94 protein-coding genes, 1 tRNA gene and 3 pseudogenes (2 of these 98 only partly in view) are annotated in these 113667 nt (G+C 62.2%); 48 read left to right on the plus strand and 50 right to left on the minus strand.

Annotated features, from left to right (window positions below; all coding sequences use genetic code 11):
* On the minus strand, positions 1-320 hold the 5' portion of the coding sequence (locus AC3A4H_RS08985) for a winged helix-turn-helix transcriptional regulator (RefSeq protein WP_487766393.1). The gene continues 82 nt to the left of window position 1, outside the view; only the first 320 of its 402 coding nucleotides appear in the window; it begins with the start codon at positions 318-320; its stop codon lies off the left edge, out of view.
* 89 nt (positions 321-409) lie between these two features.
* Here AC3A4H_RS08985 and AC3A4H_RS08990 point away from each other — a divergent pair, with 89 nt between their 5' ends.
* Positions 410-1009 carry an NADPH-dependent FMN reductase gene (locus AC3A4H_RS08990; protein ID WP_487766394.1) on the plus strand — a complete coding sequence of 200 codons (600 nt, stop codon included), beginning with the start codon at positions 410-412 and terminating at the stop codon, positions 1007-1009.
* A 489-nt stretch (positions 1010-1498) separates the two neighbouring features.
* Here the strand turns inward: AC3A4H_RS08990 and AC3A4H_RS08995 are convergent, their stop codons facing one another.
* The 3 genes from AC3A4H_RS08995 to AC3A4H_RS09005 form a co-directional block, all read right to left on the minus strand.
* Positions 1499-2788, minus strand: coding sequence for a hemolysin family protein (locus AC3A4H_RS08995; protein ID WP_487766395.1), 1290 nt, complete (start codon positions 2786-2788; stop codon positions 1499-1501).
* A gap of 101 nt (positions 2789-2889) precedes the next feature.
* The gene (locus AC3A4H_RS09000) at positions 2890-3885 is read right to left on the minus strand and encodes an extensin-like domain-containing protein (RefSeq protein WP_487766396.1); all 996 of its coding nucleotides are present in this window, start codon (positions 3883-3885) and stop codon (positions 2890-2892) included.
* 134 nt (positions 3886-4019) lie between these two features.
* Entirely contained in the window at positions 4020-4445 is a 426-nt protein-coding gene (locus tag AC3A4H_RS09005) for a DUF3775 domain-containing protein (protein ID WP_487766397.1), read from the minus strand.
* Positions 4446-4590: 145 nt separating this feature from the next.
* Here AC3A4H_RS09005 and AC3A4H_RS09010 point away from each other — a divergent pair, with 145 nt between their 5' ends.
* Positions 4591-4941 (plus strand): DMT family protein, encoded by a 351-nt coding sequence (locus AC3A4H_RS09010; RefSeq protein WP_348777573.1) that lies wholly within the window; start codon positions 4591-4593, stop codon positions 4939-4941.
* On the opposite strand, the gene AC3A4H_RS09015 is transcribed toward AC3A4H_RS09010, so the two are convergent.
* Positions 4931-5824: a DMT family transporter gene (locus AC3A4H_RS09015; RefSeq protein ID WP_487766398.1), complete on the minus strand. Its 894-nt coding sequence runs from the start codon at positions 5822-5824 to the stop codon at positions 4931-4933. The two genes, AC3A4H_RS09010 and AC3A4H_RS09015, sit on opposite strands and share 11 nt — an antisense overlap.
* Before the next feature lie 124 nt (positions 5825-5948).
* Between AC3A4H_RS09015 and AC3A4H_RS09020 the strand changes: the two genes are divergently transcribed.
* Positions 5949-6986: a DUF1176 domain-containing protein gene (locus tag AC3A4H_RS09020; protein WP_487766399.1), complete on the plus strand. Its 1038-nt coding sequence runs from the start codon at positions 5949-5951 to the stop codon at positions 6984-6986.
* Between the two features lie 39 nt (positions 6987-7025).
* Here the strand turns inward: AC3A4H_RS09020 and AC3A4H_RS09025 are convergent, their stop codons facing one another.
* Positions 7026-8180 carry a PQQ-dependent sugar dehydrogenase gene (locus AC3A4H_RS09025; RefSeq protein ID WP_487766400.1) on the minus strand — a complete coding sequence of 385 codons (1155 nt, stop codon included), beginning with the start codon at positions 8178-8180 and terminating at the stop codon, positions 7026-7028.
* A gap of 292 nt (positions 8181-8472) precedes the next feature.
* On the opposite strand from AC3A4H_RS09025, the gene greA reads away from it, so the two are divergent.
* Both greA and AC3A4H_RS09035 read left to right on the plus strand, forming a co-directional pair.
* Entirely contained in the window at positions 8473-8946 is a 474-nt protein-coding gene (greA, locus tag AC3A4H_RS09030) for a transcription elongation factor GreA (RefSeq protein WP_348777569.1), read from the plus strand.
* Positions 8947-9019: 73 nt separating this feature from the next.
* Entirely contained in the window at positions 9020-10060 is a 1041-nt protein-coding gene (locus AC3A4H_RS09035; RefSeq protein WP_487766680.1) for a glycosyltransferase family 4 protein, read from the plus strand.
* Between the two features lie 38 nt (positions 10061-10098).
* Here AC3A4H_RS09035 and AC3A4H_RS09040 read toward each other — a convergent pair whose 3' ends face one another.
* The gene (locus AC3A4H_RS09040) at positions 10099-10893 is read right to left on the minus strand and encodes a glycosyltransferase family 2 protein (RefSeq protein ID WP_487766401.1); all 795 of its coding nucleotides are present in this window, start codon (positions 10891-10893) and stop codon (positions 10099-10101) included.
* A 128-nt stretch (positions 10894-11021) separates the two neighbouring features.
* Here AC3A4H_RS09040 and AC3A4H_RS09045 point away from each other — a divergent pair, with 128 nt between their 5' ends.
* Complete coding sequence (locus tag AC3A4H_RS09045) at positions 11022-11852, plus strand: glycosyltransferase family 25 protein (RefSeq protein ID WP_487766402.1); 831 nt, start codon at positions 11022-11024, stop codon at positions 11850-11852.
* A gap of 69 nt (positions 11853-11921) precedes the next feature.
* Here the strand turns inward: AC3A4H_RS09045 and AC3A4H_RS09050 are convergent, their stop codons facing one another.
* The 3 genes from AC3A4H_RS09050 to AC3A4H_RS09060 all read right to left on the minus strand — a co-directional run bounded on the left by AC3A4H_RS09050 (position 11922) and on the right by AC3A4H_RS09060 (position 13828).
* Entirely contained in the window at positions 11922-12623 is a 702-nt protein-coding gene (locus AC3A4H_RS09050; RefSeq protein WP_487766403.1) for a glycosyltransferase, read from the minus strand.
* A gap of 69 nt (positions 12624-12692) precedes the next feature.
* Entirely contained in the window at positions 12693-13295 is a 603-nt protein-coding gene (locus AC3A4H_RS09055; protein ID WP_487766681.1) for a hypothetical protein, read from the minus strand.
* Positions 13296-13345: 50 nt separating this feature from the next.
* The gene (locus AC3A4H_RS09060) at positions 13346-13828 is read right to left on the minus strand and encodes an Lrp/AsnC family transcriptional regulator (RefSeq protein WP_487766404.1); all 483 of its coding nucleotides are present in this window, start codon (positions 13826-13828) and stop codon (positions 13346-13348) included.
* A 256-nt stretch (positions 13829-14084) separates the two neighbouring features.
* On the opposite strand from AC3A4H_RS09060, the gene trxB reads away from it, so the two are divergent.
* Positions 14085-15059, plus strand: coding sequence for a thioredoxin-disulfide reductase (gene trxB / locus AC3A4H_RS09065; protein WP_348777564.1), 975 nt, complete (start codon positions 14085-14087; stop codon positions 15057-15059).
* Positions 15043-15993 (plus strand): LysR family transcriptional regulator, encoded by a 951-nt coding sequence (locus tag AC3A4H_RS09070; protein WP_348777563.1) that lies wholly within the window; start codon positions 15043-15045, stop codon positions 15991-15993. The genes trxB and AC3A4H_RS09070 overlap by 17 nt, the downstream gene beginning before the upstream one ends.
* Positions 15994-16031: 38 nt before the next feature.
* Here the strand turns inward: AC3A4H_RS09070 and AC3A4H_RS09075 are convergent, their stop codons facing one another.
* Together AC3A4H_RS09075 and AC3A4H_RS09080 are read right to left on the minus strand one after the other, a co-directional pair.
* Positions 16032-16532 (minus strand): methyltransferase family protein, encoded by a 501-nt coding sequence (locus AC3A4H_RS09075; RefSeq protein WP_487766405.1) that lies wholly within the window; start codon positions 16530-16532, stop codon positions 16032-16034.
* 768 nt (positions 16533-17300) lie between these two features.
* Positions 17301-19352, minus strand: a complete 2052-nt coding sequence (locus AC3A4H_RS09080) for an elongation factor G (protein ID WP_487766406.1) — start codon at positions 19350-19352, stop codon at positions 17301-17303.
* 269 nt (positions 19353-19621) lie between these two features.
* Between AC3A4H_RS09080 and AC3A4H_RS09085 the strand changes: the two genes are divergently transcribed.
* Positions 19622-21211 carry an ABC transporter substrate-binding protein gene (locus tag AC3A4H_RS09085; RefSeq protein ID WP_487766407.1) on the plus strand — a complete coding sequence of 530 codons (1590 nt, stop codon included), beginning with the start codon at positions 19622-19624 and terminating at the stop codon, positions 21209-21211.
* A 95-nt stretch (positions 21212-21306) separates the two neighbouring features.
* Here AC3A4H_RS09085 and AC3A4H_RS09090 read toward each other — a convergent pair whose 3' ends face one another.
* Positions 21307-22509 carry a pyridoxal phosphate-dependent aminotransferase gene (locus AC3A4H_RS09090; protein ID WP_487766682.1) on the minus strand — a complete coding sequence of 401 codons (1203 nt, stop codon included), beginning with the start codon at positions 22507-22509 and terminating at the stop codon, positions 21307-21309.
* A gap of 182 nt (positions 22510-22691) precedes the next feature.
* Between AC3A4H_RS09090 and AC3A4H_RS09095 the strand changes: the two genes are divergently transcribed.
* The 3 genes from AC3A4H_RS09095 (at position 22692) to AC3A4H_RS09105 (ending at position 25083) form a co-directional block, all read left to right on the plus strand.
* A complete protein-coding gene (locus AC3A4H_RS09095; RefSeq protein WP_487766408.1) occupies positions 22692-23558 on the plus strand; it encodes an EAL domain-containing protein in 867 nt (288 codons plus the stop codon).
* Complete coding sequence (locus AC3A4H_RS09100; protein WP_487766409.1) at positions 23555-24376, plus strand: EAL domain-containing protein; 822 nt, start codon at positions 23555-23557, stop codon at positions 24374-24376. Before AC3A4H_RS09095 ends, AC3A4H_RS09100 begins: the two co-directional genes overlap by 4 nt.
* A gap of 95 nt (positions 24377-24471) precedes the next feature.
* A complete protein-coding gene (locus AC3A4H_RS09105; protein WP_487766410.1) occupies positions 24472-25083 on the plus strand; it encodes a glutathione S-transferase family protein in 612 nt (203 codons plus the stop codon).
* Positions 25084-25317: 234 nt separating this feature from the next.
* On the opposite strand, the gene AC3A4H_RS09110 is transcribed toward AC3A4H_RS09105, so the two are convergent.
* Complete coding sequence (locus AC3A4H_RS09110; RefSeq protein ID WP_348777556.1) at positions 25318-25530, minus strand: cold-shock protein; 213 nt, start codon at positions 25528-25530, stop codon at positions 25318-25320.
* A 316-nt stretch (positions 25531-25846) separates the two neighbouring features.
* Between AC3A4H_RS09110 and AC3A4H_RS09115 the strand changes: the two genes are divergently transcribed.
* Positions 25847-26176, plus strand: coding sequence for a hypothetical protein (locus AC3A4H_RS09115; RefSeq protein ID WP_487766411.1), 330 nt, complete (start codon positions 25847-25849; stop codon positions 26174-26176).
* Positions 26177-26189: 13 nt separating this feature from the next.
* Here the strand turns inward: AC3A4H_RS09115 and AC3A4H_RS09120 are convergent, their stop codons facing one another.
* Together AC3A4H_RS09120 and AC3A4H_RS09125 are read right to left on the minus strand one after the other, a co-directional pair.
* Entirely contained in the window at positions 26190-26771 is a 582-nt protein-coding gene (locus AC3A4H_RS09120; protein ID WP_487766412.1) for a methylated-DNA--[protein]-cysteine S-methyltransferase, read from the minus strand.
* Complete coding sequence (locus tag AC3A4H_RS09125) at positions 26771-27088, minus strand: hypothetical protein (RefSeq protein WP_487766413.1); 318 nt, start codon at positions 27086-27088, stop codon at positions 26771-26773. Before AC3A4H_RS09125 ends, AC3A4H_RS09120 begins: the two co-directional genes overlap by 1 nt.
* Between AC3A4H_RS09125 and AC3A4H_RS09130 the strand changes: the two genes are divergently transcribed.
* Both AC3A4H_RS09130 and AC3A4H_RS09135 read left to right on the plus strand, forming a co-directional pair.
* Positions 27087-28004, plus strand: coding sequence for a transglycosylase SLT domain-containing protein (locus AC3A4H_RS09130; protein WP_487766414.1), 918 nt, complete (start codon positions 27087-27089; stop codon positions 28002-28004). The two genes, AC3A4H_RS09125 and AC3A4H_RS09130, sit on opposite strands and share 2 nt — an antisense overlap.
* 651 nt (positions 28005-28655) lie before the next feature.
* Positions 28656-30014, plus strand: coding sequence for a hypothetical protein (locus tag AC3A4H_RS09135; RefSeq protein WP_487766415.1), 1359 nt, complete (start codon positions 28656-28658; stop codon positions 30012-30014).
* A 35-nt stretch (positions 30015-30049) separates the two neighbouring features.
* On the opposite strand, the gene carB is transcribed toward AC3A4H_RS09135, so the two are convergent.
* From carB to AC3A4H_RS09160, 5 genes are all read right to left on the minus strand, one after another.
* Complete coding sequence (carB, locus tag AC3A4H_RS09140; RefSeq protein ID WP_487766416.1) at positions 30050-33523, minus strand: carbamoyl-phosphate synthase large subunit; 3474 nt, start codon at positions 33521-33523, stop codon at positions 30050-30052.
* A 422-nt stretch (positions 33524-33945) separates the two neighbouring features.
* Positions 33946-35934, minus strand: a complete 1989-nt coding sequence (locus tag AC3A4H_RS09145) for a CocE/NonD family hydrolase (protein WP_487766417.1) — start codon at positions 35932-35934, stop codon at positions 33946-33948.
* 294 nt (positions 35935-36228) lie between these two features.
* Positions 36229-37545 carry an oxygenase MpaB family protein gene (locus AC3A4H_RS09150; protein WP_487766418.1) on the minus strand — a complete coding sequence of 439 codons (1317 nt, stop codon included), beginning with the start codon at positions 37543-37545 and terminating at the stop codon, positions 36229-36231.
* Between the two features lie 135 nt (positions 37546-37680).
* On the minus strand, positions 37681-38361 hold the full coding sequence (locus tag AC3A4H_RS09155; RefSeq protein WP_487766419.1) for a dihydrofolate reductase family protein: 681 nt from the start codon (positions 38359-38361) through the stop codon (positions 37681-37683).
* 150 nt (positions 38362-38511) lie between these two features.
* Positions 38512-39861 (minus strand): Nramp family divalent metal transporter, encoded by a 1350-nt coding sequence (locus AC3A4H_RS09160; protein WP_487766420.1) that lies wholly within the window; start codon positions 39859-39861, stop codon positions 38512-38514.
* 233 nt (positions 39862-40094) lie between these two features.
* Between AC3A4H_RS09160 and AC3A4H_RS09165 the strand changes: the two genes are divergently transcribed.
* Together AC3A4H_RS09165 and ypfJ are read left to right on the plus strand one after the other, a co-directional pair.
* Positions 40095-40283 carry a hypothetical protein gene (locus tag AC3A4H_RS09165; RefSeq protein WP_487766421.1) on the plus strand — a complete coding sequence of 63 codons (189 nt, stop codon included), beginning with the start codon at positions 40095-40097 and terminating at the stop codon, positions 40281-40283.
* 158 nt (positions 40284-40441) lie between these two features.
* Positions 40442-41341, plus strand: coding sequence for a KPN_02809 family neutral zinc metallopeptidase (gene ypfJ, locus AC3A4H_RS09170; protein ID WP_487766422.1), 900 nt, complete (start codon positions 40442-40444; stop codon positions 41339-41341).
* Between the two features lie 57 nt (positions 41342-41398).
* Here ypfJ and AC3A4H_RS09175 read toward each other — a convergent pair whose 3' ends face one another.
* The 3 genes from AC3A4H_RS09175 to carA form a co-directional block, all read right to left on the minus strand.
* Complete coding sequence (locus AC3A4H_RS09175; protein ID WP_487766423.1) at positions 41399-41782, minus strand: helix-turn-helix domain-containing protein; 384 nt, start codon at positions 41780-41782, stop codon at positions 41399-41401.
* A complete protein-coding gene (locus tag AC3A4H_RS09180; RefSeq protein ID WP_487766424.1) occupies positions 41779-42045 on the minus strand; it encodes a type II toxin-antitoxin system RelE family toxin in 267 nt (88 codons plus the stop codon). The genes AC3A4H_RS09175 and AC3A4H_RS09180 overlap by 4 nt, the downstream gene beginning before the upstream one ends.
* A 92-nt stretch (positions 42046-42137) precedes the next feature.
* Entirely contained in the window at positions 42138-43340 is a 1203-nt protein-coding gene (gene carA, locus AC3A4H_RS09185; RefSeq protein WP_487766425.1) for a glutamine-hydrolyzing carbamoyl-phosphate synthase small subunit, read from the minus strand.
* A gap of 427 nt (positions 43341-43767) precedes the next feature.
* Between carA and AC3A4H_RS09190 the strand changes: the two genes are divergently transcribed.
* Positions 43768-44217, plus strand: a complete 450-nt coding sequence (locus AC3A4H_RS09190; RefSeq protein ID WP_487766426.1) for a GatB/YqeY domain-containing protein — start codon at positions 43768-43770, stop codon at positions 44215-44217.
* Positions 44218-44286: 69 nt separating this feature from the next.
* Here the strand turns inward: AC3A4H_RS09190 and AC3A4H_RS09195 are convergent, their stop codons facing one another.
* Positions 44287-45951 carry a Na/Pi cotransporter family protein gene (locus tag AC3A4H_RS09195; RefSeq protein ID WP_487766427.1) on the minus strand — a complete coding sequence of 555 codons (1665 nt, stop codon included), beginning with the start codon at positions 45949-45951 and terminating at the stop codon, positions 44287-44289.
* A gap of 258 nt (positions 45952-46209) precedes the next feature.
* On the opposite strand from AC3A4H_RS09195, the gene dnaG reads away from it, so the two are divergent.
* The 7 genes from dnaG (at position 46210) to AC3A4H_RS09230 (ending at position 53649) form a co-directional block, all read left to right on the plus strand.
* Positions 46210-48132 (plus strand): DNA primase, encoded by a 1923-nt coding sequence (gene dnaG / locus AC3A4H_RS09200; protein WP_487766428.1) that lies wholly within the window; start codon positions 46210-46212, stop codon positions 48130-48132.
* A gap of 318 nt (positions 48133-48450) precedes the next feature.
* The gene (gene rpoD / locus AC3A4H_RS09205) at positions 48451-50472 is read left to right on the plus strand and encodes an RNA polymerase sigma factor RpoD (protein WP_348777539.1); all 2022 of its coding nucleotides are present in this window, start codon (positions 48451-48453) and stop codon (positions 50470-50472) included.
* Positions 50473-50540: 68 nt separating this feature from the next.
* A complete protein-coding gene (locus AC3A4H_RS09210; RefSeq protein ID WP_487766429.1) occupies positions 50541-50825 on the plus strand; it encodes a DUF333 domain-containing protein in 285 nt (94 codons plus the stop codon).
* Between the two features lie 170 nt (positions 50826-50995).
* Positions 50996-51289, plus strand: coding sequence for a GYD domain-containing protein (locus AC3A4H_RS09215; RefSeq protein ID WP_348777537.1), 294 nt, complete (start codon positions 50996-50998; stop codon positions 51287-51289).
* Between the two features lie 136 nt (positions 51290-51425).
* On the plus strand, positions 51426-51716 hold the full coding sequence (locus AC3A4H_RS09220; RefSeq protein ID WP_487766430.1) for an HlyU family transcriptional regulator: 291 nt from the start codon (positions 51426-51428) through the stop codon (positions 51714-51716).
* A gap of 271 nt (positions 51717-51987) precedes the next feature.
* A complete protein-coding gene (locus AC3A4H_RS09225; RefSeq protein WP_487766431.1) occupies positions 51988-52557 on the plus strand; it encodes a hypothetical protein in 570 nt (189 codons plus the stop codon).
* A 225-nt stretch (positions 52558-52782) separates the two neighbouring features.
* Positions 52783-53649: an SDR family oxidoreductase gene (locus AC3A4H_RS09230; RefSeq protein WP_487766432.1), complete on the plus strand. Its 867-nt coding sequence runs from the start codon at positions 52783-52785 to the stop codon at positions 53647-53649.
* Positions 53650-53938: 289 nt separating this feature from the next.
* On the opposite strand, the gene AC3A4H_RS09235 is transcribed toward AC3A4H_RS09230, so the two are convergent.
* Complete coding sequence (locus AC3A4H_RS09235) at positions 53939-56149, minus strand: OmpA family protein (RefSeq protein ID WP_487766433.1); 2211 nt, start codon at positions 56147-56149, stop codon at positions 53939-53941.
* A gap of 173 nt (positions 56150-56322) precedes the next feature.
* Here AC3A4H_RS09235 and AC3A4H_RS09240 point away from each other — a divergent pair, with 173 nt between their 5' ends.
* Together AC3A4H_RS09240 and AC3A4H_RS09245 are read left to right on the plus strand one after the other, a co-directional pair.
* On the plus strand, positions 56323-56769 hold the full coding sequence (locus AC3A4H_RS09240) for a YcgN family cysteine cluster protein (RefSeq protein ID WP_487766683.1): 447 nt from the start codon (positions 56323-56325) through the stop codon (positions 56767-56769).
* 176 nt (positions 56770-56945) lie between these two features.
* Positions 56946-57320 (plus strand): hypothetical protein, encoded by a 375-nt coding sequence (locus tag AC3A4H_RS09245; RefSeq protein ID WP_487766434.1) that lies wholly within the window; start codon positions 56946-56948, stop codon positions 57318-57320.
* A 123-nt stretch (positions 57321-57443) separates the two neighbouring features.
* On the opposite strand, the gene AC3A4H_RS09250 is transcribed toward AC3A4H_RS09245, so the two are convergent.
* On the minus strand, positions 57444-58154 hold the full coding sequence (locus tag AC3A4H_RS09250) for an SIMPL domain-containing protein (RefSeq protein WP_487766435.1): 711 nt from the start codon (positions 58152-58154) through the stop codon (positions 57444-57446).
* 132 nt (positions 58155-58286) lie between these two features.
* Here AC3A4H_RS09250 and AC3A4H_RS09255 point away from each other — a divergent pair.
* Positions 58287-58362, plus strand: a tRNA-Ile gene (locus AC3A4H_RS09255).
* Between the two features lie 292 nt (positions 58363-58654).
* Here the strand turns inward: AC3A4H_RS09255 and AC3A4H_RS09260 are convergent.
* Positions 58655-58951 carry a transcriptional regulator gene (locus AC3A4H_RS09260; RefSeq protein WP_487766436.1) on the minus strand — a complete coding sequence of 99 codons (297 nt, stop codon included), beginning with the start codon at positions 58949-58951 and terminating at the stop codon, positions 58655-58657.
* A 203-nt stretch (positions 58952-59154) separates the two neighbouring features.
* Here AC3A4H_RS09260 and AC3A4H_RS09265 point away from each other — a divergent pair, with 203 nt between their 5' ends.
* From AC3A4H_RS09265 to AC3A4H_RS09280, 4 genes are all read left to right on the plus strand, one after another.
* Positions 59155-59499 (plus strand): DUF6634 family protein, encoded by a 345-nt coding sequence (locus tag AC3A4H_RS09265; RefSeq protein WP_487766437.1) that lies wholly within the window; start codon positions 59155-59157, stop codon positions 59497-59499.
* Between the two features lie 7 nt (positions 59500-59506).
* On the plus strand, positions 59507-60070 hold the full coding sequence (locus AC3A4H_RS09270) for a hypothetical protein (RefSeq protein ID WP_487766438.1): 564 nt from the start codon (positions 59507-59509) through the stop codon (positions 60068-60070).
* 64 nt (positions 60071-60134) lie between these two features.
* Entirely contained in the window at positions 60135-61604 is a 1470-nt protein-coding gene (locus AC3A4H_RS09275; RefSeq protein ID WP_487766439.1) for an AAA family ATPase, read from the plus strand.
* A gap of 435 nt (positions 61605-62039) precedes the next feature.
* On the plus strand, positions 62040-62807 hold the full coding sequence (locus AC3A4H_RS09280; RefSeq protein WP_487766440.1) for a metallophosphoesterase: 768 nt from the start codon (positions 62040-62042) through the stop codon (positions 62805-62807).
* Positions 62808-63013: 206 nt separating this feature from the next.
* Here AC3A4H_RS09280 and AC3A4H_RS09285 read toward each other — a convergent pair whose 3' ends face one another.
* Complete coding sequence (locus AC3A4H_RS09285) at positions 63014-63379, minus strand: hypothetical protein (RefSeq protein ID WP_487766696.1); 366 nt, start codon at positions 63377-63379, stop codon at positions 63014-63016.
* A 107-nt stretch (positions 63380-63486) separates the two neighbouring features.
* Positions 63487-63891 (minus strand): annotated as a pseudogene (locus AC3A4H_RS09290) (ATP-dependent DNA ligase); the annotation flags it as partial.
* 585 nt (positions 63892-64476) lie between these two features.
* On the opposite strand from AC3A4H_RS09290, the gene AC3A4H_RS09295 reads away from it, so the two are divergent.
* Entirely contained in the window at positions 64477-65325 is an 849-nt protein-coding gene (locus AC3A4H_RS09295; protein WP_487766441.1) for a c-type cytochrome, read from the plus strand.
* A gap of 607 nt (positions 65326-65932) precedes the next feature.
* Here the strand turns inward: AC3A4H_RS09295 and AC3A4H_RS09300 are convergent.
* Positions 65933-66853 (minus strand): LysR family transcriptional regulator, encoded by a 921-nt coding sequence (locus tag AC3A4H_RS09300; protein WP_487766442.1) that lies wholly within the window; start codon positions 66851-66853, stop codon positions 65933-65935.
* 87 nt (positions 66854-66940) lie between these two features.
* Between AC3A4H_RS09300 and AC3A4H_RS09305 the strand changes: the two genes are divergently transcribed.
* Positions 66941-67600 carry a class I SAM-dependent methyltransferase gene (locus AC3A4H_RS09305; RefSeq protein WP_487766443.1) on the plus strand — a complete coding sequence of 220 codons (660 nt, stop codon included), beginning with the start codon at positions 66941-66943 and terminating at the stop codon, positions 67598-67600.
* A gap of 259 nt (positions 67601-67859) precedes the next feature.
* On the opposite strand, the gene AC3A4H_RS09310 is transcribed toward AC3A4H_RS09305, so the two are convergent.
* Positions 67860-68288, minus strand: a complete 429-nt coding sequence (locus tag AC3A4H_RS09310) for a helix-turn-helix domain-containing protein (protein WP_487766444.1) — start codon at positions 68286-68288, stop codon at positions 67860-67862.
* Positions 68289-68353: 65 nt separating this feature from the next.
* Between AC3A4H_RS09310 and AC3A4H_RS09315 the strand changes: the two genes are divergently transcribed.
* The 4 genes and pseudogenes from AC3A4H_RS09315 to AC3A4H_RS09330 all read left to right on the plus strand — a co-directional run.
* On the plus strand, positions 68354-69556 hold the full coding sequence (locus AC3A4H_RS09315; protein WP_487766445.1) for an MFS transporter: 1203 nt from the start codon (positions 68354-68356) through the stop codon (positions 69554-69556).
* Positions 69557-69880: 324 nt separating this feature from the next.
* Positions 69881-70300, plus strand: coding sequence for a MarR family winged helix-turn-helix transcriptional regulator (locus AC3A4H_RS09320; protein WP_487766446.1), 420 nt, complete (start codon positions 69881-69883; stop codon positions 70298-70300).
* Positions 70301-70359: 59 nt separating this feature from the next.
* Positions 70360-71646, plus strand: coding sequence for a beta-ketoacyl-ACP synthase II (fabF, locus tag AC3A4H_RS09325; protein WP_487766684.1), 1287 nt, complete (start codon positions 70360-70362; stop codon positions 71644-71646).
* Between the two features lie 240 nt (positions 71647-71886).
* Positions 71887-72114: pseudogene (locus AC3A4H_RS09330) on the plus strand (IS110 family transposase); the annotation flags it as partial.
* On the opposite strand, the gene AC3A4H_RS09335 reads toward AC3A4H_RS09330, so the two are convergent.
* From AC3A4H_RS09335 to AC3A4H_RS09355, 5 genes are all read right to left on the minus strand, one after another.
* On the minus strand, positions 72056-72382 hold the full coding sequence (locus AC3A4H_RS09335) for a hypothetical protein (RefSeq protein ID WP_487766697.1): 327 nt from the start codon (positions 72380-72382) through the stop codon (positions 72056-72058). The pseudogene AC3A4H_RS09330 and the gene AC3A4H_RS09335 overlap by 59 nt on opposite strands.
* 409 nt (positions 72383-72791) lie before the next feature.
* Positions 72792-74048 (minus strand): MFS transporter, encoded by a 1257-nt coding sequence (locus AC3A4H_RS09340; RefSeq protein ID WP_487766447.1) that lies wholly within the window; start codon positions 74046-74048, stop codon positions 72792-72794.
* Positions 74049-74211: 163 nt separating this feature from the next.
* Positions 74212-75648: an amidohydrolase family protein gene (locus AC3A4H_RS09345; protein WP_487766448.1), complete on the minus strand. Its 1437-nt coding sequence runs from the start codon at positions 75646-75648 to the stop codon at positions 74212-74214.
* A 43-nt stretch (positions 75649-75691) separates the two neighbouring features.
* Positions 75692-77035: an amidohydrolase family protein gene (locus AC3A4H_RS09350; RefSeq protein ID WP_487766449.1), complete on the minus strand. Its 1344-nt coding sequence runs from the start codon at positions 77033-77035 to the stop codon at positions 75692-75694.
* 65 nt (positions 77036-77100) lie between these two features.
* Positions 77101-77829 carry a FadR/GntR family transcriptional regulator gene (locus tag AC3A4H_RS09355; RefSeq protein ID WP_487766450.1) on the minus strand — a complete coding sequence of 243 codons (729 nt, stop codon included), beginning with the start codon at positions 77827-77829 and terminating at the stop codon, positions 77101-77103.
* Positions 77830-78033: 204 nt separating this feature from the next.
* Here AC3A4H_RS09355 and AC3A4H_RS09360 point away from each other — a divergent pair, with 204 nt between their 5' ends.
* From AC3A4H_RS09360 to AC3A4H_RS09380, 5 genes are all read left to right on the plus strand, one after another.
* The gene (locus AC3A4H_RS09360; protein WP_487766451.1) at positions 78034-79095 is read left to right on the plus strand and encodes an ABC transporter substrate-binding protein; all 1062 of its coding nucleotides are present in this window, start codon (positions 78034-78036) and stop codon (positions 79093-79095) included.
* A complete protein-coding gene (locus tag AC3A4H_RS09365; protein ID WP_487766452.1) occupies positions 79095-80369 on the plus strand; it encodes an ABC transporter permease in 1275 nt (424 codons plus the stop codon). Before AC3A4H_RS09360 ends, AC3A4H_RS09365 begins: the two co-directional genes overlap by 1 nt.
* Positions 80370-80410: 41 nt before the next feature.
* Positions 80411-81205: an ABC transporter permease gene (locus AC3A4H_RS09370; protein WP_487766685.1), complete on the plus strand. Its 795-nt coding sequence runs from the start codon at positions 80411-80413 to the stop codon at positions 81203-81205.
* Between the two features lie 101 nt (positions 81206-81306).
* Positions 81307-82692 carry an amidohydrolase family protein gene (locus AC3A4H_RS09375; protein ID WP_487766453.1) on the plus strand — a complete coding sequence of 462 codons (1386 nt, stop codon included), beginning with the start codon at positions 81307-81309 and terminating at the stop codon, positions 82690-82692.
* Positions 82692-83798 carry an ABC transporter ATP-binding protein gene (locus AC3A4H_RS09380; protein WP_487766454.1) on the plus strand — a complete coding sequence of 369 codons (1107 nt, stop codon included), beginning with the start codon at positions 82692-82694 and terminating at the stop codon, positions 83796-83798. Before AC3A4H_RS09375 ends, AC3A4H_RS09380 begins: the two co-directional genes overlap by 1 nt.
* A gap of 1004 nt (positions 83799-84802) precedes the next feature.
* On the opposite strand, the gene AC3A4H_RS09385 is transcribed toward AC3A4H_RS09380, so the two are convergent.
* The 4 genes and pseudogenes from AC3A4H_RS09385 to AC3A4H_RS09400 all read right to left on the minus strand — a co-directional run bounded on the left by AC3A4H_RS09385 (position 84803) and on the right by AC3A4H_RS09400 (position 90645).
* Positions 84803-85987: a DUF3644 domain-containing protein gene (locus tag AC3A4H_RS09385; protein WP_487766455.1), complete on the minus strand. Its 1185-nt coding sequence runs from the start codon at positions 85985-85987 to the stop codon at positions 84803-84805.
* Between the two features lie 47 nt (positions 85988-86034).
* Entirely contained in the window at positions 86035-86973 is a 939-nt protein-coding gene (locus AC3A4H_RS09390; protein ID WP_487766456.1) for a hypothetical protein, read from the minus strand.
* Positions 86966-87658 carry a TauD/TfdA family dioxygenase gene (locus tag AC3A4H_RS09395; RefSeq protein WP_487766457.1) on the minus strand — a complete coding sequence of 231 codons (693 nt, stop codon included), beginning with the start codon at positions 87656-87658 and terminating at the stop codon, positions 86966-86968. Before AC3A4H_RS09395 ends, AC3A4H_RS09390 begins: the two co-directional genes overlap by 8 nt.
* Before the next feature lie 9 nt (positions 87659-87667).
* Positions 87668-90645 (minus strand): annotated as a pseudogene (locus tag AC3A4H_RS09400) (TrlF family AAA-like ATPase).
* Between the two features lie 453 nt (positions 90646-91098).
* Here AC3A4H_RS09400 and AC3A4H_RS09405 point away from each other — a divergent pair.
* The 3 genes from AC3A4H_RS09405 to AC3A4H_RS09415 all read left to right on the plus strand — a co-directional run bounded on the left by AC3A4H_RS09405 (position 91099) and on the right by AC3A4H_RS09415 (position 94534).
* Positions 91099-91608 carry a hypothetical protein gene (locus tag AC3A4H_RS09405; RefSeq protein WP_487766458.1) on the plus strand — a complete coding sequence of 170 codons (510 nt, stop codon included), beginning with the start codon at positions 91099-91101 and terminating at the stop codon, positions 91606-91608.
* A gap of 374 nt (positions 91609-91982) precedes the next feature.
* Positions 91983-93737 carry a protein-disulfide reductase DsbD gene (dsbD, locus tag AC3A4H_RS09410; RefSeq protein WP_487766459.1) on the plus strand — a complete coding sequence of 585 codons (1755 nt, stop codon included), beginning with the start codon at positions 91983-91985 and terminating at the stop codon, positions 93735-93737.
* A complete protein-coding gene (locus AC3A4H_RS09415) occupies positions 93734-94534 on the plus strand; it encodes a TlpA family protein disulfide reductase (RefSeq protein WP_487766460.1) in 801 nt (266 codons plus the stop codon). The genes dsbD and AC3A4H_RS09415 overlap by 4 nt, the downstream gene beginning before the upstream one ends.
* Before the next feature lie 50 nt (positions 94535-94584).
* On the opposite strand, the gene AC3A4H_RS09420 is transcribed toward AC3A4H_RS09415, so the two are convergent.
* From AC3A4H_RS09420 to AC3A4H_RS09430, 3 genes are all read right to left on the minus strand, one after another.
* Positions 94585-95292, minus strand: coding sequence for a L,D-transpeptidase (locus tag AC3A4H_RS09420; RefSeq protein WP_487766461.1), 708 nt, complete (start codon positions 95290-95292; stop codon positions 94585-94587).
* Between the two features lie 95 nt (positions 95293-95387).
* Positions 95388-96089 carry a L,D-transpeptidase gene (locus tag AC3A4H_RS09425; RefSeq protein ID WP_487766462.1) on the minus strand — a complete coding sequence of 234 codons (702 nt, stop codon included), beginning with the start codon at positions 96087-96089 and terminating at the stop codon, positions 95388-95390.
* Between the two features lie 70 nt (positions 96090-96159).
* Positions 96160-96798 carry a DsbA family protein gene (locus tag AC3A4H_RS09430; RefSeq protein WP_487766463.1) on the minus strand — a complete coding sequence of 213 codons (639 nt, stop codon included), beginning with the start codon at positions 96796-96798 and terminating at the stop codon, positions 96160-96162.
* A 113-nt stretch (positions 96799-96911) separates the two neighbouring features.
* Between AC3A4H_RS09430 and AC3A4H_RS09435 the strand changes: the two genes are divergently transcribed.
* Complete coding sequence (locus tag AC3A4H_RS09435; RefSeq protein ID WP_487766464.1) at positions 96912-97574, plus strand: response regulator; 663 nt, start codon at positions 96912-96914, stop codon at positions 97572-97574.
* Entirely contained in the window at positions 97574-99010 is a 1437-nt protein-coding gene (locus AC3A4H_RS09440; protein ID WP_487766465.1) for an ATP-binding protein, read from the plus strand. The genes AC3A4H_RS09435 and AC3A4H_RS09440 overlap by 1 nt, the downstream gene beginning before the upstream one ends.
* A gap of 485 nt (positions 99011-99495) precedes the next feature.
* Here AC3A4H_RS09440 and AC3A4H_RS09445 read toward each other — a convergent pair whose 3' ends face one another.
* From AC3A4H_RS09445 to AC3A4H_RS09470, 6 genes are all read right to left on the minus strand, one after another.
* Complete coding sequence (locus tag AC3A4H_RS09445) at positions 99496-101331, minus strand: DUF262 domain-containing protein (RefSeq protein WP_487766466.1); 1836 nt, start codon at positions 101329-101331, stop codon at positions 99496-99498.
* Positions 101332-101705: 374 nt separating this feature from the next.
* Positions 101706-103772: a BREX system Lon protease-like protein BrxL gene (brxL, locus tag AC3A4H_RS09450; RefSeq protein WP_487766467.1), complete on the minus strand. Its 2067-nt coding sequence runs from the start codon at positions 103770-103772 to the stop codon at positions 101706-101708.
* A 10-nt stretch (positions 103773-103782) separates the two neighbouring features.
* Positions 103783-106287, minus strand: coding sequence for a BREX-1 system phosphatase PglZ type A (gene pglZ, locus AC3A4H_RS09455; protein WP_487766468.1), 2505 nt, complete (start codon positions 106285-106287; stop codon positions 103783-103785).
* Between the two features lie 2 nt (positions 106288-106289).
* Positions 106290-109808, minus strand: a complete 3519-nt coding sequence (gene pglX / locus AC3A4H_RS09460; RefSeq protein ID WP_487766469.1) for a BREX-1 system adenine-specific DNA-methyltransferase PglX — start codon at positions 109806-109808, stop codon at positions 106290-106292.
* Positions 109808-113362, minus strand: coding sequence for a BREX system P-loop protein BrxC (gene brxC, locus AC3A4H_RS09465; protein WP_487766470.1), 3555 nt, complete (start codon positions 113360-113362; stop codon positions 109808-109810). Before brxC ends, pglX begins: the two co-directional genes overlap by 1 nt.
* 6 nt (positions 113363-113368) lie before the next feature.
* Positions 113369-113667, minus strand: the end of a protein-coding gene (locus AC3A4H_RS09470; RefSeq protein WP_487766471.1) for a DUF1788 domain-containing protein. It continues 310 nt past the right edge of the window; only the last 299 of its 609 coding nucleotides appear in the window; the start codon falls outside the window, past its right edge; it ends in the stop codon at positions 113369-113371.

The following is a 113667-nucleotide window of genomic DNA, read 5'->3' on the forward strand; positions in this document are numbered from 1 at the left end:
GTGTTCTTGCGCGCCCATTCGGCCAGCGCGTTGACGGGCACCAGAAGCTCGCGGCCCAGGTCGGTCAGCTCATAGTCGACTCGCGGCGGGGTGGTGGGCAAGACGGTGCGGGTGACGAAGCCGTCGCGTTGCAGCCCGCGCAGGGTCGTGGTCAGCATCTTCTGCGAAATCCCGCCGATGATGTGGCGCAGCTCGTTGAAGCGCATGGGGCCGTCGCCCAGCCGGCTGACGACCAGCACCGTCCATTTGTCGCCCACGCGCTGCAGGATATCGCTGACGGCCCTGCAATCCTCGCTGCGATGCTGGTGCCTCGGTTTCAAAAAAGTGCCTCCTTGTGCACCTGAAAGATGGTTTCCTATATAGTTCTAGTATCCATTGGATACCAGATTTCAAAAGGAGAGAATTACAAATGCCAAAGCCTAAGATCGGTATTGTCGTGGGCTCGACGCGCGCCGCGCGCTTTGCCGACAAGCCAACCGAATGGATCGTCAGTCTGGCCAAGGCGCGCGGCGATGTCGAGGTCGAAGTTGTCGACCTGCGTGACTATCCGATGCCATTTTTCGATGAGGCGGTTTCGCCGGCCTGGGGCCCCTCGCAGAGCGAAGTCGCTCGCAAGTTCCAGGAGAAGGTCGCTTCGCTCGACGGCTTCATCTTCACCGCGGCCGAATACAACCACGGCCCGACTGCCGTGCTGAAGAACGCGCTGGATTACGCCTACAGCGAATGGAACAAGAAGCCGGCCGGTTTCATCGGCTATGGCGGGGTGGGTGGTGCGCGTGCCGTGGAGCAGTTGCGCATGCATGCGGTGGAACTGCAGATGGCGCCGACCAAGGCCGCCGTTCACATTGTCTGGGGCGACTTCCTCGCCATTCGCGAAGGCAAGAAGATCGAGGAGTTCGATCACCTGAACCAGGCCGGCAAGGCCCTGCTGGACGAGACGATCTGGTGGGCCAAGGCGCTCAAGGCTGCGCGCGATGCCGATGCGGCTGCCGCCAGCAAGGCTGCCTGAGCAGCAAGAACACTTCCTCCCAGGGACGGGCAGGGCGGCAGCGATGCCGCCCTTTTTGTCGGTTCGCTCTCGGCCATCGTGAATGGCGTCCTGAAACCAGCGTTCCTGTTGGAGTGCATTTTGCGGTGCCTGCACCGTTGTCGATTTCACCGGTGGTGAGGCATGGATTCCCGACACTCTCCGCTCGTTTCACTCGCTCACGAGGTCGGGAATGACGGCTGCACCGGGGCTGTCAACGGTACTTCGACGTTGGTGATTTGCAGAGGCAATCCGTACACGCCGTCATTCCCGACCTCGTGAGCGAACGCAGTGAGCGGAGAGTGTCGGGAATCCATGCCTCGACCGGGCGGCAGCCAGATGCGGTTCAGAACGACATCCCCGTCGGGCGATCAGGTTGGGAAACAACCCGTCGGGCTGCATTCCCACCGTGATTCAAGCCGATCCCGCAACTGGCTAATTCACCACGCGAAATTCACCTTCAAGCGGCGCTCATGCGCCCGCCAGCTTGGCCGCCAGAACCTTGTCGATGCGGCGGCCGTCGAGGTCGACGACCTCGAAGCGCCAGCCCTGCGCGTCGACGCATTCGCCCGTGGTCGGCAGGTGGTGCATATGCGCCAGCACATAGCCGGCTACGGTTTCATAGTCGCGATGCTCGGGCAGCTCGATGCCGAGATGATCGGCCATTTCATCCGCCGGCATGAAGCCGGCCAGAAGCCACGAGCCGTCCTCGCGCTGAACGGGGGCAAAATCGTCCTCGTCGGCATCTGCGCGGAACACGCCGGTGATGGCTTCCAGGATGTCGGCCGGGGTGACCACGCCCTCGAAGTGCCCGTATTCGTCGTGCACCAGCGCCATCGGCACGTCGGATTGCTTGAGGATGGCCATGACGTCGAGCGCGTCGGCCTGGTCGTGGACGATCGGGGCGGTGCGCACATGCTTGGCAGGGTCGAATGGCTGGCCGGCCAGGATCGTAGCCAGGATTTCGCGCGTCTGCACCACACCCACCATGGCGTCAACGCTGCCCTCGCCGGCAGGGAGACGGGAATGGTAGGTCTCTATCAGCATCTTGCGGATCGCGGCTTCGTCGGAGTGAAGGTTTAGCCAGTCGACTTCAGTGCGCGGGGTCATCAATACGCGCACGGCGCGGTCGCCGAGCCGCATCACGCCGGCGATCATGCGGCGCTCGTCGGACTCGATGGTGCCATGATGCTCGGCCTCGGCAACCAGCATCTTGATTTCTTCGTCGGTGACCTTTTCCTCGCTGGTGCCACGCTGGCCCAGAAGCCACAGCACGGCGCGCCCGGAAACGTCGAGCAGCCAGACCAGCGGCGCGCCGATCATCGCCAGAACGCTCATCATGGGCGCGACGCGCGCAGCCACTGTCTCCGGGTTGCGCAGCGCGATCTGCTTGGGCACGAGCTCGCCGATGATGAGCGAGGCAAAGGTGATGACCGCCACGACGACGCCCACGCCGACCGTATTGGCAACGCCTGCCGATACGCCGCTTTCCAGGAGGAACTGGCTGAGGCGCTGGCCGAGCGTGGCGCCGGAAAAGGCGCCGGACAGGATGCCGACCAGCGTGATGCCGAACTGCACCGTCGAGAGAAAGCGGCCGGGATTGGAGCCGAGTTCCAGCGCGTGCCCGGCACCCTTCACGCTGCGGTCGATCATCGCCTTGAGGCGGGCCGGCCGCGACGAGACGATAGCCAGTTCCGACATGGCCAGAAGGCCGTTCACGCAGATGAGGACAAGAACTATCGCAAGTTCGACGTATAGCATCGCCGCTCCATAGCACCACGTCGGGCTAATCGGAAATAGGGCGGCTGCGTTATTTTGCGCCGGGGGCGCGGCTGGCCTTGTTGAACCTGCTGCCCAGATTGCTAGCGGCAGGCGACATAGCCATTCCGGCGCGGCTTGATGTCGAAATGAAAATGGTTGCGGTGGTCGTAATTGTATCCCGGTCCCAGCACGGTCGTGAAATAATCGCAGCCATCAGCGCGCACGGTGTTGAGAAAGCCCTTTTCGCGGAATGCGAACCAGCCCGGCTTGCGCACGTCGATGTCGCGCCCGTTGCCGAGTTCTATGCGCATGACATCGAGGGCATTGCCCCTGGAATGCTCCGATGGCGTGGTGGTACGCGCGATGCGCCGGCAGGAATAGCTCGAGCCCTGATGGATGGTCTTCACGCCCGACCAGTATCGCCAGCGTGCGGCTGGCACCAGTTCGTTGCGGGTCCAGCGCGAGAAGCTTGCAGCCATGCGGCAGCTCAGCGTCGCGGCGGGCTTCATCTGCACGCTGCCTATGGCCGAGACCTGCACCGGATAGTCCACCCGGCAGGCGCCGCCGTCGTTGATCGGGGCGAGGTCGCGAAAGGTCACGCCGAGCCGCTTCAGGTCGTTGCGGCAGGCGACTTCATCAGCCGGCAAGGCAGTGCCGGGCTTCAATGGCGTATCGAGCCGCGGATAAGCGACCATCATCGGGTTGGAGGGCACCAGCGTTTGCAGGCCGGTCGTGGACGGTCGCGCGACGGGCACGCGCGGAACGGCGGCGGCAAGCGTCACGGACGATTGATCCGGGGGCGGGGCGGGCTCGAACGGCTGTTGCGCCGAGACCTCGCCGAGCTCCTCGTCTTCGATGTCCGGCATGGCAAAGGTTGGCTCGGGGGAGTTCGGGATTGGATCCGGCCGAGCGACATTGGCCATGGGCAGCGCGGCGGTTTGCATCCCGACATCGACTTCCGGGCGCAGCGTCATCACGCCGTCGGTGCTGCATGAGGCGACTGCGGCGACAACCATCGCGGCCGAGGCGGTCGCCAGGGCGCGTGCGACGCCGAGCCGCCGCGCGCCTTTGCGCCAAGCTCGAAATTTGCGGGCCATCGACTGGCTCCCTGTCCTGAAAGCGGCAGGATAGGGCGCGAGAGTAAATGAAAGGTCAGCGAGCGTGTTTACCGCTGCGGCGAGATTGCGGCGCAGCGCCAAAGGCTTTCGTTGGCAGGGGGACGACGGCTTGCTCAGGCGCCGATGGCTTCCAGACCTTCCTCGAGCCAGTCGCCCAGCATCGGCATGCCGAGCAGATATTTCGCTGTGCGGTTGTTGCTGCGCCGCCGCGCCTCGGCCACCGCCTCCCGGAACTCGGAAGCGTCGTAGTCGCCGCGGCCTACCCAGGTCAGCGCCACGAGCTCGGCCGCCTCGTCCACATTGAGGTCGTCGATCAGTTCCCGAAGCTCTTCTTCGGTGAAGTTGACGGCTTCTTCCTCCGCCAAGCCGTCATGGGCGTGGGTGTCGCGCGTATGGCCGTTGAGCTCGATCTCGTGCTCGCTGCCGTCGGTGTAATCCTCGTTGACTGCCGCGCTGATCGCTTTCGCCTTTTCGATGAAAAGACGCACGGTGTCAGGACCGATTGTCAGGTCCCACTCCCTTTCGGGCTTGTGCTCCACGGGCGTTGTCCTCGTCGACCTCCCGCGGATGATATCCTATTTGCGGGCCACGTCACGCGGGATGTTTGCGCGGGATCCAGACGGCTGCATTGACTTGCCGATGCGATGCCCCGAAATGTCCGATCTTCCAAGCAAGGGCCGCCGAATGAACCTTCTGTTGTCTCCCAAAGTCCTCCCGATCCTGATGCTGGTGGCATCGAACGTCTTCATGACGTTTGCCTGGTACGGACATCTGAAATTCAAGACGGCGCCGCTTTATGCGGCGGTCGTGGTGAGCTGGATGATCGCCTTCTTTGAATATTGGCTCGCCGTGCCCGCAAACCGCATAGGCAGCGAAGCCTATTCGGCAGCCGAGCTGAAGACCATCCAGGAAGTGGTCACGCTTACCGTGTTCGCGGTGTTTTCGGTCTTCTACCTGAGAGAGTCGCTGACCCTGAACCACGCGCTCGGTTTTGCCATGATCGCCGGCGGGGCGGCGCTGATCTTCAGGGCGTGACCGCTGCCTTCCTTGCCAGCATGGCGGGCAACAGCTCGACGGCAAGGATGGCAACGAAGATGAGTCCACAGCCCGTCAGCCCCGAGGCGGGCAGACGTTCGCCCAGGAAAAGCGCGCCAAACAGCGCGGCGAAAAGCGCTTCCGAAGACAGGAAGATCGCGGCCTGCGGCGCCGTGGTGTAGCGCTGGCCGATCACCTGCAGCGTGAAGGCGATGGCGCCGGAGAAGATGCCGGCATAGACGATTTCCGGCGCGGCAATGCGGATGGCACCCCAGTCGATCGGCTCATGGACAAGCGCAACGGCCACCCCGGCGACGGCGCACACGGCAAACTGCGTGACCGCCAGCGTGATCGGCCGCCCGGTGCCCGAGGCGGCGCGGGCGATGAAGATGACCTGCAGCGCGCAGAAGGCGGCGGCAATGACCGTGAGCCAGTCGCCAGGGGTGAGTTGTTCGATCGAGCCGCCCGACAGGAACCATATGCCAGCAAGCGCCGTCAGGGCCGCCGGCCAGACGATCGGATGCGGCCAGTTGCGAAAGAGAACCACGGCAAGCAGCGGCGTCATCACCACATAGAGCCCGGTCAGGAAGCCGGAATTGGTAACGGTGGTAGATAGAAGGCCGATCTGCTGGAAGGCGATGGCGCCCAGCATCATCAAGCCGACCCAGAGGAAAGCAAGCCAGTTGCGCCTAGTGAGCGCATGTTCGGCGCGGCGCGCCTCGCGGATCGCGAAGGGCAGCACCGCAAGCGTCGCCAGAACGAAGCGCAGGCCGATGAATACGAACGGGCCGACCGACTCCATGGCGGACGACTGGGCAACAAAGCCCATGCCCCACATGGCACCGGCAAGCAGAAGAAGCAGATTGGCCTGAAGTCGTGTCATTTTAAGTGGGAACCGGCGCTCGAATGGTGGAGAAGAAAGGCGGCTTGTCATAGCATCGCGGCCCGTGGCGGCAAGGGCCAGAGTCGGCATTGCTGAGGCCACGCGACGAATGGGGGCTTTCACAATGCGGCCGTTTCTGATCACCGCGTTTCTCTCGCTTTGCGGTGTGTCCGCGGCATCGGCCGACGCCTACAAGGCGATCAAGGATTTTGAAGTGCTGTGTTCGGCGGCCGTGACATGCCGCATACAGACCCTGGCGAAGTCGCCGGCGCAGCCGGTGGTTGCCTCCTTTTCCATGGTGCGCAAGGCCGGGCCCGATGCGCCGCTCGATCTCGTGGTGACGGCGCAGGATGAGTTGAAGCCGGGCAGCGCCGTTGTGTTCGCGGCCGACGGCAAGACCGTGCTGACGCTGCCGGTGGCGAAGGCCCGCCGAAGCGAGGATGGCGAGTACAGCTTTGCCGGTGACGCCGAGACGCTGAAGCTGCTCGATGCACTGCGCAAGGCCAGCAAGCTTGAGTTGACCTATGTTTCCGCAGCCGGCGAGGGACGCTCGACCTTCTCGCTTTCCGGCCTGGTCGGCTCATTGATTTTTGTGGACGAGGCGCAGGACCGCCTCAAGGCCCGGGATGCCCTGCAGGTCAAGGGCGAAGGCGCAAGCCCGACCATCGATGTGCGGGAAGTCTTGTCCATAGCGGATATTCCGGAGACCCTGCGCGGCCGCTTCCAGGAGGGCGGCGAGTGCGGCTTCGACGATGAGAGCCGCTTCGGCCCGGGCGGATTCGACGCTGGTTTCGATGAGGGCTTCCGCCTGCTCGCACTGCCCTGCGGCGAGGGCGGTGCCTACAACCAGCCCTTTGCGTTTTTCCTGGAGCGCGACGGTGCCTTCGAGCGGCTCGCCCTGCCCGACATGTCGGAAGAGGGGCCCACCACCGTTTCCCAAGCCTGGAACATCGAGTGGAACCACGCGGCTCGCACATTGACCGCCTTCTTCAGGGGGCGTGGCATCGGCGATTGCGGAAGCTGGAACAAATGGCGGCTGCGCACCCAGATGGAAGGCCCGGCCTTCGTGCTGAAGGAAGCCCGTGCCAAGGGCGACTGCGACGGCGACTACGCCGGCGGGCCGCAGGAGTGGCCAGCAACATGGCCGGTGGCCAAGAGATAGCGTGGCAGAAAAGACGCCGGTGCCTTGCCGCGCGGCCGGCTATTTCGCCCGCGACAGGCGAATGACCTGGCCGTTTTCCTCGTCGGTCAATAGCCAGACCGAGCCGTCCGGTGCCACCCTCACATCGCGGATGCGCCCGAAGGCATTCTTGAACATGCGTTCCTCGCCGGTGATCTTGCCCTGGGCGTTGCGGGTGAGCCTCGCGACCAGTTCAAATTTCAACGCGCCGACCAGGAGGTCGTCCTTCCATTCGGGGAACATGCTTCCTTCGTAGATGGCAAGCCCGGAGGGCGCGATCGAAGGGTCCCAGTAATAGAGCGGCTGCTCGTAACCCGGGGCGGCGGTGCCGATGCCGATCTTGGCGCCGGAATAGTCGCGTCCGTAGGTGATGACCGGCCAGCCGTAGTTCTTTCCGGCTTCCGGCCGGTTGACCTCGTCGCCGCCCTTCGCGCCGTGCTCGGTGGTGATGAGGCCACCGGTCAGCGGATCGTAGGCTGCGCCCTGAATGTTGCGATGGCCCTTGGACCAGAGCGCCGGCAGGCCCTTCTTGCCGTCGGAATAGGGGTTGTCGGGCGGGATGGAGCCGTCGGGTTCGATCCGCAGCACTGCGCCCGCGCTGTCATGCATGTCCTGCGCGCGCTTTGCCTCGCCGCGGTCGCCCGTGGCCACGAAGAGGGTGCCGTCCGGGGCGAAAACGAGACGCGAGCCGAATTGCAGCGGCGAGGCGGTCTTGCGCGCCATGGAGAAGATGACTTTCACGTCTTCGAGACGGGCGCTCTCGCCCTTGCGGACCAGTCTTGCCCGGGCCACGGCGGTGCCGGCGCCGCCCTTGCCCCCCTGCGCAAAGGAAAAGAAGATCAACTGGTCGGTGGCGAAATGGGGCGACAACACCACGTCCAGCAGGCCGCCCTGGCCAAACGCCGCAACCTCGGGAACGCCCTTGACCGGCGCGGACAGCTTGCCTTGCGAAAGGATGCGCATGCGCCCGGGGCGTTCGGTGATCAGCATGTCGCCTTCGGGCAGGAAGGCGAGGGCCCATGGATGCTCCAGCCCGCTGGCCACGACTTCGGCGCTGACCCGAGCCTTCTGCGTGTTGAAAATCTTTGGTGATGCCAGGCTGTTGCCGGCCATGAGCAGCCCGAAACCGAGCAGGAGCCAAAGGACGCCAAGGGCGAGGGTTCTTCTCAAGGCCATAACTCCGACATAGGCGACATTGCGTCCCGGGCAAGAAGGCGTCGATTGCTGGCGGCCGCCTTGACCGGCCCGGCGCGAAGCGCTCTCCCCAAGCGCGCAACCCTAACGGTGCATGATTGACGCTAAACTGTTTTTTAAGGTGAAAAATCTGCGAACGTCGCTATATTGGGTCGAAATGCATCAACGGTTCGTGCGGCCCTTGCCGCTGGACCGTTTTCTTTTTGTGCCGGCCCACGTTTTTTCAAGCAGGAATTGCAGCGGGGGAAGGTGTTTTGAGGAAAGGCTGACTATCATGAACAAGGTCCCCATGACCGCCGCCGGATTCGAAACGCTGAAGGAAGAACTGCGCTGGCGCCAGCAGGACGAACGTCCGCGCATCATCGAGGCGATCTCCGAGGCGCGCGCGCATGGCGATCTGTCCGAAAATGCGGAATATCACGCCGCCAAGGAAGCGCAGAGCCTGAACGAGGGGCGTGTCAATGAGCTCGAGGATCTCATCGCCCGCGCCGAGGTGATCGACATCTCCAAGCTGTCCGGCGACAAGATCAAATTCGGCGCCACGGTCAAGCTGGTCGACGAGGAAACGGAAGAGGAAAAGACCTACCAGATCGTCGGCGACCAGGAAGCTGACGTGAAGGCGGGACGCATCTCGATTTCCTCGCCCATTGCGCGGGCGCTTATCGGCAAGGAAGTCGGCGAGAGCGTCGAGGTCAATGCACCGGGCGGGCCGCGCGGCTATGAGGTCGTCGAGGTCCAGTTCATCTGAGGTAACCAAAGTGGCCGGACATGAAAACGCAGCCCGTGGTCCGGCCACGGCCATCGGCGAGCCTGCTCCCGACATGGCCCGCGTCGAGGTGGTCGCTCCCAACCTCAAGCGCCGCCTTTCGGGCGTGACCAGCACGATCATCCAGCTGGTTCCCATCCAGTCGCAAAGCCTGGGCATTGCCACCTTCGGGCCAGGCCTGCCGGATACGCTGCCGCGCATGCGCTGGTGGCAGCTTTTTTCCCTCTGGAAGCGGCCAGGCTCGGCGCGCAAGCGCATTTGGCATGCAAGGCGCAACACCGAGATGCTGACGGGCGTGGTGCTGAAGCTCCTTGGGGCGCCGCTGTCGCTTGTCTTCACCTCCGCCGCGCAGCGCGAACATACGCGCTGGACCAGGTTCCTGATCCGGCAGATGGATGCCGTGATTGCCACCAGCAGCAAGGCAGCCGCCTATCTCAAGGTGCCCAGCACCGTGGTGATGCACGGCGTCGACACCGACAGGTTCACGCCGCCCAGGGACAAGGCCGCCGCGCTGAAGGCGCTCGGCCTCGATCCGACGCGGAACTATGTCGGCTGCTTCGGCCGTGTGCGTCATCAGAAGGGGGTTGATCTCTTCGTAGACGCCATGATCGAGCTTCTGCCGGGCCGGCTAGGCTGGTCGGCGGTGATATCCGGACGCACGACTGGCCAGCACGCCGAGTTCGAGCAGGAACTGAAACAGAAAGCCGCCGCAGCTGGACTTGCCGACCGCATCCTGTTCGTCGGCGAGGTTGCGGATATCACGCCCTGGTTCGGGGCCATGTCGCTCTACATCGCACCTCAACGCTGGGAAGGGTTCGGGCTCACGCCTCTCGAGGCCATGTCGAGCGGCGTGCCTGTGGTGGCGACCGATGTCGGTGCCTTTTCCGAGCTGGTCGTTGAAGGCGTGACCGGAAACGTCGTTGACCGCGAGGACCTGCCGGCAATCATCGCGGCTGCCGGCCGCCTGATGGATGACGAAGCCGTCCGCAAGGCCGCGGCTGAAGCGGCCCTTGCGCATGCACGCTCAGCCTTTCCGCTGCGGCGCGAAGCCGATGGCATTCGCACGGTCTATGACCGGGTCTGGTCGAATGGGTAGGGCAATGGTCCCGAAAGGTTGCCTTTCGGCCAGGCCGGCTATTCCGAAGGCATGCCATCCTTCGAGAGACGATAGAGCTTCGCCTCGGTCATGAAGACGTAGCTCGACAGCATCACGGAATAGATCAGTCCCGGTGTGCCGCACAGGAAAAAGCGCTGGGCGAGATAGAATTTGAGAAACTGCGCCAGCGGCTTCAGCATGATCTTTGAGAAGCTGGAGGTCTTGCCGCGTTGGTGCCCGGCAAGGGCCTTCAGCCTCGAATAGCCGTTCATCTTGCTGAAATCCTGATTGATCGAAAGGTTTCGGAAGTGAAGGATGCGGCCTTGCGCCAGCTTCCTGGTCTGCCCTTCGACCCTCAGGGATTCATGCACGGCCAGGCCCTGGTCGTAGCTCGCCTTGTCCTTCCGGACCATACGCACGAGGTGCTCTGCATGCACGGCGGCCGGAGGGTAGCCATAGCCGGGGAGATATTCCGGCCGCTTGATCGAATATCCCGCAACGTCCGGGCGATCGAAATTCCCGGCCATCAGCTCGGCCCTCAGTTGCTCGTCCAGGCGCTCGTCGCAGTCCAGGTTCAGGCACCAGGGTGAGGTGCACTGCTCCAGCGCAAACTGTTTCTGTTGCGCAAAGCCCGGCCATTCCCGCTGGATGAGACGGATTGGAAAGCCGCGGGCCGTGTAGTCTTCGATCAGTTCCAGCGTGCCATCGGTTGACCCTGAATCGACGATGACGATTTCCCGGCAGATATCGAGGCTATCGAGGCAAGCACCCAGCACCGATGCTTCGTTCTTGGAAATGATGTAAGCTGAAATCGGAGCGATGTTACGCGTCATTTTTTTGCCTAGGGCTGCCGATAATGCGGTGGCTTGAGCTCGAATGTGTGCAGTTTCTTTAGGGAATGCCGCGGCGATGGTCCAGACCGCGCCTCGGAACGAATATTCAACAGTATTCGGATCCTGGCATGAAACTCTACCTGATCAATCTCGACCGATCTGCCGACCGTCTCGCCTGGTTCAGGAAACAGATCGAAGGCATGTACATCGACCTGGTGCGGGTGCCGGCGGTGGACGCCAGGGAACTGCCCGACGCGGAGCTGGAACGGCTTCGCGGGCTGTCTTCGGGGCGCAATTCCTTATCCGCTGGTGAAATCGGCTGCTTTCTGAGCCACCGCAAAGTGTGGGAAATGGTCGTCGCGGAAAATGCGCCCTGGGCCTTCATAGCCGAGGACGACATCCATTTTTCCAGTGATGCGGGGAACTTCCTGCATTCGCACGAGTGGATTCCGGCTGGTACGGATATCGTCAAGGGGGAGGCTACGCTGAAGCGGGTCGAGATGGGCCACGTGGTGGAGGCTACGCCGTTCGGGCACGAGTTGCGCCGACTGATTTCGTATCACTTCTGCGCGGGAGGGTATTTTGTGACACCCCGGACAGCTCGGCGATTGCTGGCCGCAACCGAGCGGAACTGCGAGCCGGTCGACGAGATAATCTTCTCCCCGAAATACGGAATTCTCGGTGAACTCCATGCGCTGCAGCTGGTGCCCGCGATCTGCATGCAGCACAACCTCGTTTTCGGTTCGTCGGCAGACGAACAGATGGCGAGCACACTGGAGATGGATAGGGTCAGCTTCCATCGCCACGATCCAAGAAGCCCGAGGCTTCGGGGGTGGAGCAAAATTCCTCGGGAGATGGGCCGCGTCGGGCGTCAGATTGCCGTTTCCGCGCGCAGGGCCGCTCTTCTCGCGGCCGGTCGCATTATTTTCCAGGCCGTGCCCTTCAGCCCCAAGGGATAAACGTTTCTCTCGTTATCCAGCCGGCCGGGCGTGCGCGGAGGCCTCTCCACGCACACGCCCATGCGGGGGCTACATCGGCTTGAAATCGGGGGCGATCCTCAACGCCTCCTGACGCCAGACATCCCCGTATTCGACATCCTGCCAGTCCTTGAACCAGGGACCGCCGCTCGTGTAGTGCACAGCCTTGGGCAGGCCTTCGGCCGGTTTCTCGTTCCATCCCTCCAGCCAGTTCCACTCCATTGGCAGGTCGCCGATTTCGTCATCATCCGCCCACTGCATGCGATGCAGGTAGGCACCGGTTTCGCGGTTGGCGAGTTCCGCCGTCAGCCTGCGGGTGGATGGATGGGCGCAGTTGAAGAACATGAAGGAAGACCAGTTCTTGCGCGGATAGCTGGTCTGCGCCTTGCCGTCCATCTTCAACCCTTCCTTCGGCCGATAGTCATGCTTGACGCACATGACGGCCTTTGCCGGATCCTGATAATCTCGCAGTTCGGCAAGATCCCCGAAGAACAGAAAGTCGCAGTCGCAGAACAATGCCCACCCCTCGAAGTTGGCAAGGTGCGGCGTGAAAAAGCGTGAGTAGGTAAATTCTGTCGAGGCAAGTGGATCAATGTCGCGAGAGTAGAGGCCTCTGGCGACAAGGTCGTTCAGCTTGATCGGCTGGATGTCCAGTGGAATAGAGGCATTCTTCAGGGCTGTGCTTTTCGCGACCTCATATGCAATTGACTCACGAGAATCCCAGCCGATGAATATCTTCAGCGTGTCGTTCATGCCGAGTATCCAATCTGATTGTTCCCCAGAAAGGATCATGCACGAATTTTTTTCGCGAAGAACTGATATTTATTCCAGTATTGTTACGCGGCCGTGATCCACCTGATCCAAGACCCATCGGCGTTCGTCGGCCCAGGTGTGTTGCTGCCACCCCTCCCAGGTGAAGCCGCAGATCTCTATGCGCCACTCATCCGCGGGGTGGTGTTCGAGAGCGTGCCAAATCCCGAAAAAACCGGTGCTTGGAAAGAATTCGCGCATTTTGGCTTCCGGCAATCCGAGTGCGCGGCAGCCCTGTTCGTAGAACTGCGGAGGCATGATCCGTATTTCCTTGCCCGCGCCTCCGAACACCTCGATGCCTTTGAGCGTATATTCGGCCCGTTTGCCCTTCAGGCGCGACAGAAATGAGACCTTTATGAAATATCGCCGAACTATCAGCGGGTGGTAGGGAAACACCAATTCCCTGGCGGCCTGAAAGATGGGGGAGGTGATCAGCTCAGGAGTTCTCAGCCGCCGCCGCATGGGTGGTCCGGTGTTGGCCATCAGCAACCGGTCGGTCTTGACCCCGCTCAGGCCAATTCCGGCCTTCGGGTCATTGAAGCGGATTACGAAGTCGGCGTTGTCGACGTGCTCGGAAAGGTCGCGCGAAAGCGGACCATTACCGACGATTACCATGCGTTTTCTGGTATCGGTCGTTCCCAACGGTTCTCCTTGCGGAATTCTCCCTAGGTATAAGCTTCGATGGCCACCAAACCTTCGTTCTTCACCTGGCGGATGGTCAGTGCAGTGCGCACGGTATCGACATTGGGCGCGGAGGCAAGATCCTCGATTACGAAGTTCTGGAAGGTGGTGAGGTCGCTTGCCACGCAATGCAGCATGAAGTCGGAGTCGCCCGAGACCATCCATGCCTGGCGCACGATCGGCCATAGGCGCGTCCGGTCGGCGAATGCTTTCAGCTCCGCCTCGGCGTGGTGATGAAGGCCCACCAGGCAGAAGGCCACCACGTCCATGCCAAGCGCCGGGGCGTTGAGCAGGGCGCGATAGCCGCGGATAATGCCGGAATCTTCAAGCCGCTTGACCCGCCTGAGGCAAGGCGGGGCCGAGATGCCCACCCGCCGCGACAGCTCGACATTGGTCATGCGCCCTTCATTCTGCAGTTCCTGCAGGATCTTCCAGTCGATCGCGTCGAGGTCGGCCTTCAGCGGCATGTCGGTTTTCCAGTGTGGTGGCGCAAGAATCTGTCGCCATCGTGTAATTAAACTATAAGCGGGGCGGCGTCAGGCCCACGCAGCGAAATTTTCTACTGCCTTTCGGGGGTGCTCGGCTGCGTCAGGGGCCGCGCGGGCAAAGCTTTCCGGGGACGGTCGATTCGTCGCCTTGCTGCCTGCGCCGCCAACACTTAGATTAGCGCGAAATATCAATCCGCATCGCTACGTGCCGCCCCAAGTTCATGAAGGCCTTTACATGACGACCAAACATGCGCCCGTCCTTATCATCGGCTCCGGTCCTGCAGGTTATACGGCTGCCATCTATGCGGCGCGCGCCATGCTGAAACCCGTGCTGGTGGCCGGGCTGGAGCAGGGCGGCCAGCTCATGATCACCACCGATGTCGAGAATTATCCCGGCTTCGCAGACCCCATCCAGGGCCCCTGGCTGATGGGCGAGATGCTCAAGCAGGCTGAGAATGTCGGCGCCGAAATCGTCAATGATCTGATCACCGAAGTGAATCTTGACGTGCGGCCCTTCCGCCTGAAGGCAGATTCCGGCGCCGAGTACACCTGCGATGCGCTGATCATCGCCACCGGCGCCAAGGCCAAATGGCTTGGCATTCCCAGCGAGCAGACCTTCATGGGCTTCGGCGTCTCGGCCTGCGCCACCTGCGACGGCTTCTTCTATCGCGGCAAGGACGTGGCGGTGGTGGGCGGCGGCAATTCGGCTGTCGAAGAAGCGCTGTACCTCTCCAATCTGGCCAGAACCGTCACCGTCATCCATCGGCGCGACGATTTCCGCGCCGAGCGCATTCTGCGCGAGCGCCTGCTGCAGAAGGACAATATCAAGGTCATCTGGAATACGGTGGTCGACGAGATCACGGGCAATCCGGGCAAGCCGCCGCTGCCGCCTTCCGCGAGCGGGCTCAAGCTGCGCAACGTCGTGACCGGCGAGCACAGCGACCTGCCTGTCGATGGCGTGTTCGTGGCGATCGGCCATGCGCCGGCGGTCGAGCTCTTCGTCGGTAAGCTCAAGCAGAAGCCGAGCGGCTATCTCTGGACCGAACCGGATTCAACCCGCACCAGCGTGCCTGGCGTATTCGCGGCCGGCGACGTCACTGACGACGTCTACCGCCAGGCGGTTACGGCGGCCGGTCTCGGCTGCATGGCGGCACTGGAAGCCGAAAAATTTCTTGCCGGAATAGAAGTTCATCGTGAAGCCGCGGAATAAGCCAGAACAAAACAACGTCAGGGTTGGTCGCCGCAGCGAGGCGCTCGACTGGGACAAGCTGCGCGTGTTTCACGCTGCCGCGGAAGCCGGCTCGTTCACCCATGCGGCCGAGACGCTGCGCCTTTCCCAATCGGCGATCTCGCGCCAGGTAAGCGCGTTGGAGAGCGAAGTGGGGGTGGCGCTGTTCCACCGCCACGCGCGCGGCCTGGTCTTGACCGAGCAGGGCGAAATGCTGTTCCGCACGGCGCACGACGTGCTGATGAAGCTCGAATCGATCAAGTCGCGGCTGAGCGAGGCCAAGGATCGGCCTTCCGGCGTTCTCCGCGTCACCACCACGGTGGGGCTTGGCGCCGGCTGGCTGACGGAGCGCGTGCAGGAATTCCTCGAGCTCTACCCGGACATCAACCTGCAGCTCATCCTGGCGAACGAGGAACTGGACCTGACCATGCGCCAGGCCGACTGTGCGCTGCGGCTACGGCAGCCCCAGCAGCCGGACCTGATCCAGCGCCGGCTGTTCACGGTCCATTTCCACCTCTACGCCTCGCCGTCCTATGTGAACAAATACGGCAAGCCGGAAAGCATGGCCGAACTGCGCAACCACCGCATCGTCACCTTCGGCTTGCCGGTGCCATCGCATCTCAGCGAGTTGAACTGGCTCGAGACCGTGGGCGACTTCGAAGGCGGGCAACGCATCGCCAACCTGCAGATCAACGACATCTTGTCGATCAAGCGTGCGGTGCAGACCGGAGCTGGCATCGCCATGCTGCCGGACTATGTGGTGAGCAAGGATTCCGGCCTGGTCCAGGTGCTGCCGGAAACCGAAGTACCGTCCTTCGACACCTATTTCTGCTATCCGGACGCGATGAAGAACCAGGCGAAGCTGCACGTGTTCCGCGACTTCGTCATCGCCAAGGCGCGCAACTGGCCCTATTGAGCCGGCCGCGCCGATCCTTTCCCGTATGATCGCTTCATTCAGGTGCCGCGCCACGGCGTGAGGCGTGGCACCCAGCCGCGTACCGCGCGCCGGTAGGCCTCGTACTGGTCGCCGTAGCGTCGCGCCAGCGTCGGCTCTTCGTAAAAGTGCACGAAGGCGAAGGTGGCCGCCCAGGCCACTGCCGCATAGAGCACGACGGCCCAGGAGGCGAAAAGCAGCGCCTGTCCGAGAATGATCGCCAGCACTGCCACATACATCGGGTTGCGCACATACCGATAAGGCCCGCCGACGACCAGCCGCTCGGTGGGCGCCACCGGGGCAGGGGTGCCGGCCCCTTCCAGTGCGAAACGGGCGAAGGCGTGAAGCAGCACCGCGACGCCCGCAACGACGAGCAGCAGACCAAGCGGCACCGCGCCAGCCACGGATGAGAACGGCCGACCATAACGCTGGGTAAGCAACCAGGGCACAACACCGGCCACGACGCCGGGCGCAAGGATGAAGAAAACGGCACTGCCGGCGATGGCGAGAGGCCTGCGCATGTTTCACCCCCTGCATTCAGCTCCTGTTAGGGAACTGAGATTAGCCTGATCAACTCTGCGGCACGCGAGGTCATCGGCACTCGAACCAACTCCGTTCGCCGCCCTGGGATTGATGAGAAATCGTCTGGCCCTATCGACTGGTCCAAGTTTGGGCCACAGCCTGCGTCATTTTGCATGGGTGCCTTGCAAGGAAGCGGCTTGTTTCCCCAGCAGGTATAGCCCATATACCAACCATCTCCTGGGCGCGTTCCTCCTCCCATTAGCGCCCTAGAGTGTTCCCCTCTGGAGGTTTAGCCTTAATCGGCACTTCCAATCAAACTTAGCCGGGTCTTTTGATCCGGCTTTTTTTGTGCCCGAAATCCGGTGCCCCTATGGAACCACCCTCCAGTCGGCCGGAACTCGGTCGCTGTATGTCATTGGATACGACGCGCCGCCGCGCCGGAAGGCCGTAGTGTAACCGTGACATGTAACCTCTCGTAACCTGTCTCGCCGTGCCACCCTTTGCTATGCATGTTCAGGACGCGGCGTGCGAGCCTTCGTGAGATGGGGGCATCACACGAAAGCTCGAAGCTCAGGCAGCCGCCGCGTCCGACTGCTTCGCCGCAACAGGCGGCGCAGTTCGTGTCTGAATTGTTTGCGGCGGACCTGACGTGCTGCCTCCTCCCCACCCCAAACCAGGGCGGCATGGTCCGCGAGTCGGCGTCCGGGATTGTCCGGGCGCCGATTTTTCTGTTTCGTCGTTGCGGGCAGCCATCCGGCATTCGCGCGTCAGGCCGCTTTGCCGTTGGCGTTCATGGCCTCGTCGGCCAGGCGGCCGGTCAGTTCCGCCATGTGGTCGAAACTCGCGCGATAGCTGGCGACGCCGGCCGTTGCCGAACGCAACTCGATGATGAGGTCGCCGATCTCCGCCTGTGGCATCGTCGCTTCCACCACGTCCCATCCCGGCCATCCCGGCCGCGCGTCGTAGCCCAGGATCTGGCCGCGCCGCTGCGGCACGATGCCGGTGATGCGGGCGGTGGCTTCCGAGGGCGTAAATATCTCGACCTTCATAATCGGTTCGAGCAGCACCGGCGAGCAGGCGGTCATGCCTTCCCGCATCGCAAGCTTGGCAGCCATCTGGAAGGCCATGTCCGAGGAATCGACAGTGTGGTAGGAGCCGTCGGCAAGATTGACCGCGATGTCCACGATCGGAAAGCCGAGCGGGCCGGAGCGTAGAAAATCGCGAACGCCAGCCTCCACCGACGGGATATAGGTCTTGGGCACCACGCCGCCGGTGATCGTGTCGGTGAACTCGAAACCCGTGCCGCGGGGCAGGGGTTTTATGTCCAGGACCACGTCGCCGAACTGGCCATGCCCGCCCGACTGCTTCTTGTGCCGACCGCGCTGCTGTGTCGCCTTGCGTATCGTCTCGCGGTAGGGAACCGCCGGCGGCTTTGCCTCTACGGGGATTTGGTACTTTCCCTCCAGGCGCTCGACGGTAACGCGCAGGTGCATTTCGCCGTGGCCCATCAGTACCGTTTCGCTGGAATCCTGCTGATGGCGAAGCGATAGCGACGGATCTTCCTCGGCCAGTCGCTGAATGGCGGCCGACATCCTGACGTCGTCCTTGCGTTCCTTGGGTCGCACGGAGAAGGCGAACACCGGATCGGGCATCTTGAAGGTGGCAAGGGGCTGCGTTCCACCCTTGCTCGCGGTCAGCGTCTGGCCGGTTCGCACATTGTCGAGCTTGCCGAGTGCCACCGTTTCACCAGCTGCGGCCGAAGCCTGCTTGGCCTGGTCCTTGCCGAACATGCGGTAGATGCCGGAAACCTTGGCGCTGGCGCCGCCGGGCAGGAACAGTTCCGCGCCGTCTGCCACCGAGCCGGACAGGATGCGCGAGACCGAGAGCTTGCCGCCGTGTGGTGTGTGGATGGTCTTCATCACCTGCACCACGGTCTGGCCGCTGTTCGGCGCGCCGAGCCGCTGCCTGGTCGTCTCCACGTCAGGCGCATCATGGCGGATCGTCTTGAGCAGCCGCAGCACGCCGTTGCCCTTTTCGGCCGACCCGATCAGCACCGGCGTCACCGTGCCGCTGCGCAGGTCTGCGGCAAGGTCGTCAAAGATCGCGTCCTTGGGCGGCTCGATCTCTTCCAGCAACTGCTCCATCAACGCGTCGTCGTGATCGGCCAGCCTTTCGAGCATTGAAAAGCGCGCCTCGATCTCGCGTGCCTTCTCGTCGCTCGGGATTTCGGCGATCTCGCTTTCAGCGTATTCGCGATAGACGTAGGCCCGCTCCAGCGCCAGGTCGATCGAGCCCACCACGATGCCCTCCTTGCGCAGCGGTATCTGGCGCAGCAGCAGCGGTGTCCGGCTCGTCGGCTGCAGCATCTTCAGCGTCTCGCGCACGCCCACTTCGGCCTTGTCGATCTTGTTCAGGAACAGGATGCGCGGCACGCCGAGCTCGTCCAGCCTGCGCATGATGAGCTGCAGGGCCGGCACCTTCTTCTGGTCCGCTTCGGCCACCACCAGCGCCAGGTCGCAGGCCGCCAGCACCGGCTCGGCCTCGAAGGCGAATTCGATCGAGCCGGGGCAATCCACGAAGGTCAGGCTTTCGCCCATGAAGTCGGTGGTGGCGAATGTCGCCTCCACGCTCATGGCGTGCGCCCTCGCCTCGGGCGAATGGTCGGATACGGTGTTTCCGGAAGAGATCGGATTCTGACGCGGAATTGCGCCGGTGCGGGCCAGAATGGCTTCGAGAAGGGTGGTTTTGCCGCTAGAAAAGGGACCGACGATGGCGATGCATTTCGGTCCCGTGCGTCTTCCTCCAGCGCGATTGCCCATGATGATGCGACCTCCTCCTGATGCGTGAACACCCAGGCGGCGGCCGACCTGTTGCGGCCGTCGCGTGGCGGGTTCGTAAGCTCCGCCAAGCGGCATCGTCACACGGGCCGAGGTAGAGGGCAAGGAAATTGAGCGCCCGAGGCTGCGCCGTCTGCGTCATCCGATGTCGCTGTCGGCTCATTGGGCCCTCGGCATCGGCGTCCAATATTCCGACCGACGGGGAACCAGAACGACAACAGTCGACCCGATCGAGGAGGAGAAGCCGAAATATGACGAATGAACTGGAGTTTCTGAGCCGCGAGGTCGTGCGCGGCCGCCTGTCGCGCCGCGATTTTCTCGGCCGCGCTGCGGCCCTGGGCGTGACGGCCACGCTTGCCAATACGCTGATCGGCAGCGCCGCGCGTGCGGCCGGCCCGGTCAAGGGCGGCATCCTGAAGGCCGGCATGGTGGGCGGTGAATCCACCAACAGCCTCGATCCCGGCACCTGGGCGAGTCAGGTTCCCTATACGCTCGGCCGCTGCTGGGGCGAGCAGCTTCTGGAAGTCTCGCCCGCCGGCGAGATCGAGCCGCGCATCGCCGAGGAATACGACGCCTCGCCCGACGCCAAGACCTGGACCTTCAAGATCCGCAAGGGCGTGACCTTCCACAACGGCAAGGAACTGACGCCGGCGGACGTGGTGGCGACCCTGGAGCGCCATGCGGACGAGAACTCCAAATCCGCGGCGCTGCCCTTCGTCAGCGACTTCGAAAGCGTGAAGGTGGACGGCGGCAACGTCGTCATCGTGTTGAAAGAGCCGAATGCCGACCTGCCTTACGTCGTCGGCGACTACCACCTGATGATCCAGCCGAACGGCGGCAAGGACGATCCGACTGCCGGCATCGGCACCGGCCCCTACAAGGTGGTGGCCAATGAGCCCGGCGTGCGCCATGTCGGCGAGCGCTTCAAGGACTATTGGGCGCCCGAGGCGCGCGGCCATGCCGACCAGATCGAGATCACGGTGATCAACGATGCCACGGCGCGCATGTCAGCGCTGCAGGGCGGGCAGGTGCACATGATCAACCGCATCGAGCCCAAGATCATCGAGATGCTCAAGCGCGTGCCAGGCGTCACGATCCGCAACGTGCCGGGCAAGGGGCACTATGTCTTCATCGCGCATTGCGACACCGCGCCCTTCAGCAACAACGATCTCAGGCTGGCGCTGAAATATGCCGTCGACCGCGAGGAAATGGTGCAGAAGATTCTCGGCGGCTATGGTTCGGTCGGCAACGACATGCCGGTGACGGCAGCCTATGCGCTATTCTCCGACGATATCGAGCAGCGCACCTACGATCCCGACAAGGCGAAGTTCCACTTCAAGAAGTCGGGCCATGACGGGTCGGTGCTGCTGCGCACGTCCGACGTGGCCTTCCCCGGCGCGGTCGATGCCGCCCAGCTCTATCAGCAGAGTGCCGCCAAGGCCGGCATCAACATCGAGGTCAAGCGCGAACCCGGCGACGGCTACTGGTCCGAGGTGTGGAACAAGCAGCCCTTCTCCATGTCCTACTGGACTGGCCGGCCGACGCAGGACCAGGTCTATTCGATCGCCTATCTGTCCCAGGCCGAGTGGAACGACACCCGCTTCCTCCGGCCGGACTTCGACAAGCTGATCTTTGCCGCCCGCGCCGAGCTCGACCAGGCCAAGCGCAAGGAGATCTATCGCCAGGCGGGCGTGATGCTGCGCGACGAGGGCGGTGTGATCATCCCGATGTTCAACAACTATGTCGACGCCACCAGCGACAAGGTCGGCGGCTGGGTGGATGACCCGAACGGCGAGCTGATGGGCAGCCACGCGCTGACCAAGTGCTGGCTGGAGGCCTGACGGGTTCTATTCTCGGAAGCGGGAAACTCACCGCACGACAATAAAAAAACCCGGCGGAAACGCCGGGTTTTTCTGTTTCAGGACAACCGTTTGGGTCAGGCCAGCGAGGCCGTGAAGCGCTGGATGCGCGTGCAGGCTTCTTCCAGAAGCGCCTCGGAGGTGGCGTAGGAAATGCGGAAGTTCGGGCCCAGGCCGAAGGCCGAGCCGAACACCACCGCCACGCCTTCGGCTTCCAGAAGCTCGGAGCAGAAGGTCTCGTCGCTGTCGATCACCTTGCCGGACGGAGCGGTCTTGCCGATCAGCGCCGCGCAGGACGGGTAGACGTAGAACGCGCCCTCGGGCGAGGGGCAGGTAATGCCGCGCGCCTGGTTCAGCATCGACACCACCAGATCGCGGCGCGCCTGGAAGATCGCCTTGTTCCTGGCGATGAAGTCCTGCGGGCCATTCAGCGCTTCGACCGAGGCCCACTGCGCGATGGTGCAGGCGCCCGACGTCTGCTGACCCTGGATCATGTCCATGGCCTTGATGAGCTCGATGGGGCCTGCTGCGTAGCCGATGCGCCAGCCGGTCATGGCATAGGCCTTCGACACGCCGTTCATGGTCAGCGTGCGGTTGTAGAGCTGCGGCTCCACCTCGGCGATGGTCTTGAAGACGAAATCGCCGTAGGTCAGGTGCTCATACATGTCGTCGGTCAGCACCCAGACCTGCGGGTGCCGCAGCAGAACCTCGGCGAGCTCCTTCAGTTCGGCCTCGGTATAGGCCGCGCCCGAGGGGTTGGACGGCGAGTTGAGCACCAGCCACTTGGTGCGCGGGGTGATCGCCTTTTCCAAAGCCGCGCCGGTCAGCTTGAAGCCGTTGGCGTCGGTGGTCTGGGCAAAGGTCGGTGTGCCGCCGCACAGCAGCACCATCTCAGGATAGCTGACCCAGTAAGGGGTGGGAATGACCACCTCGTCGCCGGGGTTCAACGTCGCCATGAAGGCGTTGAACAGGATCTGCTTGCCGCCGGTCCCGACGATGGTCTGCTCGGGCTTGTAGTCGAGGTTGTTCTCGCGCTTGAACTTGCTGGCAATCGCCTCGCGCAGCGGCGCGATGCCGGACACCGGCGGGTACTTGGTCTCGCCGCGGCGGATCGCCTCGATCGCCGCGTTCTTGATGTTGTCCGGGGTGTCAAAATCGGGCTCGCCCGCACCAAGGCCGATGACGTCACGGCCTTTCGCTTTCAGCTCGCGCGCTTTCTGGGTCACCGCGATGGTCGCAGAAGGCTTCACGCGGGAAAGGGCGTCGGCAAGGAAGGCCATGACTTTTATCTCCATTCATGGGCGCCTGAAATTTGGCGGCGTTTTTCATGTCGGATTGCGCGCAAAATCGCAAGTGCTGCGTCAAAAAGGACGGGACAAATCGTCCAAAGGTTCATCTCGTTAATGCGCGGTAAAACCTTGTATGCAAATGTTGCCCGTCAAATTTGGAGCAAACAAGAATCGTGTCTCGCACTGTCGGGTCGGCCCATATCATCCGACAGGATGGCGGAGTTTCCAAGGGCGCTTGGGGAGCGTTCGTGCTGGAAACCGCATTCCAGCCAATTTTCGCCTTCCAGCCGGGCAGCAAGCCGAAGGTGGTGGCCTATGAAGGGCTGGTTCGGCCGTCTCTGGGTGGAGAGCGCATTTCTCCGGCAATCTTCTTCAGCGCGGTCGCGGCTTCGGAGCGACTTGAGGTCGAGACGCTGACGCGTACGCTGCATCTGTTCAACGCCGCCGCCTTTCTGGCGACGGAAGCGATGATTTTCGTCAATTTCGATCCATCCCTGTTCACCGAGCAGTCGGTTGCAGACAGTTCGCTGCAGGACATGCGCATGGTGATGGGAAAGGCGGGCATCCATCCGCGCCGCGTGGTCTGCGAGCTGACCGAGCAGAAGGCAGCCTCGCCAGAGGCGCTGAAGTCTTTTGTCAACGCGCTGAGAGCGAACGGGCTGAAAGTCGCGATCGACGACTATGGAGCCGAGGATTCGGACATCAGGCGTGTCGAGGCGCTGCGCCCGGATATCGTGAAGTTCGACGCGCAGTGGATCAGCCACATGATGGGCTCGGGCGCGGGGTTTGCGCTTCTGACCGCCATGGTGGAAAAGTTTGCCGAGCAGGGCATCACGACCGTCTTCGAGGGCATCGAGGAGGGGTGGCAACTGGAGCTCGCGGAAAAGTCGGGCGCCTCGATGGTGCAGGGTTTTGTGCTGGCGCGGCCCGAAATCGTTTCTTCCGAACTGGCCAGCAAGAACGCCTTCAAGGCGAATGAGCCGGGTTCGGCACCGGCATCGGCCATACGCAAGTCGCCTGGTCGAAAGAAGCCGACATGACCAGTGCGGCCGCAATCCGCGAGGCGATCGTCACCGACGAGATCGGCATCGCGACGGCGGTTTTGGGGCCGTACCGGCTTAAGAGCGTCTTCCAACCGATCTTCTCACGCTCTGGGGGTACGCTGCGGCTGACGGGCGTGCAGGCCACAGCGGCAACGCTGGGCAATGGACGGCCAATCGGCAGCGGTGCGGATCTCGCTGTGGCAACAACGCGTGAGGCCGCCATGGCCGAGCCCCTGAGCTTGGCGCTCCACCTGCGCAACTATGCCAATATCGGCGTTGCCGGCCTGGACCTGCATGTAAATTGTGTTTCCTGCCCGGGCGTCGACCTCCTGTCTGTCCTGACCACCGTGCCGATGGCCGGGTGGGACGACATCGTGCTCGGTGCCGAAAAGCTGGTCTGCGAGATCGCCCCGGCCGAAAGCCGGGAACACGCATTCTGGCAAGCCATAGACGACTTGCGCTGGAAAGGCGTTCGCCTCGCCGGCACATTCGGCGCCGAGCGGAAGTTTCCTGCGGAAGTCGTGCCGGATATCGTGCGGATCGACGGCGGCTGGCTCGGCAAGATCCGCAACGAGGCAACCGCGCAACTGCTGGTGCCGGTGATCTCGATACTGCGTCGCCGCGGCGCAAAGATCCTGATCGATGGCATCGACACCGCAGGGGAATTGCAGGCCGCGGTCGAGATGGACGCCGATCTGTACCAGGGCAGTTTTCTGGCCCGTTCGGTCCCGGCCGGCGGAGTGCTGGACGACGCGCCGCTGTCGTTGGCCGGCCTCATGGCCGGCGGCAGCAACGTCGTGGCACTGCGGGGCTGACGCATCACCGGCGTTGATCTATCCGCCAAAACAAATCACTGGATGCTTCGACCGCCGGGGGCAATAGTCTCCTCCTCAACGAGGGGAGGCGCGACGTGATCAAGCTTTACGGAATGGTCGATAGCGGCAATTGCTACAAGCCGAGGCTGCTGCTGGCCAAGCTCGAGCAGCCATTCGAGCATGTCGAGGTCAGTTCCCACACGGGTGCCACGCGTTCGGCGGAATATATGGCCAAGAACCCCAACGGCATGGTGCCGCTGGTGGAACTGGAGGACGGCCGGCTGCTGGCCGAGTCCAATGCGATCCTGCTCTATTTCGCCGAAGGGACGCCGCTGCTGCCGACAGACCGCTATGCGCGCGGACTGGCCTATCAATGGCTGTTCTTCGAGCAGTACAGCCACGAACCCTATATCGCAGTGCGCAAGGCGCTTCTGACTGTTCCGGGGCGCGCCAAGGACGCAACGCCCGAGCGCCTGGCGCTGACGCTGGAGCGCGGCAACAAGGCGCTGGGCGTGATGGAGAAGCACCTTTCCGGGAGCGACTTCTTCGTCGGCAACGCCATGAGCGTGGCCGACATTGCGCTCTACGCCTACACGCATGAGGCCGGCAAAGGCGGCTTCGATCTTTCCGCCTATCCGGCGGTAACGGACTGGCTGGCGCGCGTGGCGGCCGAGCCCGGCCATGTGCCGATCGAGTGGCTGCCCTGAAGCGCTCATCCAGGCGCTCACATCCGGCGCTTTTTCGGCAAACAAAAAAGGCGAGGAATTACCCCGCCTTCCGTGTCCCAATCGGGCTGATCAGGAGTTCGCTGGCCAGGTCCGGCGGCAATCTGCCGCGTCGGCTTTCCGGCCTTTAACCTCCGGCGCGCTTGTCGCGCAGCCGCCAGTACATCCGTGACTTGCTGCGCGCTCCGAGCCCTGCGGCCGGCGCGCGCTACGAAATCAGCCGGCCTTGGAAAGAGATCCAGCAGCGGACTTGCCGGTGCGGCGGTCCTGCTCGATCTCGAAATTGATCTTCTGGCCTTCGGTGAGGCTGGTCATGCCAGCGCGCTCGACAGCGGAGATGTGGACGAAAACGTCCGCGCCGCCGTTATCGGGCTGGATGAAACCGAAGCCCTTGGTTGCGTTGAACCACTTTACGGTGCCGGTTGCCATGCTGTGTATTTTCCTTGCGTTTGCAACGTAGTTTGACAGGTGGCCGATGGCCAAAATCCAGTCGTTGGTATCGAGATTTTGGAGATAGACGTCAGCAAACGCGATAATATCGCGAGTATACCAGATCGATCGGCCGAAATATCAACGTGGCTGATATATATCGTCTTGGCTGCGAACACAAGAGGCGTCTCGCCCGAAATAGCTTTTTGGGGAAATCCACCGCTTTCGAAGAGGTGGGCCGCCCGCGCCATTCTTCCGGCCATTTCCCACCATAGCGCGGTTCGAGCCGGAGCGGTATGCGCCGGCTCTAATGGAGATGTCGGTGAAACGTGTCTTGCTTGGTCTTTGCCTGTCGCTGGTGGCCTATGAGGCGCAGGCGATTTCCCGTTACGATTCAATGGACATGACCTGCGCGCAGGTCCAGTCCGCCATCGAGCAGGAGGGAGCTGTGGTGCTGCGCTTCCGCTCCCCGCGCGACGCTTCCATCGAGCGCTACGACCGATTTGTGCGCGACCGCCGCTTCTGCAAGCACAATGAGCGCGCCGAAACCACCATGGTGCCGACCGCCGACCGCAAGGCATGCGCGGTGCGCGAATGCCGCCTGTTCGAGCCGGAGCGCCGGCCGAAGCTCTTGCGCCGCCCCTAGGGTGGTGTGCACGCTAGAATCCGAACGAGGCTTGGGCGGGCGGCGGCGGGCCAAGCTGCACGCCTTCCAGCTTCAAGAGTCGCTCCTTGGTGGCCGAGCCGCCGGGGGCCGAAAAGCCGCCGATCTTGCCGCCGGCGGCGAGGATGCGATGGCAGGGCACGACGATAGGAACCGGGTTGCTGCCCAGCGCCTGGCCGGTCTCGCGCGCCAGCCCGGCATGGCCCGCCCGGCTCGCCAGTTCGCCATAGGTGGTCGTCTCGCCGAAACCCAGCCGGCGCGCCGCGTCGTAGATGGAAAGGCGGAAGGCATCGGCAGCGCCGAGATCGACCGCGATGCCCGAAAAATCGACCGCCTCGCCGGCGGCATAGCGCCGGATCGCCGCGACAGCCGCGATGACCGGCGGCGGCAGATCCTCGGTCGCGCACTCCACTAGCCGGGCACCCGCGGCGCCGGGCAGGGTGGCCAGCAGGCGCTTCAGCGTGGCGGCGCGGTCGCGCTCGGGCAGTTGCACCCGCGTCAAGCCGCGCGGGCTCCAGGAGATGCCGATCCAGCCCAGCCCGGTTTCGAAGAGATGATAGGGAAGGGGAAGGGACATTAGGCGGCCACCTGTTTCACGCCTCTTATATCACGGTTAATGCCTGGTACAAACGGCGAACAAATGCTTTTCCTTACTGTTTGAAACAGCAGTTGATCGGCCGCTCTATTGCGATTTTGCACCCGCGTGTTGCCCAGGCTGGATGCCTCATGTAAGAGATTTTCGGGCGGGACTGATATTTTTGAAACGATTGCAGTGAGAGCGGGCTTGCCCAAATTGCGGATTTCCCTGGCTGTCGGCGTTGCGCTTTCTGCGGCGAGCCTGTCGGCTTGTACTTCCACCGGAAACGGCACCTCGCCGGACCTTTCGCTGAGCATGGCGCCTGCCTACGAGCAGGAAATCGACATTCCGCTGCCCGAAACGGTGGCCGTGCTGCCCAGTTCCTATGCGCCGGTCGAAGGCGCGCCAGTGCCGCTGGTGGCCGAGGCAGCCGAAGTGCCGGCCGAGGGCGCCGTGCAGGTGGCCGAGGGCGCCGCGCAGGTGGCCGAGGCGGCATTGCCCGAAGCCACGCTTCCGCCGCCGTCGCGGCCGGGCGACATTCTGGCGGCGGCAGTGCAGCAGCAGAAGCAGCAGCCGGCCGGCACGCAGGTGGCCTCGCTGGAGCCGGTGGCTCTGCCCAGCGCCTATGCCGCGCCGCAGGCCGGTGCGCCCTCCGGCAATCTCGACCAGCTCATCGCCAAATATGCCGCCGTCTACGAAGTGCCGGTGGACCTGGTGCGCCGCGTGGTGCGGCGCGAGAGCAATTTCGACCCGGGCGCCTACAGCAAGGGCCATTGGGGCCTGATGCAGATCAAGCATTCCACCGCGCGCGGCATGGGCTATGACGGCCCGGCCGACGGCCTGCTCGACGCCGAGACCAACCTGAAATATGCGGTGAAATATCTCCGCGGCGCCCTGCTGGTGGCCGATGGCGACCATGAGCGCGCCGACAAGTTCTACCAGCGCGGCTATTATTATGACGCCAAGCGCAAGGGCCTGCTGACCGAGACCGGCCTGGGCATCGACCGCCACCGCATGCGCCGCAAGGAAGAGGTTGCCGAGGCTGCCCAGCCGCAGCCCGATTTCCCGCCCGCACCTTCGGTCCTCCCGGCCTCTGTGCAGGGCGAATTCCCGCCAGCCCCGGCCGCGCCGGAAGCTATGCCGGTGGCTGCCCCCGTTGCCGATCAGCCGGTGCTCACGCCGGCAATCGCGCCTGTGCCGACCGCCGCCCCCGCACCCGCCGGCGCCGCCTGATTTTTTTTGGGGGCTGGCGCGCTTCATCATCGCCACGCCCGGTTTTCACCGTCTGGCCATTTCAAAGAACCTGGGAAGACGGGCGGTCGTCGGACGCGCTCATCTAGGTAAATCTTGCGGCCCTTCGACCGCCCGTTCGATGCTCTTGCCCCCGCTCCGGCCCTCCGCTATGGCTCCGGGCGTTCGTCATTCGAAAAGCCAAATCGTTGGCTTTTCGTCCGCTTCGCGGACCATTCCTCACCCTCCACATTCGCGTGGCCAGCCGCCGCCAAGGCCCGGGCTTGGGGGTTCATCACCCAGCAACGCCACCGTAGCGCCACCAGCCCGGACATCGCCGGCCTCCACGTGCATCCGGTTCATGACCCGTGTTCCCGTGAGGCCGATGCGGGCCATTATGAAGGCATCGGAAAGGGCGGGGATGAAGAAACTCGTCCCCGATCTTTACGGCCAGGAAAATCAATCTCTTGCGCGGAGAGCGCAGCGGATTTCATCCGCACTTGGCCGCGCGGCCAAGTGATGTCAGGCGCGTATCGATGATCTGTGCAATTCGATTGCTCAGGTGCGGTCTCATCGCATAGCAGCGGGACAGAGTTGCTTTATGCGCGCCACTAGAGAAACCTAGTACAACGATTTCCGGTAGGTCTGTGCGCCATGCTTTACCATCTGATTTCAGAGATTATTGTAGAATTGAAGGCAATCCAGGGTGTGCCGGTCCACCTCTTAACTAAAGGCGATGAGTTTGGGTTTCCAAGAATTATAGGCGTTGGAGAGGGGCGTGCACTCCACGTAAACAAGAAGATCGATGATCTGATTGCCCAAGTGGCGGGACATATTCATGAGAAGATAGACGATTTTCGCCAGACAACTGGTATCCAGGATCTTCGACCGTTAGTCAGATCAGCAGTTGCTGCGGAGTTGGCCAAGGTTGATCTAGATGGTCCCGTAGCCGAGATTTCGGATACGGTGGTTCGAGAAACTTTGTCGACGATCACATCGAAGTGGACACAGCGGAGCGGTCTCCACCAACATTGTTTTGCTTGCACCCTGTTTGGCTTTGATGTTGCTCCATTTGAAATTGGCGCCGTGAGATTTGAGGCCCGAAACGACTGGCTTTCTCGTCGACTAGCCAGAAGAGAGATTGGGAAGGTTACTGCCAATAGGATTGCCGCAGTTTGGCACGGCCAACGGCTTAGGAAACGGAAGCGTAGTTGGGAAAGTGTGTATGAGCGCGAAATCCTCGATCTGATCGGCAGTTGCCGCTATGTTATTAGCGTTACCACGGATGGTCTAACGCAGCACTTTGGGCAGGAAAAAGCTCTCATCGCCGCCCGCATTGCTCTAACCGCAATTGCTCTTTTATGGCGTACCCCGTCAAAGCGCTTGGCCGGTTTTAACTTGGCCTATGATCGTGAGGTGCGCTCTCTGGTCAGCATGACCATAATTCAAGGGCGCCTTCTATGTTCATATAGCAAGATAAACTTGGCAGTTGATGGCACCTTCAGGGGAAGTGACTGGTTGGAATTGTATAGTAATGAAAGATCTTATTTTGCTCTTTTCGCAGAGATAATCAGTTTCATATTAAAAGAAGGTGCCGACAACGATCGCCAACGGACACTTCGCAAGGTATTCCATGCAACTCTATGGTTTCATGAGGGTTGCAGAGAGACATCTCCACTTATTGCGACAGTTAAGTACGCCGCATGCATGGATGCGCTTGCTAGTGGAAAGGGGGACGGGGCAATTTTAGCGGTTTTTGAGCGGGTTCTTGGATGGAAGCGCACTGACGTAGTTTTCTCGGATGGGACGACCCTAGAGACTGCAGTTTTGAGAATCTATAAGCAGGGAAGAAGCAGAACAATCCACGGAAACAATGATCAAGCGCATTTGGATTGGAGCACTATAGCCGCACGCGCCGAACAGTTGGCGAGGCACCTGCTCTTAGGTTGTCTCGAGTGGGCTGCGGAAAAAGATCTGAAAAGCGATATAGCTATCCTAGCCAAGCGAAAATAATCTTCGCTTAGCTAGCAGCCTGTGTAGCAATTTTCTCAAAAATACTCCTGCAGCGGCCTGACCTCCAGGCTGCCTGCCTTCAGCGCGGCGATGGCTTCGGCGACCGCGCCCATGCCGGCCAGCGTGGTGTAGTAGGGCACCTTCTGCATCAGGGTCGCGCGGCGGATCGATTTTGAATCCGACACCGCCTTCTGGCCGTCGGTCGTGTTGAACACGATCTGGATCTGGCGGTTGCGGATGGCGTCCTCGATATGCGGGCGGCCTTCCAGCACCTTGTTTATCTTTTCCGCCGCGACGCCGTTTTCGGCCAGGAAGCGCTGGGTGCCGCCGGTGGCCAGCACCTTGAAGCCCTGTTCGGCCAGGCGCTTGACGGGCGCCAGCACGCCCTGCTTGTCGTCGTCGCGCACCGAGACGAACAGCGTGCCGGAGCGCGGCAGGTCGACGCCCGCGCCGAGCTGCGCCTTGGCGAAGGCCAGCGCATAGTCGCGGTCCAGCCCCATGACCTCGCCGGTGGAGCGCATTTCGGGCCCGAGCAGGATGTCGACGCCCGGGAAGCGCGCAAACGGGAACACCGCTTCCTTGACCGCGATGTGGCCGGGCGTGCGCGCGTCGGGCCTTGCGCCGTAATGGGCGAAGGCTGAGTCCAGCGTCTCGCCGGCCATGATGCGGGCCGCGACCTTGGCGATCGGCTTGCCCACGGTCTTGGCCACGAAGGGCACGGTGCGGCTGGCGCGCGGGTTCACCTCCAGCACATGGATGGTGCCGTCCTTGATCGCGTATTGCACGTTCATCAGGCCGCCGACCTTGAGCGCGCGGGCAAGGGCCGCCGTCTGGCGCTCCAGTTCCTCGACGATTTCGGCGGACAGCGAGTGGACCGGCAGCGAGCAGGCGCTATCGCCCGAATGGATGCCGGCCTCCTCGATGTGCTCCATGATGCCGGAGACGAAGACTTCCTCGCCGTCGCACAGGCAGTCCACGTCGACTTCGATGGCGTCGGTGAGATAGGTGTCGAACAGCAGCGGGTTCTTGCCCAGCAGCGTGTTGATCTGGCCGGTCTTGTCGTTGGGGTACTTTTGCTTGATGTCTTCGGGCACCAGGCCGGGCACGATGTCGAGCAGGTAGGTCTGCAGCATGCTCTCGTCGTGGATGATCTGCATGGCGCGGCCGCCCAGCACATAGGACGGGCGCACCACCAGCGGGAAGCCGAGCTCGCCGGCCACGGTGCGCGCCTGCTCGACCGAGTAGGCGATGCCGTTCCTGGGCTGGGTGAGGTCGAGCTTCTGCAAGAGCTTCTGGAAGCGGTCGCGGTCTTCGGCGAGGTCGATGGCGTCGGGCGAGGTGCCGAGGATCGGGATGCCGTTCTTCTCCAGCGCTTCGGCCAGCTTCAGCGGGGTCTGGCCGCCGAACTGCACGATGACGCCGACGAGCTCGCCGCGGCTCTGCTCCATCTTCAGGATCTCGATCACGTCTTCCGCCGTCAGCGGCTCGAAATAGAGCCGGTCGGAGGTGTCGTAGTCGGTCGAGACCGTTTCCGGGTTGCAGTTGATCATGATGGATTCGTAGCCGGCCTCGGCCAGCGCGAAGCAGGCGTGGCAGCAGCAATAGTCGAACTCGATGCCCTGGCCGATGCGGTTCGGGCCGCCGCCGAGGATCACCACCTTCTTGCGGTCGCTGACGCCGGCCTCGTTTGCGGGCTGGCCGGCAAACGGCACCTCATAGGTGGAGTACATATAGGCGGTGGGGGAGGCGAACTCGGCGGCGCAGGTGTCGATGCGCTTGTAGACCGGGTGGACGCCGAGCGAATTGCGCAGCTGCGCGACCGCCTTGGCGGTCTTGCCCGTCAGTGAGGCCAGGCGGGCGTCCGAAAAACCCATGGCCTTGAGCATGCGCAGGTTCACCGCGTCTTCCGGCAGGCCGTGCTCGCGGATGCGCTCTTCCATGGCGATGATGCCGGCGATCTGCTCCAGGAACCACGGGTCGATCTTGCACATGGCGTGCACGTCTTCCAGCGAGGTGCCCATGCGGATGGCCTGGGCGACCATGCGCAGGCGGTCGGGCGTGGGGGTGCCGAGGGCTGCGCGGACGGCGTTCTTGTCGTCGCCATGACCGTAGCCGGGGATCTCGATCTCGTCGAGGCCGGTGAGGCCGGTTTCCAGGCCGCGCAGGGCCTTCTGCAGCGATTCCTGGAAGGTGCGGCCGATGGCCATGACCTCGCCCACCGACTTCATGGCGGTGGTCAGCGTCGGCTCTGCGCCGGGGAATTTCTCAAACGCAAAGCGCGGGATCTTGGTGACGACATAGTCGATGGTCGGCTCGAAGGAGGCCGGCGTCGCGCCGCCGGTGATGTCGTTCTCAAGTTCGTCCAGCGTGTAGCCGACGGCGAGCTTTGCGGCGATCTTGGCGATGGGGAAGCCGGTGGCCTTGGAGGCGAGCGCCGACGAGCGCGACACGCGCGGGTTCATCTCGATGACGACGAGGCGGCCGTCCTCGGGGTTGACGGCGAACTGGACGTTGGAGCCGCCGGTCTCGACGCCGATCTCGCGCAGCACCGCGATCGAGGCGTTGCGCATGATCTGGTATTCCTTGTCGGTCAGCGTCAGCGCCGGTGCAACGGTGATGGAATCGCCGGTGTGCACGCCCATCGGATCGATGTTCTCGATGGAGCAGACGATGATGCAGTTGTCCGCCTTGTCGCGGACGACCTCCATCTCGTATTCCTTCCAGCCGAGCACGCTTTCCTCGATGAGGACTTCGGTGGTGGGCGAGGCGTCGAGGCCCGACTGCACGATCTCGAAGAATTCCTGACGGTTGAAGGCGATGCCGCCGCCGGTTCCGCCGAGCGTGAACGAGGGGCGGATGATGGCCGGCAGGCCGACCACGTCGAGCGCCTGGGCGGCCACGCCCATGGCGTGCGAGACGTAGCGCTGCTTGCGGTCGCCTTCGCCGAGGTTCCACTGCGTTTCGAGCGCGTCGAGGGCGGTGTCGGAGGCGCCGGAGGCCTTCAACTCGGCGCGCTCGGCCTCATGCTTCTTGCGGTCGGCGTCCTTGACGTCGGTGGCGTTGGCCAGCATCGAGCGCGGCGTCTCCAGCCCGATCTTGGCCATGGCCTCGCGGAACAGGGCGCGGTCCTCGGCCTTGTCGATGGCGTGCGCGTCGGCACCGATCATCTCGACATTATAGCGCTCGAGCACGCCCATGCGGCGCAGCGACAGCGCGGTGTTGAGTGCGGTCTGGCCGCCCATGGTGGGCAGCAGCGCGTCGGGGCGCTCCTTGGCGATGATCTTGGCGACGACCTCGGGCGTGATCGGCTCGATATAGGTGGCGTCGGCCAGGTCCGGGTCGGTCATGATCGTGGCCGGGTTGGAATTGACCAGGATGACGCGGAACCCTTCCTCCCGCAGCGCCTTGCAGGCCTGGGTGCCGGAATAGTCGAACTCGCAGGCCTGCCCGATGACAATGGGCCCTGCGCCGATGATCAGGATGGACTTGATGTCGGTGCGTTTTGGCATGGGCGGGGTCCGTTCGTCTTTGGCTCTACACGAAACCCCGGCGCGGGAACGCCCGGCCGGTGGGGATGCAGAGTCTGTTGTCAGGCTAAGGGCGCCTTATAGGCAAATGCCGGCACGCTTGTAACCCCAAATATGCGTGAATCTTCGCGACTTTTCGACATGGCAGTCATGCGGATGGGGAGGAGGCGTCCCTCGTGGCTCTGCTTGGGCCGCACGGCCTTCGCAGGACACGTGGGGATGCAGGCGGAAACTTGCTTGCCGTTGGGTACGGGAAAGCTGATTTCGACCTTATCGCGGTCGTTCGTCTCCAGCTGCTTAAATCCAGCAAGCTGACGTTCCCCTTGGCTCTGAGGCTCGCCGCTGGCGTCGACGGGCGTCCTCGTGCAGGTTCTATTGGGTCGGCACGGTTTATAGGGGCTTCCTCACTGAAACATCCGCGGAATATGGTCTGCCCATGTCTTTTCTCTAATCAGTTCGCCGTTCTTCCGCAAAGTCTTGGTGAAAGTGACGTGGAAATATGAGGCATCCGACTCGATCCGTGCCTTGGTCGAGAGGTCTATTTCATTGCCCTTGATGGTAAAAATATTTCTACGTTCGCCTTGGTAGCGGGCGTTGGCGGGCATGGCGTCATTGACGTCCCATCGGTATGACTCGCTGGATCGATATTTGTCGTCACGAATGATCCAGGAAATGTCGCTGGCGGTCGTGAATGTCGAATCGCCGGTTTGTTCATTGCGGAAACTGTTGAAAACAGGGCCGTTATTTTCCAGCTCTTTGCCAAAAGGTGCCGCATCACTGGGCTCCGGCGGGGGTAGCATACAAGCTTGGGTCGTATCGTTTTGCGTCGGCACCACCGGCAATTCGAGCCATGTGTCGTTGCTCAGCAAAAGACTGGTGGTGCCCGGCGTAGGACTGGGCCAGACCATGGGAAATTGCGCGTTGGCGACGGCCAGGCGGATACGATGGCCGGGTTTGAAGCGCCATGTGGTGAAGTGAACCGAGGTGGTCAGCGTAGTCGGTTCACCGGGTATCAGCGCCGCAGGCTCAAGCCGCGAAAAACGCTGGGAAGGATTGATGATCGCGCCGCTGACCAAGGACACCTTGCCATCCGGAGCAACATCCTCCAAACGCACTGTCCACTGGTAAAAAGGAGCATCTGCGGTCACGCGCAAGCGCACTTGCGGCATGCCCATGATTTCCAGGGCCTCGGCCAAGGGAGCAGAGTCGTAGACCAGACTGTGGGCGTCGTCCGCTGCCATGTCGCCCGTTTGTTCGCCCCACCAACCACCAGCTGCCATCCCGCTGCCGGCGCGGTAGAGCAGGGCTTGGGCGGTTTCCAGCGCTGCAGGGGCATTGCCCAGATGTTGCGCGGTTTGAGGGTAGAGGCGGTGGGTGGTGCCGACGTCCGATGGCCACTGCTTATCGCAGCGCCAATAACCGGGGACAGTGGCCAGGTCGGTGGCAGGCGCGTGCCCGGTACGCATGAATGCCATCCAGCGGGGCTCATCCAGAATCCCATTGTCTATTCCCTTGAGCCAGTAATCCCACCAGCGCAAGGCCTTTTGCCGCCACTCGTAGTTGGGGCCGGGCACGCCGTATTCAGGCCATGCGTGGTTCCATGGCCCGATTTCCGCAATGACCGGCGCCTTGGCGGTCCGACCCACATCCATGACGAAATCCCGGTAGCCGTCGAGCAATCCACCGATCAGATAGCTTGGAACCTCCAGGGGGGCTTTGAACTTGAGGGACTCCTTGCGCCAGAAATCGCCATCCTGTTGCTGGCGCAGCCAGGTGAATATCCAGGGTTCCCTGTCGAAACGATTCCGGAAATACTCGTCATCAATGCGGTAGTCCGGGCTTCGAGGCATCGAACTATCGGTATCAATTTGATGCGCATAGGAATCTATGTGCAAAGCGCCGTCGATGTAGTGCACGTCATTGTAGAAGAGGTCGGTCGACCCATGCGCCGCAATGATGGCCTTGAGCGCAGGCGGTTTTCTGTGGGCCGTCATCAGTGAGTTGAAGGCACTCCATGAAAGGCCATACATTCCCACATTGCCATTGGACCATCTCATTTTGGACAGTTGGGCGATCAACTCCTCCGCATCGGAAATCTCCGCTTCGGAATACTCGCTTTCGGGAATGCCGCCCTCACTGCCTCCCGTACCGCGCACATCCACACGGGCAACAACATAGCCGCGCTTGGCAAAATATGAGCCATATTCATAATCGCCAAGCGCGAAAAAATCATCCTTGCGATAAGGCAGCATTTCCATAATCACGGGGAAGGTTTCATCAGGCTTTTTGGCCACTGGCCGGTAGTAGGTCACAGCCAAGCGCACGCCGTCTGTCATTTCGAGCGTGCTGTTTTCCAGAATAAATTCGTAGTGCGTGGCGTCCGCTGACGGCATGGCATCTGCAGAGAAGCCGAATAAACCACCTATGAGGAATAGACAAATTGCTAGTTTCCCCAAGATGTTTGCCCTCAAAGCTATCATTTGTCCCATGGTGTTTTGTGTTGTTTGCAGCCGCTAATGGCACGTGTCGGCCTGGTGGTTGATTTACGGCTTCGGCGCCGTGTGCAATCGCCCGCAGTCATGACAGTGGCCGCGGCATTTTGCGCTCCCGACACGATGCGAACGTGCGACCGCCGGCGCGGGCTCTGCTTTCTCACAGATCCGGCGTTGCCGAGCAGCCGCGATCGGCTACGGCGCGCTCGGCCGATAGGCGGATGCGTCGGTCGTGAAGTGGGCATGACCCCAGGATGCAAGCTGCTTCCCGATGATCGCAACCAGACGTCGGTCCACTGCACCTGCAAGCATCGGTATGTTCATCGCGAGCCTGTAAGCCAGGAGGCGGCTACCGGTCACCGTTGCGGCGATGCCGTAGCAGGCCTTGTCCAGCGCATTGGGAACCACTCCCATGCTTGCGGCTCTCGCCGAATCCCCGCCCGCATAGTTCTTGACGAAGAACACCTTCGAGAACCCTTTCTCCACACGATCGAAGACGCGGGAGGTGAGGGAGTTGTCCGGCGGGAGATAGGCGCCGAGCGTCGCGCGCAGCAGATTGCCGCAGGTATCGTCATCGAAGCCCGACCGCAGTGTCGCGAGGCTCGCGGCCATCAGCGTCACGATCTCCTTTGGCGTGGTCGCCAGGAGAGTCTCGGGCAAACCGAGCAGGTAGCAACGGTAACGGCTGAGTTCGACGCGGGCCCGCTCCTCCGCCGTGAACTCGCTACGGCCCTGACGCAGCACGCCGGCTGCCATCATGGTGACCGATATGAGACCCGCCGGCATCTGATCGACCTGCGGGATCGGGACGCCGTAGACCGATACGTCCCAGCGGCCCTTGCGCATGGCGTTGAAGCGCACCATCGCATGCATCAGGCGAACCATCGCCGCAGCACGGAAGCCATCGCCGCCGCGGGCAAGCGCGCCGGGCAGCACCGAGGTCGCGAAGAACGTCGCCGTCTCCTTGACACGCCTGGCTGCGCTCTCATTCGAAAGCGCACCGGTCAGCGCCATCGGGAGCGCAGCGTACCGGTTCATGAAGGTCGCGATGAAGGCGGCGCGGATGGCAATGGGGCTCATGATCGCCATGGCCGCCCGCTCGAGACGAGCTCCTTCCTCGACCATCGCCATGTCCAGCCAATCGGGCACCGTTTCCATCGCCGTGATGAAGGTGCGCAGTTCCGGCGGGGCGTCGGCAACGGAATCAATGCCGCGCTTGCAGGCCTGATCGACCATGTCGATCAGGCGCTTGAAGCCGTATTCCGGCATCAGGGCGGCATAAGGATCGGCCACGCGATCGCCCATGAAGGTGTAGGCGCGGATGAGTGTCATCAGGCCGTCATCAGCGAGAAGCTGGGCACGCTCTGCATCGCTTGCAGATCGCAGTTCATTCGGATCACCGGCAGCGCCGGCAAAGCGCTCCGGCACGGCGTCAAAATCCACGGCCCCGTAGATCGAAGGCGTGGCAATGGCTTGTGACCGCACCTGATCCCAAATCTGCTGCTTATCCATGCTGCTCATCCCGATCGGAGCCGTGTCGAAGCGGCTCCCTGGAGCAACGCCGGGCGCACAATAGGAAGCAACACTTAACTCCAGCTTACCCGTGTGCACGCCCGGTTCCGGCGTTGCTTGACGAAACGGCCGATGCTATCTGCCGGGCAGCTTCCGCTCCATCTCAGCCAGTCCGCGCCGCCGCTCCAGTTCCGCCTCGCTCGGGTTTTCCAGTCCGAAGTCGCCGGTCTCGACCTCGCCGGCGCGTTCGTAGGTCGCGATGATGACGCCGTTGGGCGTGACGAGGCTGTCGGTCAGCTTGAGCGCCGCGGGCATGGTACCGGACCCGAACAGCTTCTTGCCGCTGCCGAGCACTACCGGCATGACGATGAGCTGGATGCGGTCGATGAGGTCGTGCTGCAAGAGTTGCTGGATGAGCTGGCTGGAGCCCTGGATGAGCAGGTCCGGCCCGTCGCCCTGCTTCAGTTCGCGCAATGAAGTGGGGACGTCCTCGCCGAGCCATGTGGTGTTCTGCCAGGTGAGGCTGTCAGGCTTGTGGGTGGCGACATATTTGGTCACGCCGTCGAACAGCGTGCCGATCGGATCGTCCTTCGCATAGGGCCAGTGGGCGGCGAAGATGTCATAGGTGCGCCGGCCCAGAAGCAGGTCGAAGGGTCTCTCGAACAGCTTGCCCATGACGCCGCCCACTACCTCGTCGAAATGGGGCACCGCCCAGCCTTCATGCTGGAAGCCGCCGGTGGGGTCCTCCTGCGGGCCTCCCGGCGCCTGCATGACCCCGTCGAGGCTGACGAAGACCGTGGCATTGATTTCTCTCATGATGTGTCTCCCTGAACTCACGGGCGCCAGAATGCCCGAGGACAGCCCAAGGACGCACGGCGCGCCCTGGTGCCGACATGCACGAGATCGATTTTGCGGGAGAACGCATTTCCGCGCCAGAGCCTTGAGAACTGGCTCTGGTCGGGCCGGTCAGCCGAGAACAAAGTCGTAGATCAGCTTCAGGTTCAGCACCGCGATGACCAGGGCAATGACCATCGCGAAGGCGGTGAGCCAGCGTGGCGCCACCAAGGCGCCCATCTTGGCCTTGCTGGCGGTGAAAATGACCAGCGGGAACACCGCGAAGGAAAGCTGCAGGCTGAGCACGACCTGGCTGAGGATGAGGAGCTTGGCGGTGCCGCTTTCGCCGTACCAGACGGTGACGGCGGCGGCCGGCAGGATGGCGATGGCGCGGGTGATGAGCCGGCGCAGCCAGGGCGCCAGCTTGATGCGGATGAAACCTTCCATGACGATCTGGCCGGCGAGCGTTGCCGTGACGCTGGAATTGATGCCGCAGCAGATGAGCGCGATGCCGAACAATATCGGCGCCATCGACAGCCCGAGCAGCGGGGCAAGCAGCGCGTGCGCCTGGGCAATGTCCTCGACATCGGTCTGGCCGACCTTGTGGAAGGTGGCGGCGGCGAGGATGAGGATGGATGCGTTGATGAGCAGGGCGAAGGTCAGCGCGATGGCGGAATCCCAGGACGCGAATTTCAGCGCCTCGCGCTTGTGCTCGATGGTTTCGCCATAGGCGCGGGTCTGTATTATGCCGGAATGCAGGTAGAGATTGTGCGGCATGACTGTGGCGCCGAGGATGCCGAGCGCCAGATAGAGCATTTCCGGGTTGGTGACGATCTGGGTGGTGGGGGCGAAGCCGCGCACCACCGAGGCCCAGTTAGGGTCGGCCAGTGCGATCTGGATGGCAAAGCACGCCGCGATGACCGCAAGCAGCGTGATGATCAGCGCCTCGACCCAGCGGAAGCCAAGCTTCTGCAGATAGAGGATGAGGAACACGTCGAGCGCGGTGATGACGACGCCCATTTCAAGCGGGATGCCGAAGATGAGGTTGAGGCCGATGGCGGTGCCGATGACCTCGGCAAGGTCGGTGGCGATGATGGCGATCTCGGCCATGAACCACAGGCCGTAGGAAACTTGCTTGCCGTAGGCATCGCGGCAGGCCTGGGCAAGGTCGCGCCCCGAGCCGATGGCAAGCCGGGCGCAGAGCGCCTGCAGCACGACCGCCATGATGTTGGAGATCAACGCCACGAACAGCAGCGCATAGCCGAATTTCGAGCCGCCGGCGAGCGAGGTGGCCCAGTTGCCAGGGTCCATATAGCCGACGGCGACGAGATAGCCGGGGCCTATAAAGGCAACGGCCCGACGCCAGGTCGGGCCGTGGGTTCTGACTGAGATAGAGCGGTGTACGTCCGAAAGCGATGCTTCGCCTCGCGGCTGGCGCCAGCCCTCGGCGGTTTCGGTGGCGGTGCGGCTGGATAAATCCATGCAATGGTCTTTTCGGGTTATTCGCAATTGCAAATCATTGGCAATATAACATGGGAGCGATCAAGGCCGAAACAAGGCTGGCGCATGCGATTTTGGCTGACTGCACCGGTTCCGGGGGTCGCAAGACGCGGCGGCGATGCCCGGAAGGGCAGCAGCGCGTGCGGGGAACGGGTGCGGAGGTGATGCGTTGGTGCCGAGCCGGGCGGACCCGGCGGCAACGCAGGAGCAGCGAGATGGGAACGAACCAGGCACCGACGCCGAAAGGCAAGGAAGCGGCCAAGGGCCTCAGGCAGGCGGCAGCCGGGGATGAGCGCAAGGTGGAGGCCCGCACCGGCCACGAGCTGAAGAAGGGCGAAAAGCGCTTCGAGGAGCGCGCGAAGAGCTCGGACGGCAAGAGCGCCGGCACAAAGCAGAAGAGTTGAGAGCCGGCCGAGGGCTGAGTTTCAGGCCCGCGCCCCGGCGGTTGCCCGGCCGCGGGAAATGGAACTTCACCCGCTGATGCAACTGTTTGAGGTGTTCATCTGTTTCAGACTGAGCGGCGCGACAGCAAGCGTGCCGCATTAGTACAGGAGCCGCGTGCATGCTTTGGAGAGGGCGCCGTCAGAGTGACAATGTAGAGGACGAGCGCGGCGGTGGCGGTTTCGGCATGGGGCCGGGCGGCGGCTTCCGCATTCCGGTGGGCGGCGCGACCGGCGGCGGCCTTTCGCTTTCCGGCATCATCTTTCTCATCATCCTGTTCCTGGCGCTCAGGGCCTGCGGCATCGACCCGGTCGAGATACTCGAAGGCGGCGGCGGGATGGGAACGGGCGGCGGCCAGGTGAGCCGCACCGCGCCGCAATCACAAGACGAGATGAAGCAGTTTGTGTCCACCGTCCTGGCCGAGACCGAGGACGTGTGGAACGGCATCTTCCAGGCCAATGGCCGGACCTATGAGGAGCCGAAGCTGGTGCTTTTCTCCGGCCATGCGCGCTCGAACTGCGGCTTTGCGTCGGCGGCGGCCGGTCCGTTCTACTGTCCTGACGACCACAAGGTCTATATCGACCTCTCCTTCTATGACCAGCTCGCTCGCCAGTTCGGCGCTTCCGGCGATTTCGCGCAGGCCTATGTGCTGGCGCACGAGGTCGGCCACCATGTGCAGAACCTGCTGGGCATCCTGCCCAAGGTCAACCGGATGCGGCAGTCGATGGGCGAGGAAGAGTCCAACGCCATGTCGGTGCGCGTGGAACTGCAGGCCGACTGCTTCGCCGGGGTCTGGGGGCATTACACGGCGCAGAAGGGTCTCCTGGAGAAGGGCGACCTGCAGGAGGCGCTGAACGCGGCCAAGCAGATCGGCGACGACACGCTGCAGCGGCGTTCGCAGGGCTATGTGGTGCCCGAAACCTTCAACCACGGCACGTCGGCGCAACGCATGAAATGGTTCAACCGCGGCTTCCAGAGCGGCAAGCTGCAGGATTGCGACACGTTCAACAACCCGGTGTGAGATGGCGTGGGACGCGTTGGCGTGGCGGCAAGAGTTGCCGGGTTCGGCCTGTCGCCGCTAGCCGTCGACCCAGTCGAGCGGCACCGCAAGGGCTTCGGCGAGCCTGGCGGCAGTTTCGGCCGACGCTGTTCTGCGGCGCGCCTCGAGATCCGAAAGGAAGCCCTGCGTCACGTCGGCCTTTTCGGCAAGCTCGCTTTGGGTGAAGCCGCGCCATTTGCGCAGCGCTTTCAGGCGACTTTCGCCGCGCAGGATCGCCATTGAAAGCTCGGCCGGAAAAGGCTCCGTCCCGTGCAATTCAGCCTTGCGGGCGTCGTAGATGGCGATATCGGCCGCATCCTCCGCGGCCTGGTCGGCTGCCTGCACGAGTGCCTCGTACTCGGCTCTGGGAAGGACGACCATTTCCTCCCCGCTGGGAGTTTTGATGATCTGGGGCGCGTTCATCTCTTTTGATCCTGATTCCGGCGATAGGTGACCGTGTCGCGCTTGCCGATGTAGATGGCCAATATGGTTGTCCGGTCCTCGTCGAAGATGACGCGATAACGGCCGATCCGCAGGCGGAAACCATCGCGTCCGACGAGGCGCTTCACGTCGCCCTTGCCGCTGATCGCGTAGTCGACCAAGCCGTCCGACACCTGCCTGCGCGCCGCGGCGGGGAGATTGTCCAGATCTCGCGCCGCCGAAGCGGTCAGCACAATCGTCTTCATGCGACGATATTGCTATATTATCGCAAGAGCGCAAGCCGCGCAAAGATCGCGAAAAAGAAAAAGCCGCCCGAAGGCGGCTTCTACTTGGCTTCTTACTGCCTAGCCAGCGCCGGTTCGGCCTGGCGGGCGCGGATGGCTTCGACGAAGCGGCGGAACAGGTAGTGCGAGTCCTGCGGGCCGGGCGAGGCCTCGGGGTGGTGCTGCACCGAGAACACCGGGCGGCCGGTGAGCGCAATGCCGCAATTCGAGCCGTCGAACAGCGAAACGTGGGTTTCCACGACGCCTTCCGGCAGCGACTTGGCGTCGACCGCAAAGCCATGGTTCATCGACACGATCTCGACCTTGCCGGTGGTGTGGTCCTTGACCGGGTGGTTGGCGCCGTGATGGCCCTGGTGCATCTTCTCGGTCTTGCCGCCGAGCGCTAGGGCCAGCATCTGGTGGCCGAGGCAGATGCCGAAGACGGGAATGTCGGTCTTGAGCAGGTTCTTGATGGTCGGCACGGCATATTCGCCGGTCGCCGCCGGGTCGCCGGGGCCGTTGGACAGGAAGATGCCGTCCGGCCGCATGGCCAGGATGTCCTCGGCGCTGGTGGTGGCCGGCACGACGGTGACCTTGGCGCCCAGCCCGGCAATGATGCGCAGGATGCTGCGTTTCACGCCGTAGTCGACCGCGACCACGTGCATGGTCGGCGCGGTCTGCTCGCCATAGCCTTCATTCCAGACCCAGGGCGTCTCGCGCCAGACCGAGGACTGGCCGGAGGTGACTTCCTTGGCGAGGTCGAGGCCGACCAGGCCGGGCCAGCCGGCGGCGCGGGCCTTGAGGTCTTCGAGGTCGAACTTGCCGTCGGGCGAATGCGCGATGACGGCGTTGGGCGAGCCCTTTTCGCGGATCAGCGCGGTGAGCGCGCGGGTGTCGATGCCGGAGATGGCGACGACGCCGCGCCGCTTCAGCCAATGGTCGAGATCGCTGGTGGCGCGGTAGTTGGAGGGCGAGGTGATGTCGGCCTTGAAGACGGCGCCGACCGCGCCGTTGTGGGCGGCCGGGTTCAGGTCTTCGGCGTCTTCGTCATTGGTGCCGATGTTGCCGATGTGCGGGAAGGTGAAGGTGACGATCTGGCCGGCATAGGACGGATCGGTGAGGATTTCCTGGTAGCCGGTGAGGGCGGTGTTGAAGCAGACCTCGGCGACCGCGCTGCCGGTGGCGCCCAGGCCGCGGCCCTCGATGACCGTCCCGTCGGCCAGAACCAGAACTGCGGTTGGCGCTTGGGTTGCCCAGGGGGCGGTGTTGGTGGCCATGTCGGCTACTCCATATCCTGTCTTCGCGGTCGGCTTGGTCAGCGGGCGGGCCGGGTGCGGCTCGAGCGGCGCCGTGGTGACGGCCCGGCGAGCGGGCCGAATGGCGCAGCAAAAAACACGGGGCCCCGCGCGAACCGCAAACCCCCGTGCATACCCAAAAACAAGTCCATGCAAGGCACGCACAATAGGGGAAGGTGCCCGCACGGTCAATGTTGGCGCCGGCTGCAGCCGGCAAAAATTTTGCAGCGCAATATCGCAATCAGATGGCGATCGCGGCGGGGTTTGCCTTCCATCGCGGGCCGCATTAGACGGGTGCGCTTCCCGATGGAATCGGGAGCAAGCCGCCCCTTCGCCCGAAAGTAGAAAACCATTTTCCCGCCAGCGGGATCATGGTCTATTGTCGGCGCCAATCCAAGGAGTTGTCGCCATGCGCGAGATCATCGCTGAGGCACTGAAGACCGCACTGAAGGCGCAGGACAAGCGCCGCACCTCGACGCTGCGCCTGATCAATGCGGCGATCCAGGACCGCGACATTTCCAACCGCGGCGCCGGCAAGGACCCGGTCAGCGACGAGGACATCCGGCTGATCCTGGCCAAGATGGTCAAGCAGCGCGAGGAATCGGCCAAGGCCTTCGAGGATGGCGGCCGGCCGGAACTGGCGGCGCAGGAGCGCGACGAGATCGAGATCATCCGCGAGTTCCTGCCCAAGCAGATGGACGACGAAGCGGTGACGCAGGCCGTGCGCGACGCAATCGCCGAGACCGGGGCCGAAGGCCTGCGCGACATGGGCCGCGTAATGACGGCGCTGCGCGAGAAATTTGCCGGCCAGATGGATTTCGGCAAGGCCAGCGCGCTGGTGAAGGCATCGCTGCAGTAGGCTGCAACTGGCAGAGCGCGATGACCTTCCGTCGAGACCTCATCGCGCTCCGTCTACAATGCCCCAGCCTCAGTTCACCGCCAGTCGCGTTCCGCGCAGCAGGCCCTGCTCCTCAAGCACCGGATAGGCCATCGAGGCCAGCAGGGAATTGATCTGCTTGAGGTCGCGGATGGTGTCGAGGTGGATCGAGCTGGTCTCGACGCTGCGGGCCGAACCGTCGCGCAGCCGCACGAAATGGCTCTGGCTCGTCTCCTTCTCGAAGTCGCGCAGTCGGTCTTTTTCCTCCACGAGCTGGCGGGCGGTGTGCGGATCGCGCGAGATCAGCACGTTGAAGGCCAGCCGCGCATTGGCGACCACAGAAGCGTGAAAGGCAGCCAGCTCGCGCCAGCCCTCGGGCGTGAATTCAAGGGCGCGCTCAGTTTTCTTCTGCACATGCACCAGCATGTTGCGCACGACGATGTCGCCCACCTGCTCGAGCTTGACGCAGGCGCCGATCAGTTCCTGGCAGCGCAGCGCCTCGTCCTCGGTCATCTGGCGGATGGTTGCCTTGGCCAGATAGAGCTTTATCGCTGCGTGCTTACTGTCGACGCGGTCGTCCAGCGCGGCCAGTGCGTTGATCTTGTCGGCGTCGGCGTGCTCGTAGAGCTCGATGATGCGCTTGAGCATGATCTCGACGATCTCGCACACCTGCAGAACCTCGCGCGTGGCATTGGCCAACGCCTGGCTCGGCGTGTCGAGGTCGGCCTCGTCGAGCGCGCTGAATTCGACCGTGGCGAGCGGATCTTCCTGCGCGGCAGGGGTGGCCAGTGCCACGATGCGCTGCGAGGCGCGGTATACCAGCCCGGCGAGCGGCATGCCGGCAAGCAGGATGATGCAGTTGAAAAGGATGTGCGCGTTGACGATCTGGTCCGGCACGGCCGCGCCGAGGAAGCTCACAGGCGGCTTGAAGGTGAGGAACAGCGTTAGCATGACCACGGAGCCGAGCCCGCGCATGAGCAGGTTGCCCACCGGCACCACGCGCACTTCCGGCGCCGCACCTCGCGTCAGCAGCGGCGCGATGACCGAGCTGCCGAGATTGACCCCCAGCACCATGACCACGCCGAGCTCGGGCGGCAGGAGGCTGCGGCCCGACAGCGCGACAAGCAAGAGCACCGCCGCGATGGAAGAATGAAACAGCCAAGTGATGAGAGCTGCGAGCAGGAAGGCGGTGACCGGATCGCCGGAGAAATAGTCGACGATGACCGGCAGGAGCTGGCTTTCGCGCAGCGGCTCGGAAGCCTGGCCGATCATCTCCAGCGACAGGAGCAGCAGGCCGATGCCCACCAGGATGCGGCCGAACTGTCGCCATGTGCGCCGCTCGGTGGTCATGAAGATGGCCGTGCCGGCGGCAAGGCAGACCGGGACCAGCAAGGAAAGATCGAATGACAGGATCTTGACCACCAGCGCCGAGCCGATTTCGGCTCCGCGAACCGCAAGCTGGCCCGCCATGCCGCTGACTATGCCTGCGCCCGCAAAGGAGCCGACCAGCAGCGTGACCGCGGTGGAGCTTTGCAGGGCGACGGCAAGGCCGGTGCCGAGGATGACCGCCATCAGCGGGTTGCGCATGGTGGCGCGCAGCTTTTGGCGCAGCACGTCGCCATAGGCGCGCTCGACGCCCGTGCGCACCATGCGCGTGGCATAGAGCATCAGCGCCACCGCGCCTGCCAGATGCAGAAGAACCACCGAGCCGCTCATGACGAAAATCCTCCGCGACCACCGGCAGCCAAGGCCGACAGCAAGGGATTGCCACAGCGGGTTTCTTCGCGAATCAGGGTCATTTTGCGCCTGAGGGTAGATTAGCCGGATAATATTTTCCGTCCACCGCGCTGGCATCCGTCAGGCCGACGCAAAGTGTCGGAAATGGGGCGTGGCCTGTGAACAGCGGGCATTTTCTCGGCCGGGAGTCGTATCCGGCGGCCGTCATGTTATATGGGGACGACAACGAGCTATCCCATGCGCTTTTCACCTTCCTTCCTCGACGAGATACGCGACCGCGTGCCGATTTCGGCCGTGATCGGCTCGCGCGTGACGTGGGACCGGCGCAAGACCAACGCTCCGCGCGGCGATTTCTGGGCCTGCTGCCCCTTCCATGGCGAGAAGTCGCCGAGCTTCCACTGCGAGGACCGCAAGGGGCGCTATCACTGCTTCGGCTGCGGCGTTTCGGGCGACCACTTCAAGTTCCTGACCGAGCTGGACGGTCTCAGCTTCCCCGAGGCGGTGGAGCGCATTGCCGACATGGCCGGCGTGCCGATGCCGGCGCGCGACGTGGTCGAGGAACGGCGCGAGCGCGAGCGCGCCTCGCTGCACGACGTCATGGAGATGGCGGCAAAGTTCTTCCAGGACCGGCTGCAATCTTCCGACGGGGCCAAGGCGCGTGCCTATCTGCGCGACCGCGGGCTGACCCCGGCGATGCAGCAGAAATTCGGCCTGGGCTATGCGCCCGACAGCCGCAACGCGCTGAAGGAGTTCCTGGCTTCCAAGGGCGTCGAGCGCGCGCAGATCGAAGCTTGCGGGCTGGTGGTTTCGGGGCCGGACATTCCGGTTTCCTACGACCGCTTCCGCGACCGGGTGATGTTTCCGATCGAGGATGCGCGCGGCAGGGTGATCGCCTTCGGCGGGCGGGCGCTGTCGCCGGACGTCGCGGCCAAATATCTGAACTCGCCCGACACCGAGCTCTTCCACAAGGGCAACGTGCTCTACAACTTCGCCCGCGCCCGCAAGGGGATGGGACGCGAGGGCACGGTGATCGTGGTCGAGGGCTACATGGACGTGATCGCGCTGGCGCAGGCCGGCTTCGACAACGCCGTGGCGCCCTTGGGCACCGCGCTGACGGAAAACCAGCTCGAACTTCTGTGGCGCATGAGCGGCGAGCCGGTGCTGTGCTTCGACGGCGACCAGGCCGGTTTGCGCGCGGCATGGCGCGCCGCAGACATGGTGCTGCCGATGGTGCAGGCGGGCCATACGGCGCGCTTCGCGCTGCTGCCGGAGGGCAAGGATCCGGACGACCTGGTCAAGGCGGAAGGGCCGGACGCCTTCAGGCAGCTCCTGGGCGAGGCGCGGCCGCTGGCCGATATGCTGTGGATGCGCGAGACCTCCGGCGGGGTCTTCGACACGCCGGAGCGGCGCGCGGAGCTGGAGAAGACGCTGCGCGAGCTGACCAACCGCATCAAGGACGAGAGCGTGCGCTTTCACTACGCGCAGGAGATGCGCGACCGCGTGCTGAGCTTCTTCGGCGCGCAGCGCGCGGGCGGCAAGCAAAGGCAGGGCGGCGGGGGCAGGCGCTTCGGCGAGCAGCGCGGGCGGCCGGGCGCCGCGACGGGGCGGCTGGCGGTTTCGGAAAGCCTGGCGCGCTCGGCCATGGTGCGGCGCGCCGGCGGCCTGATGTCGCTGCGCGAGGCGGCGCTGGTGGTGACGCTGGTCAACCATCCCATGCTGGTGGACGAGCAGTTCGAGCACGTCGAGGACCTGGACCTGTCCGACCAGGACCTGCGCCAGCTGCACAGTGCGCTTATCGACGCTGTGGCGCATGATGCCGAGACGCGCGAGGAGGTTCTTGCCAATGTCGAGCGGGCCGGTCTTTCGGAGGTCTGGGAACGGGCCACCGCGCTGGTGCGCAAGGCGCGGCTGTGGCCGGCGCTGGAGGACGCAGCGCTGGAGGATGCGCGCGACGCCTTCGCCCAGGCCCTGCACTTGCACCGCAGCGCCCGGACCCTACATAAGGAGCTTAAAGCAGCGGAGACGGCTCTGGCAACCGACCCTACCGACGAGAACTACCGTCATCTTGTCGAAATCCAGGCTCAGTTTCGCGATGTGCAGGCAACCGAAGCGCTGATTGAAGGCTTCGGCATATCTTCGGGTCGCGGCGACCGCGGCTGAAGGCGCGGAAACGGCGGTGATTCGCATTTGATTCGCCTTTTAGGGGCGAATCATGCGAACAGGCGCTTGACGTTCGTTCCGTTTGACGGAATCAGAACGATTCGAGTTGTATGAGCGGCTCGGTCCGCACCCGAATTGGCAGGATGGGAAGCTGATCTGGACGAGGCGCGCAAGCGGCCCCAGATATTAGGGTTAATCAAGAGGTAACTCGGTCGCTGCTAACGGCATGCACAGACGCAAGTCAGCGCAGGTGATTTGTTACCCGGTCCGGGAGTCTCAGGGGCTCCCCACATCCGGTCGCTTGGAGAAAGCAAAAGAATGGCGATAAAGGAAAAGGAAGAGGTCGAGAACGAACGCGAAGGCGCCCCCGACGGCCCTCTGCTCGACCTTTCCGATGATGCTGTCAAGAAGATGATCAAGGCCGCGAAAAAACGCGGCTATGTGACCATGGACGAGCTGAACTCGGTGCTGCCCTCGGAGGAAGTGACCTCCGAGCAGATCGAGGACACCATGGCCATGCTTTCGGACATGGGCATCAATGTGGTCGAGGACGACGAGGCTGGCGAGGACAGCGAAGGCGCGGGCGGCGACGCCGAAGACGACGCCAACGAGCTGGCCGAACAGACCGGCACCGCGGTTGCGGCCGTCACCAAGAAAGAGCCGACCGATCGCACGGACGACCCCGTGCGCATGTATCTGCGCGAGATGGGCTCGGTGGAGCTTCTGTCGCGCGAGGGCGAAATCGCCATCGCCAAGCGCATCGAAGCCGGCCGCGAAACCATGATCGCCGGCCTGTGCGAAAGCCCGCTGACCTTCCAGGCCATCATCATCTGGCGAGACGAGCTCAACGAAGCCAAGATCCTGCTGCGCGAGATCATCGATCTCGAAGCCACCTATGCCGGCCCCGAGGCCAAGCAGGCGCCCGCGCTCGACCGCGAGGAGCTGGAACGGCCGAAGACGCCCGAGGACAGCAAGCCGCGCCGCGCCTCGCGCAGTGACGACGACGACATCACCAATGTCGGCGGCGAAACGCGCCCCGAAGAGGAAGAGGAAGAGGAAGACGAGGCCAACCTGTCGCTGGCGGCTATGGAAGCGGAGCTGCGCCCGCAGGTCATGGAGACGCTGGACGTCATCGCCGACACCTACAAGAAGCTGCGCAAGCTGCAGGACCAGCAGGTGGAAAGCCGACTGGCCGACGCCGACATGCTTTCGCCCAGCCAGGACCGCCGCCTGAAGGAGCTGAAGGACCAGCTCATCAAGGCCGTGAAGTCGCTGTCGCTCAACAACGCCCGCATCGAGGCGCTGGTCGAGCAGCTGTACGACATCAACAAGCGTCTGGTGCAGAACGAAGGCAAGCTCCTGCGCCTGGCCGAAAGCTATGGCGTGCGCCGCGAAGAGTTCCTGCGGGAGTATCAGGGCTCGGAGCTCGATCCCAACTGGACCGACAAGATCTCCAAGCTTTCCACCCGCGGCTGGAAGGAGTTCAGCGCCAGGGAGAAGGATGCCATCCGCGACATCCGCTCCGAGATCCAGCATCTGGCCACCGAAACCGCCATTTCCATCATCGAGTTCCGCAAGATCGTGAACCAGGTGCAGAAGGGCGAGCGCGAGGCGGCGATTGCCAAGAAGGAAATGGTGGAGGCCAACCTGCGCCTCGTCATCTCCATCGCCAAGAAGTACACGAACCGAGGCCTGCAGTTCCTGGACCTGATCCAGGAGGGCAACATCGGCCTGATGAAGGCGGTGGACAAGTTCGAGTACCGGCGTGGCTACAAGTTCTCCACCTACGCCACCTGGTGGATCCGGCAGGCGATCACCCGCTCGATCGCCGACCAGGCCCGCACCATCCGCATTCCGGTGCACATGATCGAGACGATCAACAAGATCGTCCGCACCTCGCGCCAGATGCTGCACGAGATCGGCCGCGAGCCGACCCCGGAGGAACTGGCCGAGAAGCTGGCCATGCCGCTGGAGAAGGTCCGCAAGGTTCTCAAGATCGCCAAGGAGCCGATCAGCCTCGAAACGCCGGTGGGCGACGAGGAGGATTCACACCTCGGCGACTTCATCGAGGACAAGATGGCGATCCTGCCGATCGACGCGGCGATCCAGGCCAACCTGCGCGAGACGACCACGCGCGTCTTGGCCTCGCTGACGCCTCGCGAGGAGCGCGTGCTGCGCATGCGCTTCGGCATCGGAATGAACACCGACCATACGCTCGAAGAGGTTGGCCAGCAGTTCTCGGTCACCCGCGAGCGTATCCGCCAGATCGAGGCCAAGGCGCTGCGCAAGCTCAAGCATCCGAGCCGCTCGCGCAAGCTGAGAAGCTTCCTCGATAGCTGAGAAACCGAAGAAAGCCCGGGCATGTCCCGGGCTTTTTTCTGTCCGGTGAAAAGGGGAGGAGCGAAGAGATGGCAATCGCCCTTCGAATGCAGTGCGTTGTCATGATCCCCGCCTTGATCGCCCTGGTCGGGTGCTATCCCAGACCCCGGGCGGTGATAGGCCTGGCCAACGCAGCAACCGACTATTGCGCAGCCATTGGCGGTCAGTCGGACACCCGGCAAGATGAGAAGGGCAGGCAGTTCGGATTTTGCCGACTGCCGGGTGATGACCGCATCTGCGAGTTGTGGCGGCTTTTCCGCGACGGAAGATGCGTGCCGCCGCCCGGAGGAAAGGGCTGGGACCGGCCCGAATGACAGGCTCCCGGCCGACGGCCTGACGGTGGCCGGCCTTTCGCGCGGCCAGTGCGGTGCCCGCTTGCCTGGCTCCGCCATGGCTCCATATTCCCTACCGGGTGAACGGGGGCAACATCCCGATGCCGGCTCAGGGCCTGTCTCGCCCCACGGCACCGGAAGCGAGGTGTGCTGTGACCACTTACATCATGCTTGTGAAATGGACAGATCAGGGCATCAGGAACGTGCGCGAGTCGCCCAAGCGGCTGGATGCGGTGAAGAAGCAGCTCGAGGATATGGGCGGCAGCTTCAAGGCCTTTTACATGACCATGGGCAAATACGACATGGTGCTGATCGGTGAGGCACCGGACGATGCGGTGGCGGCGCGTTTCAGCCTGCAGATCGGCATGGCAGGCAACGTGCGCACGCAAACGCTGAAGGCCTTCCCGGAAGCCGCCTATCGAGAGATCATCACGTCTCTTGGCTAGAGCAAGTCGCGCCCGCAGCGGTGGCCCGGCGGACGGGCAACCATGGGGCGGCCAGCATCTCCGCCTGTTTGTTGCACCGCCTCGACGGGGCAGCGCGAAAGAGCTAGTTTGCGTTTGAATCGGAAGCGAGGTGGCCATGTCCTTTCTGAAGCGTCTTTTCGGCGGCGGCGGTGAAAACGCCGGTCCGGCCCAGGAAGCGGCCGTCAAGGAGATCGAGCACAACGGTTTCCGCATCCGGGCCACGCCTTTCAAGGAAGAAGGCCAATTCCAGACCTGCGGCATCATCTCCAAGGAAATCGGCGGCGTGGTGAAGGAGCACAGGTTCATTCGCGCCGATCGGTTCGCCTCGCTCGACGATGCGATCGACGTTTCCTTCCGCAAGGGCAAGCAGATGATCGACGAGCAGGGCGACCGGATTTTCGGCTGACAGCCTGCACGCCGCTGGCTGCGGCAGGCGCCATTCGACCAGATCTGAATTGAGGCTCGATGCCGAGCCCATTCGCGGCGCACGGAATAAGGCCGGCGACCGACTGGCTGCGCCGTCTGTCGTGCGGGCGCTTCGCAACCGCAACCTGTTCAAGCCCTGAGACGCGGGATTTAGAATCACGCTATGCAGCGCCGTGCATTGCAGCATTGCAATGGCGCGGCTCCGCTGCGGCACAGCGCCGGCGGGGCGGGGACGAGTGCCGGAGGAAAGAATGTCGCTTGGAAACAAGGCCTCGCGTTTTCGCGGCGGGGCAAGAGGGGTAGGCTTGGTTCTGGCGCTGCTGGCGCCGGCACTTGCCGCATGCACGACCACTGAGGAAGCCAACAAGGCGATCAAGTCGCGCTTCATCGGCCAGCCGAGCGACGTTTTCTTTTCCAGCTATGGCGCTCCGATCTCGGAATTCGACCTGAACAATGGCGGCAAGGTCTATCGCTGGCGCGGCGGCGAAACCTCGCGCACGATACCGGCGGAGTACATGACGGTCGGCAACCCCAGCGATCCGATGGCCGGCAGGACCAGCACCAAGACAACCACTACCATATCGCAGCCCAACAGCTCGACCACGGTGACCGAGAGCCGTACCACCAGTTCCAGCGTGAGCTTCGGCGGCTTCGGCCCGCAGCAGGTGATGGTAAAGCCGGCGCGCGTTGAGCACCTGTTCTGCGAGGCGCAGATAACCGTCGATGCCAGCGGCACAATCACCAATGTCGAGGCGACGCGAGATACCGACGGCCAGGGCCTGAGCCTTTCGCGCTGCGCCGAGGTGTTCGGCGTCAAATAGCGCTGCGGCGCCTCGGCTGGGGGCGGGCGACGGGTTTCGGCCGAATAGCCGTCGCCCGTGGTCCGTGCCCGCCGGGTCGCGGCCGAGGTCTTGGCTTGGGCCGCTTGCGGGGGCTTGAGGTCTGGCTCCAAAGCGAGCGGCGATCGCGCCAGCGCGCTGCCGCCTTGCAAGGCAGCGCGGGGCGGGGCAAGATTGTTCAAGGCTAGACAAATTCGGAGCGCGGCAATGTCCCTCAAAGGAAAGACCATGTTCATCTCCGGCGGATCGCGCGGGATCGGCCTTGCGATCGCGCTGAGAGCCGCGCGCGACGGCGCCAATGTGACCATCGCCGCCAAGACGACCGAGCCGCACCCCAAACTGCCGGGCACGATCTACACGGCGACCGAAGAGATCGAGAAGGCGGGCGGCAAGGCACTGCCGGTTGTCTGCGACATACGCGAGGAAGCGCAGGTTGCCGAGGCTGTCGCAAAGACGGTCGAGAAATTCGGCGGCATCGATATCTGCATCAACAATGCCAGCGCCATCCAACTCACCGGTACGCTGGAAACGGACATGAAGCGCTTTGACCTGATGCACCAGATCAATACGCGCGGGACGTTCCTGGTTTCGAAAATGTGCATACCGCACCTGAAGTTGGCGCAAAATCCTCACATCCTGAATCTGGCGCCGCCCCTCGACATGGACGCCAAGTGGTTCAAGAACCACGTGGCCTACACAATGGCCAAGTTCGGCATGTCGATGTGCACGCTGGGCATGAGCGCGGAGTTTGCCAAGGCAGGCATCGCGGTCAATTCGCTGTGGCCGCTTACGGCGATCGACACGGCGGCGGTGCGCAACCTTCTGGGAGGCGAAGCGGTGGCGGCCATGAGCCGCTCGCCCGAGATCATGGCCGATGCGGCCCATGCGATCCTGACCCGGCCTTCACGAGAGACGACGGGCAATTTCTTCATCGACGAGCTGGTGCTGCGCGAGGCGGGCGTCAACGATTTTTCGAAATACTCGCCGGGCGCCAAGGGCGCGCTGGCCGGAGACTTTTTCGTGCCGGACGAGATCTTCGCGCAGACAGACACGAAGGTGGCCGGCTTCCTGTGAGGCAGGACCGGGCACTTGCCAGCCTGATTCAGGAAAGGCGGGCATCCGCCTGATCTTGTGGGCAATTTGGTGGGCTGACGCCGTCGTGCCAGCTACGAATAGAAAAGCCCGGCCGGGGAGGGGGCGACCGGCCGGGCTTTCGCCTGTCCCCCGGCTGGGGGGACGGGGCAGGGAACTATCAGGACAGACTGCGTGGCGAATCTGTCGAGTCAATGGCAACCGGCCTCACCTCGCGAAACCGTGATCGGGCAATGCGACGATCACGGTTTCGTTGCGGCCGGCCATGCCGCTACTGGTTGCTGGCAACCGGGGCCACCAGCGGCGTGATGCGACGGATGGCGACGCGGCGGTTCTGGCGTTCGGGCGTCTGGACCTTCACCTTCAGGAACTGCTCGCCGTAGCCCTGGGTGGCCAGGTTTTCCGGCGGGATGCCGAACACATTGGTGAGCGCCGCGGCCACCGCTTCCGCCCGCTTGTCCGACAACGCCAGATTGGCGAGGTCGGAGCCGACGGCATCGGTATGGCCTTCGATCAGGAACGTCTCGGCGGGATTCTTGTCGAGGATGCGTTCCATGGCGTTGGCCACGCCTTCCAGGCGGGTGATCTCGCTTTCGGCGATCGTCGCCGAACCGAAATCGAAGGTGACCGTGTCGAGGTCGATGCGCCGCGTCTTGTCGCGGATGCGGGCCGAGCGCTTGACCTCATCGACGGAATAGAGCCGCTCCACGCGCTCCACCGGCGGCTGCTCGAGGAAGCGATAGTACATGTCCGGATCGCGCACGCGGTCCGAGGTCAGGATGTAGTCGTCCTCGGGGATTTCCAGTCGCAGCGGCGGCAGTTCAAGACCCGGATCGCGCCAGTCGCGCACGCGGTCGTAGTCCTCCTCGTCGACATAGGAAAGCACATATTCGCGTCCGTCGGGAGTGATGCGCGAGCGGCGGACGACGTCGCCATAGGCGTTGCGGATGGTCACCACCCGCGTGCCGTCGCGCCGTTCGATCGTCTCGCGGGTGCGGCCGCGCGGCAGGTCCTCATAGTAGACGTCGCGGGCATTGTGCCGCATGCGCGGGCGCTCGTTGCTCTGGACCATGACCTGGTTGTCGAGCTGGATGATCAGGCGGTCGCCGAATTCCTTGAGGATCTCGGTGCCCTTTGGCCGCTCGCGGCGCTTCAGGTCCACCGGCCTTTCCTTCACGCGCTTGCCCTGCTCGGCGGTCACCGGCTCGACCTTTTCCGGCTGCACTTCCTGCTGGGCCGACTTGTCGTCCACGGGCGGCGGACCGGCTTCGGCGGGCTGCGGACGACGGTTGCCGCCCTCCCGCTGACCGCGCCTGCCCTGGTCCTTTGCACCTTGTTCCTGGCCTTCGGCGGGAGCGACCTTCTGGCTGTCCGGTGCCGGGGCGACCTTCTGGCTGTCGGGTGCGGGCGCCTGGCCTGCGCCGGTGGCTTCGGTCGGAGCCGGCTCGCCGGGAACCGGCGCGGGAGCCTGCGGGGCGGCTTCGGCCGGGGCCGGCTGGGCCTGGCCTTCAGATTCCGCCGGCTTTTCGGTCGGAACCGGCGTGGCAGCCTCGCCCGGAGCGGCCGGCTGCTCGGCAGCAGGCGCCTGCTGGTTGCCCTTCTTGCGCGGCTTGTCCGGCGTGGCATCGGCCGGCGCCGCTTCCGGAGCGGGCGTCGCTTCGGCGGGCTTTTCCGAAGGCGTTACCGCTTCGCCCGGAGTGGCGGGCTGTTCGGAAGCGGCGGGGGCCTCCTTGCGGTTCTTCTTGCGCGGCTGCGCCGGCTCTTCGGCCGGGGCGGGCGCGAGTTCCGGCGTGGCAGCCGGCTGCTCGGCGGCCGGAGCCTCCTTGCGGTTCTTCCTGCCGGGCTTCACCGGCTCCTCGGCCGGGGCAGGCGCGAGTTCCTGCTGGGCAGGCTGCTCGGCGGTAGGGGCTTCCTTGCGATTCTTCTTGCGCGGCTGCGCCGGCTCCTCGGCCGGGGCAGGCGCGAGTTCCGGCGCGGTGGCCGGCTGCTCGGCGGCAGGGGCCTCCTTGCGGTTCTTCTTGCGCGGCTGCGCCGGCTCTTCGGCCGGGGCGGGGGCGAGTTCCGGCGCTGCAGCCGGCTGCTCGGCGGCTGGGGCCTCCTTGCGGTTCTTCTTGCGCGGCTGCACCGGCTCTTCGGCCGGGGCGGGGGCGAGTTCCTGCTGGGCCGGCTGCTCGGCGACAGGGGCCTCCTTGCGGTTCTTCTTGCGCGGCTGTTCGTCAGGCGCGGCTTCTGCCGGCTGTCCTTCCGGGGCCCGCTCTTCCTGCGCCTTGCGGTGCTTCTTCTTCGGCAGCAACTCTTCGGAGGGCGTGAGCTCGTCTTCGGCCTGGGCGATGACGATCGGCGCGCTCTTGTTCATGCCGGCCGAGAGAAGGGGAGATTCGCCGCTGCCGCCATTGGGCAGTGGCGGCGCGGCCATCAGCGGCGCGGATGCCATCAGCAGGCCGAGGGCGGTTCCCACCAAGATCCTTGGTTGGCGTTTCATATACGAATTCTCCTGTTATGCATAAGGTCCCGTCCGAGCGGAACATAAGACACGCAAATTTGTTCCCGGAAGGCCGCAAACGAGGCATCAGTTGGGCGATTGACGGGCGAAAGAGGCTTGTGGAGCCTGCTCGCCGGCTTGACCTTGCCGCGCGCGCGGGCCACATGCAGCCGATGAATGAGCCTTTCTGGAAGACCACCGAACTCGAGGCAATGACGCCGGCCCAATGGGAGTCGCTGTGCGACGGCTGCGGCAAGTGCTGCCTGTCGAAACTGGAGGACGAGGACACCGGCGACATCTACTGGACGAGCGTCGCCTGCCGCCTGTTTGACGCGCAAACCTGTCGCTGCGCCGACTATGAGCACCGCCTGTCGCGCGTTTCCGATTGCGTCGGCCTCACCCCGCAGAACGTGCGCACCATACCCTGGCTGCCCAATACCTGCGCCTACCGGCTGGTGGCCGAGGGGCGCGATCTTTACTGGTGGCACCCGCTGGTTTCCGGCAGCGCCGAGACCGTGCACGAGGCCGGCATTTCGGTGCGCGGCCGGGTCAGCGCGCTGGAAAGCGACCTTGCCGAGCCGGAGGATTTCTTTGCCCATATGCTGGCCGAGGAGCCCTGACAAGCCGGCGGCGCGGCTGTTCGTACACGCATTGTTGCGATGGTATTTCAATAATTTACCCGCATGAACCGAAGATGAATATGCGGTTCGACAAAGGTTCAGCCACCACGGCGCATTGTTGCCACATCGCTTCGGCAGGACCGCCGAACGGTTCAGCCACCGAGGAGAAGACAACAATGCACAAGCTGTTCAAGACCGCCGCACTTTCCACTTTCATCGGCCTCAGCGGCCTGGCTGCGCTGCCGGCAGGCGCGCAGGCCGATGGCCTTTACCTGAATTTCGGCGGCGGCGAGGTCGGCGGCGGTTTCTACGTCCGTGACTCCGGACCACGTTGGTATCCTGACGAGCGGCAGGAGCGCTGGGACCGGCGCGACCGCTGGGAGCGCCGCTGCACGCCCGACCGTGCCCTCGACAAGGCCGAGCGCATGGGCATGCACCGCGCCCGCGTCGTCGACATGAGCCGCCATTCGATCACTGTCGCCGGACGCAAGTGGGGCGACCGCATGATCGTAACCTTCGGCCGCGAGCCGTTCTGCCCGATCCTGCGCTGATCTGGTCCTGCCCTGATAAGACTTACGGCTGGACCTGAAGTAAAAGCCCCGGAGGAGCAATCCTCCGGGGCTTTTCTTTTCGGGTGCGATGGAGGCGAGGGCAGGGCCTGCCGGCCCCTTCCGCTACTTGATCTCGAAGGTGACGTTGACCTGCACGTTGTAGGTGTTTTCGCCGGCCTGGAGCGGCACGGCACCCGAAGCGTCCAGCGCCATGGTCTTGGCCATCGGCATCGGCCGCGGCGGATAGGTCTGGTCGGAGATTTCGATCACCCGGCCAAGCTGCACGCCGGCGGCCTCGCTCAGCACCTTGGCCTTATCCACCGCGTCCTTGACGGCGAGCTTGCGAGCCTCGGTCAGCGCGGCAGAAGGGTCATTGTTGGTGAAGACGATGCCGCCGCCCTGGTTGACGCCCAGCGACACGGATTTGTCGAGGATGTCGCCGGCCTTGGAAAGGTCGCGCACCCGCACGGAAAGCGTGTTGGTGACCTGGTAGGCGACCAGCTCGGCCTCCTGGCCGCCATCCGGCTTGTTGGTGTAGTGGTAGCGCGGGGCGATCTGGATGCCCGAGGTCTGCAGGTCGCGCTCTTCGATGCCGGCGGCCTTCATAGCCGAAATCACCGCGGCCATGGCGTCGTTGTTGGCGTCCAGCGCCTCGCGCGCGGTCTTGGCCTCGCGCATGACGCTGAGCGAGAGCAGGGCAAGATCCGGCGCGACCGCCTTTTCGCCTTCGCCCGTCACCACGATGCGGGAGGGCGCTTGCGTCTGCGCCGATGCGGATCCCGCCGGCAGGGCGATCGCGGCGGCCAGCGCCAGGGGCAGATGAAACTTCGTCATGCAAATCTCCAATATCGTGTCCCTTCCGGGGCCCGACTATGTTGCGATTATGGACCGATTGCGGCAAGTGGAAACTGTTTTCGCCCAAACCCTTGTGCGCGCCGAAAAAAGAAACTATCCACCCACTGGGTGGGGCCTGTAGCTCAATGGTTAGAGCCGGCGGCTCATAACCGCTTGGTTGGGGGTTCGAGTCCCTCCGGGCCCACCATCGCTTTTGTTGTATGAGTTCCGGCTTAGAAGGGCGTTTTTCCAACTTAGAATTGTCATTTCGGGCAACGCGGCAAAGGAACATCACTCCTTGGCTTCGAAGGCAGCCTGCACTTTCGTCCTGGACACCAGACACATTCCCTAGAGCTTCGCTCCGGCCAAGTTGGCGTGAGGCGCTGTCATTTCTTCAACAACGCGGCCTGCATGGACCCGCTGCGTCGTCTTGAGCGCGTTGACCCCGTTCACCTTCTGCTTGATCGTTATCTTCGCCCTTCCGGGGGCACAGCGTAGCGTTACGGCTTGCGATCGATCCGCTTACCAGGAGGCTGATACCGACGTTCAGCAGGCGCGGTGAGCAGCTTGTCCGGGACGCGTATTCCTGGTCCGATTCCCTCCCCCGCCGGCAGAAACATCACTCCCCTCGCTTCGAGAGCGCTCTGAACCCGCGCGCGGGAATCTTCGGACACGCCCTGGAGGGCTTCAATCCGCACCAGGGTGCGTTTGCTGACCCCCGCCTCTCTGGCAAGGTCGACGTGCGTCATGTCGATTGCTGCGCGTGCTGCTCGCAGCAGCTGGTAGGGAACCTTCATACCGCCTTCTAGCCGCCACACGTCGTCGGTGCCAGTTCCCCCGATTCCTTGCGAGGCCACGTCCCAACGATCCGCCGGAGAATATACAACCATGGGCGTCTGGACGCCCGCGTTGCCGGCGCCGTATGCCTGCGCCAGCTCACGAGGCGAATCACAAGGATTCGCAAAGCGCGCGACCCAGACCAACGACGGAAGACCCTCTCATGGTGACATTTAACCTGCACAGCCGCGAACAGGCTGAACCGTTCGAATTTGAGCTTGCCCGCCTGTCGGCGCTGGTGGCGGACATGGAGGCGATCCAACGCGGCATTCCTCCGGAGCGACAGACCAAGGAGGCCGCGCCGATCCTGGACCGCTGGGTCATTGCCCAAAGACCAATGGCATGCCTCATGGGATTGTCCTCGGGTCACCCGATGCTGCCGGGCGACAACAGAGTGATTACGACATCCGATCTGTGGCTCCTGTCAGACGACAGGACCTGGGCACGGACGTTGTCACGGTGGTACCGACTGGGCCGCTCTGCCGGACAGTCCGACGATCACGCGTGAGGCCCAGATGATGGATGAGACCTCTCGCGAAACTCGCCTGTTCAAACGGCGGGAGAAGGCGGTCACCGCGGGGCAGCGGTTGCCGCCAGAGGAAGAACTCCTGCGCGGCATGCCGCTCTTCCGCGATACCCTGACCGAGGATATGCGGGAATCCGGTGGTCGGCTGGCCCGGCGGCTCAGGCGGCGAAAGCATCCCGATCGGGCAGGGATCGTCGCCTGCCTCGAGGAGCTTTCGGTCGAGCAGAGCCAGGCCAGCGTGCGTGCTCTCGAGGCAGAGTTGGACGGCATGGAGGATTCGGCCGGTGTTCCCGTCGAGTCCGCTCGTCTCCGGTGCTTGCTGTACCGGGCCGGGTTCGGTGATCCGGATGCCGCCGCCGTCGCCGGCGAGATGGCGTTGCTGGAACTGCGGGATCTGAAGAGCTCCGCCGACAACGGGAGAACGTTGTGGCAGTCGCTGGGCTGGGTAGCTTTCTCGCGTGATCTCGCGGCATCGCAGCGAGCCGGGCTCTATCGGAGCCCGGTGCCCGGCGGACGGAGCTGGCCTGAATTCCCGAGGGCGCGGCGTGACTAACGAATCCTCTCCCCGTGCGCGGCACTTCAAGCGCCGCCAGAAGGCAGCGGAGGAAGGACTCTACTTGCCGACCGAAGAGGAACTGCTGCGCGGCATGACCTTCTTTCGCGAACGGCTCGTGGAAGACCTCCGTGAATACGCCAGCCGCCTCGGGCGGCGGATCCGGAAGCGCGGCGAGGCAAACCTCGAGCCGCTCGCCGCAGTCCTTGATGAACTCACCATTGAGCAGAGCAGCGACGCAGTCCGGTCGCTCGAGGCCATGCTCGACATTGTCGAGGAACCGGAAGGCATCTCCTTCGATGACTGCCGGCTGCGTTGCCGCTTCTATCTCGCTTGCTTCGGCGATCCAGGCGCTGCCGCCGCGGTCGCTGCAGAGATCGCATCGCTGGCGCTCGTGGACACCCGCACCCGCAAGGGCCGCGAGATGCTCTGGCGCTCCCTCAGTTGGGCCACCCACTCGCGCCAACTGGCGAAGTGGGAAAGGAGCGGAGTCGTCCGGAGCGCTGGGCGGGGTGTCCAGTTTCATCCCGATTTCGGCAGCTATGAGTACCAGTTCACGGCGGCGATCCTGGACCCGGGTCCAGAAGAGCGGAAAGAGCAGGATTCGCCACCTGGCGATCTGGCTGTTCCTGATCCAGAGCAAGAAGTGTCGGCCGCGGACGCGGAGGCGACCGGCGCGGTGATCGTCGTCAGCGCCGTCGGCAACGACGCGACGCCTGATGGAAAGCGGGTTGTGCAGGAATTCGAGAAAGTCACGCGCCGTCCGTTGCCATTGCGAGTGACGCCCGACCTGACTGTCGTTCGCGCAAATCTGGTTGAAGAATTCCCCTACGCGGCGGCAATCGTTGAGGCGCTGCTGAAGCGGCTGGTCGGCCACACGCACGTCCATCTGCGGCCGACGATCCTGCTGGGAACGCCAGGTTGCGGTAAGACCCGGTTCGCGCGGCGCCTCGCCGAGGAACTAAGGACTCCGTACGAGTTGGTGCCCTGTGGCGGGCTAAGCGACAGCGCGATCGGCGGCACGGCCCGGCGATGGTCCTCTGGCGAGCCGAGCCTGCCAGTCATGGTGGTGCGCCGCGATGAATGCGCTGGTCCCGTAATCATCCTCGATGAGATCGAGAAGGTGGGCACCAGCCGCCACAACGGCAATGTCCACGATGTCCTGGTCGGCCTGTTCGAGCCGGAGACCTCTAGCCGCTGGCACGATCCTTACATCCAGGCAAGGTGCAACCTCTCCAACCTGACCTGGCTGATGACGGCCAACGCCATTGAGCCTGTGCCCACCGTTCTGCGGGACCGGTGCCGCATCATACGATTCCCGGAACCCGGCCCTGAGCATCTTCGATTCCTGGCAGCCAGCATCATGCAGCGGCTCTATGGCGAGCTTGGCTATGACCCGCGCTGGATAACCCCGCTCGAAGGATTTGAGCTCGAGGCTTTGGCAGGCGTCTGGCAGGGAGGCTCGATCCGCAAGCTGGAGCGGCTGGTCGAGGGCCTGATCGACGCCCGGGAACACCAGAGGCGGCGGCACTGAGCCGCCTGCAACGAATCCTTCGGCACATGGCTGGAACCTGCACCGCCGCGCGCGGACCAGGCCGATACATCCCTCGAGATTGATGGAATTGAATGGAGATGCAATGACGAAAACTTCACACAAGGCAGGAGGGGCCGCTCGCCGTCCTGCCGCAGGCAGCGGTGGGGGCCGGCCCCAAACGGCTTCGGAACAAGCATTCGCAGTAGCGGAATCCATGATTAGGGGAGGCATCGCGCCCGCGACGGCTTCCGGTCGGGGCTCCTGCGATGTCCCACGGTACCGAAAAGCGGTCATCGGCCTCGATCTCGAGCACGGGACCATTGCCGGGGTGACGCTCGATGCTCCTCGGGGCAATCGTCTCCGCTGGACCGCCGAAGAACTCCGAGGCCGATCCATTGAGGATGTGCTCGGCCAGATGATGAAGCACCTTGCGCCATGAGGTTCTGGATCCTTTCCGACCTCCACCTTGAATACGCGCCGCTGACGAAACCGCTCGAGCCGCCTGAGGCTGACGTCTGCATTGTCGCGGGCGACCTCTGCAGGGGCATCGACAAGGGTGTCCGCTGGCTTGCCGAGCACATTGCCCCGTCGATGCCGTGCATCTACGTCGCCGGCAATCACGAGTTCTACAAAGGGTCGATCAAGGAGGGGCTGGAGGCCGGACGCGCCGCGGCAAAGGACTGCCGTGGCGTACACTTCCTGGAGAACGACGCCATCACCATCGGTGGCGTGCGATTTCTTGGTGCCACGCTGTGGACCGACTACCGCATCGAGGGAAACCCGGAATCGGCGATGGATCATGCCCGCAGGCGCATGAACGACTATCGGCAGATTTCGTGGCAAAGGAATCCTTGGAAGCGGTTCCTGCCTATCCATGCCTATAGGTTTCACCACGAATCGCGGGCGTTTCTGGAGCGGGAGCTGGCTGCGAATCCTGCCCCGACCGTGGTGGTCACCCACCACCTGCCGCATCCGCGGTCGCTTCCGGCACGCTTCAAAGGCGACCAGCTGAACGCCGCCTTTGCGTCGGACTTGTCCGACGTCATGGAGGCCGGAGCGCCAGCACTCTGGGTCCACGGGCATACGCATGACAGCTGCGATTATGTCGCCCACCTCACGCGGGTCGTCTCAAATCCGCGTGGATACGGCGACGAGAACAGCGCGTTCGATGCCCAACTCCTTGTCCATATCGGGCCGGGGTGATGGGGATGGCCCAGAGAGGTTGCTCATGATCGACAAGGCGGAAAAGCCCGCTGCAAATGGGGAGCAGTCCACAAAGGATTCATTATGGGATGCCTTCAAGGCCGCGGGCTTTGTCCAGGCGGGCAAGCTGGAACGGGTGATTACATGCCAGGGACAGCCTGAACGACCCGCTACAGGCCGGGTCGTCGCGGGACAAATAGGTGAAACTACTCCTCGCTCACTTCCTTTAGTGTCGCGTGCCTTAGCATCTCCTCGCCCTTCAGGAACCGAACCCGGCCGACCAGGCCGGGCTTGATCCACTCTGCGTTTGCCTTGGAGAGCCCTTTCGGCGCCCGTGCGGTCTTCCTGGCCTGCACCCGCTCCCATAGCCGCTCGCGGATGCGCTTCGGAAAGGTCACCGCGGCGGCCCCGACATAATTGCCGGCCCCGTCCGCGCAGAGCACCATTGCCGACTTTCCCTTCTCGCGCTGCACACCGATGATGTTGACGGTCGCCTCGGCATAGCACTTGGTCTTGAACCAGTCCGGTGAATCGCCACTGCGGTAGCCACTACCCTTGCGCTTCGAGACCATCCCCTCGAGCCCGATCCTGTCGATCGCATTGAACAGATCTCCGCATCGCCTTCGAGGCTCTCGCTGAAGCGGATCGGGTTGTGTTCCGGGCCAATTAGGTCCTGCAGCAACTGGCGCCGGTCCTCGACAGGAATCCTTCGGAGATCCTGCCCATCCAAGTGCAGCAGGTCGAAGGCCATGAACAGCAGGCACTCGGGCTTGGATCGGATCGCCGACTTGAGGTTCTTGAAGTCGGGCCTGCCATCCTCGTCGCAGAAGATCACCTCGCCGTCGATGATCACCGACTTCACGCTCAGCTTCTGCGCGGCCGCAGCGAGCGGGCGATACCTGTCCGTCCAGTCGAGCCCGCTGCTGGTGAAGAGCCGCGCCCGGCCGGCCTGGATGATGATCTGCGTGCGATAGCCATCCCACTTCACCTCGCGAATCCATTCGTCGCCCTCGGGCGGTTTTAGCAGCGAGCGAGGCTTCAACGGCGGGATGAACTCGAGACGCGGACTCACGACAAACAACATTCCTCGGGAAGGCGAGACTCAGTTGGGGAGAGTCAGGACTGAATCAAGGACGCCCCTTCGTGCCGAATGGCCCGTCCACCAGCGAACCGTCTATGGTCACAACACCTCATCAGGATGGGCTAGTGCTTGCTAAAGGAGCTCCGATTAGCGCTGCGGGCGCAGATCACGCGGCATGTTCACGGAATGGTCCTGTGAAGCCGGCAAAGCTTGGGATGGAAACAAGGATCCGAGGCGGCACGACCGCTCCGCAGCCGCTCTCCGTCGCGCATCATGAACGACCGCTTTGCGCCCGTTGGAACGTGGAGTCTCCAAAAGCGGACTACGGGTTGGGGCCTATGGAGCGTAAACCGTAGAAAGCTGCCGCGCCCAGTCTGTCGGTTGAAGTAAGCCTGAGCGGTGTAGCGCGGCCGAACAGGCGCGTGATCTCGTCATTCACTTCCGAGACGAGAGGGAGAGCTGGCCCGTGGTGTCGCGATTGACGCAGCGTCAGATGTCGTCCACAAACACAGAAGAGACCGCATGCTCCGAGAGGAGGGCTACTGCGCGCAGGGCGCGGAGCGTGTTGAGTCATCAGATGGGGGGAACATGAACCTGAAGCACATCGTCGCCTGCGCATTGATCGGCGCGGGTCTCACAGGAACGGCGGAAGCCGAGACCCAGCTCGAACGCGGCGAATATCTCGTCAGGGGGCCGGCCGGCTGCGGCAACTGTCACACGCCCCTCGGCCCCGAGGGGTTCGTCATGTCGAAGGAACTGGCCGGACGTCTTGTGGAGAAGAACGAGCACTTCACCGCCTACGCCGCCAACATCACACCGGGCGGCCGGGTCGCCGATTGGACCGACGAGCAGTTTTCGCGGGCCATCCGTGAGGGCATCAGGCCGGACGGCAGCGTGATCGGGCCGCCGATGCCGATCACGATGTACCGCGGCTTGGGCGACGAGGACCTGGCGGCCATAGTCGCCTTCCTGCGCACCGTTCCCGCGGTGAACGAGGAGTCGCCGGAATCGGAATACCGCATCCCCCTGCCGCCGGCCTACGGCCCTCCGGTCGACAGCGTTGAGGCGCCCGAGCGCGGGGTGACTGTGGAGTATGGCGCGTATCTGGCCGGTCCTATCTCCCATTGCATGGAGTGCCACACGCCGATGGGGCCGCAGGGTCCGATGGTGGACACCGTACCTGGCCAGGGCGGCTTCGAGTTCCACGGGCCCTGGGGCGTTTCGGTCGCGGCCAACATCACGCCGAGCAAGGACGGGATCACCGACTACACGGACGAACAGCTGAAGGCGATGATCACCAGGGGCTTGCGGCCGAACGGCGCGCCGATGCTGCCGCCGATGCCCTACTCGTATCTGGCGAAGATGACGCCGGAGGACCTCGACGCCGTGGTTCTCTATCTGCGCAGCCTGAAGCCGCTGCCCGACGCTCAGCAGTAGCGGCGCCGCTGCGCTCCACTCCGGCGGCGTCGTCGCCGGAGCGGCCACTTCGGGAACGCTTCAGCCGGGCTGGCGTTCGCCCGATGACAATTGTCGAAACGAACGGGAGAATCGCCGACATGCTCCGCACCCCTTATCCGTCATCAGCTCACGCTTGCTAGTTCGACGGCTGAGAGGACGCCCGTCGACCTCGGGCCAGATCTTGCTCCACCTGGAGGCGATCCTCAGGAGAAAACCATGCTGCGAGACGTGGTTGCGCCAAGAGCGGCGGTTCGAAGCTGCAGGTCTCGAGCCGCCTTCGGGGCATCCGTGTGCTCGCCTCGAAATGCAGGGGAACCGGTCGCGCCCTTTGAGTTGGGATGCGCGGCTCAGATGTTGTCTAAGAGCGCGCTCGAGAAGTAGTTTAGAAAAGCCAGGCCTAAAGCGCACTACAGTCGTCGCTTCTGCATTCTCCGCCTGCCAGGCCGTTGGCGTTGGGCCAAGAATTTTCTCCTTGAGCTCCGCGCACATCGTCTCAGTCATGAAGTTTTCGCCGACGTTGGCACGATTAACCGGGTTCTAAACCAAGGCAGAGTCGGTCATCCGCGCTCTGAGTGGTAAAGCGGTTCTACATGGTGGGCTTGTGCGCCCCGGCACGAGGCGACGATAGTTGTTCAGCGAGCAGATCGAAGACCAGGCGTATGCGTCTGCTGGTCCGCAGTTCTCTATGGGTGGCCAGCCAGGTCGGTACCGCCACGCCGGCAAATTCCGGCCATGCATCTTCGATCCCCGGCGTTTCAAGCGCAACCGCGTCCATCATGACGCCTACGCCCAACCCACACTGCACCCAGCGCCATGCAACGAGTCCGCTGTTCGAACGCAAGGGGAAGTTCTGGTCGCTGAGCGGCAGGCCATGTCGGCGCAGTTCGTTCAGCATCACCGCAGTGCTCCCGCTGTAGCCGACAAAATCAGCGGCGACAAAGCCCTCGGCGCTACAAGGACGACCCAAGCGATCGAGATAGCCGGGGGTGGCATAAAGGCGCGCGGTGGAATCGGCGCAGCGTCGCGCTATCAGTTCGGCCTGCCGTGGTTGAACATGGCGGATGGCGATATCGGCCTTGCGGCGGATGAGATCCTCCACCTCGTTGGACGCCAGTACGTCCAGAACGATGCCGGGCGCGACGATGCGCAGCTTCTCCGCCAAAGCGGGTAACAAATAATAGGCGTAGACGTCGCTGGCGGTGACCCGCACCAGTCCTTCAACCGCCTGCGATTGCAGGGACGCCATCAGTGCCAGCCGATCAGCTGCTTCCCCCATCGCCTTGAGCGGACTGGTGAGCTCCTGTCCGGCCTCGGTCAGCACCAGGGTTTTACCCACCCGCTCGAACAGGGTCACCCCGAGGGTTTGCTCCAGGGCCGCTACCTGGCGTCCCAGCGTTGGCTGGGTCAGGCCAAGCCGCCGCGCCGCCGCGGATAATGATCCAGCCTCGACGGTTGCCAGCAGCGCGCGCACGTGGTTCCAGTCGATGTCCGAGTTCGGCTTATCCATGCATCCATGTATAAGCCATGTGCGCTCCTCTGCAATTTCTCTTTGTGTGTCGCTGCGCTAACGCTGTGCCGATCAAGGAGCAACACCATGGCCGCAGCGCATGAGTTCTGGGACAAGATGGCTGCGCGCTATGCCGCTCAGCCCATAGCCGATGAAGCCGCCTATCAAACAAAGCTTGCAGAAACCCGTGCGCGGCTGCGCCCGGACATGGACCTGCTGGAGCTGGGCTGTGGAACCGGCTCAACTGCGCTCGTGCATGCTCCCCACGTGCGCCACATTCGCGCCGTGGATTTTTCAGCGCGCATGATCAGCATTGCTCAGGCCAAGACAGACGCTGCCGGCATTTCCAACGTCAGCTTTGAACAGGCCGCCGTGGAGACTCTCGAACTGGATCCAGCAAGCCTGGATATGGTCCTGGCCCTCTCCCTCTTGCATCTGCTGCGCAACAAGCAAGCGGTGATCGCTGAGGTGTTTCACGCTTTGAAACCGGGCGGATGCTTCGTCTCCAGCACCACCTGCGTTCGTGAGGCAACGCCGCTTCTGGGCTGGGTCACGCCGCTCACCAATCGTCTCGGTCTCATCCCCTATCTGGATGTGATGACCTCCGATCAGCTGGTAGATGCGCTCACCAATGTCGGTTTTGTGATCGAGCACCGCTGGCAGCCGAGCCACAAGGCGGCATTGTTCCTCATAGCCCGCAAGCCGGCACCAAGCTCAAATATCGGTGAGTTCCCGCTCAAGTCGTAAGGTCAACAGATGACCAGGCAGTTCCGCCGCCAACTCCCAGCAAACCCCCAGCGAGACCGAAGGCACGGCTCGGGGCTTGGCTACACCAAGACTGACTTCTTTCTCAGTAGCGACGGATTAAGTGCCGACCAGGGAACTGCAGGATCAGCGCGCGTCCGCCTACCCGGGCGCATGTCCTTGATGACCAAAGCTGCCGTCCGAAACGGCAGGCCAGAGTTCCGCATGGTTCCAATCAAGGCGCTCCAGGCGCCATACCCCGCTAAACCTTAGCTTTTGACGGCAGCTTCCTCGGTGTCGTGGCGCGCGATGCCGCCTTCATGAGCTTGCGGAACGTTGGGCATTCCAAATGGCTCGGCGCCTTGCAGTCGGCGACATGCCGGAGCGTGTCGCGCAACACGCGGAGCTGCGCCATCTGCCGCTGCAAGTCATCTGCCTTGGCGTGCAGTTCCTCGCGCGGCACGTCGAGCTCGCCATCCTGACCGAACATCGCCGCAATCTCCAGGAGCGAAAAGCCGCCTGCCCGGCCAAGCGCGATCAAGGAGAGCTTCAACAGAACATCCGCCTCGAACTGCCGGCGCAATCCACGCCTGCCAACGGGACGGATCAAGCCGAGTTGCTCGTAATACCGCAGCGTCGAAGGCGGCACGCCAGAGCGACCCGCGACCTCGCCAATATCCATCATTTTCATGCTTGACCTCAAGTCGGCTTGAAGTCGTAGCCTCTCTCACAAAGGCGATTTCAGCAAGAGGGAAGATGATGGCAAGTGTAGCGAATATGGCGCAAACGACGGTCTGGCGGGACAGCCGGGCGGTGGCGCTTTTGATGGCAGCGACCCTGACGGTCATGGCAAACGCCACGATCAGCCCGGCGCTGCCAGGACTGCAGCGCCTGTTTGCAGACGATCCTCACGCGGCCATGCTGACGCGGCTGCTGGTGCCCGCACCATCGTTGAGCATTGCGCTGCTGGCGCCGCTCACCGGTCTGGCCGTCGACCGGTTCGGACGTCGATTCCTGCTGCTTGCCGGCATTCTGCTGTTCGTGGTTTCAGGAAGCGCCGGCCTGTACCTGCCGGATCTCCCGACGATCTTCATGAGCCGCATCATCCTGGGAGTGGCGGTTGCATTCATCATGACGGCGCAAACCGCCCTGATCGGCGACTATTTCACTGGCGAGGCAAGAAGCGCGCTGACCGGGCTGCAGATTTCGGCGCGAAACTTTGGTGGCCTGATGTTCATCCTGCTGGCCGGCTCGGTTGCGGCGATATCGCCCCGCCTGGCTTTCGGCGTCTACGGACTGGCGGTTCTGGTTTTGCCGCTGACGTCGATGGCAATCATTGAGCCGCGCCGCTCCTCGCCCAGGCAGCAATCCGGCCAAGTGACCTTGACCGCGGCGCAGGGGCGTTGGCGTCTGCCGTTTCTCGGGCTGGTAGCCCTTCAGTCGATGACGAACCTGTTTTTCTTCATCATGCCGACCCAGCTGCCGTTCTTCCTGGATGCCCAAGGCTATCACAGCGCCACGTTGACGGGCATGACGCTAGGCGTGCTGATGCTGACCGGCGGCTGCCTGGCGCTGCTCTACACGCGCATCCAGCGCGCCATCGGTTATGCGGGCGTCTTTGCGCTTGGCTATGCCGCGATGGCGGCCGGGTTTCTTCTGCTGGTCCTGTCGCCGCCGATGTTCCTGACCTTCGCCGGCGCCGCATCGATCGGCGCAGGCTATGCGTTGGTTTCCCCCACCTTCGTCGCCCTGACGCTCCAACTTGCGCCGCCACATCGCCGGGGGTTGGCGGGCGGCATCCTGACGGCCTCGGTGTTCATCGGGCAGTTCTGCTCGCCCTTGCTCAGCACGCCGTCAGTTTCAGGCTTTGGTTATGACGGGCTGTTCCTTGGCGCCGCCGTGGTCCTGTTCACCATGGCCACAGTGGTCCTGGGCAGCACCGCAATGCGATCTCGTTAGGCCACCTCGAAACGGCCCTCATGAATGAAGCCACCGAGAGAAAGCAGGTGAAGGTCACCACACGTCCGGCATCGCGCCAGGTCCATCCTTTCGCAACTCTGGGCCAATCTGGCGCTCGGGACGTTACTGCACCACACCCTTACTCATCGGCCCGTCGTCTCACCCGAGGCGGCGGGTTTTTTTCGAGCAACGAATACGCACTTGCGCCGGGGTCTAGAGGGGCGCAATCGCCTCGCTTGTGCCGATCTGGAATGACCTTTGGCCGCGATGCGGCGAGGATGCCTGCTGTTGACACCGTGCATATACACGATTACCTGATGGCGCATGGCCGATGACAACTTTGATCTCTGCATGGTTCTGAACACCCGCATGGCGGCCCGCGCGATCACGCGTCGTGCCGATGGCAAGTTGAGGGTCTTCGGGATCACCGCCGCGCAGTTCTCCATACTTGGCTCGCTGCTGAAGCATCCCGGCCGCTCGGTGACCGAGATGGCGGAGGCGATTGCCATGGATCGCACGACGCTGTCGCGCAATCTCGCCTTGCTCGAACGCAAGGGACTGGTCTCGACAACGCCGGCGGCACGCGGCAACGGGCGCATCGGGGCGGTCACGCCGGCAGGCCGAAAGGTGATCGAGGAGGCGCGACCCGAGTGGCGCAAGGCCCAGGCCGAATTGCGTGCCACGCTAAAGGCTCCAGATTTCGAAACCATGTTGGCCGGCCTGCGACAACTCGCTCGCCTTTGATCCGCATCCTTGCGGCACAACCGCCACCAATTCCGTGCATATACACTGTAGGAGAAGTCATGCTTAAGCCTGATCCCGTCGATCCCATCGTTGTCACCGGCATGGGCACCATTAGCCCGCTTGGCGTGGGCGTCGATGCGCTCTGGAGCGGTCTCGTCAACGGCCGCAGCGGCATCGTGCGCAATGATCGGTTCGACACGGCCGACTTCGTCAGCCACATTGCGGGTCTGGTGCCAAGAAAGCCGGCTGATCCGAATGGCTTTGATCCCGCGGACTTCATCGACGGAAAAGAGATCAAGAAGATGGATCTCTTTATCCAATATGCCATCGGCGCTGCCAGCGAAGCGCTCGATCAAGCCGCCTGGCACCCTGCGGCACCTGAGGATCAGGCGGCTACGGCCACTATCATCGGCTCCGGCGTGGGGGGATCCCCGGCGATGGCGAAGGCCGTCGAGGTCATCCAGGCCAAGGGACCGCGTCGCCTGTCACCTTTTACAGTGCCCTCTTTCCTCGCCAATCTGGCGGCAGGTTGGTTGTCGATCCTGCACGGGTTCCGCGGTCCGATTGGCACGCCGGTCACCGCTTGCGCGGCGTCTGCCCAAGCGATCGGGGACGGCATGCGCCTGATCATGACCGGTGAGGCCGAGGTGGCCGTGGTTGGTGGCGCCGAAGGATCGGTCGACCCAATCTCCATTGGCGGATTCGGCGCCTCCCGTGCCCTTAGCTCCAGCTATGCCGATGCTCCGCACAAGGCTTCCCGCCCGTTTGACACCGGCCATGACGGGTTCGTGCTTGCCGAAGGCGCGGCTGTGCTGGTCATCGAAAAGCTCAGCCATGCCCATGCGCGCGGCGCCGTGCCGCTGGCTGTTGTTTCCGGCTACGGCACATCGGCGGACGCCTATCACCTCACGGCCGGCGCGCCGGACGGCGCTGGTGCCCAGGTCGCCATGCGCAATGCCTTGAGTATGGCCGGCATTGACCAGAGCCAGGTCGGCTACATCAATGCCCATGCGACTTCGACCGCTGTCGGCGACGCGGCAGAGATCGCCGGCATTGCTGCAGTCTTTGCTGGCCGCGGCAAGGATCTGGCGATCTCGTCGACCAAATCTGCCACGGGCCACCTGCTTGGCGCGGCCGGCGCGCTCGAGGCGATTGTCTCGATCAAGGCGCTGGGCGAGAGCATGCTGCCGCCCACGATCAACCTGGACGATCCAGTGAAGGAAGCCGACATCTTCGATCTGGTGCCCAATGTCGCCAAACCAAAAGCGCTTGACTATGTGCTGTCCAATTCCTTCGGCTTTGGCGGTGTCAATGCGGCGCTGGTGTTTGGAAAGGCGCCGACTTGACCTGACCGGTGCATTCCAAAGCGCTAACAGAACCTGGCGCTCACTGCTGGCGACAGCAGAGCCGCAAGCGAAACGGCAGCTTTCCGCCATCCTTGGTTATCCGGATGAGAGTTCGCCACGTCCATCTGCGCCCAAAGAGGCAGTGATTGATCAATCCTGGGACCGGAAGCAGGCATTCCAAGTGCTTCGCGACAATGGCAGCTGTCCCACTCTCGGTGCCTGAAAGCAAATGGGGTGGATGACCGCTACCTGCGCCGGCTACTGGTGATCGGCATAACCTCGCTCGTTCGACGGGCGAGGATACAGCCAGCATCGGTTGACCCGCGCCTATCTGCCATGCTGGCGCGCAAACCCGCGCGTCTGGTCACCGTGGCCGCCGCCAAGCGGACGGCACGCGTGTCCTGGACGATCATGACGCGCGTTGATCGTGCGGTAGCGTCTGTTGCAGTAACGTCAGGTTGTTCCTGAGGACTTTGATCGAGAAATCGATCTTCAACACCAGGCCGGGACAAGCTGGGCGGTCTTTTTCTCGCAGTGCGCTCCTCAACTCCTGGATTTGCCCCTCCGCCATATCGAGCCGATCCGCCATCCGATCGGCATAGATGTGCACCAAGGTTCCAAGCCGTGCGGCCTCAATCAACCGGAGGCGACGCCGACGCTGGCGTTCGGCTGGAGACATTGGAGCGTCGCCCTTAAGCGGGCGGCCTCGTTTCCGTTTGGGCTTGTCCTCGGTCATGGCGTCCTCGCGATTATTGTGCGTCACGAAAATGGAATCGGGCGTCCCTGGGTGTCAAGAGATCGGCAATGCAATCCTTGCCGACTTGGCTGCCTACAAGGATTCAGCGACGCTATCGCCTGAGACGCAGGCTTAGGCTCCGGAAAGCGCGAAGACTGGCCGTTCACCTTGCAAAATCTGCTTGCGCATTCGTGGAAAGGGCGGCTGGCGCTAAAGCGCGACTTACATCAGGCGAGCCTCACGGTGACCGCTTTGCGCCCGATGTCGGCCGTAATGGTAAGCATTGCCGCTTCCCAGAAGCAGACGTCAATGATCGCGAGTTGTAGGTGAGACAAAAAATGATGAGACTGCTATAGTTAGCAGTCCCAAGACGATCTTAGCTGAGGGCCGACATTAAGACCGTCATCGCTCAGCTATCGAGTGGGTGTTCTGGTTCATCGGACGTGCTTCGTTCCGGAAGGCGCACGACCTCGAGATGGTGAAAGCGCGCCACCAAGCAGCTCCCCGTGGCAAGTGCAACAAGGTGGAACGCCCACAAGCCGCTGAATCCCACCCCGGTCGAAACGATCCATGCTGCAATGAGAGGTGCGCTGCCAGTCATCAGAAACCCGCCACCCTGTACCAGTGCGCTCAACATGACCGCATCGGCCGGATTGCGGGCATGCTGCATCATGATCACCAGCATGACTGAGAATGTCCCGCCCATACCGACCCCCATCAGGAGAGCAATCAGAAGTGGCGACGCTGTACCTAGAAGCAGCGCCAGAAAGCCGATCGCCTGAAAGATGATCGCAATGAAGATTTCGGGTCGCTTGTCGGACCGCTTACCGGCAACGACCGGCAGTGCGATGGCTGTAACCGCCTGGACGACCGACATGATCGCGATCAGGCTGCCAGTCGCAACCTGCGGCACGCCGATTCCGACGTAGTAGGGTCCGATCCAAGCAATGAGACTGCCGTAGCTCATGTTGAGGAGGCCGAAGGCCAGGATCAGCCGCCAGACTCGACCCTGTCTTAGACCATGCCAAATCGCCGCACGCGGTGTCTCGCTACGCGGTCTCTCGTTACGCGGAATGTCGAAGCGAACAGCCATTGGCGCAACCAGAATCGCTAATAATGCTGGAAAAGCCATCGCTGCAAGACCGGTCCGCCAACCTTCGGCCGCAGCGATGACTGGAGCCAACTGCGCGCCCAGAGCGCCGCCGCCCAGCAGAAGCGCCGAATAGCCGCCCATAACGGCGGCGAAACGCGCGGCAAAGCGCACCCGGATGAACACCGGAACAGTCGCCTGCAGAAGCGCAACGCCGATGCCTGACAGCACCGCTGTCGCCAGCAGCCCGCCTCCGCCAATCGGAAGCGCACGCAGGCCCGAGCCGGCAGCAACAGCCGCAAGTCCCAGCACAACCGCCAGTCTGAGTCCCAAGACGGCCTGAATGCTTGGAGCAAATAGCGCCCCGACTCCCATGAGCGCCAACGGCAGCAATGTGAGCGCCGCGATGCCCTCGGCGGTCAGCCCGGTCGAGGCGACGATGTCAGTCACCAGCGGACCGGGACCGGACAGGAACGGCCGCAGGTTGATCGCGATGAGCCCGATCGCGACGAGCGTCAGCAGATCGTCGGAGCGTTGATCGTGGGGCGCTCGCTGGCACTGTTTTGTCTGGCCCATCGGCTGTACCTGTGATGGCTGAGGGAGGCCGCTGCCCTGTTTCCAAGAATCTCGGCAAAGGCAATGCAAAGGCCTCCTCGCAATATCCGAGCTCCAGCTTCGCTAGCAAAATGTGCGGGCTGACGGTTATCGCTCTCGATTACGGGAGAACTGGCGCGAGTCATTACCCGCAGCAGCCGTCGTGCTGCCTGAATCCCGCAGCAAGTGAGTTTTGGAATGCAGGCCAGTGATCCTCAAGCGCGGCGTAGCGTTTGACGGAATGCCTGTACCTCTCCCGCAATTCGTCCTGGATCGCATCGAGGTCCACGCCGATCAGACGGCCGCGTTCGACCACCGTCTTGCCCGCAACGACAAGACGGTCGACATGGTGCGCTGCGCCGCGAGAGAAAAGCAGGTCGAGCGGCTCCACCGGCATGATCCGGTCCCGATCCAGCCGGCGCAAGTCGATGCAGACGAGGTCAGCCTCGGCACCTTGCTCAATCGCCCCCGAGCCCGGCGCGCCGACGACGCGCCGCCCTTCGGCCGTGAACCGCCGCAGCGACTGGGAAGGTTTCCAGTTCTCCTGAAAGCCGCTACCTGCATGCATATGATGGGTCAGGCGCATCTCGCGCAGAATGTCGTCATCCTCGTCAAGAGATGCGCCGTCCATGCCGATCGCAACCTTGCAGCCTCGTGTCAGGGCCTCCGCAATCGGCCCCACACCCGAACGAAGAGCCAGGTTGGAACTGGTGTTGACCACGATCGTCGCTCCGGCTTCGGCGATCAGGTCGAGTTCGTCCGGCCTTGCGTGAACACAGTGGACGAGGGCAAGTCGATCAGACAGCAGCCCAATGTCGCTGAGATAGCGCACTATCCCTTCGGGAAACGTCCTATCGGCATAGCTGCGCTGATAGACTGTCTCGAGGAGATGCATGTGAACACGCCGGCCCGTCAGGGCGGAACGCTCCGCGATCGTTTCCAGAAGCCGGCGCGAACACCATTGCACCCCAGCCGGCCCGAACTGGACGTCTACCATCGGCCCCTCTATCTCAGCGGCGATCGCCTCGGTGGTCTCAATGAGCTGCTCTACGCTTGGCGGGGTGCTCATGAAAAAGCGTTCGATGACCTCGCGTGCTTCAGGTGCTAACCCGGCCAGAAACGGCCTTTCGTCACCGTAGACCAGCGGGTTGATGTCCCGCAGGGCCGGAGCGAAAGCGATGCGCACGCCCACATCATAGGCCGCCTTTGCGACACGTTTGGCCTCCTCCACGGGATCATGCAATCCACTTGGCCGCGTGTAGTGGATCATTATCGCGGCGCATCCCGAAAGAGCGGCGCGCGCCAGTGACGCGGCGGCGGAAAGATACGCGTCGGGGGGAGTCGCGAAAATGGTGCGGGGCAGCCACGCCTCAAGTGGCAGGAATGCGGTGCCGAACGACGACATGGCCAACGGGCGAGCGTGATCATGCGCATTCGCGAATGCCGGGGTTATGAGTAGCTCGCTATCTGTACCCCTGCCTGGCTCGAGCCGTGATATGCGCCCATGCTCGATCCTAATCCCGACATCGGTCTTGCGAACGAGATCGGGCCCTTGAAGAAGTTCACTGGCGAGTAGTTCCATTGGCGCCCCATGATCAGCCGACCATCTTGCTGGCCAAGATGCCTCAGAAATTCGGCAGAGGCTTATACCGCCGCTCCTCCACCACATTGCGAACGAAGACGCCGCCCGCGCGAGCCGCGGCAGCAAGCTGCGCCATATCGAGCGTTGGGAATTCTCCCTTATCGTAGAGCACCCTGCCTGCAACAATCGTCTGCATCACCTCGCCGCGCGTTCCGAAGCGGACGATTTCGTTCGAAAGATGCTGCATGCTCATGAAATGCGGGCAGTCGCCGTCCAGCACGACCATGTCCGCGGCCTTTCCGACTTCGAGCGAACCCACCAGATCGTCCATGCGCAAGGCGGCCGCGCCCTCTATCGTCGCCATGGAAAGAAGCTCATCCGCGCTCAGAAATTCGGGATCATAGGCAGGCAAGCCCCATTTTGCGCCATGTATGAGCCATGCCGCGCGCATCGCCACGAACATATCATTCCCCTGGTTGTCGCAGCCGAGGCAGACGCGAATGCCACGGCTGCGCATGCGCGGGAGGTTCGGGATGGCATTTAGGTTTGCCACGCATTCGACAGGTGAGTGGGCCAGTGCTGCCCCGCCTTCCGCCAGCAATTCTATCTCACGCTCGCTGGCCAGAACGGCATGAACAGCAACGAGGTGTTCGTCGACCACGCCGAGATCAAACAGACGCTCGATCGGGCGCCGTCCCCACATAGACATGCAGAACTCGACTTCCTCCCGGTCTCGGCTGACATGGACCTGGATTGTCGCATCGTTTGCGCGAGCTATTGCCGCGCCTTCCCGAAAGTAAGCCTCAGAAAACCCCAACAACGCGGACGCGTTGACCGCTCCCCGGATGAGCCCGTCCCCCCGCGCAGGGAAGCGCGCAAGGAAGGCCTCCGTGTGCGCGAGATCCTTTTCGGTATCGGCGGAGCGCGGCTTCACCCAAGACCTGTCCTCGATCTGCGAATAAAGAGACGCGTGATGGAAATCCTGATCCGCGCTGCCCCGCGCCAAGGAACAGCGTATGCCCACTTCCTGCACAGCCGAGACGATCGCATCCTCATGCCTCGGGTTCAGTGTCCCTTCCGAAAGGGTTGTAACACCCGCGCGCAAGAGCTGGGCGGCGAGAAGCCTTACGGTCCAGCCCGCTTGCGTCTCGTCGAGAGATCTTTGCGCGGGACTGTAGATGCGCGGGATCATCGGCAACTCGCCGGAGGTGAGCGAACGCACGAAGCACTGTGTGCAGTGCGTGTGCCCGTCGATGAAGCCCGGCATCACGATCGCGTTCGGACCACCTGCGACAGCCTGGGGCGCGTAGCGTCGGGCAATCTCGGTCTCGGCGCCGAGATCGACGATTCTTCCGTCTTTTATGGCGACCGCGCCGTCCTCGACCACGCGCCTGCCGGCATCCATGGTGACGATACGGCCACGCACTACGAGATCAATTTTATCTGGAGAACTCACTGCTTTTCTCTCGTCATTGGCTCATTTGAGCACGTTAGATAATCGATGGCATTGTAAGCTTCTGCGATCGTGTCGATATGGGCACGCATCGCTGCTGCCGCCTCTTCCGGATCGCGATTGACGATGGCCCGGCAGATGCGCTCGTGCTGCGCTGAAAACGCCTCCCGCCTTTGACGTGAAAGGCCCGCCCGCCGCATCTTGCCCCACACGATGCTCCGGCGGACCTGGTTAATTGTCTCGAACAGCGCCTTGAGCACCACATTGCCGGTCGCTGCAGCGATGCTGCGATGAAGCTGCTCGTCAGCGACCTCATACGCATCGAGATTTCGCGCGGAGGAGCAATGCTTTGTGTGGATCTCGATGGTCGCGATCTGGGCTGCCGTGGCGTGCATGGCGGCAAGCATGGCGAGCTGCGGCTCGATGAGCTTGCGCGCCTCTGCAATCTCCCTGGGGCTGGCATGTCGGGCGATCACGCCGGAATCCGTAAGGTCGTCTTGCACCGTGGTGTCGAGAAAAGTGCCCCGTCCAACATGCCGCGATATGCGCCCTGCCGCCTCAAGCCGCTCGAGCGCTTGGCGCACGGCATGGCGAGAACTGCCCGTCAACTGGGCCAGCTCTCGCTCTGTGGGCAGTCTTCCTGCCGATGCCGTTTGTTCCATTATGCGCTCGATCGCTTCCTGCAGTGCGGTCAGTCTGTTCGCTTTCTCGACGGATTTCAACGTCATTTTGCAACCAATTCATCAATTGGTTGATTCTCGGCGCTTGGCAGATAGACATCTTCGCTCACTGCCTCGCGCCTTCTCACATCAGATATTGACATTTTTTTCATGTTACACGAACGTTCCAAACTCTAAGGCCTCGCGGCACGCTAAACGGAGCCTGACATAACAAGAAATAAATGCAACCAATTTCCGACCAGAGGGACTGTCATGGGAAAGCTGAAGAACGCACTGATTACTGTTGGCCTCGGCGTCATCGCGTCGACCCAGATCGCTGTCGCCGACACCATCACGGTAGCCAACAATGGCGGCGCAGCCGGCAAGGCCTTCCGGGACGTGTTTTACACGTCATGGGCCGAAAAGACCGGTAACGGCGTGGTAGATGACGCATTTAATCAGGAACTCGCGCGAATACGCTCGCAGATCGAGACCGGCAATCTCCAGTGGGATGTTGTGAGCGTGACGGCGATCAACGAGGCGGTCGCCTGCGAGGAAGGATTGCTCGAGAAGATCGACTGGTCAGAGCATCTCGATCCGGAGGACTTCGCCGAAGTTGGCGGCCTTGGCGAGTGCGGATTGCCCAACAATTTTGTTTCCGGTGGTCTGGCCTATGACGGCGACGTTTTTTCCGAAGAGAATGCACCGAAGTCCTGGCAGGACTTCTGGGATGTAGAGAAATTTCCCGGTATGCGCGGGATGCTCTATCGTGCCGAGCAGACGCTCGAAGTTGCCTTGATGGCTGACGGTGTGCCGCCCGCCAAGGTTATGGAGGTGCTTGCCGCACCTGGTGGTGTCGATCGCGCGTTCGCGAAGTTGGAAGAACTCAAGCCACATATCCGCTGGTGGAAGAGCGGTGATGAGTCTATGCAGAATCTGCTTTCCGGCGATGTCGTGATGACGTTCGCCTGGAATGGTCGCGTGGCATCCGCGAACAAATCGAACAATCGCAATCTTAAAATCGAGTTTGGCGGCGGTCATGTCTCCGGCAGCCAGATGATCGCGGTTATGAAGGGCACCCCCAAGCGTGACCTCGCAGTTGATTTCATTCGTCATATTTCGTCACCCGAGCCGCAAGCCGGATATGCACGCCACGTGAGCTACGCGCCAGCCAACAGGCAGGCTTTGAAGCTGATGACCGAGAAAGAGCTTGCCACCCTGCCCAGCGGGCACATGGACAAGGCTTCGCTGCAAAGCGGGTCGCTTTACACCAACTTCTGGCTCGATAACGGTGACGCTCTTCTGCAGCGCTTTATAACCATGGCGGCCCAATAATGACCGTAGGCGCTATCCCAGAGCATGCGGTCATGCCGCGCAACGTGGGCCGTGTATCGAAAGGCCTGGGCGGCGGGCGCAAAACCGGTGCGGATAGACGCGATCGCCTTGTAACGTTTGGGCTTATTCTGCCCAGCATCGCCTTCGTGTTTCTCTTCTTCGTACTGCCAATTTCGCTTTTCCTGTTTCGCGCGGTTGATAATTCCGAACTTGTTCACCTGATGCCCAAGACGGTGGCCAGCGTGCAGCAATGGCAGACTGGCGACCTGCCTCCCGAGCCGGTCTACCAGGCCATCGTGGAGGACATTCGGGTGATCGCGGACACGCCATCGGTCGCCGCATTGGGCCGCCGCCTCAACCATGCCTTATCTGGATACCGGGGCCTGATTTCGAAGACCGCCAGGAACATCCGGAAAGTAGATGATTACGCGGATGCCAGATCAGGGCTGATTGCGATTGATCCCTCATGGGAAGATCCGCGCTATCTGGGGGTTCTGCGGCAGCAGTCGGGACCATTGACGGAATTCTACCTTCTGACCGCAATGGATCTCGAACGAGGAGTAGACGACGGCATCAAGTCCGTGTCGTCTCAATCCGCGGTATTCGGCCAACTGTACTGGCGCACGCTCACCATCAGCCTCGCAGTAATGGGGCTGTGCCTGGTTATCGGCTACCCGGTCGCGGCAATGATCGTCCGCGCCAAGGCGGAAAGGGCTAACTGGCTTCTGATGCTTGTGTTGGTGCCGTTCTGGACCTCGCTACTGGTTCGTACAACCGCATGGGTCATCCTCCTACAGAACCAAGGGCTTGTGAACTCGTCGTTGATTATGGCCGGGCTAACCAACGAGCCGCTCTCCCTCATCTACACGAGAACCGCCGTCTACATCGCGATGGTGCATGTGCTTCTGCCCTACATGGTTCTGCCACTCTACAGCGTCATGAAAGGCATATCGCCCCTTCATCTGCGCGCTGCTGCTTCGCTCGGCGCAACACCTATGAGGGTTTTTTGGACGATCTATTTCCCGCTTACCATGCCAGGAGTGATAGCCGGTTGCACTTTGGTCTTCACTCTCTGCATCGGCTTCTACGTGACGCCGGCGTTGGTGGGCGGGCCGTCCGACCAGATGATCGGCTATTTCATCGCCTATTTCACGAACTCCGCCGTGAATTGGGGGCTGGCGTCCGCTCTGGGTGCCGTTCTGCTCCTGATGATCGCCGCGGTTTATCTCGCCGTCGGCAAGCTGGTCGGCTTCGATAGGTTGAGGATACGATGACCGCCTGGACCTCAAACACACGCCACAAGCGCGTTTCTCTCATGAACGTTGCGGGGTGGCTTTACACCGCGCTGGTGATGATCTTCCTGGTTGCGCCAATCATCATCGTGATCCCGCTTTCGTTCTCGTCCGGTCAATTGTTGATCTTCCCGCTGCCGGGATACTCCCTGCGCTGGTACGAGGATTTCTTCACCAATCCGATGTGGACCGGCGCCCTGTGGAACAGCATCTTTATCGGCCTTGCGGCAACAGCCGGGGCGACGCTTCTCGGTACGCTGGCGTCGCTCGGCCTGCACAGGAGCCGCTCGCGCTTCAAGCCGGTGATCTTTGCGCTGCTGCTGACGCCGCTCGCGATACCGGTTGTTGTCATGGCCGTGGCTGCCTTCTATTTCTTTGCCATGCTGAACATGGTCGGTACGTATGCCGGCCTGATCATTGCACACACCGTTCTGGCGCTGCCCTTCGTCGTCATCACAGTCAGCGCGACACTGCAGGGCTTCGACCCCACTTTGACACGGGCAGCCGCAAGCTTGGGGGCCAATCCACTACACGCCTTCAGGTCCGTCACACTGCCGCTGATCGCACCGGGTGTCATTTCGGGCGCGCTGTTCGCCTTCGTCACCTCCTTCGACGAGTTCATCGTGGCGCTTTTCATCGCCAGTCCGCAGCAGCGAACCCTACCGCGCCAGATATTCAGCGGCGTGAGCGAATCCGTCAGCCCGACAATCACCGCAGCCGCTGTGGTGCTGCTCGTGATCACGACGGCTCTCATGGGCGTGATGGAACTGCTGAGACGGCGGACCGAGAGATTGAGACAGTCAGGATCCCATACATGAACAAAGTGGATACAAGCCAGACGAAGGCTACCCTTCTCATCGAAGGGGGAACGATCATCGCCCATGACGGCACAGGGCACCGACGCCTCGACAAAGGCGTCGTGGCGATCGACGGCAACCGGATCGTCCATGTGGGCACCAGCTTCGAAGGCCATGTTCAGCGCAGGCTGGACGTAAATGGCAAGCTTGTCGTCCCGGGGCAGGTCTCCACTCATGCACATGTTGGCATTCATGAAGGGCCACGCTTTCTGCTCGATGGGGGGCAACACAGATTCGTCCGAACCAGCTTCCTCCATTTTCTCCCCCAGCGCCGTTCGACCGGTGCCCGCTTCCTCACCGCACAGGACAGCCGCGCTTCCTTCCGCTACGGTTTCGCAACCCTCGCCCGGCACGGCGTTACCACTGTCCTCGCCTATGCGCCGGGTGGTCCCGACAATGGCGAGACAATGCTGGCGGCGGCGGAAGAGATGGGCGTCCGCCTGTTTTGGTCTCCGATCGTCTCGGGCGGCCAATATTGGCTGAATGAGGATGGCTCGGTTGCGCGGGAACTTGATGAACGAGCCGGCCTGCAGCAGCTACAAAGAGCGGTCGACTTCACAGAGCGCAATCGCAACGCCATGGGTGGACGGCTCGGCGGCACCATCGTTCTGGACGAATATTATGTGTCGACGCCGACCCTCCGAAAGGAGGCAAAAGCTGCTGCGCGCGCGCTCGGCGTCCCGTTCACGATGCATTTCATCGAACAGCATCGAGAGTTCTTCGAGACCATGGCCGCCTACGGCCGCACTCCCGTGCAACTGCTTCAGGATGAAGGCGTGCTCGACGCCCAGACGCTACTGGCTCACTGCATCTATCATGCGGGCCACAGTCTGGTCGGCTATCCGATGGAGGACGATATCGCTCTCCTGGGCAGGTCCGGGGCTTCGATTGCACATTCTCCGGTCGCGTTTGCACGGCGAGGCGTGAGGTTGGAGAGCTTCGACCGGTTCATGCGCGCCGGTGCCAACGTGGCACTGGCCACGGATACCTACCCCCTGGACATGTTCTCGGAAATGCGAATGACCGCGCTTATGGGCAAGATGGCGGACAACAATTTCGAGGCCGCCGCCGCCAGAGACGTGTTTGCCGCGTCAAATACCGGCGGCGCCAAGGCGCTGGGACAGGACGACCTCGGGCGCATCGCCGTCGGAGCCAAGGCCGACATGGTCGTCGTCGACATCGACAACCTTACCTTCGGCATCAATCCCGACCCCGTGAGGGCTCTGGTTCATCTGGCCACGCCCCAGATGATCGAACATGTCCTCATCGACGGAAAGATCATCGTCGAGGACGGGCGGCTAATGGTAGCTGACGAAGACGAAATCATCGCCGAGGCTAAGGCTTCTTCCAGCAAGGTCTGGGAGGCCTATCCGGAATATGATGTCGAGCAGCGTTCGCTCTTCGACCGGTTCCCGCCCGCGGTTCCCCAATGGCAGGAGTCAGTCTAATGAACTTCCACGACAAAGACCATGCGCTCGTTAGCTTTAGGGACGTCAGCAAGAGCTACGACGGCCAGCATAGGGTCGTCGATGGTCTTAACCTCGACGTGACCCGCGGCGAATTTCTCACCCTTCTCGGTCCCTCGGGTTCGGGTAAGACAACCACGCTGATGATGCTGGCAGGCTTCGAAAGCCCAAGCGACGGTGAAATCCTTCTTGGCGGCAAGGATATTACGCATGCGCCGCCGCATCGACGGGGGATCGGTGTGGTTTTCCAGAGCTACGCGCTTTTCCCCCACATGACGATCGCCGAAAACATCGCCTATCCGTTGCGCATTAGGGGAATGCAGAAGGGCGATGCCGCGCGAGAGGTGGAAGCAGCGCTCGCGATGGTACGTCTCTCGGGCTTCGGTGACCGACGCCCGGCCCAACTATCCGGTGGGCAGCAACAGCGCATTGCACTCGCCCGGGCTCTGGTCTTCAAGCCAGCGCTCATCCTGCTGGACGAACCTCTTGGGGCACTGGACAAACAATTGCGGGAGAGCATGCAATACGAACTCAAGCAATTACACAATTCGCTTGGCGTCACGATGGTCTATGTCACACATGACCAGTCCGAGGCCTTGACGATGTCGGACAGAATCGCTCTTTTCAATGACGGCAAGGTCCAGCAGATCGCAGCGCCCAGAGATATCTACGAGAGGCCCGAAAATCTGTTCGTCGCGGAGTTCATCGGCGAAAGTAATCGCCTCACCGGGGAGTATGCCGGAATCGAAGGCGATCACGCTGTGGTTAAGCTTCCTTCCGGACGCATCGTCCGCACGCGGGCTACACCAGGATTGTCAACCGGCCAGCGTGTCCATGTGAGCATTCGCCCCGAACGGCTACGCGTCGAGACCATGTCGTCCGGTCTGCCCAACCGGTTGGGTGCACGCATCGCAAATCTCGTTTATCTCGGGGACGCGGTGCGCTGCGCGCTCACGACCCCACAGGGTGAGGAGGTCGTGGCCAAGCTCGACATAGCGAGCGCGGAAACCGCTTTGTCTGTCGGCCAGCAAGTCGAGGTTTCATTTCCAACCATTGCTGCAAGCATCTTTCCAGCACTCGTACAATAAATTTGGCTTGCCCCATTGAAGTGGTCCTCCATTAAGTATGGCTTTTGACAATGTGCGAGCCTGCGGCGCGTTTCTATTGTGGAATGTTCGAACTCACGAGCGGGTCCGACATCGAGATAGCGGCCGAACTACATTGGCCGCTCTCACCCGCTAAGCGTCATCGCTGAGCCACCGCGCGGTAAGCAGGTCGGGCGTCGTGCCTAACTCCTGTGCAGCGCCTACTGTCAGTCCCTAAGAAAGGAACGGCGCGAGCCTACCTAGCGAGAGAAGTCGCCAAGTCGAGTTCGAAATGTTCGCTTTCGGGCGGCAACTTTGCGCCGATTTCGGTCGTTGGATAAAGCGTCGTTACTCCCAAAGGCTGACGTTCCGCAGCCCGCGTCCGGCGTAATACCCATCAGCGCCACTCGCGTCAGGCGAGGAAGCTAAGCCGACCCACCAACTACGGAATAGGTGAGCGACGGCTTCACGGATGACAGAAAGCTGTCGACCTTAACGACTTCGGCCTGGGACGTCACATGCTCCCAATTAGGCGTCGAGGACGCGGTGCCTTGCCAGTACCGTTGCGCGAGCTCATCGTTGGTCAACCCATGTCGACTCATTCGCTGCCCCTCACTGACTGCCCGTATCCTAGGGTTGTTGTTCAGTAGGAGTTGCAGGTATCCGATCCAAGTGACATCGCGCTGCTCGACGGGCCCTGTTGGCTCGACCTGGTGGACGTACCCTTCGCTATAGCTCAAACCCATCCGGCTAAAGTCACGATCCTCGCGCATGTACACGCAGCTATCGCGCCGCAGACAACGCGACGGTCGATTGCGTTTGAGACACTCCTCAACCTCTGGAGTTTCAGCCCCTAGGGGGAAGACACCGGTTGGACCAAAGATGTCCCCTTTCGGCTTCTGCTGTTTCGCTATCCGATTGTATGTTCTCGTCATTTGCATGCTCCCTCGCATGGCCTGGTGTGGCGCAGATGCATTGACGTGACTAACATAGTTGACACCTCGACCTTACACTTTCGCCGGCCTAGTCCAGCCTTCGTTGAGTTTTTCAAGAACCTTTTCCAGCCAACTTTCGTACCAATACCAGGTGTTCGCGACCTTCACGCCGTAACCCTTGCCGAGCTTGCGGGCGTCGAGCTGTTGAGAGAGCGTCGTGTGGTCGTACATATTGAATCCGGCGTGTCCTGCGGCCTTCATCTTTGCAACAATTTCCCCAGGCAGAAATTTCGGACGCTCCACCTCCTTCAAGAGGACCCGCTCGACTGCCTCGGCTTCGGGCGAGCCGGGCTTGATGAATTCGACTGCTAGGTCGGACTTGCTGGCTTTACGGGAGAGCTTCGGCACAAAGGCAACGCGGAATCGGAATTTCGGGTCCTTCTGCTCGTCCTCTGAGAGGGCCGCGTGGAAGTTGTCCATCGCCGTCGCGATATGGGCCGGCAGCTCGGTGGCGATCAGGCTTTGCCGTTGCACTCCGTCGAACGTCACGAATTGCAACGCGATCGGCAGCCGCTTCTCTAAGGCAAACTCACGCCCGAAGAGGTCCTTGATGGTGTCGTTGAAGTTGATGCAGCAGGCCTGCAGCTTCGCGCTGAGGGCATCGTCGATCCTGTTGGTGGATCGATGCTCGATCTCGTTCCTGATCTCGATCAGGAACTTGAGATTGTTGACGATGCCGCTCTGAAGGGGACAGGCCCCAGTGGTGATGCACTGGCTAAGTTCCCAATGTTTCTCGGCTCCGGATGGCGTGCGCTCAACGACGCCACCTTTCTTGTGGCTGTAATCGATACCTTCGCGCTTGTAATAGGCGTGCATAAGATAGGTCCACGCTATGATCGCGGTGACGATGAAGAGTTCGGCCCTGAAGTAGAGGCCAGCGCTATTGAATGTGTGGACGGCCGCAATCATGGCCTCGCGCGCTTTAACCAGCAGTTCGTCACCTTGAAGGTGGAGGCCGGTGGAGGGATCAATGTTCGGCCACCTGTCGAGGAAGGTGTCCAGCTCATCGTCCGACGCGGGCTTGATAACCTTGTGCTTTGTGCCGTCCTTTATCTCTGAGATCCGCGCATTGTTAATCGACCGGGTGGGCCGGGAGAAATACGCCTGGATATCCTGGGGCACGTATTTGCGGGACAACATCGCTTTGACGATCGCGACCTCCCATTTTTCGAGCGTATTCCCTGGTCGCCTTGCCAATTTGGTGCCCCCCGTTCCTTATCTGCGCAGTTCGTAATGTCCCGGTTCTAGTCGTTGCCGTAGTCGGGCTCGTATTCCATTTCGCGCTCCTGCTGGTGCTCATGGATGTAGCTAAGGCCGGAGGCATCGATTTCGTCGCTTCCCATGAGCGTCAGGTCGCACGTCGGGCAGCGGAATTCCTCGCCGACGAACTCGCGGTCGACGATTTCCCAGATCGCGTGCTCATCGCGCTCTTCGCTGATGTCTTCGCCGGTCTGCTCGCCGGTCATGAAAGCGCGGCATTTGCAGGCTGGGCAGCTCACCACCCAGATTTCGTCGTAGCGACCCATGAAAAGTCCCACCTGATGCTGCGGCTCCCGCAATTCGGCCTCGGCGGCGAGACGCTCCCGTTCGGCCTTTTTCAGCGCCTCGAACTGCTCCCTGGCGGCTTCGACGCGTAACTTGACCGCAGCCTCAAGGGCGTTGGCGGCTTCATCGAGCAATTGGCGGGGTGCCTTCGCATCGGCCGCGCCGAGCCATTGCTCCAGGGATGACCCCATCTGGTCCAGGATCGTGTCGCAGGCATGCCAATAGCGCGCCTCCCAGGCGTCGAGACGCATGGCCCGGAATGGAAGGTCGGCCGAGTGCAGCTCAGCGTTTCTTCGCTCGGCGATGTCCTGGCAGAATTTTTGGACCGTCTTGTCGAACCGGGGGACAAGATGCGCGAGGCGTTCGAACAGGGTTTTGGCCGTGATGGTCTTCACGTCGGTCGTGACGTTGATGCCGGCGGCGACGAACATCGACTGCCAATGCGTCGGATCGGCCACGAGGCTCGGGTGCTTCCGGGCGAGCACAGCCTTTCCCAGCAGCTCGAGCGCGAGTGACGCCCAGAGCTGATACTCGTCGAGGTCGCCGGCGCCTTTCCGCGCGAGGGCACGTCCGATGTAGACCTTCGACTTGGCATGCAGAGCGTCGCCGTTGATGGCAATAAAGACGTCTTCAGGCATCGATGAGAATCCTTGCAAGGCGTCGGCGGGACCCCTGGTCCGACGGACTGCGCCCGTGCAGGACGCGCCAGTTATCAATGATGAGGATGTCGCCTTGGCGCCAATGATGCGCCTCGGCCTCGGAGGCGGCGCCTGCGATCCGGTCTTCCATAAGCCTCAGGGCGTTCCGGCCGCGGGCGTCCAAGGCTTCGATGCAGCCGGGATCGTATCGCAAGAAGGCGCCGCCGGGCGCCAAGATGGTCGAATAGAAGGAGCGTCGACCCGTGCGAACGAGGACCGGCGTGGTTTCGAGAAGGTCAAGTTCCTGCTGTGAAAATCCCAGGTTCCGCCAGTCTAGTAGCATCGTCGCTGCGGCCGGGGATCCCGGGTCGATGCACCCGAGAAGGAGGTAACGGCAGGGTTTGGTGCGGTGGCTGAGTTCGGTGTGGAAGGGCAAGGTGCCCAGGCCGTACCGCGCGCTCAAGGATCGAGGGTGGGCATCAGCTATGGCACGAGGCTGGATGACCTCTTCAAGGGAACCGGCGCGCCCCGCAACACGCGTCCCAAGGTGGTCGCCGATCCGACCCAATTCCCGGACTATCGAACTGGGGTCCGCGCCTGCGACGCAATGACAAAACCAGCCGCGCTCCGCCGTCGCGTCGAAAAGCTGTTGAGGTTCGGAAACGGCGGTTTTGAGCGTGGCCATCTAGCACTCCTATCGGTCGAGACGCACGCGAAGTCGCCGGGCGCGCTCGCGGAAAGCGGCTTCACCACCTTCGAGGATGTCGCAGACCGCTTTGCGGATTGCAGAGTTCTCCAGCCCGCCCGCCACATAGCTGATGGGCGGCAGACCGCCTGAAGGATGTGGACCTGCTTCAGCGACGATGATCTGGTCCGCGTCGGTGTTGATGACGAGGTTGGCGTTGTGCGTGACCATGATCACCTGGCGCTTCGCCTTCGCGGCGATGAAGAGCGCGACAAGCTCGTCGAAAACAGATTTCGGATCGAGATTTTCTTCGGGCTGGTCGATGATCAGCGGACGATCGTCAGAGTCGTCGAGCGCCAGATAGAGCAGCAGAAGCACGATGCCTCGCGTGCCGGGCGAGAGCTTTCGGATGTCGACGCCGTCATAGGAGATTTCATAACGGACGGTGATGTGGTCGGTGCTGAAAAGCCAGTGTGCGAACTGCTTCGACCACGTCCGGAATTCGGCCTGCTGCCTCGGCGCATACGGGGCATGCGACAGCAGATCCCGAAGGTACTTCGCCATAAACGCCGTCATAGCGACCTGCACCTCAGCCGCCGTCCCGGTCTCCCAGGCAGGCTTGAGCGCCTCCGTCGCTGCGGCAATCAGCGCACCGCGCCCGTAGAAGGGCCCGGTCTTGCGCCGATCGAGAAGCTCTTCCTCTGCAATGGTGCCCCAGGCCTGGACGTCGGCGATCCTGCGAACCGAGAAGCTCAGCTTCTTCAGCGTGCCCGACGATGCGGCAAGGCGCGCCATCAGAGGCGCGTAGAGGCCCGCCAGCGCATCCTGCTCGTTGATGATCGCCTCGAAGACCCGGCCATAGGTGTCATCGCGCTCGGTCTGCAGGTCCTTCCGTCGCGCGGCCGCGCCCTGCGCATCGGTAAGGCGGGTTTCGAGAGTTTGAAGGGCGGAATTTTCCTGTGCGATCCGTCCGGTCAGGGTCGCATATTGCTCGCGCACCAGCTTGTCGGCGCTAAACAGCGCTTCCAGCCGCGTCATCTCGGCGGCGATCGGCGCGAGCGGCAATGTCGCTATGTCGGCAGTGTCGGCGATGAGGGCGACGTTCGGATCGCCGGGGGGCGGCGCCTCACCGTTGAGCTTGCGGACCTCGCCGTCCGCCCACGCAATGTAGGCCGTGAGGCTCTTGTCGACGTCGCCTTTGTAGATCAGCAGGAAGTCGTCCCACTGTTTGGCGTCGAGGCCGCTATTGGCGTGTCGAGCCTGTGCCTGGCGCAGCATCTCGGGTGCGCCGGTCGCCCGCATGCTACGGACCTCGTCCTGCAAGGCGACGTAAGTGCGGCGCTTATTCCCGAAATTCTGGATCCTGTTCCTGAGCTTCTGCGCCGCCTCGCTGAGTTGCGTGTGGCGGGCGACCTGAGCTTCGGTCCCTTTGACGGCGAGCTTCGCGCGGTCGGCGGTATAGTCGGCGATCAGCTTCTTCTTCTGGCCGACCTGGGTCGTCAGCGAGACGACGAGGCTCTCTTTCTCGAATTCGGTCGCGATCCGATCCGAGATATCGGAGATCGCCTCGGCCTCACGCTCGCGCGCCTGCTGGAACCGTGAGGTCTGCTGGTCGCGCAGCTCGGCGAAGTCGAGCGCCCACTCTCGATCGTCCTGCGAGTGCGATTCGAATATCACCCGCTCGATCTCGTCGACCAGCCCGTCCGAAACGCCTTTCGCCGAGCACAGCTCCTCGACGAACTGCTGGGACAGATAGCGCGGGCGCGTGGAAACGACATATGCCCGTTAGCGTCGCGTCCATCGAGTGCGCGTGTGACCGTAGCGCCGCCGCCCCACGTCAGCGTGGTCGTCGCATCGCCAATCAGCCGGCGCGCACGCGCCAGGAACGAGGGGCTGATGTTTTCGTCCGCGTCCCATCCGGAGGGTGTGATCGCATCGCAGCCGGCCGCGATGACATCTGCGAGCGCGGTCTTTCCCGAGCCGCGTGCGCCGATAATGGCGACAAGGCCGGGGTTGAGCGGGATGTCCGGTGTGGTTGCCCAGTCCGCATCGTCGATCCGGACATGCGAGATTACCTGAGATGGCATCGCCGAACGCGGCGGCTGCTCGCCAACATAGGCGCGGCCTTCGGGATCGATACAGGCTTGCCGGAGGGCATCGAATTCCAGCGCGCCCTTGATCCATGAAAAGCGGTTGTCGACGGGCTGGCCCACGGTTTTCTGGTCATGCGAGTCGCTACCATGCAGACAGGGCTTGCACCCGTCATATCGATCGCGCAGCTCCTCGATCGTCACGCCGCGCTGGCCAATCCAGAATTCGCGCTGCGCCGGGCTGCTCGAAAAGATGATGTGGGCGAACTTCTCGATCTCCTGACGGACGGTGGCGTCAGCGGCCTGACGGACGCCGGACGTGCCGTCTCCGGCCGCGCCGGTGACGGCGATGAGAATGTTCTTCTTCGCCCATTCGCTTTCGTCGATGACCTTGCGCAGTTGATCGAAGTTGACCTTGAACTGAGTGGCACCGTGCCGGAGCGCAGCGCCGTCGTCGGTGATCGCCTGGTCGGATCGCTTCCCGAGTTTGATCAGCTCCTCGCGGGTGCAATCGAAGCGGTCATTGAACGCGTGGAACTGCAGGCGCTTGAGGATGCGCTTCACCTCGTTGAGGTGGTCGGGATCTTCGGGGCTGACCAGAAGGTGGACGTTCACGAAGCCCGACTTCGCCGCCACATCTAGGCGCAACTCGATGTTGGGAAAGACCAGCTTCACGCCGGGCAAGCGGCCTGCCGCCTTGTGCTTGAGGAACTCCTCGTAGGTGTCGGTGACGTAATAGTCGGTGACCGCAACCGCCTTGACCTTCGGCGTCAGCCCTTCGAGCGACGTAAGGTAGGCACCCCAGGGATCGGCTGCCCCGAACTGATTGTTGAGGATGGTGCCAGGGGCATGAATATGCGGCTCCCAACGGTGCCATTCCGAACCGCGACTGATCATACGCCCCCCTGGTGCCGTTATTTTTGGGGAATACTTGCCATATTGGTGCCCGGCGAGTCGAGAATGGCGTGCTGAGCGGAAGTATTACCTTCGGCGCAAGCCTGCGTGGATTGTGACCAGGGGTGCCATTTCGCGCTTTTCGCAGTTTCGCCACGACGTGGCCCTCCGCGCCGGCTTCGGATCAGTCACGGGTTGCGGCTGGCCTGCTTTCTCGCTCAAGCTTCCAGAAGCAGCTAGTTTGCTTGCTGACTTAGAGAATCATTTCCGATACGGGGTGGATTTGGGCCGAACTCAAAGGTCGGACTGGGGTGGGTAGCAGACATTTCAGCAGCCAGCTACGATCGACAACTATGCGACATGAGCCGTCATTCGCCACCACCGACGCCGTAAGTCGTTGCGAGATAAGAATAAGGCATCAATATTCTGCAGCGCCTGTTTAATTGGGAGAGCATATTGTTCGACAATCCGAATTTCGAGATCGTCCAGTCAACTAAAAAGGGACTAGAAAGCGAAGAGAGTCTGCTGGTGGTGCGAGATCGTACCAGCTATTTGCGAATTCTTGGAGGGGAGCCTGGATGGGAGTTGATGACAGCTACCGCCAGCGAGGATGATGGCCGCTTTGAAGTCTGTGTTGACAGGCGTCGGCTAATCAAAACTGCTATTCGGCTTTGCCAAGAGATGGGCCTCAACGGACGAGAGACAAAAGATCAACTCGGCAGGGACTATGTAAAAATCTGCAAGATCGTCCGTGAGCGCGACGATGAGGACCTCCGTGATGTTCTCTTTCGGACTGTTGAGAGGTTCTTCGATCTGTTCGACGGGAGCGAACGTGTCACCGGCAGTGCAGATGAGATGATTGACCTTTACGAAGCCATTTCATCGGACGACGATGGGGCGGATGTATACCTTACCGACGGTCTATGGCTGAGCAGTGACGGATCGCTTCATGACCGAGGAAGGTAGTACACACCACGATTTGGGCTCGACGCAAAGCTCAGACGGCCGAAATGTGGGACGGTAGCGGACACGAAGTTGCCCATGATTAACGGCAGCTATCCTAATCCAAACGCCCCAAACCGGACCGTCAGGAAACGGCCCCCATCCTGGGAGCGCTATCGCATAGGCCATTGCCAGCATCCTCCAAGCGGTGGGCTCTTGTTCACGCAGACGCTTTGTTCCCGCGTTGCCGCCATTGGTCGCCATGGGCACATGAGGACGATGCTGGGATGCCGGGCTTGATGGACGTGCTATCGGGCAGATGAAGCAGCGGCAGCCGCACCCTTAAGCGTCACTTAAGCTGCGCCCGGAATCTCAGTCGAGACAGAATGAGGTTCCGCATGATCAAAACGATAGCCGCGATAGTCACAGCCCTGTGCCTGGGAACGGGTGCTGCCAGCGGGATGCCGGCGGAGCCCATGGAGGTCGACAAGGCATTCGTGCTCGAGGCGTCGAGGGCAGGCAATGGCACGGCACTGACCTGGCAAGTCGCTGACGGCTACTATCTCTACCGCGACCATTTTAGCATCACGATCAACGGCGAAGGCGTTGTCTTTGACGTTTCAGAAGGCGTCGAGAAGAGCGATCCGGGCTTCGGTGATGTTGAAGTCCTGTATCGCCAGGCGATCGTAACCGTGCCTGCCCGGAGCGGGACGGCGCAAGTCACCTTCCAGGGATGCCAGGACGGCGGCATCTGCTATCGGCCGGAAGTTCGCTACGTCGACCTGGCAGCGCTCGAAATTCAGACCGGGCCCGCGGCGAGCTCAACCGTCGATAGGCGTGGCGGCGATGGCGCGTCGCTGGCAGATGCGGGAATTGTCCTTGCGGATGATGCCGACCCGTCGTCAGCGATCTTGAGGGGCAGCAATCCGGTCTGGACCGCCATCTCGTTCCTTGGCTTCGGCCTGCTGCTGGCCTTCACGCCCTGCGTGTTCCCGATGTACCCGATCGTGCTTGGAATGCTCGGACGGGGCGGCGCGGGCCCGAATGCCGCCCAAGGGTTCGTCCTATCCTCCGCCTACGTGCTTTCGCTGGCATTCGCTTTCGGACTGGTCGGCGCGGTGGTCGGCTGGACAGGGCAGAACATCCAGTTCGCGCTCCAGTCGCCGCTGACCACGTTGGCAATGGCCGTCCTGTTCATCGTGCTCGCCGCCGCGAGCTTCGGCGCATTCGAGCTGCAGTTGCCAGGTTTCGTCACGTCGCGTGCATCGAAGCTCCAGGCGCGGCAGGGCGGTTCGGTAGGGCAGGCCGCCGCACTTGGTTTCACCTCTTCTCTGATCGTCGGTCCTTGCGTGACGGCACCCCTCGCAGGCGCGCTGCTCTACATCGGCCAAGGCGGAGACTGGCGCGTTGGCGCGCTCGCCCTTTTCATGCTCGGCCTGGGCAAGGGCCTGCCGCTGATAGCCCTCTCGACGATAGGCAGCGGGTTTCTTCCAAAGGCAGGGAAATGGATGGAAACGGTGCGCCGGCTGTTCGGCTTCGCCTTCATCGGAATGGCGAGCTGGATCGCGACCCCGCTGATGCCCATGGGGTTCGACGTGGCGCTCTACGCGATGCTGGTGCTTGTGCTGGCCGCCGACCTGGTCGTGCGGGCACGCACTCGCACCTCAAGGACGGCAGCGCAGATGATCGCGATTGTCGCCGGTGGCGGCCTTGTCGGCCTGGCCGCCGACGGCACCGGGATCATGAAGGCGACGGCGCGGATATCGATTACCGCGCAGGTCCCGCCGAAATCGCCGCTCACCTTCCACAAGGCACGTTCGGCTGCAGATCTCGTCGAGCAATTCCAGGCCGCAGACGGGAAGCCGCTTCTGGTCTATGTCATGGCCGACTGGTGCGTCATCTGCCGGACGATCGAGCGGTCCGTGCTGCCGCATGCCGAAGTGGTGGCGGCACTGGAGGGGATGAGGCTCGTCAAGCTCGACGTCACGGAATTTGACGAGGAATCCCAAGCCGTCCTTGGACAACTGAAGGTCGCAGGCCCCCCGACAATGGTGTTCTTCAGCGGTTCCCGCCGCGAGGTGGCCGACACCCGGCTTGTGGGGGAAGTCTCCGTGGCCGCCGTCGCCCGCTCGGCAGCACTGGTCTCCCGATGAACGCAGTCTCCATCGGACCGCTGGTCCTGGCTGCCGACAGGGCAAGCGCGGTTGCCGGGATCATGGCGTTCCTCGTGGTTTCCGGATTGATCGCGAGGAAGCTCGACGAGTCCCTGGCTAAGTGGTCATCATTTGCCCTGTTTGCGGGACTTGCAGCCGCCAGAGCCGGACATGTGGCGATCCATTGGGATACGTTCTCGCTGGAACCGTCTCGCATTCTCGCCTTGTGGCAGGGCGGGTTCTACTGGCCAGCAGGCGTGGCCGCCGCGGTGATACTGCTTTTACCCTTGGTTCGGGACGGCCTTGCCAAGGCTGCGGGACTTGCCAGTCTCGCGGTCGGCCTGTTCGTCTGGCACTCGGCCATGCTGCTTACGAGCGGCGTCGAAGCCATCCCGCTTCCGGAGCAGCCACTCCGTACTCTCGCTGGCGACAATGTTTCTCTCGCAGGCCTTGGAAGGCAGCCCATGGTGATCAATCTCTGGGCGAGTTGGTGTCCTCCTTGTCGGCGGGAGATGCCGATGATGGTGGAAACCGCCAAAGCCTCGGAAGGGATCATTTTCGTCTTCGCGAACCAGGGCGAGGATGCGCCACGCGTGCGATCGTACTTGGCCATGGAGGGCATCGATCCGCCAAGCCTCCTGCTCGACAGCCTCGGCGTGCTCGGACGGCATTACAAGGCGGTGGGCATGCCCGCTACGCTTTTCATCGGCCGCGATGGCGAGCTCGTGGACGCGCATATCGGGGAGATCTCGAGAGAAGTCTTCGAACGCAAGATCGCTGACCTGCATCGCGACTGAAAGGGCGGCCCTGTCGGCCGCCCTCGGCCATCGCTGGCCGATCCCAAGGCTCAGCCAACAAGAAGATGCGCCATTGTCGGATCCGGGATGACGACGATCTTGCTGCCGTCCCGGACCTGATCGTGAAGGTGGATTATATCCTGGTTCAGCATGCGGATGCACCCGGAGGAGACTGCCTTGCCGATCGAGAATGCTTCCTGTGTTCCGTGCAGGCGATAGAGCGTGTCGCGATTGCCTTCATGGATGTAGAGCGCACGCGCTCCGAGAGGGTTGGTCAGTCCCGGGCCCATGCCGCCATTGGCGATGCTGTAGGGCTCGAGTTTAGGCTGCCTGGCCACCATTTCGTCCGGAGGGGTCCAGCGTGGCCACTTTCGCTTGTAAGCAACGCGCGCCGAGCCCGACCAGGCGAACCCATCCCTGCCAACGCCGATGCCGTATCGGGTAGCACGGCCGCCGTTCTGAACGTGGTACAGGTACTTCGCAGGCGTATCCACGACCAGCGTGCCAGGCACCTCGTTGGTCGGGTAATCGACTTCCGTTCGCCAGAACCGCTGGTCGATCTGGGAGATCTTCACCTCCGGAATCGGGAACTGTTCGTCCGGCATCGCGGCGTACATCAACGGGACCACGAGCTTCGGCGTCGGAGGCGCTGGCTGGGCTGCGGGCATCCGCGCCGGTGCCGACATGCATCCCGACAAGGCCAAAGAGCCTGCTCCAACGAGCATCGCGCGCCTAGAAATCGAAATTGGTGGTTTCATTGTCACTCCATCTGCGGCCGGATCTTCTCGACGATCAGGCGGAGAAACGGACTGCAGCTTAAACCCAGCTTAAGGCTGCAGCCCCTGTGTCGAGATCAAAGGACCACGATCTTGGCCCCAGGCTTGACCCGCGCATGCAGGTCGATGATGTCCTGGTTGAGCAGCCGGATACAGCCTGCCGAGACAGCTCGGCCGATGGACGAGGGATCGGTCGTGCCATGTACCCGGTAATAGGTGTCGACGCCGTTCTGGTGCATGTAGAGCGCACGCGCGCCCATGGGGTTCGTCGGGCCGCCGTCGATCCCGCCACGGTGACGCTCGTACTGCGCAGGGTTGCGTTTGATCATGTTCGGCGTCGGTGTCCAGCGGGGCCATGAGGCCTTATGCGCGATCACGGCTTCGCCCGGGAACGCGCGTGCGACCGGCCCGACGGCGACGGCATAACGGATCGCCTTGCCTCCAGGCAGAACGAAATAGAGGAAGCGGGTCGTCTGGTCGACGACAACGGTGCCGGGTACCTGGGTCGTCGGGTAGTCGACCACCTGCCTGACATGTTCAGGATTCATCCCGGAAGCATTCACTGCCGCTATCGTGAATCCTTTGTCGTCCATTTCCCGGTACATGGTGACCGGATCGCGTTCCGCAGGCTGAAAAACCGCGATTGGAGCCGCATTGGCAGTGACTATAGTGGCTGCAGTTTCCGGACGTGACGGTGTAGCCGACGTCGAGCATCCAGCAAGCGCGACGGCGACCAGTATCGCGAGCGGAACGCTTCGCGAGTATGCAATGAAACGCAAATTTGCCCCCTTGGCAGTCCGCGGTCTGGCCTCCGCCCACCACGATCGTATGTGTATGGTTGGCTGAAGCTCAGCCGTTCTTGTCTTGCTGGCTTGCCCGCGCGTCGGCAATCACCTGCTTGAAGCCGTCGTAGTCGAGCACGGACAGCCGGAACGGCCCGATGAGAAAGCTGGGAGTTCCAGTGAGGCCGAGGGCATCTCCCTGGGCCAAGTTGCGCTTGATCAGATCTTCGATCTCCCCGCTCCGGGCACTGAGATCGCTGTCGAGGCGTGCCATGTCGATACCGGCATCGCCGAGCGCCGACCGCATCTGGTCGGCCGCGATGCCGCTGCCGGGAATTCCCATCAGGGCGGCGTGAGCGGCTTCGTATTTTCCCTGGTGGTGCGCGGCGAGCGCGAGCCGCGCCCCGTCGATCGATGTCGGCCGTATGACCGGCCAGTCCTTGTAGACGTGCCGGATGCGCCCGTCTTCCTCGATGACCCGAGCAAGAATCGGAGCCACCTGCTTGCAGTACGGGCAGTTGTAGTCGGTAAAGTTCACGATCGTGACGTCGCCGTTCGGGTTTCCACCGGTCGGCGCGGCCGGATCGTTAAGGATCATCTCCTTGGTGACCTCGATACCCTGGGCCAGCGCCAGGCTTCCCGTGGTCAGCATCCCGATCGCGCCGCCAAGCACCGCCATCGCCCCTCTGCGCGTAAATGCCGACATTCTTTTGCTCCATCCTGTGGGGTAAGTGGCTGCGTCGTCCCGTTCCTACCTTAAGGCTGGCTTAAGGTTGGGCAGGTGGCGAATGGGATGTCGAAAGGAGCCATGGGCAACGGATGAGAGTGCTGGTCCTAGAGGATGACGAGGTTCTGTTGAACGGACTGCAGGTGGGGCTTGGGATGGCGGGCTTCACCGTCGAACCGGTGACGTCCTGCGCCGACGCGTCCGCAGCGCTCCGCGCGGCCGCATTCGATGCGGTGGTGCTCGACCTCATGCTCGCCGACGGATCAGGGCTCGACGTTCTCGCCGAGATGCGGAAGCGACGGTCGCGAGAGCCGGTGCTGCTGCTGACCGCGCGCGACGGCGTTTCCAATCGCATCGCAGGTCTCGATGCAGGGGCGGACGACTACCTTGGAAAGCCTTTCGATCTGAACGAAGTGGCCGCCCGGCTGCGCGCGCTGATCCGGCGCGCAAGCGGCCATTCGTCCGCGACCCTGCAATGGGGCGAGATCGTCCTCGACCCGGCCAGCATGGCGGTTTCGCGACACGGCGAGCCGATGCGGCTGTCGCGGAGGGAGTTCTCGATTCTTCATGCGCTGATCGATCGGCCTGGGCAGATACTCTCGAAAATCCAACTCGAGGAGCGTCTGTACGGGTGGCAGGAAGACATCGAGAGCAACGCGATCGAGGTTCACGTTCACAATCTGCGGGCGAAGCTTGGGCCGGGCGTGGTCGAGACGGTACGCGGCGTTGGCTACCGCCTGTCGGATGCGGCCTGATGAACTCGATCCGCACCCGCCTGTTCTTGATCCTGATGCTGACCACGGGCGTGGTCTGGATTTCGGCCGCAGCCTGGATTTCCCTTAGCACCCACGCGCAGGTCCAGCGCGTGCTGGATGCGCGGCTCAGCGAGGCCGCGCGCATGGTGAGTTCCCTGCTAGCGAGGCAGGAACTGGCCGCCCTGCCTGATCGCTCGCTCATTCCGGACATGGTGGTGTCGCATCCCTCCTATGACAGGCAGCTCGCCTGCCAGATATGGGCGCTTGACGGCACGCTGGTGAGCCATTCGGACGGAGCGCCCTTGCAGTCGATGGCTCCAGGCGGGTCCGGCTTCTCAGAAACGATGGTCAACGGCGAAAAGTGGCGGGTCTACGCAGTCGAGAACGCCGAACTCGGAATGCGGGTGCTCGTGGGAGACAGTCTCAGCGTGCGGGACAGCCTTGTGGCGGACGTGATCCGGGGACTTGCGGTGCCGGGACTGTTCATGCTTCCTGTGCTGGCCGGACTGATCTGGTTGAGCGTCCGGAAGGGACTGGCGCCACTGAGTTCCCTGGCGCGGTCGCTGGAGTTGCGGTCCGCGTCCGACCTCAGCGCTCTCAAGGAGAGCGGCAGCTCGTCGGAGATCGCACCGATGGTCCGGTCCCTGAACGGGCTTTTCGCCCGTGTCGAAGCCGCCCGGGAACGCGAGAGGGACTTCACGGCCTTCGCCGCACATGAACTGCGCACGCCGATTGCCGGGTTGAAGACGCAGGCGCAGATCGCGCTCGCGAATCCTGATCAAACCGTCCGGGAGAACGCGCTCAGACAGATTGCCGTCGGAGTCGATCGGACCGCCAGGCTGATACGTCAACTGACCGATCTCACCAACGCGGAGAGCGGGGAGTTCGGCGGAGAGGACGATGCCGTGTGCGTCGGCTCCGCCCTGGAAGCTGTCGCAGAGGACATCGCTCACCACCATCCGAACAAGTCGCCAATCGTCCTTGCCAAGGAGTTGTTCCCGGTCACGCTGTCGGTGAACGGCTCACTGTTCATGCTGACCGCTAGAAACCTCCTCGAAAACGCCGTCCTGCATTCCCCTCCCGGCCACCCGGTAAACTGCTGGCTGCAGCGGGATGCGAACGCCGTCGTCGTGGGAATCGACGACGCCGGTCCAGGGATCCCCAATGACGAGATTCACAAGGTTCGAGACCGCTTCTTCAGGGGCCGCAACAAGACGTCGATGGGATCCGGCCTTGGCCTCGCAATTGCCGAAATGGCGCTCAAGCGCATCGGAGGGGAGTTGCATCTGGAGAACCGTCCGGAAGGGGGCCTGAGAGCGAGAATCCGCTTGCCGGGGAGTGCCGTCGCCGCCCGCAACCCGCATGCGCGTGCAAGTACGGGGCGCATGCGGCCGGGAGCCGAGCCATCAGGGCCCCTCGAGGCGTTCAAGTCATAGCGTCACGGCCAGTCCACTGACATGCGCGACGAAAATTCGAAGTGTCCCCCACTGCAACTATCGATAGCGGTCAATGACCAGCATCCGGTCAGGCAGCTCGGTGACCGTCCGCTTCAGCATCCTGTCAAACAATCAGTTCCGCTTTTGATGCGGTGGATGGCTTTCCACCCCGCTATATGTGCGGGGTCAGAGCTGGAGAATAGCTGCCATGCTCATTACTGCGCGGCAGCAATGCGCCCCATTGCGGCCGTTCTGGACTTAGCGCGCCAAATCCAGAAGCGGTCACTCACAGACGCGAAGTGGCGACAGCAACGCCGCCCGTACAGCGGTAATTCGACTAGGCTTCGCCGTTCCCTGAGAGTGGACACTAATTGATCAAACGGTCGGCTTGACCCGCCAGGTCTCCAACACACGCCATGCGTCCACCGCAACCAAAACGGGTTCAGTTGTCTTTGCCTCTTCCCAGGTGCTTGCCGAGTTGCGGTTTAGCTCCAGATTATTTGACTCAAGGCGAAAAGGAGCTTTTGGCGGTTCTCGATTTGCTCTGGGCCGAACTTTTCATAGGGTTCGAAGGCAAGCTGATACTTTTTTATTAAATCGGTAAAGTCGAGCTTGGCCTTGTAGGCATCCGCCCTGAGTGTCTCGTTCCAATATAGCGTGCCTGCGTACGATTTCAGCTTATCACCGTAGCTTTCGTTGCCACTGGAAATGTTGTCCTTTCCCTTGAGCAGTAAGACGGCTCCTAGCCGATTCCTATCGATCTCGAACTGTTCCTCATTCTCCTCGTACAAGGCTATGTTCTCAGGGTTGTAGGACATGATGTGTTCTATGTGATAGCCGTTGACAGCACCTGTCTTGGTCACCAGATCGTCGACCTTATAGGCGGGCTTGTTAAGGCCAGTTGCGAGGAACTCATCGAGGCGCGCGAAGAAATATCGCGTGAATCGTGTCGGGACGTCGGTAATCGACGTGTTTTTGAACTGCGCGTATTCAAATGCGTCAAGTACTTTGACGCCCCTCCTTATTGAAAGCAACTCGAGCAACTTCTTCTCGAATGCGGGCGGGATGGCGCTCGCAGGCTTCCCACGGATTTCGTTCGAGACCTCGTAGACAGCATCGTTGAATTCGTTGCTGTCGTAGGCACGCTGCAGTCGCAGCAGGGCGAAAAGCCTGTCGAGATGAAAGGCAACGAGACGAATCTTCTCGTCCTCTTCGTCATCATCGACGACGCATGCGGACAAGATCAGCAGGTTCTGGCTGTCCATGCCATTGAGCCGATTGTAGTAGACGTGCTCAAGCGACTTCTGTACGCCCAGTGCTGCTTCCTGTATCCGCGCATAGAGTGACGTGAAATAGCGAAGATCTTTGGAAATGAAGGCCTTAACGGCACTGGCGTTGTGGTCAAGGCTAAGGGTGTCGTTGACATCATTTTTGAACATTTCTCGGTGGTAGTCTTTGTCAAACCTTTCCGCTGTTCCACGAGAACTTGAGAATTTTGCCTTGAGCAGGTAGGTGAAGAAAGTGTCAATCTCATCCGTACGGAAGCGATTCACGGACTGCACACTCTTCTCCCAAAGTCCGTTGTAGTCGTTCGCGTCGAGTTCAACCTTGTCGATTTGTCCGAGTAGCTTTCCCTTTAGAATCTCGTAAGGGCGGAGGCGCACACCACGGTCATTAATAACCTCGAAGACCATTGGCACGTCGGTTTGCGCGACCGACAAATTGATCAACACGAGCCGGTGCAGGAAATAGAAGGCAAACGTCTCAAGCTTGTGCTTGCTGGTAAGCCGTCCATTCAACGTTTCGCTTATCAGATTATAGTTATCCAACATGTTCAAGGCGGTGATGCCGCTGTCCGTCGGGATTTCATCCTGGCCTTCGAAGAGAGCCTGGAGCGTCGCGATATGCCGCTCGTGGTTCATCCAGAATCGCTTCTTAAACCCGTCGTGACCAGCGATTTTGCCTTTAATCCAGTCGGCAAGAGCAGACTGCTCGGCCGCAGCCATATGATGCAGCTTGATCAGGATCAGCGTCAGGGTAGTCAGCCGCTGCTGACCGTCGACAACATAAACACGACCGTCAATGGTATTCGTAACGTACGTGTTTAGGTAGTACCAAGGGTATTTAGCGCCGATTACCTCAGGACCTGGGTCCAGTTTGCTGTGCCCTTTGTAGGCCTCCGCGAACGCATAAAATATGTCATCAAGTAATCTATTAACAGGCTCGTAATCCCATTTGTATTCTCTCTGATAGAAGTCGATGTAGTATGTTGTGTTAGAGAAAACTCGGTCGACATTCTGTTTGTCCGGTGCGATTTCCATCGACTTCCCCCCAGCTCAAATTATTCGAATAAAGCGTAGACCCAGTCTGAAGCCCACATACGTCAAGATGGACTAAAAAGCGCTTAGCCACCTTGTTTACGCGACCAAAACTCTTTGCTGAAATCTGTTACCCAATTCCAGCCTTTTCTAGCCGGGGATGGGTGGACCAGTCGGCGAAGTGCGAACCATGACCGTTATCCGATCTCTGACATCCACCTGAGTCCTGCCGTGAACCTCATTCGGGTTGGTCCCCGGGTCACCGCGCACGTCCATCCCGCGCAGTGGATTTCGTTCATCGCTTCCTTTTTCGATCGTCTTCTGGTGCGCGTTGCGGTGGCCGGACCCGCCGCGCCGCGGACCGCTGATACGAGAATTCAACTAATCCGCATGTATGTCACTTCAAACGCCTTGGCCGAGCGGAATTCCTGAAGTCGGTTGGCGAAGCTGAAGGCGTTGTTCATCTCGTATGGCTGGAACACGTCGAGTCCCCGGTCCAGGGAGATCTTCCATCCTGTATCGGTCACGATGTGGCGCGCATGGATGGTACCGGTGGCGTCGAACTCCCAGGTGAAATTGATGCCGGAGCCGACGCATGAGTCCTCGATTGTGATCAAATTGTCCTGCTGCTGTTCGCCCTTGAGGTCGTCCCGCGCTGTGATGACGTGGAGATCAACCTCGTCCTCGGGCGGCTTGTGTCTCATTACGGTCTCGACGAACTCCATCAGGTTTCGAACCTGGTAGAACAAGCGAAGATAGGGATCGGTTAGCGTGATCTGCTTCGCGCCCCGGATGTAGGGTCCGAACAGCAGGTCAAAGGACACGCCCTTCTGGTTCTCGCTAAAAACCTTGTGCCCTTCCCGCGGGCCTGCCGGTTGGGGCGTCACGTAATGGGCTGCGCCGGGTGACGAATCCTGCTGAGCAAGCTTCTCGGCGCCTTCCGAAACCTGGCCGCTGTCTGTGCCGGCCGCCCCTCGGCGGTGGTAATAAGTTGGGTACTCGTCCTCTTCGAGCGTTGTCACCGCGACCCTGCTTCCGTCCGACGGCATGTAGGAAAAATCGGTGTCCGGGTAGGTGGTGTCGATGCGCATCAACTGATCCTTGACGCGCTTGCGCCCCTCGATGGCCAGCCGGAGCAACTCCTCGATTTCTTCCGCTGAAGCTCCGCCGCCCGGGAATAGGATCTTCATGAGGCCGGAGAAGGTCTTGTTGATCCCGTCGCGGTCACGGGTCGAGATATCGGCCGAGAGCTGGAAGGAATCCCTGTAGCGGTCGGAATGGTCGTCGCTCCGGAGGTGGCGCAGGATCTCGGCCAGATAGTCGACGACGAAGCCATAGCCGCTTGAGAACATCTCGCCGCGGATCACGTCGACCTCCCATCCCGGGATATAGGCGTGGAGGCGGTCGATGAAGGCCGAGTCGTAGTACTTCTCGGGAAGCTCCTCGAACAGATCGGTGTGCTTCAACATGTAAGGAACGTTGTGTTTCGTGTTCCCCACGAACACCATCGACGCCTCGGCGCCCAATGTCTCCACGCCGCGGGAAAACGTCTTGTTCGCCATGTAGTTCTTCATGATGTCAACAAGCGCCTTGTCGACGCGCTTCTGGCGTCCAGCGAACTCGTCAAAAGCCACGACGTCCCAGTAGCCGACCAGCCCGATCCTGCCGGTGCTGTTGTTCACGAACAGCTTCGGGACGGTGACCTCGCCACCCGAGATGAGGATGCCATGGGGCGAGAACTCCGAATAGATATGAGACTTGCCCGTACCCTTGGGACCGAGCTCGATCAGATTGTAGTTCCGCTCGACGAAGGGGATGAGCCGCATCAGCTGCAGGAGCTTGCTGCGGCGGCCGAAGTGTGCCGGATCGAATCCTATGCTTTGCACCAGAAGGTCGATCCATTCGTCGGTCGTAAACCCCCGCCGCGCTTCCAGATAGGCTTCGTAGTCGAAGTGGGACAGCTGGATCGGCTTCAGGCTGCCGAGGATCCAGGGGGAGACGTTCTTGTCCTCGGTATGCTCGTACTCAACGTCGCTGATGCACCAGACACCGCTCACCAGGAGCTTCGGATGTGCTTTCACGGTCCCGGAGTCGACGATGACCTTCTTGATGCCAAGATTGGCAAACTCGGCTTCATAGGCGTCGTTCTTGTCATTCAGCGCGACGCTGATCTTGTCGATGACCTTGTAGCGTCCCTTCTCCCTGATGTTGGAGCGAACCAGGCCGGCCTCGTTCCTGTGGACGTAGTGCTTGCGCAGGATCTCCTTCACGGTCTCGATGCCGGACTGGATCGAGGCTTCGTCGCTGGTCGCGCAGTACTGGCCAAGCAAGTATTCGAGCACATAGGTGGGAACGATGGCATTCCCCTTGACCGCCTTGACGAGGTCCTTTCGGACGACCAGCCCGGGGAACCGCTCGTTGATCTTTTGGTCCAGTGCGTTCACCGGGCCCTCCTCAGAAATCGAAATCGTTCGTGAAGCTTCGGCGTAGGACATACCGCATGCTGCGGTAATCCTTGTAGTGGGATGTTCCAGCATGCTGCTCCTCGAGCCGCAGTGTCACTTCCTGGCCATTGAAGTCGTCCGCCTTCTTCGACAGCAGGAATCGCACCGGCATCTCGCGTTCCCGGGGGTTCTCCGACCGGAAGTCGAACAACAGGTCCTGGCTGTCGGAGATTAGGTCTCCACTTGCGGAGAAGATGCCGGCGCGCAGGCGCCGCGGCTGCGCTTTCTCGGTGACGGGGGAGGATTGGTAGAACAGCACCGATATCTGACTCGAGGTGATCGTCTTGTTGGAGCTGCCGACGATCTCGACCTCAACTGCGGACAGGTCGCTCTGCCGCTTCTTGTTGACCGTCAGGACCGGGATGACGATTTCCTGGAGCGAGGCGCCGCCGTGAACGTATCGGCTGCCTGAGCCCTTCAGCCGGAGACGGTTGATGGATTTCGGAATGGCGGCCTCGACATCCCCCTCGAGCCCAAGGCTGGTCGCATCGAACTTCCGCAGCCCGGGATGAGGCTGGAGTCCTTTGCCGAGGACAAATCGCCGGTCCCTGAAGAGGATTGTCTCGCCGCCGACCTCCGCGCCGGAGAAGTCGCTCTCCTCTATGGGGCGGTGCTGGTAGATGAAGCCATGGTCGGCGGTCAGGAGCAGGTTGCTTGCATTGGCTGCGGTGAGCTTCTTGACCAGCTTGATCAGCTCGTCCAGCGTGTCCTCGACCGCCTCGAACACACGGTCTTCGGAGACAGTCTTGTCGCCCATGGCGTCGATGCGGTTGTGATAGATGTAGACGACATCGTTCTCCCGCAGCAGGGCGCGCGCCTCGTCGCCCTTCATGTCCATGAATTCCTCTGACTTCATGGCGTGAACGCGGTCACCGGTCCGACCGCTCGCCTCTAGGATCTTTTGCCTGTTGGCGAGTCCTTGAGAACTGAGGCCGTCGACCATAACCACGCCGGTGTCGTTGTCGGCGATGCGGATTTCCTTGTTGGGCAGGAGCGAGGCCATGCCGAGCTGGGTGTAGCTGGGTAGCGATGAGAGCGCCGGCGCGAGCTCGGCGTCATAGCGGTCCAGGCTGCGGATGCGGCCGAGGAGTTCTTCGCCGATCTCGAAGCGCATCGCATCCGAGATGATGACGCACAGCTTCAGGTCCTTGCGCCGGAACGGCGAAACCTGAGTGGAGTAGAATTCCCGCTGGCGGGGGTAGGGGGGCGCCTCCCAGCGATCAACGCGGTCGACATGCGTCTGCCAGATGTCGTTCAGCTTCAGCAGGTAATTGTTTACATAGAGGTTCTCGATCTTCTCCGTCAGGCCGCTGAGCAAGGACGGTTGGGCCGACTGCTGCATATTAAGGACGAACTGCCGATAAAGCTGGTCGATGCGGAACCAGCTCTGCGAATAGCGGCGAACCCCATCGGAAAGGGAATCCATGCCGAGATCGACCTGGGCCATGGCCTGCAGGAATTCGGCGGCGTGGCCGAGAGACTGGTAGAGCGTTTTGAATTCGCCATACCAATGGCTCTGTCGCCGCTGGCGAATCCATGCAGTCACGTCGGCGTAGGCGACCGTCTGGCCGCTCAACTCGCCGACCAGGTTGCGGATGATCTCCCGGTCGATCTCCCGGAAATAGTCGAGTTCGATCAGCGTGCGGAAATCGCGCTTTTCCAGGTCTGACCTGATCCCCAAGACATCGGAATATTCCTCGGACAGGGTTTCGAAGGATGCGGCCGCGTTCCGGCTGTTCTTCCACCTCCGGAAGAAGACCACGGCCTCGGTGGAGAGTCTTGCATCCGCCCCGACGCCTGCGGCGTAGCAGGACTTGAACAACTCGAGGGCGAAGTCCTGGATGCCCGGCTCCAGTGCCCGGTAGCCGTAATGGCGGCCCATCTGCTCGCAGAGGAAATCCGCAAGGCTGACGCGGGTGATCAGGCGCAGCCTGTCGTCCTTCTCGGCCGCCAGATCTTCGAGGAGGTTTTCGACGACCGCGTCGAAGTTCGGGTCTGCGCCGGCGCAGACCGCGAGCATCTTCAGGCGCAGCGCGCTCTTGGTGTCGTCCGGCTTCATGAGCCGCTTGAGCTGCTCGACACGCTTGGTCGCGCGGAAGAACTCCTCATGCTCCTTCACCAGATCTGCGAAGGCGATGCCGAGTCCCAGTTCGCTCAGCCAGATGGCGGTCTGGTCGGTGCGGAACATGCCGTGGGCGAGCTGCACGTCGAGCAGCCAGTTCTCCAGCGGCTCCGGCTCGGGTCCGTGCCTGTAGAGAAGGAACCTCTGCTTCGGCTGCCCCCGCAGGATTCGATGCTTGAGGCCGAACTCGTTGTTGGCGATCTCCACCTTCTCGACATCGGGTAGGATGACGGCCTCGAACGCCTCTCGAAGATCCCGCTCCGCATCGTACCAGAATACGATCCTGTGTTTTTCGAACTGGCTCGCCAGCCCGAGCGCGATACGGTCCTGCATGTTCAGTCGTCCACGTCGCTCAGGCCCTTGATCGGCTTCAGGGCGTTGCCGAACTTGGCGTAGTTCACCCTCACGCCGTCATCGAGGTCGATCTCGATCCTTTGGGTGGCCAGCGGGTAGAGGACGTCGCGCTCATAGGCGTCCAGTTCCTCAATGACCGTGCCGAGGCGCTCGATCTCTTTCAAAGCCCGGGTCTTCTCCGCCTGGCTGGCATCGGGGCTTATGCTGAGCGTTTCGAGCTGTGAGCGGTGTGCCGCGAGCTTGGTGCGGTAATCGCGCAGGTAGCCGTTCAGCACTGTGCCGACTGTGTCCGGCCGATAGCGGTGCATGTAGATGAGAGCATTGAAGCTGCCCTTGGGGCTGGAGAACATCCAGTAGATCGGCCGGTTCCTGTAGCGGCGCACGTGGCCCTCGTAGAAGTCCCGCAGGAAGTAGCGGCGGATGTCTTTTCCGAGCGCCGTTTCGATGAAGGCCAGGTTTTCGGCGAAATGCTCTTCGCCAAAAGTCACGCGCAGGAAACGACGGAACCGGTCGGCAATGTCGTCGGCGAACCAATCGCCGTCGAGCACGGGAAGCACATTGTCCCGATCCGGCAGGAAAGATGGCTCCGGAACGAGATTCAGATAGTCCTCGAAACCTTCGCCCTGATTAGCGAGGATCAGGCCAGGTGCGTCGAGGCTGTAGCGGCCGAACATGCAGCCAACGGCATACGAGAGGAACTCAGCCATAGTGTCGGTGAGCAGGCGAACTTCCAACTCTTCTTCATGCTTTTTGCCGTAGCGGTACGCGGGGTTACAGGTGAGGGTGATCTCGTTGAGCGGGACCTCGGGCGTTAATTCTTCTTGCAGACCATAAGCATCGATGAAGATGCGGTTGTTTTCCTCCTCCAGCCGCTGCATTTCGAGCGTCTGGTGACGCCAGTGGGCGCGCAGACGGGCATAAGAGCCTTCCAGCGTCTTTACCCTATAAGCCGGCGAGAGCAGCGGCGAGCTGGTGAAATCCCAGGAGGTTTCGTAGGCATCCCAATCGGACCGGCCAAGGCAAACACATCTTAGCGTCCGATCGGAAACAGAAGGGAGATGCGCACTGCGCTCTTCGTTGATGATCGGCAGATTTCCAACTGGCCCCTGATTGAAATCGAGGGTTGGTGCCAAGATTTTCAGGATCTCTGTAGCGACCGCCGAATTGCAGAATGCTGCAAAGTAGTTGATGTCTTGGTCTGGATTCGCAAACAGCACCGGTCCCTTCGCGTCAAAAATGGAGTTGTCAGTGATACGTCCATTAAACCGACCGCTAGTCAGGGCGGTCCAGCTCATCCCGGGTTTGAAGTAAAGCTGCCTTGAAGGAAGGTGGTTTCCCATACCCGAAAGGGCATCGAAATTCTCTTGGTCAAATGCAAGGACGTACTCATTGTTCCCATACCACTTCCGATAAGGCCCGCCCTTGTTGTGTGGAAACCATTTGTATCCGGAGGTGACTGCGCTCTTGTAGTCAGTTTGCGAGAAAGAAGTTTTTGCCCGAGCTACTTCGTGCCAATAGCGCATGAAGCGGTCATTGTCCCCAGAGGCAAGCCCTTGCCTCGGCTTGGTCAAGACACCAAGTCTATCACAGGTCTTAAAAATAGATCTCAAGGTACCTGTCACCCAATATGCAATTGGATAACCTGGAATGTGGCTAAAATCACTCTGGTTGATTACGTGCTTGTCGCCTGTCCTTAGTTTTCTCTCAAATATTACCCGTTTGTTGGCAGATTGCGCCGCGTCATTAAGATTAAAGAATTCCGCAGTATCAGTATCGCCATAAGCTTGAATAACAAAGGAGGCGGCTTGCGCAACCTTCGAGTTCATCTCGGGAAAACTGTTGTATCCGATCTGGATCAATGAGCGGATTGAGTGTATCTCGAGAATGTTTATTCTCAATTTCTCGAAAGACGACAGAAACATCCAATTCTGCATAGTCACCATGGCTGCGAAGCCCTTTGTGATGACTAATCTGAATGATCTTTCCATGAACATTGAGTAGAGATCTGTCTTGCTATCGGGAAAAATCTTTTTAGCCCAATTAGCGAGCGAGGCGTTCATGCCGCCACTTCCCATGTACGGCGGGTTGGCTAACACCACGTGATATCTCGGCGAGAGGGCCTCGGCCATCCGCAGCGCTAACTGCACCCGAGCATGGATGTCATGCAGAAATAGGTTGCCCTCGAACTGTTTCCCCGCAATCACTCGCGACACCTCAGCAACGTCTTCGAGCTTCGGTACGATCAGCGAGCCAAAGTTCTTGGCCTCGGCGAACTGGCCGAGGGTCTCGCGCAGATCGGCGCTGAACAGGTCGCGCCCGACGGCGGCGGTATATTCCGCTAGTTCCCCTGCCTCAAAGGATACGTTCTCAAGGACACAGATGTTGGGCTTCACATCCCTCCGGAAGAGCCTCCGCTGAACACCCCGCGCCTTCATCATAAGCGCAAATGCCGCAAGGGCACCGGCGCGCTCGTCGATCTCGATGCCGTGGAGGTTCTTCGTCAGGATTAGGGCGGGGATCTCGGACGTGTCGTATCCCTCCTCTTCATAGATCGCGTAGAGGAGGTCGAAGGCGTAGGTCAGCATGTGACCGGAGCCGCAGGCTGGATCGCAGACCTTGATCTCCTCCGGCGAGGCGATGCGCAGAAAATCCTTCTCCGGCTCTTCAGGGGCGATGTAGTAGTCCATCCGCTCCCGGAGGCGCGAGTTCGGGCGGTTTAGCATCCACAGACGGCCGAGCGAATTCTCAACCAGGTAGCGTACGATCCAGTGCGGGGTGAAAAGCTGTGTCGCGGCGGGGATGTTTTCGGGCGTGATCTTCTTGTTCTTCTTCAGCCAAGCGAACACCTCGTCCTTCTTCTCCGAGATGTAGAACTGGTAGAGCCACCCAATGATCTCGACATCGCGGCAGGCATCCTCGGTCATGACCTCCCGCATTCGGGCGAGGATGCTGTTGGCGGACAGGAGGTCGTCCGGCATCAGCAGCTCGGTGTAGTCGGCGATCTTCTCGAACAGGAACGGCATGACGCCGTGCCAGCCATTACAGGCGGCGACGAGCAGCTGCCGATAGGATTCGCCCTGCGGGTCCAGGCTCGGGGAGCGCCCCTCCAGAAGGGCGGAAACCTTTTGCCGAGTCGCGTTTGGCACGTCCTCGTCGATGTGGCCGGCGGAAGCCTCGGCGAGGATTTCGGGTCGGGTCTGCCCGTCCGCGGGCGAAACCACGCGAATCCTTGTGTAGCCGTTGACGTCCATGAAGCGGAGCGCCGAGAAGCGGTTGAACCAGGTGTAGGCGACGCGGTCGACGACCTGCTCCCGGCCATCATTGGCAATCTCCTTCTCCAGCTCTTTGACCGCCTGCGGCTGCTCGCGGCGGGCGGCGCTGCCTTCGGCCAGCACCTGGTCGAGCTTGGTGGAAACCTGCTCGATCAGCGTCCGGCGCGCGGCTTGGGCGAACTTCTTCAGGCTGGAAGTGTCGAGCTTCCTGGGGGCAGTGGCATCCATCAGACAGTAATCCTGTTGCCGCTGCGGATCTCCGCCAGCAGCGCTTTTCGCATGGAATTGAGGTAGTTTTCGACATCCGCCTCGTCGGCGAGGTAGGGCTTCGGAAAGGAGACCTTAACCGAAGCGCCGGCGATGAACCGAGGCGCCGGTGGCGGTGGTGCCGGGGGAGGAGTTGCCCGATCACCGAAGCCTCCGGTGGCTGAGCTGCCCTCGACAAGTTCCTCCACCGGTGCAAGTTTCGCGGCGAAGGCAGCCACGCGGGAGAGGAGCTGTGGATAGGTGGTGGTTCGGAAAGCGGCGACCCTTTCCCGCACCATGGCGATGAGGCTGGCGCTTTTGATGGTAGCCATCGCCGCATCAGCATCGCCAAGAATTGCCGCGCGTTCCGTCTCCGGCAGCTTGGAGAACTCGGGCAAGGATTCGAGTTTGGCCTTCAGGTTTGCGATCTCGGCCTTCGCCGCGGCGCGTTCCTCGGCAAGTCGGGCGTCCATTTCGGATCGCAAACTGTCCAGAGCGCCCTTGATCTGCTGGATGGCGCCACCCTTGAAGCAGCGAGGGCCGTCCAGTACCGCACAAATGCGCTCGGACAGCTCGGCGCCGGCATAGGCAAAGTTTGCCCTATGCTCGCTGAGGAACGTCCGCGCCTCATCATAGATCGTGCGCTGCGCCCCATTCCAGAACTTGCGGACGGGATCGAGGACCTCCTCCTTGAGGTCGGCCAGCCTGTCCTGGTGAAGGCGGAGATCGGTGAGATACCAGCCGGGAGCCTTTCCGGAAACGGCTCCGACCGCCTCGCGGACCGGCTCGAGTGCGGACACAAAGGGGTAGGAATCCTTGCGGGCCTCGTATTCTCGGATCTCGGTTATCACCTTCTGGAAGGCGTCCGCTGTTTCCTTGCCGAGAGCCTTGCCGTCGGTGCTGGAAGGCTGGGCATCGAAGAACTCGGTGTAGAACTCCTTGAGCTGCCTTACCTGCGCCGGCGAGAACTCCACCTGCGGTTCCAGAACGATGTTGCCTTGTGCCTGGGTATTCTTCAGGGCTCGTTCGAGCGCTGCGCCTTCGAGCACATTCGCATCCGATCTGGACTCGAGCTTGCCCCGAGCACACAGGCTGGCGACGTTGCAGAGAACGGCAGGGTAAGACCAGCCGTAGGGCTTGCGCTCGAACTTCTCCAAGACTGCCTTTACCGTCGTCCGGACACCAGTCCGGCTGTTGGCTTGGACGAAATTGAGGATTTCCTGCTCGGCCTCGGTCAGCCCCGCGGCATCCGACCCGAACAGGCCATCCTCGGCCTGCTTCAGATACTTGCCGATATCAGCCTCGGAGTAGGTGAGGCCCCGCAGCATTCCCAGATTGACGTGCACCTTGTCCACTAGGCTCTGGAAGGCGCGCATGATGCGCATCTGGGCATCGTCGCTGCGGATGTCGATCTCCTCGCCTCTGACAAAGAGCTGCGCCTCTGAAATCAGCGTCTTCAGCCTCGTGGTGAGGTCGCGGTAACGCGTCGCGTTCTGCTGCCCCTTCTCGCTGATGATCCTCTCGACAGTCGGCTGGTCGCTGACGGTGCGGTTCTGGCGGACATACTTGTCCGTCCGCTTGTACGTCAGGAGGTCGTTCATCAGCCTGCTGTCTGGCTTCAGCAGGACCGCTAGCTCATCCCGGGACATGCTCTGCATCCGTACCGTGCCGGGATTCTCGGCGTGCTCGTAGAAGGGGGTGAGCACGTTGATGGAGAGCTCGTAGTCGCGCCCGGCGAGCCGGTCGTCGACCTTCCTGGCGTAGGCATAGTCATGCCCCGTGGCGTCGTGCCGAATCTTTCTCGTCTTGACGATCGTGTCGAAAATCAGAGATTCGAGCTCTTGGGCAACCTCCGTGGAATCCACGGCGACGTTCTTGATCTCCTGCTCGATATCCTGCTCCTCATCGGTCAGGAATTCGTAGAGCTCTCCATTGCGCTGGATGTAAGTCTGCTGCTCGAGCACCGCGAGCGCGGCCTCGATGCTTTTGCGCAGCGCGGAGATGTCCTGGTCGAACCGCTCGAGCATCAGGATTGAGATGTTCCGGACGGTCGGCTTGAACGCGCGAACATATTTCACCAGGAACAGTGCCTTCAGCACCCGGACGGCGAAAGGATCCCCGAGGTTCCGCTCGGCCAGCTGGATCGATTGCTGGACACTCGACTTGAGGGCGGAGCGAATCCCTTCGAACATGAGGTCAAAGGGCGCGATGCCGCCGAGCTCCAGGTGCGCGATGTGAACGGCGACCTCCTGGAAGACACCGAGCATCGACCGCTCGCCCACTGAGCTGTGCCGGCCCTCAAAGGCGTTGTGCCCTGACAGGTTCTGGATGGCGAGCTGGAATAGCTCATACTGGTAGGGGATGAAGGGATAGCTCTGGATGAAATTATCCCGGTCCTTGAAGTTCTTGAACTGGATCGAACCGTCAGAGAAATCGAACAGCGTCCGAAGGTTGTTGGACTGTTCGTGGTACAGGTCGGAGAGTGTGCCGACGCCGTCCTCCGTCTTCTTTAGGAGTCGCTTCTGGATGACCTCGTCCACATTGGCGCTGGTCAGCGGCATTCGGTTGGCGAAGCGGGCCTGGATCTTGGAGAAGTCGTTCGCCTGGCTCTGGGTCATGTCGCCGATGACGGCCTTCATCTCCTGCTGTGCGGTGACGATGATCCATGCCCGACCACGGCACTTGGTGTTGAGGCTCTCGGCGATGGTCTGCAGGTTGGTCATCAGCTTGACGTTGTCGGCGATGTACTGCCCGACCTCGTCAACGAAGAAATTCAGCCGGAAGGCGGGACCCTGCCGGTCGATGTAATCCTTCACCTGCTGTGCGAAGTCCTCGATCGAGACCTTGTGGTCGCTGCGATACTTGCTGAGGATCCCCTCCGCTAATGCCTCATCGGCGCCGCTCGCCTCCGCATAGGCTTTGGCAATGGCGGATCCTTCGAGCAGGGCTTGCTCCCGGCCGCGCTCCCACACTTTCCCGGCGATGCGGGCATACGAATCCTTGAAGGCGGCATAGAGGCCCCGGCTGTCGAGGTCCCGTTCAAACTGAGCGATGTGGCCCTGCTTGCCGTAGTAACCGCACATCTCGTCGAACACCTTCTGGAACACCGACAGGAGGGCGTCGACCTGCGTCTTGCTGATGACGTCAGCCTTCTGGTCGATATTGAACAGGATGCTCTTTGAAGGAATCGCGACGGCGCGCTTGAGGTCGCCGCGCAGGATCTCATTGCCTGCGCATTTCTCCAGAAAGATGTCGAGGGCAGGCACCCCATCCACCTGGCGGTTCTCGAGAACGAGGGCCAGCATTTTCAGCAGGTGCGACTTACCTGATCCGAAGAAGCCGGAAATCCATACGCCGTTCGCGGTCTCATAGTTGTTGTAGGCGTCGAGAAACTGCTCCAGCCGCTTCTCGACCTCGTTGGTGATGACATATTCCTCGAGTTCGAGCCGGAGGCTTGCCTCGTCATCGGCTTTGATGACGCCCTCGATGGCGCGGTCGACTGGCTTCTCGAAGATTTCCCGGAGCTTGATCGTCATCGCGGATCACACCTCATAGTGGAATATGTTGAAGGCGCGGTAGTACTTGTCGTCATGTAGCCGCCCGAAGAGATCGAGCGAGGCGCCAGTAGCGAGCTCATGCGTATAGCTGCCGGGAAAGAACATGACCGTTGGCCGGTCCTTCGCCGTGCTCTGTAGGTTGTTCAGAACGTTGTGCGACCGGATGTAAGGGAAGACTTCACCCACTCCGGAGAGGAAGAGGACATCGTACTTCGTGGAGTTCAGCCGCTCGGCGATGGCGGGGATAAGATGGGTCTCCGGATCAAGGACTCCCTGAAGGAGCT

The organism is Pseudaminobacter sp. Soil_N_29, assembly GCF_057656055.1.

Excerpts from the sequence above, each read along its gene's own strand:
- AC3A4H_RS09000 (WP_487766396.1), bottom strand. The coding sequence starts at position 3,885 with ATGGCCCGCAAATTTCGAGCTTGGCGCAAAGGCGCGCGGCGGCTCGGC.
- AC3A4H_RS09365 (WP_487766452.1), top strand. The coding sequence starts at position 79,095 with ATGACCGTAGGCGCTATCCCAGAGCATGCGGTCATGCCGCGCAACGTG.
- AC3A4H_RS09295 (WP_487766441.1), top strand. The coding sequence starts at position 64,477 with ATGAACCTGAAGCACATCGTCGCCTGCGCATTGATCGGCGCGGGTCTC.
- AC3A4H_RS09340 (WP_487766447.1), bottom strand. The coding sequence starts at position 74,048 with ATGGGCCAGACAAAACAGTGCCAGCGAGCGCCCCACGATCAACGCTCC.
- AC3A4H_RS09155 (WP_487766419.1), bottom strand. The coding sequence starts at position 38,361 with ATGAGAGAAATCAATGCCACGGTCTTCGTCAGCCTCGACGGGGTCATG.
- AC3A4H_RS09150 (WP_487766418.1), bottom strand. The coding sequence starts at position 37,545 with ATGGATAAGCAGCAGATTTGGGATCAGGTGCGGTCACAAGCCATTGCC.
- AC3A4H_RS09010 (WP_348777573.1), top strand. The coding sequence starts at position 4,591 with ATGAACCTTCTGTTGTCTCCCAAAGTCCTCCCGATCCTGATGCTGGTG.
- AC3A4H_RS08995 (WP_487766395.1), bottom strand. The coding sequence starts at position 2,788 with ATGCTATACGTCGAACTTGCGATAGTTCTTGTCCTCATCTGCGTGAAC.
- brxC (WP_487766470.1), bottom strand. The coding sequence starts at position 113,362 with ATGACGATCAAGCTCCGGGAAATCTTCGAGAAGCCAGTCGACCGCGCC.
- AC3A4H_RS09100 (WP_487766409.1), top strand. The coding sequence starts at position 23,555 with ATGACCAGTGCGGCCGCAATCCGCGAGGCGATCGTCACCGACGAGATC.
- AC3A4H_RS09125 (WP_487766413.1), bottom strand. The coding sequence starts at position 27,088 with ATGCTCAGCGAAAGGTCCGGCGAGGTGCCGTTTCCGGTGGAAGTACAA.
- AC3A4H_RS09235 (WP_487766433.1), bottom strand. The coding sequence starts at position 56,149 with ATGAAACGCCAACCAAGGATCTTGGTGGGAACCGCCCTCGGCCTGCTG.
- AC3A4H_RS09440 (WP_487766465.1), top strand. The coding sequence starts at position 97,574 with ATGAACTCGATCCGCACCCGCCTGTTCTTGATCCTGATGCTGACCACG.
- AC3A4H_RS09175 (WP_487766423.1), bottom strand. The coding sequence starts at position 41,782 with ATGAACGCGCCCCAGATCATCAAAACTCCCAGCGGGGAGGAAATGGTC.
- AC3A4H_RS09345 (WP_487766448.1), bottom strand. The coding sequence starts at position 75,648 with ATGGAACTACTCGCCAGTGAACTTCTTCAAGGGCCCGATCTCGTTCGC.
- AC3A4H_RS09315 (WP_487766445.1), top strand. The coding sequence starts at position 68,354 with ATGATGGCAAGTGTAGCGAATATGGCGCAAACGACGGTCTGGCGGGAC.
- dnaG (WP_487766428.1), top strand. The coding sequence starts at position 46,210 with ATGCGCTTTTCACCTTCCTTCCTCGACGAGATACGCGACCGCGTGCCG.
- AC3A4H_RS09305 (WP_487766443.1), top strand. The coding sequence starts at position 66,941 with ATGGCCGCAGCGCATGAGTTCTGGGACAAGATGGCTGCGCGCTATGCC.
- AC3A4H_RS09135 (WP_487766415.1), top strand. The coding sequence starts at position 28,656 with ATGCTTTACCATCTGATTTCAGAGATTATTGTAGAATTGAAGGCAATC.
- AC3A4H_RS08990 (WP_487766394.1), top strand. The coding sequence starts at position 410 with ATGCCAAAGCCTAAGATCGGTATTGTCGTGGGCTCGACGCGCGCCGCG.
- AC3A4H_RS09025 (WP_487766400.1), bottom strand. The coding sequence starts at position 8,180 with ATGGCCTTGAGAAGAACCCTCGCCCTTGGCGTCCTTTGGCTCCTGCTC.
- pglZ (WP_487766468.1), bottom strand. The coding sequence starts at position 106,287 with ATGCAGGACCGTATCGCGCTCGGGCTGGCGAGCCAGTTCGAAAAACAC.
- AC3A4H_RS09115 (WP_487766411.1), top strand. The coding sequence starts at position 25,847 with ATGTCGGTGAAACGTGTCTTGCTTGGTCTTTGCCTGTCGCTGGTGGCC.
- AC3A4H_RS09130 (WP_487766414.1), top strand. The coding sequence starts at position 27,087 with ATGGCGCCTGCCTACGAGCAGGAAATCGACATTCCGCTGCCCGAAACG.
- carA (WP_487766425.1), bottom strand. The coding sequence starts at position 43,340 with ATGGCCACCAACACCGCCCCCTGGGCAACCCAAGCGCCAACCGCAGTT.
- rpoD (WP_348777539.1), top strand. The coding sequence starts at position 48,451 with ATGGCGATAAAGGAAAAGGAAGAGGTCGAGAACGAACGCGAAGGCGCC.
- AC3A4H_RS09055 (WP_487766681.1), bottom strand. The coding sequence starts at position 13,295 with ATGGTAATCGTCGGTAATGGTCCGCTTTCGCGCGACCTTTCCGAGCAC.
- carB (WP_487766416.1), bottom strand. The coding sequence starts at position 33,523 with ATGCCAAAACGCACCGACATCAAGTCCATCCTGATCATCGGCGCAGGG.
- AC3A4H_RS09180 (WP_487766424.1), bottom strand. The coding sequence starts at position 42,045 with ATGAAGACGATTGTGCTGACCGCTTCGGCGGCGCGAGATCTGGACAAT.
- AC3A4H_RS09080 (WP_487766406.1), bottom strand. The coding sequence starts at position 19,352 with ATGGGCAATCGCGCTGGAGGAAGACGCACGGGACCGAAATGCATCGCC.
- AC3A4H_RS09420 (WP_487766461.1), bottom strand. The coding sequence starts at position 95,292 with ATGAAACCACCAATTTCGATTTCTAGGCGCGCGATGCTCGTTGGAGCA.
- AC3A4H_RS09225 (WP_487766431.1), top strand. The coding sequence starts at position 51,988 with ATGTCGCTTGGAAACAAGGCCTCGCGTTTTCGCGGCGGGGCAAGAGGG.
- AC3A4H_RS09165 (WP_487766421.1), top strand. The coding sequence starts at position 40,095 with ATGGGAACGAACCAGGCACCGACGCCGAAAGGCAAGGAAGCGGCCAAG.
- AC3A4H_RS09245 (WP_487766434.1), top strand. The coding sequence starts at position 56,946 with ATGCACAAGCTGTTCAAGACCGCCGCACTTTCCACTTTCATCGGCCTC.
- AC3A4H_RS09360 (WP_487766451.1), top strand. The coding sequence starts at position 78,034 with ATGGGAAAGCTGAAGAACGCACTGATTACTGTTGGCCTCGGCGTCATC.
- trxB (WP_348777564.1), top strand. The coding sequence starts at position 14,085 with ATGACGACCAAACATGCGCCCGTCCTTATCATCGGCTCCGGTCCTGCA.
- AC3A4H_RS09285 (WP_487766696.1), bottom strand. The coding sequence starts at position 63,379 with ATGGTCTCGAAGCGCAAGGGTAGTGGCTACCGCAGTGGCGATTCACCG.
- AC3A4H_RS09445 (WP_487766466.1), bottom strand. The coding sequence starts at position 101,331 with ATGGAAATCGCACCGGACAAACAGAATGTCGACCGAGTTTTCTCTAAC.
- greA (WP_348777569.1), top strand. The coding sequence starts at position 8,473 with ATGAACAAGGTCCCCATGACCGCCGCCGGATTCGAAACGCTGAAGGAA.
- AC3A4H_RS09220 (WP_487766430.1), top strand. The coding sequence starts at position 51,426 with ATGTCCTTTCTGAAGCGTCTTTTCGGCGGCGGCGGTGAAAACGCCGGT.
- AC3A4H_RS09335 (WP_487766697.1), bottom strand. The coding sequence starts at position 72,382 with ATGACCGAGGACAAGCCCAAACGGAAACGAGGCCGCCCGCTTAAGGGC.
- AC3A4H_RS09120 (WP_487766412.1), bottom strand. The coding sequence starts at position 26,771 with ATGTCCCTTCCCCTTCCCTATCATCTCTTCGAAACCGGGCTGGGCTGG.
- AC3A4H_RS09435 (WP_487766464.1), top strand. The coding sequence starts at position 96,912 with ATGAGAGTGCTGGTCCTAGAGGATGACGAGGTTCTGTTGAACGGACTG.
- AC3A4H_RS09090 (WP_487766682.1), bottom strand. The coding sequence starts at position 22,509 with ATGGCCTTCCTTGCCGACGCCCTTTCCCGCGTGAAGCCTTCTGCGACC.
- AC3A4H_RS09195 (WP_487766427.1), bottom strand. The coding sequence starts at position 45,951 with ATGAGCGGCTCGGTGGTTCTTCTGCATCTGGCAGGCGCGGTGGCGCTG.
- AC3A4H_RS09145 (WP_487766417.1), bottom strand. The coding sequence starts at position 35,934 with ATGCCGTCAGCGGACGCCACGCACTACGAATTTATTCTGGAAAACAGC.
- AC3A4H_RS09075 (WP_487766405.1), bottom strand. The coding sequence starts at position 16,532 with ATGCGCAGGCCTCTCGCCATCGCCGGCAGTGCCGTTTTCTTCATCCTT.
- AC3A4H_RS09370 (WP_487766685.1), top strand. The coding sequence starts at position 80,411 with ATGAACGTTGCGGGGTGGCTTTACACCGCGCTGGTGATGATCTTCCTG.
- AC3A4H_RS09050 (WP_487766403.1), bottom strand. The coding sequence starts at position 12,623 with ATGAACGACACGCTGAAGATATTCATCGGCTGGGATTCTCGTGAGTCA.
- AC3A4H_RS09060 (WP_487766404.1), bottom strand. The coding sequence starts at position 13,828 with ATGCCGCTGAAGGCCGACCTCGACGCGATCGACTGGAAGATCCTGCAG.
- AC3A4H_RS09265 (WP_487766437.1), top strand. The coding sequence starts at position 59,155 with ATGGTGACATTTAACCTGCACAGCCGCGAACAGGCTGAACCGTTCGAA.
- AC3A4H_RS09040 (WP_487766401.1), bottom strand. The coding sequence starts at position 10,893 with ATGACGCGTAACATCGCTCCGATTTCAGCTTACATCATTTCCAAGAAC.
- AC3A4H_RS09035 (WP_487766680.1), top strand. The coding sequence starts at position 9,020 with ATGGCCCGCGTCGAGGTGGTCGCTCCCAACCTCAAGCGCCGCCTTTCG.
- AC3A4H_RS09260 (WP_487766436.1), bottom strand. The coding sequence starts at position 58,951 with ATGAAGGTTCCCTACCAGCTGCTGCGAGCAGCACGCGCAGCAATCGAC.
- AC3A4H_RS09320 (WP_487766446.1), top strand. The coding sequence starts at position 69,881 with ATGGCCGATGACAACTTTGATCTCTGCATGGTTCTGAACACCCGCATG.
- AC3A4H_RS09085 (WP_487766407.1), top strand. The coding sequence starts at position 19,622 with ATGACGAATGAACTGGAGTTTCTGAGCCGCGAGGTCGTGCGCGGCCGC.
- AC3A4H_RS09395 (WP_487766457.1), bottom strand. The coding sequence starts at position 87,658 with ATGGCCACGCTCAAAACCGCCGTTTCCGAACCTCAACAGCTTTTCGAC.
- AC3A4H_RS09380 (WP_487766454.1), top strand. The coding sequence starts at position 82,692 with ATGAACTTCCACGACAAAGACCATGCGCTCGTTAGCTTTAGGGACGTC.
- AC3A4H_RS09210 (WP_487766429.1), top strand. The coding sequence starts at position 50,541 with ATGGCAATCGCCCTTCGAATGCAGTGCGTTGTCATGATCCCCGCCTTG.
- dsbD (WP_487766459.1), top strand. The coding sequence starts at position 91,983 with ATGATCAAAACGATAGCCGCGATAGTCACAGCCCTGTGCCTGGGAACG.
- AC3A4H_RS09270 (WP_487766438.1), top strand. The coding sequence starts at position 59,507 with ATGATGGATGAGACCTCTCGCGAAACTCGCCTGTTCAAACGGCGGGAG.
- AC3A4H_RS09045 (WP_487766402.1), top strand. The coding sequence starts at position 11,022 with ATGAAACTCTACCTGATCAATCTCGACCGATCTGCCGACCGTCTCGCC.
- pglX (WP_487766469.1), bottom strand. The coding sequence starts at position 109,808 with ATGGATGCCACTGCCCCCAGGAAGCTCGACACTTCCAGCCTGAAGAAG.
- AC3A4H_RS09190 (WP_487766426.1), top strand. The coding sequence starts at position 43,768 with ATGCGCGAGATCATCGCTGAGGCACTGAAGACCGCACTGAAGGCGCAG.
- AC3A4H_RS09310 (WP_487766444.1), bottom strand. The coding sequence starts at position 68,288 with ATGAAAATGATGGATATTGGCGAGGTCGCGGGTCGCTCTGGCGTGCCG.
- AC3A4H_RS09240 (WP_487766683.1), top strand. The coding sequence starts at position 56,323 with ATGAATGAGCCTTTCTGGAAGACCACCGAACTCGAGGCAATGACGCCG.
- AC3A4H_RS09020 (WP_487766399.1), top strand. The coding sequence starts at position 5,949 with ATGCGGCCGTTTCTGATCACCGCGTTTCTCTCGCTTTGCGGTGTGTCC.
- AC3A4H_RS09250 (WP_487766435.1), bottom strand. The coding sequence starts at position 58,154 with ATGACGAAGTTTCATCTGCCCCTGGCGCTGGCCGCCGCGATCGCCCTG.
- AC3A4H_RS09110 (WP_348777556.1), bottom strand. The coding sequence starts at position 25,530 with ATGGCAACCGGCACCGTAAAGTGGTTCAACGCAACCAAGGGCTTCGGT.
- fabF (WP_487766684.1), top strand. The coding sequence starts at position 70,360 with ATGCTTAAGCCTGATCCCGTCGATCCCATCGTTGTCACCGGCATGGGC.
- AC3A4H_RS09280 (WP_487766440.1), top strand. The coding sequence starts at position 62,040 with ATGAGGTTCTGGATCCTTTCCGACCTCCACCTTGAATACGCGCCGCTG.
- AC3A4H_RS09415 (WP_487766460.1), top strand. The coding sequence starts at position 93,734 with ATGAACGCAGTCTCCATCGGACCGCTGGTCCTGGCTGCCGACAGGGCA.
- AC3A4H_RS09355 (WP_487766450.1), bottom strand. The coding sequence starts at position 77,829 with ATGACGTTGAAATCCGTCGAGAAAGCGAACAGACTGACCGCACTGCAG.
- AC3A4H_RS09430 (WP_487766463.1), bottom strand. The coding sequence starts at position 96,798 with ATGTCGGCATTTACGCGCAGAGGGGCGATGGCGGTGCTTGGCGGCGCG.
- AC3A4H_RS09015 (WP_487766398.1), bottom strand. The coding sequence starts at position 5,824 with ATGACACGACTTCAGGCCAATCTGCTTCTTCTGCTTGCCGGTGCCATG.
- ypfJ (WP_487766422.1), top strand. The coding sequence starts at position 40,442 with ATGCTTTGGAGAGGGCGCCGTCAGAGTGACAATGTAGAGGACGAGCGC.
- AC3A4H_RS09390 (WP_487766456.1), bottom strand. The coding sequence starts at position 86,973 with ATGCCTGAAGACGTCTTTATTGCCATCAACGGCGACGCTCTGCATGCC.
- AC3A4H_RS09160 (WP_487766420.1), bottom strand. The coding sequence starts at position 39,861 with ATGGATTTATCCAGCCGCACCGCCACCGAAACCGCCGAGGGCTGGCGC.
- AC3A4H_RS09230 (WP_487766432.1), top strand. The coding sequence starts at position 52,783 with ATGTCCCTCAAAGGAAAGACCATGTTCATCTCCGGCGGATCGCGCGGG.
- AC3A4H_RS09300 (WP_487766442.1), bottom strand. The coding sequence starts at position 66,853 with ATGGATAAGCCGAACTCGGACATCGACTGGAACCACGTGCGCGCGCTG.